At 60.7% G+C, this 106,030-nt stretch carries 93 protein-coding genes and 1 other RNA gene; 45 read left to right on the top strand and 49 right to left on the bottom strand.

Going from position 1 to position 106,030, the window contains the following annotated elements:
• The first annotated feature begins 45 nt into the window (after positions 1–45).
• Both PMM47T1_RS21120 and PMM47T1_RS21125 read left to right on the top strand, forming a co-directional pair.
• A complete protein-coding gene (locus PMM47T1_RS21120; protein ID WP_008372824.1) occupies positions 46–594 on the top strand; it encodes a DUF3304 domain-containing protein in 549 nt (182 codons plus the stop codon).
• Positions 579–3,170, top strand: coding sequence for a T6SS phospholipase effector Tle1-like catalytic domain-containing protein (locus tag PMM47T1_RS21125; RefSeq protein WP_043301351.1), 2,592 nt, complete (start codon positions 579–581; stop codon positions 3,168–3,170). The genes PMM47T1_RS21120 and PMM47T1_RS21125 overlap by 16 nt, the downstream gene beginning before the upstream one ends.
• A 46-nt stretch (positions 3,171–3,216) precedes the next feature.
• Here PMM47T1_RS21125 and PMM47T1_RS21130 read toward each other — a convergent pair whose 3' ends face one another.
• Together PMM47T1_RS21130 and PMM47T1_RS21135 are read right to left on the bottom strand one after the other, a co-directional pair.
• A complete protein-coding gene (locus PMM47T1_RS21130) occupies positions 3,217–3,747 on the bottom strand; it encodes a DUF5384 family protein (RefSeq protein ID WP_008372826.1) in 531 nt (176 codons plus the stop codon).
• An 8-nt stretch (positions 3,748–3,755) separates the two neighbouring features.
• Positions 3,756–4,262, bottom strand: coding sequence for a membrane protein (locus PMM47T1_RS21135; protein ID WP_008372827.1), 507 nt, complete (start codon positions 4,260–4,262; stop codon positions 3,756–3,758).
• Positions 4,263–4,509: 247 nt separating this feature from the next.
• On the opposite strand from PMM47T1_RS21135, the gene PMM47T1_RS21140 reads away from it, so the two are divergent.
• Positions 4,510–4,962, top strand: coding sequence for a YaiI/YqxD family protein (locus PMM47T1_RS21140; protein WP_008372828.1), 453 nt, complete (start codon positions 4,510–4,512; stop codon positions 4,960–4,962).
• 69 nt (positions 4,963–5,031) lie between these two features.
• Here the strand turns inward: PMM47T1_RS21140 and elbB are convergent, their stop codons facing one another.
• Positions 5,032–5,700, bottom strand: a complete 669-nt coding sequence (elbB, locus tag PMM47T1_RS21145; protein WP_008372829.1) for an isoprenoid biosynthesis glyoxalase ElbB — start codon at positions 5,698–5,700, stop codon at positions 5,032–5,034.
• 112 nt (positions 5,701–5,812) lie between these two features.
• Here elbB and PMM47T1_RS21150 point away from each other — a divergent pair, with 112 nt between their 5' ends.
• The gene (locus tag PMM47T1_RS21150; RefSeq protein WP_008372830.1) at positions 5,813–7,057 is read left to right on the top strand and encodes a sterol desaturase family protein; all 1,245 of its coding nucleotides are present in this window, start codon (positions 5,813–5,815) and stop codon (positions 7,055–7,057) included.
• Here the strand turns inward: PMM47T1_RS21150 and PMM47T1_RS21155 are convergent, their stop codons facing one another.
• Positions 7,058–7,642, bottom strand: a complete 585-nt coding sequence (locus PMM47T1_RS21155; protein WP_008372831.1) for a DedA family protein — start codon at positions 7,640–7,642, stop codon at positions 7,058–7,060.
• A 394-nt stretch (positions 7,643–8,036) separates the two neighbouring features.
• On the opposite strand from PMM47T1_RS21155, the gene ppk1 reads away from it, so the two are divergent.
• A complete protein-coding gene (ppk1, locus tag PMM47T1_RS21160; protein ID WP_008372832.1) occupies positions 8,037–10,262 on the top strand; it encodes a polyphosphate kinase 1 in 2,226 nt (741 codons plus the stop codon).
• Here ppk1 and ppx read toward each other — a convergent pair.
• The 5 genes from ppx to PMM47T1_RS21185 all read right to left on the bottom strand — a co-directional run bounded on the left by ppx (position 10,249) and on the right by PMM47T1_RS21185 (position 14,684).
• The gene (ppx, locus tag PMM47T1_RS21165) at positions 10,249–11,751 is read right to left on the bottom strand and encodes an exopolyphosphatase (protein ID WP_008372833.1); all 1,503 of its coding nucleotides are present in this window, start codon (positions 11,749–11,751) and stop codon (positions 10,249–10,251) included. The two genes, ppk1 and ppx, sit on opposite strands and share 14 nt — an antisense overlap.
• 98 nt (positions 11,752–11,849) lie before the next feature.
• Entirely contained in the window at positions 11,850–12,581 is a 732-nt protein-coding gene (locus tag PMM47T1_RS21170) for an amino acid ABC transporter ATP-binding protein (RefSeq protein ID WP_008372834.1), read from the bottom strand.
• Entirely contained in the window at positions 12,568–13,218 is a 651-nt protein-coding gene (locus PMM47T1_RS21175) for an amino acid ABC transporter permease (protein ID WP_008372836.1), read from the bottom strand. Before PMM47T1_RS21175 ends, PMM47T1_RS21170 begins: the two co-directional genes overlap by 14 nt.
• Positions 13,218–13,883, bottom strand: coding sequence for an amino acid ABC transporter permease (locus PMM47T1_RS21180; RefSeq protein WP_008372837.1), 666 nt, complete (start codon positions 13,881–13,883; stop codon positions 13,218–13,220). The genes PMM47T1_RS21175 and PMM47T1_RS21180 overlap by 1 nt, the downstream gene beginning before the upstream one ends.
• Before the next feature lie 15 nt (positions 13,884–13,898).
• Positions 13,899–14,684: a transporter substrate-binding domain-containing protein gene (locus PMM47T1_RS21185; protein WP_008372838.1), complete on the bottom strand. Its 786-nt coding sequence runs from the start codon at positions 14,682–14,684 to the stop codon at positions 13,899–13,901.
• Positions 14,685–14,981: 297 nt separating this feature from the next.
• Between PMM47T1_RS21185 and PMM47T1_RS21190 the strand changes: the two genes are divergently transcribed.
• From PMM47T1_RS21190 to PMM47T1_RS21215, 6 genes are all read left to right on the top strand, one after another.
• The gene (locus PMM47T1_RS21190; RefSeq protein WP_043301360.1) at positions 14,982–15,680 is read left to right on the top strand and encodes a FadR/GntR family transcriptional regulator; all 699 of its coding nucleotides are present in this window, start codon (positions 14,982–14,984) and stop codon (positions 15,678–15,680) included.
• 120 nt (positions 15,681–15,800) lie between these two features.
• Complete coding sequence (gene trxA / locus PMM47T1_RS21195; RefSeq protein ID WP_008372840.1) at positions 15,801–16,130, top strand: thioredoxin TrxA; 330 nt, start codon at positions 15,801–15,803, stop codon at positions 16,128–16,130.
• Positions 16,131–16,377: 247 nt separating this feature from the next.
• Positions 16,378–17,637, top strand: coding sequence for a transcription termination factor Rho (gene rho, locus PMM47T1_RS21200; RefSeq protein WP_008372841.1), 1,260 nt, complete (start codon positions 16,378–16,380; stop codon positions 17,635–17,637).
• Between the two features lie 318 nt (positions 17,638–17,955).
• Positions 17,956–19,956 (top strand): acyltransferase family protein, encoded by a 2,001-nt coding sequence (locus PMM47T1_RS21205; protein ID WP_008372842.1) that lies wholly within the window; start codon positions 17,956–17,958, stop codon positions 19,954–19,956.
• 69 nt (positions 19,957–20,025) lie between these two features.
• Positions 20,026–21,492, top strand: coding sequence for a 4-hydroxy-3-polyprenylbenzoate decarboxylase (gene ubiD, locus PMM47T1_RS21210; protein WP_008372843.1), 1,467 nt, complete (start codon positions 20,026–20,028; stop codon positions 21,490–21,492).
• Positions 21,492–22,460, top strand: coding sequence for a CDP-6-deoxy-delta-3,4-glucoseen reductase (locus tag PMM47T1_RS21215; RefSeq protein ID WP_008372844.1), 969 nt, complete (start codon positions 21,492–21,494; stop codon positions 22,458–22,460). Before ubiD ends, PMM47T1_RS21215 begins: the two co-directional genes overlap by 1 nt.
• Positions 22,461–22,469: 9 nt before the next feature.
• On the opposite strand, the gene PMM47T1_RS21220 is transcribed toward PMM47T1_RS21215, so the two are convergent.
• A complete protein-coding gene (locus PMM47T1_RS21220) occupies positions 22,470–22,946 on the bottom strand; it encodes a hypothetical protein (RefSeq protein ID WP_008372845.1) in 477 nt (158 codons plus the stop codon).
• 343 nt (positions 22,947–23,289) lie between these two features.
• On the opposite strand from PMM47T1_RS21220, the gene PMM47T1_RS21225 reads away from it, so the two are divergent.
• Positions 23,290–23,937, top strand: coding sequence for a gamma-glutamylcyclotransferase (locus PMM47T1_RS21225; RefSeq protein WP_008372846.1), 648 nt, complete (start codon positions 23,290–23,292; stop codon positions 23,935–23,937).
• An 8-nt stretch (positions 23,938–23,945) separates the two neighbouring features.
• Here PMM47T1_RS21225 and PMM47T1_RS21230 read toward each other — a convergent pair whose 3' ends face one another.
• Together PMM47T1_RS21230 and PMM47T1_RS21235 are read right to left on the bottom strand one after the other, a co-directional pair.
• Positions 23,946–25,079 carry a hypothetical protein gene (locus PMM47T1_RS21230; RefSeq protein ID WP_008372847.1) on the bottom strand — a complete coding sequence of 378 codons (1,134 nt, stop codon included), beginning with the start codon at positions 25,077–25,079 and terminating at the stop codon, positions 23,946–23,948.
• A gap of 118 nt (positions 25,080–25,197) precedes the next feature.
• Positions 25,198–26,175, bottom strand: coding sequence for an NADPH:quinone oxidoreductase family protein (locus tag PMM47T1_RS21235; RefSeq protein ID WP_008372848.1), 978 nt, complete (start codon positions 26,173–26,175; stop codon positions 25,198–25,200).
• A 149-nt stretch (positions 26,176–26,324) separates the two neighbouring features.
• Between PMM47T1_RS21235 and PMM47T1_RS21240 the strand changes: the two genes are divergently transcribed.
• Positions 26,325–26,735: a flagellar basal body-associated protein FliL gene (locus PMM47T1_RS21240; RefSeq protein WP_008372849.1), complete on the top strand. Its 411-nt coding sequence runs from the start codon at positions 26,325–26,327 to the stop codon at positions 26,733–26,735.
• A 3-nt stretch (positions 26,736–26,738) separates the two neighbouring features.
• Here the strand turns inward: PMM47T1_RS21240 and PMM47T1_RS21245 are convergent, their stop codons facing one another.
• Positions 26,739–27,188, bottom strand: a complete 450-nt coding sequence (locus tag PMM47T1_RS21245) for an EVE domain-containing protein (protein WP_008372850.1) — start codon at positions 27,186–27,188, stop codon at positions 26,739–26,741.
• A 197-nt stretch (positions 27,189–27,385) separates the two neighbouring features.
• Between PMM47T1_RS21245 and PMM47T1_RS29560 the strand changes: the two genes are divergently transcribed.
• Positions 27,386–27,526, top strand: a complete 141-nt coding sequence (locus PMM47T1_RS29560; RefSeq protein WP_008372851.1) for a hypothetical protein — start codon at positions 27,386–27,388, stop codon at positions 27,524–27,526.
• 164 nt (positions 27,527–27,690) lie between these two features.
• Here the strand turns inward: PMM47T1_RS29560 and PMM47T1_RS21250 are convergent, their stop codons facing one another.
• The 4 genes from PMM47T1_RS21250 to PMM47T1_RS21260 all read right to left on the bottom strand — a co-directional run bounded on the left by PMM47T1_RS21250 (position 27,691) and on the right by PMM47T1_RS21260 (position 29,115).
• Positions 27,691–28,293: a 5-formyltetrahydrofolate cyclo-ligase gene (locus PMM47T1_RS21250; RefSeq protein WP_008372852.1), complete on the bottom strand. Its 603-nt coding sequence runs from the start codon at positions 28,291–28,293 to the stop codon at positions 27,691–27,693.
• Positions 28,294–28,381: 88 nt separating this feature from the next.
• Positions 28,382–28,560: non-coding RNA, 6S RNA (gene ssrS / locus PMM47T1_RS29210), on the bottom strand.
• 31 nt (positions 28,561–28,591) lie between these two features.
• Positions 28,592–28,909 carry a cell division protein ZapA gene (locus PMM47T1_RS21255; RefSeq protein ID WP_008372853.1) on the bottom strand — a complete coding sequence of 106 codons (318 nt, stop codon included), beginning with the start codon at positions 28,907–28,909 and terminating at the stop codon, positions 28,592–28,594.
• Entirely contained in the window at positions 28,906–29,115 is a 210-nt protein-coding gene (locus PMM47T1_RS21260; protein ID WP_008372854.1) for a TIGR02449 family protein, read from the bottom strand. Before PMM47T1_RS21260 ends, PMM47T1_RS21255 begins: the two co-directional genes overlap by 4 nt.
• A gap of 145 nt (positions 29,116–29,260) precedes the next feature.
• Here PMM47T1_RS21260 and PMM47T1_RS21265 point away from each other — a divergent pair, with 145 nt between their 5' ends.
• From PMM47T1_RS21265 to gcvP, 9 genes are all read left to right on the top strand, one after another.
• Positions 29,261–29,812 (top strand): YecA/YgfB family protein, encoded by a 552-nt coding sequence (locus PMM47T1_RS21265; protein ID WP_008372855.1) that lies wholly within the window; start codon positions 29,261–29,263, stop codon positions 29,810–29,812.
• A 19-nt stretch (positions 29,813–29,831) separates the two neighbouring features.
• Positions 29,832–31,172: a Xaa-Pro aminopeptidase gene (pepP, locus tag PMM47T1_RS21270; RefSeq protein WP_043301353.1), complete on the top strand. Its 1,341-nt coding sequence runs from the start codon at positions 29,832–29,834 to the stop codon at positions 31,170–31,172.
• Entirely contained in the window at positions 31,169–32,362 is a 1,194-nt protein-coding gene (gene ubiH / locus PMM47T1_RS21275) for a 2-octaprenyl-6-methoxyphenyl hydroxylase (RefSeq protein ID WP_008372858.1), read from the top strand. Before pepP ends, ubiH begins: the two co-directional genes overlap by 4 nt.
• Positions 32,363–32,421: 59 nt before the next feature.
• On the top strand, positions 32,422–33,636 hold the full coding sequence (locus PMM47T1_RS21280) for a 2-octaprenyl-3-methyl-6-methoxy-1,4-benzoquinol hydroxylase (RefSeq protein WP_177323398.1): 1,215 nt from the start codon (positions 32,422–32,424) through the stop codon (positions 33,634–33,636).
• A gap of 161 nt (positions 33,637–33,797) precedes the next feature.
• Positions 33,798–34,799, top strand: a complete 1,002-nt coding sequence (locus tag PMM47T1_RS21285) for an extracellular solute-binding protein (protein WP_008372862.1) — start codon at positions 33,798–33,800, stop codon at positions 34,797–34,799.
• Between the two features lie 22 nt (positions 34,800–34,821).
• Positions 34,822–36,426: an ABC transporter permease gene (locus tag PMM47T1_RS21290; protein ID WP_008372863.1), complete on the top strand. Its 1,605-nt coding sequence runs from the start codon at positions 34,822–34,824 to the stop codon at positions 36,424–36,426.
• A 174-nt stretch (positions 36,427–36,600) separates the two neighbouring features.
• Entirely contained in the window at positions 36,601–37,683 is a 1,083-nt protein-coding gene (gene gcvT / locus PMM47T1_RS21295; RefSeq protein WP_008372864.1) for a glycine cleavage system aminomethyltransferase GcvT, read from the top strand.
• 44 nt (positions 37,684–37,727) lie between these two features.
• Positions 37,728–38,111 (top strand): glycine cleavage system protein GcvH, encoded by a 384-nt coding sequence (gene gcvH / locus PMM47T1_RS21300; protein WP_008372865.1) that lies wholly within the window; start codon positions 37,728–37,730, stop codon positions 38,109–38,111.
• Positions 38,112–38,195: 84 nt separating this feature from the next.
• Positions 38,196–41,072, top strand: coding sequence for an aminomethyl-transferring glycine dehydrogenase (gene gcvP, locus PMM47T1_RS21305; protein WP_008372866.1), 2,877 nt, complete (start codon positions 38,196–38,198; stop codon positions 41,070–41,072).
• Positions 41,073–41,128: 56 nt separating this feature from the next.
• Here the strand turns inward: gcvP and PMM47T1_RS21310 are convergent, their stop codons facing one another.
• The 3 genes from PMM47T1_RS21310 to PMM47T1_RS21320 form a co-directional block, all read right to left on the bottom strand.
• On the bottom strand, positions 41,129–41,452 hold the full coding sequence (locus PMM47T1_RS21310; protein ID WP_043301355.1) for a DUF2388 domain-containing protein: 324 nt from the start codon (positions 41,450–41,452) through the stop codon (positions 41,129–41,131).
• 76 nt (positions 41,453–41,528) lie between these two features.
• Positions 41,529–43,310, bottom strand: coding sequence for a GspE/PulE family protein (locus PMM47T1_RS21315; protein ID WP_008372868.1), 1,782 nt, complete (start codon positions 43,308–43,310; stop codon positions 41,529–41,531).
• 127 nt (positions 43,311–43,437) lie between these two features.
• A complete protein-coding gene (locus tag PMM47T1_RS21320) occupies positions 43,438–43,761 on the bottom strand; it encodes a hypothetical protein (protein ID WP_008372869.1) in 324 nt (107 codons plus the stop codon).
• Between the two features lie 127 nt (positions 43,762–43,888).
• On the opposite strand from PMM47T1_RS21320, the gene PMM47T1_RS21325 reads away from it, so the two are divergent.
• A complete protein-coding gene (locus PMM47T1_RS21325; protein WP_008372872.1) occupies positions 43,889–44,362 on the top strand; it encodes an Lrp/AsnC family transcriptional regulator in 474 nt (157 codons plus the stop codon).
• 42 nt (positions 44,363–44,404) lie between these two features.
• On the opposite strand, the gene PMM47T1_RS21330 is transcribed toward PMM47T1_RS21325, so the two are convergent.
• Entirely contained in the window at positions 44,405–45,772 is a 1,368-nt protein-coding gene (locus PMM47T1_RS21330; RefSeq protein ID WP_008372874.1) for a CYTH domain-containing protein, read from the bottom strand.
• 138 nt (positions 45,773–45,910) lie between these two features.
• Between PMM47T1_RS21330 and argE the strand changes: the two genes are divergently transcribed.
• Complete coding sequence (gene argE, locus PMM47T1_RS21335) at positions 45,911–47,065, top strand: acetylornithine deacetylase (RefSeq protein WP_008372875.1); 1,155 nt, start codon at positions 45,911–45,913, stop codon at positions 47,063–47,065.
• 130 nt (positions 47,066–47,195) lie between these two features.
• The gene (gene argA, locus PMM47T1_RS21340) at positions 47,196–48,497 is read left to right on the top strand and encodes an amino-acid N-acetyltransferase (protein ID WP_008372877.1); all 1,302 of its coding nucleotides are present in this window, start codon (positions 47,196–47,198) and stop codon (positions 48,495–48,497) included.
• A 105-nt stretch (positions 48,498–48,602) separates the two neighbouring features.
• On the opposite strand, the gene gshA is transcribed toward argA, so the two are convergent.
• From gshA to PMM47T1_RS21355, 3 genes are all read right to left on the bottom strand, one after another.
• Positions 48,603–50,186, bottom strand: a complete 1,584-nt coding sequence (gene gshA / locus PMM47T1_RS21345) for a glutamate--cysteine ligase (protein WP_008372879.1) — start codon at positions 50,184–50,186, stop codon at positions 48,603–48,605.
• A gap of 199 nt (positions 50,187–50,385) precedes the next feature.
• Positions 50,386–50,769, bottom strand: a complete 384-nt coding sequence (locus tag PMM47T1_RS21350) for a PaaI family thioesterase (protein ID WP_008372881.1) — start codon at positions 50,767–50,769, stop codon at positions 50,386–50,388.
• Positions 50,769–53,090 carry a Tex family protein gene (locus tag PMM47T1_RS21355; RefSeq protein WP_008372883.1) on the bottom strand — a complete coding sequence of 774 codons (2,322 nt, stop codon included), beginning with the start codon at positions 53,088–53,090 and terminating at the stop codon, positions 50,769–50,771. Before PMM47T1_RS21355 ends, PMM47T1_RS21350 begins: the two co-directional genes overlap by 1 nt.
• 241 nt (positions 53,091–53,331) lie before the next feature.
• Here PMM47T1_RS21355 and ompR point away from each other — a divergent pair, with 241 nt between their 5' ends.
• Positions 53,332–54,063 carry an osmolarity response regulator transcription factor OmpR gene (gene ompR / locus PMM47T1_RS21360; protein ID WP_008372885.1) on the top strand — a complete coding sequence of 244 codons (732 nt, stop codon included), beginning with the start codon at positions 53,332–53,334 and terminating at the stop codon, positions 54,061–54,063.
• Between the two features lie 104 nt (positions 54,064–54,167).
• The gene (locus PMM47T1_RS21365) at positions 54,168–55,481 is read left to right on the top strand and encodes an ATP-binding protein (protein ID WP_008372887.1); all 1,314 of its coding nucleotides are present in this window, start codon (positions 54,168–54,170) and stop codon (positions 55,479–55,481) included.
• A 130-nt stretch (positions 55,482–55,611) separates the two neighbouring features.
• Here PMM47T1_RS21365 and rimK read toward each other — a convergent pair whose 3' ends face one another.
• Positions 55,612–56,517: a 30S ribosomal protein S6--L-glutamate ligase gene (rimK, locus tag PMM47T1_RS21370; protein WP_008372889.1), complete on the bottom strand. Its 906-nt coding sequence runs from the start codon at positions 56,515–56,517 to the stop codon at positions 55,612–55,614.
• Positions 56,514–56,996, bottom strand: coding sequence for a retropepsin-like aspartic endopeptidase RimB (gene rimB / locus PMM47T1_RS21375; protein ID WP_008372891.1), 483 nt, complete (start codon positions 56,994–56,996; stop codon positions 56,514–56,516). Before rimB ends, rimK begins: the two co-directional genes overlap by 4 nt.
• A 268-nt stretch (positions 56,997–57,264) precedes the next feature.
• Between rimB and PMM47T1_RS21380 the strand changes: the two genes are divergently transcribed.
• A complete protein-coding gene (locus PMM47T1_RS21380; RefSeq protein WP_008372893.1) occupies positions 57,265–57,660 on the top strand; it encodes an RNA-binding S4 domain-containing protein in 396 nt (131 codons plus the stop codon).
• On the opposite strand, the gene PMM47T1_RS21385 is transcribed toward PMM47T1_RS21380, so the two are convergent.
• Positions 57,657–58,454 (bottom strand): phosphatase PAP2 family protein, encoded by a 798-nt coding sequence (locus tag PMM47T1_RS21385; RefSeq protein ID WP_008372895.1) that lies wholly within the window; start codon positions 58,452–58,454, stop codon positions 57,657–57,659. The genes PMM47T1_RS21380 and PMM47T1_RS21385 overlap by 4 nt on opposite strands.
• Before the next feature lie 110 nt (positions 58,455–58,564).
• On the opposite strand from PMM47T1_RS21385, the gene hslO reads away from it, so the two are divergent.
• Both hslO and PMM47T1_RS21395 read left to right on the top strand, forming a co-directional pair.
• Positions 58,565–59,467, top strand: coding sequence for an Hsp33 family molecular chaperone HslO (hslO, locus tag PMM47T1_RS21390; RefSeq protein WP_008372898.1), 903 nt, complete (start codon positions 58,565–58,567; stop codon positions 59,465–59,467).
• A gap of 179 nt (positions 59,468–59,646) precedes the next feature.
• A complete protein-coding gene (locus PMM47T1_RS21395) occupies positions 59,647–61,191 on the top strand; it encodes a phosphoenolpyruvate carboxykinase (RefSeq protein ID WP_008372901.1) in 1,545 nt (514 codons plus the stop codon).
• A gap of 61 nt (positions 61,192–61,252) precedes the next feature.
• Here the strand turns inward: PMM47T1_RS21395 and PMM47T1_RS21400 are convergent, their stop codons facing one another.
• A complete protein-coding gene (locus PMM47T1_RS21400) occupies positions 61,253–62,299 on the bottom strand; it encodes a S8 family peptidase (RefSeq protein WP_050990448.1) in 1,047 nt (348 codons plus the stop codon).
• 194 nt (positions 62,300–62,493) lie between these two features.
• Between PMM47T1_RS21400 and PMM47T1_RS21405 the strand changes: the two genes are divergently transcribed.
• Both PMM47T1_RS21405 and PMM47T1_RS21410 read left to right on the top strand, forming a co-directional pair.
• Entirely contained in the window at positions 62,494–63,729 is a 1,236-nt protein-coding gene (locus tag PMM47T1_RS21405) for a 3-hydroxyacyl-CoA dehydrogenase (RefSeq protein WP_008372904.1), read from the top strand.
• A complete protein-coding gene (locus tag PMM47T1_RS21410) occupies positions 63,726–64,154 on the top strand; it encodes an acyl-CoA thioesterase (protein WP_008372906.1) in 429 nt (142 codons plus the stop codon). The genes PMM47T1_RS21405 and PMM47T1_RS21410 overlap by 4 nt, the downstream gene beginning before the upstream one ends.
• A gap of 43 nt (positions 64,155–64,197) precedes the next feature.
• On the opposite strand, the gene PMM47T1_RS21415 is transcribed toward PMM47T1_RS21410, so the two are convergent.
• The 3 genes from PMM47T1_RS21415 to yrfG all read right to left on the bottom strand — a co-directional run bounded on the left by PMM47T1_RS21415 (position 64,198) and on the right by yrfG (position 66,447).
• On the bottom strand, positions 64,198–64,665 hold the full coding sequence (locus PMM47T1_RS21415) for a glycine zipper domain-containing protein (RefSeq protein WP_008372908.1): 468 nt from the start codon (positions 64,663–64,665) through the stop codon (positions 64,198–64,200).
• Positions 64,666–64,895: 230 nt separating this feature from the next.
• A complete protein-coding gene (gene fdhD / locus PMM47T1_RS21420) occupies positions 64,896–65,687 on the bottom strand; it encodes a formate dehydrogenase accessory sulfurtransferase FdhD (RefSeq protein ID WP_008372909.1) in 792 nt (263 codons plus the stop codon).
• A gap of 97 nt (positions 65,688–65,784) precedes the next feature.
• Entirely contained in the window at positions 65,785–66,447 is a 663-nt protein-coding gene (yrfG, locus tag PMM47T1_RS21425) for a GMP/IMP nucleotidase (RefSeq protein ID WP_008372912.1), read from the bottom strand.
• Between the two features lie 91 nt (positions 66,448–66,538).
• Between yrfG and nudE the strand changes: the two genes are divergently transcribed.
• Both nudE and cysQ read left to right on the top strand, forming a co-directional pair.
• Positions 66,539–67,105 (top strand): ADP compounds hydrolase NudE, encoded by a 567-nt coding sequence (gene nudE / locus PMM47T1_RS21430; protein WP_008372914.1) that lies wholly within the window; start codon positions 66,539–66,541, stop codon positions 67,103–67,105.
• The gene (gene cysQ, locus PMM47T1_RS21435; protein ID WP_043301356.1) at positions 67,102–67,929 is read left to right on the top strand and encodes a 3'(2'),5'-bisphosphate nucleotidase CysQ; all 828 of its coding nucleotides are present in this window, start codon (positions 67,102–67,104) and stop codon (positions 67,927–67,929) included. Before nudE ends, cysQ begins: the two co-directional genes overlap by 4 nt.
• A 139-nt stretch (positions 67,930–68,068) precedes the next feature.
• Here the strand turns inward: cysQ and PMM47T1_RS21440 are convergent, their stop codons facing one another.
• From PMM47T1_RS21440 to rfbB, 7 genes are read right to left on the bottom strand one after another with little or no spacing between them, the layout of a single operon-like run.
• The gene (locus PMM47T1_RS21440; RefSeq protein WP_008372919.1) at positions 68,069–68,524 is read right to left on the bottom strand and encodes a YiiD C-terminal domain-containing protein; all 456 of its coding nucleotides are present in this window, start codon (positions 68,522–68,524) and stop codon (positions 68,069–68,071) included.
• A 10-nt stretch (positions 68,525–68,534) separates the two neighbouring features.
• Positions 68,535–69,923, bottom strand: coding sequence for a sigma-54-dependent transcriptional regulator (locus PMM47T1_RS21445; RefSeq protein WP_008372921.1), 1,389 nt, complete (start codon positions 69,921–69,923; stop codon positions 68,535–68,537).
• The gene (locus PMM47T1_RS21450; RefSeq protein WP_043301357.1) at positions 69,920–71,725 is read right to left on the bottom strand and encodes a sensor histidine kinase; all 1,806 of its coding nucleotides are present in this window, start codon (positions 71,723–71,725) and stop codon (positions 69,920–69,922) included. Before PMM47T1_RS21450 ends, PMM47T1_RS21445 begins: the two co-directional genes overlap by 4 nt.
• Positions 71,726–71,767: 42 nt before the next feature.
• A complete protein-coding gene (rfbD, locus tag PMM47T1_RS21455) occupies positions 71,768–72,643 on the bottom strand; it encodes a dTDP-4-dehydrorhamnose reductase (protein WP_008372924.1) in 876 nt (291 codons plus the stop codon).
• Entirely contained in the window at positions 72,640–73,188 is a 549-nt protein-coding gene (rfbC, locus tag PMM47T1_RS21460; protein WP_008372926.1) for a dTDP-4-dehydrorhamnose 3,5-epimerase, read from the bottom strand. The genes rfbD and rfbC overlap by 4 nt, the downstream gene beginning before the upstream one ends.
• A complete protein-coding gene (rfbA, locus tag PMM47T1_RS21465) occupies positions 73,185–74,060 on the bottom strand; it encodes a glucose-1-phosphate thymidylyltransferase RfbA (RefSeq protein WP_008372928.1) in 876 nt (291 codons plus the stop codon). Before rfbA ends, rfbC begins: the two co-directional genes overlap by 4 nt.
• Entirely contained in the window at positions 74,057–75,139 is a 1,083-nt protein-coding gene (gene rfbB, locus PMM47T1_RS21470; RefSeq protein WP_008372930.1) for a dTDP-glucose 4,6-dehydratase, read from the bottom strand. Before rfbB ends, rfbA begins: the two co-directional genes overlap by 4 nt.
• Positions 75,140–75,332: 193 nt before the next feature.
• Here rfbB and PMM47T1_RS21475 point away from each other — a divergent pair, with 193 nt between their 5' ends.
• The 5 genes from PMM47T1_RS21475 (at position 75,333) to PMM47T1_RS21490 (ending at position 82,129) form a co-directional block, all read left to right on the top strand.
• On the top strand, positions 75,333–78,230 hold the full coding sequence (locus tag PMM47T1_RS21475) for an aminotransferase (protein WP_008372932.1): 2,898 nt from the start codon (positions 75,333–75,335) through the stop codon (positions 78,228–78,230).
• A 179-nt stretch (positions 78,231–78,409) separates the two neighbouring features.
• Entirely contained in the window at positions 78,410–79,516 is a 1,107-nt protein-coding gene (gene aguA / locus PMM47T1_RS21480; protein WP_008372934.1) for an agmatine deiminase, read from the top strand.
• Between the two features lie 184 nt (positions 79,517–79,700).
• Positions 79,701–79,901, top strand: a complete 201-nt coding sequence (locus PMM47T1_RS30425) for a hypothetical protein (protein WP_081492690.1) — start codon at positions 79,701–79,703, stop codon at positions 79,899–79,901.
• Between the two features lie 262 nt (positions 79,902–80,163).
• Positions 80,164–81,453: an OprD family porin gene (locus tag PMM47T1_RS21485; RefSeq protein ID WP_008372938.1), complete on the top strand. Its 1,290-nt coding sequence runs from the start codon at positions 80,164–80,166 to the stop codon at positions 81,451–81,453.
• Positions 81,454–81,559: 106 nt separating this feature from the next.
• Positions 81,560–82,129, top strand: a complete 570-nt coding sequence (locus PMM47T1_RS21490; protein WP_008372941.1) for a hypothetical protein — start codon at positions 81,560–81,562, stop codon at positions 82,127–82,129.
• Between the two features lie 103 nt (positions 82,130–82,232).
• Here PMM47T1_RS21490 and PMM47T1_RS21495 read toward each other — a convergent pair whose 3' ends face one another.
• The 4 genes from PMM47T1_RS21495 to PMM47T1_RS28755 all read right to left on the bottom strand — a co-directional run bounded on the left by PMM47T1_RS21495 (position 82,233) and on the right by PMM47T1_RS28755 (position 89,033).
• Positions 82,233–82,622, bottom strand: coding sequence for a DUF3828 domain-containing protein (locus tag PMM47T1_RS21495; protein ID WP_008372943.1), 390 nt, complete (start codon positions 82,620–82,622; stop codon positions 82,233–82,235).
• 208 nt (positions 82,623–82,830) lie between these two features.
• Positions 82,831–85,017 (bottom strand): TonB-dependent receptor, encoded by a 2,187-nt coding sequence (locus PMM47T1_RS21500; RefSeq protein ID WP_008372945.1) that lies wholly within the window; start codon positions 85,015–85,017, stop codon positions 82,831–82,833.
• A gap of 108 nt (positions 85,018–85,125) precedes the next feature.
• On the bottom strand, positions 85,126–88,488 hold the full coding sequence (locus PMM47T1_RS28750) for an autotransporter family protein (protein ID WP_081492691.1): 3,363 nt from the start codon (positions 88,486–88,488) through the stop codon (positions 85,126–85,128).
• A 128-nt stretch (positions 88,489–88,616) separates the two neighbouring features.
• Entirely contained in the window at positions 88,617–89,033 is a 417-nt protein-coding gene (locus PMM47T1_RS28755) for a PH domain-containing protein (protein WP_008372949.1), read from the bottom strand.
• A 140-nt stretch (positions 89,034–89,173) separates the two neighbouring features.
• Here PMM47T1_RS28755 and PMM47T1_RS21515 point away from each other — a divergent pair, with 140 nt between their 5' ends.
• Positions 89,174–90,406 carry a GGDEF domain-containing protein gene (locus tag PMM47T1_RS21515; protein WP_238536640.1) on the top strand — a complete coding sequence of 411 codons (1,233 nt, stop codon included), beginning with the start codon at positions 89,174–89,176 and terminating at the stop codon, positions 90,404–90,406.
• A 210-nt stretch (positions 90,407–90,616) separates the two neighbouring features.
• On the opposite strand, the gene PMM47T1_RS21520 is transcribed toward PMM47T1_RS21515, so the two are convergent.
• From PMM47T1_RS21520 to PMM47T1_RS21530, 3 genes are read right to left on the bottom strand one after another with little or no spacing between them, the layout of a single operon-like run.
• The gene (locus PMM47T1_RS21520) at positions 90,617–92,206 is read right to left on the bottom strand and encodes a M48 family metallopeptidase (RefSeq protein WP_043301359.1); all 1,590 of its coding nucleotides are present in this window, start codon (positions 92,204–92,206) and stop codon (positions 90,617–90,619) included.
• Complete coding sequence (locus tag PMM47T1_RS21525; RefSeq protein ID WP_008372955.1) at positions 92,206–92,559, bottom strand: hypothetical protein; 354 nt, start codon at positions 92,557–92,559, stop codon at positions 92,206–92,208. Before PMM47T1_RS21525 ends, PMM47T1_RS21520 begins: the two co-directional genes overlap by 1 nt.
• Positions 92,556–93,914: a CHASE2 domain-containing protein gene (locus tag PMM47T1_RS21530; RefSeq protein WP_008372959.1), complete on the bottom strand. Its 1,359-nt coding sequence runs from the start codon at positions 93,912–93,914 to the stop codon at positions 92,556–92,558. Before PMM47T1_RS21530 ends, PMM47T1_RS21525 begins: the two co-directional genes overlap by 4 nt.
• 265 nt (positions 93,915–94,179) lie before the next feature.
• Between PMM47T1_RS21530 and PMM47T1_RS21535 the strand changes: the two genes are divergently transcribed.
• A complete protein-coding gene (locus tag PMM47T1_RS21535; protein ID WP_008372962.1) occupies positions 94,180–94,758 on the top strand; it encodes a hypothetical protein in 579 nt (192 codons plus the stop codon).
• A complete protein-coding gene (locus PMM47T1_RS21540) occupies positions 94,755–95,153 on the top strand; it encodes a hypothetical protein (protein WP_008372964.1) in 399 nt (132 codons plus the stop codon). Before PMM47T1_RS21535 ends, PMM47T1_RS21540 begins: the two co-directional genes overlap by 4 nt.
• Before the next feature lie 304 nt (positions 95,154–95,457).
• Here the strand turns inward: PMM47T1_RS21540 and PMM47T1_RS21545 are convergent, their stop codons facing one another.
• Positions 95,458–95,766 (bottom strand): hypothetical protein, encoded by a 309-nt coding sequence (locus tag PMM47T1_RS21545; RefSeq protein WP_008372966.1) that lies wholly within the window; start codon positions 95,764–95,766, stop codon positions 95,458–95,460.
• A 195-nt stretch (positions 95,767–95,961) separates the two neighbouring features.
• On the opposite strand from PMM47T1_RS21545, the gene PMM47T1_RS21550 reads away from it, so the two are divergent.
• Positions 95,962–96,258, top strand: a complete 297-nt coding sequence (locus PMM47T1_RS21550) for a helix-turn-helix domain-containing protein (protein WP_008372968.1) — start codon at positions 95,962–95,964, stop codon at positions 96,256–96,258.
• 160 nt (positions 96,259–96,418) lie between these two features.
• Entirely contained in the window at positions 96,419–96,835 is a 417-nt protein-coding gene (locus PMM47T1_RS21555; protein ID WP_008372971.1) for a type II TA system antitoxin MqsA family protein, read from the top strand.
• Positions 96,836–97,182: 347 nt separating this feature from the next.
• Here PMM47T1_RS21555 and PMM47T1_RS29935 read toward each other — a convergent pair whose 3' ends face one another.
• The 3 genes from PMM47T1_RS29935 to PMM47T1_RS21570 all read right to left on the bottom strand — a co-directional run.
• The gene (locus PMM47T1_RS29935) at positions 97,183–104,658 is read right to left on the bottom strand and encodes a CHC2 zinc finger domain-containing protein (protein ID WP_157213064.1); all 7,476 of its coding nucleotides are present in this window, start codon (positions 104,656–104,658) and stop codon (positions 97,183–97,185) included.
• A 156-nt stretch (positions 104,659–104,814) separates the two neighbouring features.
• Positions 104,815–105,162: a hypothetical protein gene (locus PMM47T1_RS30430; protein WP_008372975.1), complete on the bottom strand. Its 348-nt coding sequence runs from the start codon at positions 105,160–105,162 to the stop codon at positions 104,815–104,817.
• A partial coding sequence (locus PMM47T1_RS21570) for an integrase domain-containing protein (RefSeq protein WP_008372977.1) occupies positions 105,159–106,030 on the bottom strand: 872 nt, incomplete at its 5' end. The genes PMM47T1_RS21570 and PMM47T1_RS30430, both read right to left, overlap by 4 nt.

Here is a 106,030-nt window from a genome sequence, read left to right on the forward strand (position 1 = left end):
GGGCTATCCCTTCGACTTCCCTTCAAAAATGCAGGAGCCTGCCACATGCCCCGCGCCGTGACTGATGCATTTATCCGCGTCATCCAGCTGCTTGTGCTGTTGGGTGTGGTGTTTTTGGCGGGTTGCACGCCGAAGCCGCCGAGCAAGCTGGGTGCGCCGATCGAGGGGTGGAACCATACGAGGGCGGCGATCAACTGGTTCATGGTGAACCGCAATGGAGGGCCGAACGTTGGGCCCTACGGTGGGGGTGGCAAGCAGAACTGCTGCGTGCTGTTGCCGGTTAGGTGGCAGCCGGGGTTGAAGGTGTTGGTGGAGTGGGAGAAGGATCCGAATGTCGGGGCGTCGCGATATTGGAAAGAGCGAATGTTTTCGGAGGCTTGGCATGAGCGAATGGCTGATCACCGAGCCAAATACACCCACCACAGCGTCTGGGTCGAGGTAGCGCCCTACGAGCAACTAGGCGTTGTCGACGTGCATTTCCTGCCTTGCAACCAGATTGCGGTGTCTGCGGTGGCTGAACTGCCAGGGATGGCGAAATACCCGTTCAAATTTCCGCATAAAATGGAGGAACCCGCAGCATGTCCGAACCCCTGAACCCTGACCCGGGTAAGACCGGAGCGGATTACGTCAGCAAAATAGATGTATTCGACAGCCGAGGACTCTTGCCTCATGGCCCGAAGGACGTGGCTTTCAACTACCGGCAGCAGTTGCGAACCGAGCGGCAGATAGAGCTGGCAGTGATGCACGAGGCTTGGACGGCGAACCGGCCTTTTTGTGGGGCGCCCTGCATGCAGGTGCTGCATGTGACGCTGTGTTTCGATGGGACCAACAATCACGAACCCTCGGATGCGAAGAGCAAGCCGCCCACCACGTCCAATGTTGCTCGACTGTATCACTCTAGCCTGGGGCCTTTACCCGGCCAGCAATATCATGCCGGCGCGCTTGGCTTCTATCGGTACTACATCCCCGGCGTCGGCACCGAATTCAAGGAAATCGGCGAATTCGAACCCTCCGATGCCGGCCTCAAATACGGCACCGGCGGCGAGAACCGGATCAACTGGGGCCTGACTCGACTTCTGGACGCATTGCAGCAGGCCTGTGGCGAGCCATATTTGCCCCCCGAAGAGGCCAGCGCATTAGTCCAGCAAATGGGTACCTCGACACTGCAGGACGCCCTCGGCGCCTCGCTGCTCACGTCCGGCCACGCACGCCGCCAGCAGGTATTGCAGGCGCCGTTGCAGGCGCGGCAGGAAAAGATCGAAACCCTGCACCGCCAGAAAGCCATCCCGTTGATCAAGGCCATGCGCCTGTACGTCTACGGCTTTTCCCGTGGGGCCGCCGAAGCGCGGGCGTTTGCCCGCTGGCTGGAAGACCTGACCCAGGTGGAGGTGGCGGGCGAGACCTGTTACCTGCTGGCCGGCATCCCGGTGTGCATCGCCTTTTTGGGGCTGTTCGATACCGTGGCCTCGGTGGGCATGGCCTATGTGCTGCCATTCGCCGCCGGGCACATGGGCTGGGCGGACGGCACCCTGCGCCTGTCCGACAGTGAGAAGTTTCTGGAACGCTGCGTGCACTTTGTCTCGGCCCACGAGCAGCGCGGCTGTTTCCCCGTGGACTCCATCCGGCGCAAGGCGGACCCTAACGACCCGGATTGCCCCTCGACCTATCGCACGGGCACGGTCGAGTATGTGTTGCCGGGGGTGCATTCCGATGTCGGGGGCGGCTACCCGCCGGGGGATCAGGGGAAATCGTTGGGGGCAGGGAAGCATGTACTTTCGCAGATCGCGCTGCATTACATGTATGCCGAGGCCTATGCCATTGGCGCTCCACTCCAGGCCCCTCGCCATGTACTGGATCCCGATCAAATCCATTTTTATCCTTGGATAGCAATGGAGCCCGAGACGGCCGATGAATTCGACGTTTCCGACACCCTCATCACCACCTTCAACACCTGGCAATCCACCCTGATCGACGGCCCCCTCGAAGACGTCCTCGCCCACCAGGCCGCACAAATCACCGGCTGGCGCATCCACCGCTACGCCAACCAGTTCCTGCACAACACCCAGGGCTACCACGCGGTCTACAACACCGACATGAAGCCCCACGAAGCCAAGGCCTTCGCTGCGCTGCACCAGCGGCAACTGCAGGACGACATGGCCCTGCGCAAGGGCGAAACACCTGCCCCGCGTTCGGAAACCGAGCAGGCCAGGCACGCCGATCTGCTGCAGATCAAGGCTGACTACGAAAAGCGCCTGGGCCTGAAGACGCCGATCAACCTCAACACCAGCAAGGCGTTCGAGCCGCTGCTGGACCAGCGCCAGCTGGACAATGCCATGGCCGATTTCCGCCGCGACTACATTCCCGAGTGGGGCCTGCGCGAGGGCGGCGAAGCCTTCAGCACGGGCACCCTCATCAACGCGCTGGCGGGCGGCCTGGTGTACCTGACCAACGAACAGGATGAGGCCGCCGAGTACAGCCAGCTGCGGCGCATGGGCAACCGCGCCTACCATCGCCTGTTCGACGAGCAGGCCCAGGTGCGCGAGGGCATGCTGCCGATCGTCCAGCTGTACGACCAGTACGTGCACGATTCCCGGGCGTGGTTCATGAACGCGGCGCTCAAGGAGCGCGAACTGTTCAGCGACTACTTCCGCTACCGCTGCATCTTTTTCGACAACGAGTCCAACAAGGCCCTGTCCCTGCTCGCCACGGCCGCCCAGGTGCTCGGCGTAGCGGTGGCAGTGGGCAGCATCGGCCTGAGCGTGCAGCGCAAAGACCCGCGTTACCTGGTGGGGCTGCTGATTCCGTCGCTGGGCATCCCGGTGTACCGGGGCAAGCTGGGCGCGCCTGTGGTTACCGCGTTCGACAGCCTGACGGGGCTGAAACTGCCGATGCAGGAGCTGCCGCACAAGGTGCGGGCGTTTACCCAGCAAACCGGGGCCGTACTGGAACTGGTCAAGACCCTGGCCCCGACAGAGCCTTTGGGCCAAGCCAACGCCACCACCGCCGATTTGCAGAAGGTGCTGGCCGCGTACCAGGCGCTGGAGCCGGTGGTGCCCAAGGCGGCTGCCGAACCCGCTGCGCCGTCTGCGCCGGGTCAGCCCCCGCGCGTGGAGTGGCTGGAGAAGGCCAGGGGAAATCTGGAAAAGGCGCGGGCCAGTATTCCTGTGTAGAACCAAAAAAAAGCCCACCGAAGTGGGCTTTCCAGGCGCTGGCGTATCAGTTGCCGAACAGCTTGCTCGAACGGTTCACATCAGCCTTGCCGGTGTCTTCCAGCAACGCCTTGGTGCCCGAGCTGACATTGCGCGTGGCGTCGGCCTTGGACTGCACCACGTCGGTCTGGGCAGCGCTGCTGCGCAGGTCGGCGTCGATGTAGTCGTTGGCGCGGTCGGCCTTGGCTTTCATCGCTTGCAGCTTGAGCTTGCGCTCTTCTATGTCCAGCGCGCGATCTTCGTCTTCCTGTTGCTCGGCACGGGTGCGCAGGCGGGTGTTTTCCTGAGCCACGGCCTTGCGTTCGGTGGCAGCCTGTTCGGCTGCGCGCGCCTGGGCAGCGGCGCGGGCACGACGGTTGGCGTCGTCACGGGCCTGGGCCTTGGCCTGCTGTTCTTCCCACTGGCGCTGGTACGCGGCCTGCTGGGCTGCATCCACTTGCTGCTGCTGGACTTCGATCTGGTGCAACTGGTCGAATTGCCCGGCATGTACCTGGGTCACCAGCAGCGACAGGGTCAGGGCTATGAGAGTGCGATTCATGGTCGGTCTCAGCCTTTGGCAGGTTCAGGGCAGGTGGCGTTAGGCTGGATGCGAGTCTCGTTGTTGAGCATCATCACCATCAGCGAAATGCTGCCTGGCGTGAACTGGCAAGGCTTGCCCACCTGGGCCGAGGTGTAGATCTTGCCGTCTTCGGAGTAGCCCAGCAGCACGCCTGGCACCAGGCTGGTTTCGCTGACCATGGAACCGGCCAGGGCGCCTGCCGCGCCGCCGCCTACAGCGCCCACTAGCGCGGTATCGCTGTTGTGCTTGGCACCCAGCACGCCGCCGCCGACTGCGCCCAGCAGGCCGCCAACGACTTGGGCCGCCTGACGATTGGAGGCGTTGCTGACTTTGATCTTGGTAGGGGACACGGTCAGGATCTGAACAGTCTTGGCCGGCTGCTTGGTGTTGACCTGGCTGGCATCGAATACGTCAGCCTGGTAGTCCTCGCCAGTGGCCTGGCAACCTGCCAATACGGCAGCCAGGGAGAGGACAGCCACGGTTTGCTTGAACATGAACAACACTTCCTTACATCCATTGAATTGAAACGGCTTCCTTGCGCCCATCGGTATTGCCACGCAACGAAATCGATGTGTATCGAAAATTCGACAGTGTCATATTGACATTATGAAATTGTAACTAAAATTAACTAGGCAGTGAACTAATTAATCTCGTGCCAGTCTTTGGCGCTGCGGTTAGTGCGCCGACCAACGCCGCACTTGACGTACACTGGGCACCGTTTTCCTGCGTAGTGAGTAGCGCATGCGTGTTTGGATTGATGCCGACGCCTGCCCCAAGGCGGCCAAGGACCAGGTCGTTAAATTTGCTCTGAAGCGCCAGTTCGAGGTGCTGATGGTGGCTGGCGTGCCGCTGATAAAGCCGGCCTTTGCCTGCGTGAAACTGGTGGTAGTGCCCGCGGGGCCCGACGCGGCCGATGACTATCTGGTGGAGCACGCCGTGGCCGGCGAGTTGGTCATTTGCAGCGACGTGCCCCTGGCCGACCGGCTGGTGAAGAAGGGCGTGGCCTGCCTGGACCCGCGCGGCAGGGAATTCGACGAAAAGAACATGGGCGAGCGCCTGGCGGTGCGCAACCTGTTTACCGACCTGCGCGAGCAGGGCCAGGTAGGTGGCGGCCAGGCCGGCTATGGCGACAAGGACAAACAGGCCTTCGCCAACAGCCTGGACCGCATCCTCACGCGCCTGGCGCGCTCATGATTCACGCCGCCTTGACGTAGCTGCCGCCAGGCTGCGAAAAGGTCCATAGGACCTTCCCGTGGCGCACTATCAATCGCGGGCCGGCTGCGCGAGTTCCAACACCCGATCCACCAGCTTGTTGATGCCTTCGGCCGCTTCGCCAATGGATTTGGCGCTCATGTACGCCGGGGTACTGACCAGTTTGCGGGCTGTGTCTTCGACAATGTCGCTCACCTGGCAAGGCTCATGGGTGCCGCCCATCTTGTCGATGGCCTTGGCGGTTTCTTCGTCGGTACCGATGGTGCACGTCACGCCAGGCCCATAGATCTTCGCCGCCAGCGCCGGGGAGATACAGATGAGCCCCACCGGTTTGCCGGCCTCGGCGAAGGCTTCGGCCAGCGCCAGCAATTGCGGGTTCAGCGTGCAACCAGCGCCCTGAGTGGCGAAGTTGGACAGGTTCTTGGCAGCGCCAAAGCCGCCCGGCACGATCAAGGCATCGAACTCGTCGACGTCGGCGTCGGCCAAATCCTTCACCTCGCCACGGGCAATGCGCGCCGACTCCACCAGCACATTACGCGTCTCGGGCATTTCTTCGCCGGTGAGGTGGTTGATCACGTGCATCTGCTGGATATCGGGTGCGAAGCACTGCACCTGGGCGCCGCGCTGGTTGAGGCGCAACAGGGTAATCACGCTTTCTTGGATCTCCGCGCCGTCGTACACGCCGCAGCCGGAAAGGACTACCGCAACTTTTTTACTCATGCTCATTTCTCCCGGATCGTGGCGTTAATGTCCCTTCAATTGTCACTGGCCGCCGTAGGGTTTTGCCGGGTGCGGGCCTACGCTTGAATGACCTTTTCGCGGTAGCCACACCATGGACCTGATCCTCTACGCCGTGCCGTTTTTCTTCGTGTTGATCGCTGTCGAATTGCTTGCCGACCGCTGGCGCGGCATGCGCAGCTATCGGCTGGCCGATGCCGTGAACAGCCTCAGTACCGGCGTGCTGTCCACCACCAGCGGGTTATTGACCAAAGGCGTGGGCGTGCTCAGCTATACCTTCGCCTGGCAGCACCTGGCGCTGCTGGAACTGCCTGCGGGGCAACCCTGGGTATGGGTGCTGGCGTTTGTTGCCTACGACTTCTGTTACTACTGGCTGCACCGCCTTGGCCATGAACGCAACATACTCTGGGCGGCTCATTCGGTGCACCACCAGAGTGAGGACTACAACCTGTCCACCGCGTTGCGCCAGACCAGCACCGGGTTCATTTTCGCCTGGCTGTTCTACCTGCCGCTGGCAGTGCTGGGCGTGCCGCCGCTGGTGTTTGTCAGCGTAGCGGCGCTTAACCTGCTGTACCAATTCTGGGTGCATACGCGTCATGTGCCAAAGCTTGGCTGGCTGGAGTGGATATTCATCACCCCCTCCAATCATCGAGTGCATCACGCGCAAAACCCTCTCTACATGGATCGCAATTATGGCGGTGTGTTCATTGTGTGGGACCGCCTGTTCGGTACGTTCCAGGAAGAGGACGAGCGCGAACCGGTGATCTTCGGCGTGACCACGCCTTTGCGCAGCTGGAATCCGCTATGGGCCAACGTGCAGTTCTACGCTCAGCTGTGGAGCGATGCTCGGCGCTCCCGGCTTTGGCGCGACAAGCTGCGCATCTGGTTCATGCCCACGGGCTGGCGGCCAGCGGATGTGGCGCTGCGGTACCCGCTGGGTAAGCCCGACCTCAGCCAGTTCCAGCGCTTCGAGGTGCCGCTGGGCTTGCGCCAGCAGGTTTATGTGAGCGTACAGTTTGCTGTGTACGTAGCGTTGGGCAGCTATCTGTTGGCGTTCGGCGCGAGCCTGCCGCTTGCCGGGCTATTGCTGGGGTGCGCCTGGATGGGACTGGGGTTGTTTGCCCTGGGGGCGGCCCTGGAGGACCGGACGTGGGCGCTTAAGCTGGAAGTGCTACGCCTGGCCGCGAATGTGCCGCTGGTGGCGTTGGCAGTGCCCTGGGGGCTGTGGGCGGCGAATTCGTGGGCCTGGCCCGTGCTGCTGGCCTACAGCGTGGCCAGCGGGATCGGGCTGTGGTGGCTGCGCGGGGCAGGCATCAGGTTGGGCGCTGCGGCCCGTTGATCACTCGGCGTCGCCGTCGGCGATCTTGCGCGCCACGCGCGCGGCCTTGATGCGCCTGCGCAGCCACAGCAGGCCACCCAGAACCAGCAGGCCGCCCAGGACCCAGAGCTCGTATTTCTTGATGTTGCCCAGCATGCCTTCGAGGATGGCGCCAAAGTGGTAGGCGGCCAGCGCCAGCACCGTGGCCCACACGGCCGCGCCGATGCCATTGAGCAGCAGGTAGCGACGCGGCGGGTAGCCGGACAGGCCGATGGCTACCGGCATCACGGTACGCAGGCCATACACGAAGCGGAAGCTCAGCACCCAGATATCGGGGCGTTTGCGAATGTGCTCCAGCGCTCGATCGCCCATCAGTTGCCAGCGCGGCTTGCGGGCCAGCAACTTGCGGCCGTGCTTGCGCCCCAGGAAGTACCAGAGCTGGTCACCGGCGTAGCTGCCGAGGAAGGCTACTACTACCACCAGGTTGATATCCATGTATCCGCGGAACGCAAGAAACCCGGCCAGGACCAAAATCGTCTCGCCTTCGAAAAACGTACCAAGAAAGAGGGCCAGGTAGCCGAAATCCTGCAGAAATTGTTGGAGCATTGTCTGGATGCTGGCGAAATGAACGCGCAGCCTAACGCGTCGCGGCCATTCGTGAAAGTGTCGAAATGTGTCTCGACGTGAACAGTCCGCAGAATGACAATGGGGAAAGCTGTCTGCAGGGGCTTGACGCAAGACTGTCATGCAAACGTCATAATGCCCGCTTATAACTGTCGCGCCGGCCCGCACGCGTGGGCCCAGGAGTTTGCCGTGAGCCGTGCCCGCGCCCTGCGCCTGCCCTCCAGCCACCGTCAGTGTGATGAGTTGGCGTCCCGCCTCGTCAGTGCATGTGTAACCACTGTCGACGATATGATCGTGCCAGAACCATACTCACCTGATTTGCAAACCGTGCCGCTCAACTGAATGAGAGGGCAATTGAGCCCTTCAGGAACGCTAGATGAATAACGAAGGACTTCACGAAACTGCCGTGAAAGAAGCACAGCCAGTGCTTGAGCAGATCATCGAAACGCCGCCGGCGATGGAACCTATAGAAGAGCCCGTTTCCGAAGCCACTGCGTCCAGCCCGCCGGTACCCGCTGCCGTGCCCGGCCTGGATGACAGCAGCCTGTACATCCATCGCGAGTTGTCCCAGTTGCAGTTCAACATCCGCGTGCTGGAGCAGGCTCTGGACGAGTCCTACCCGCTGCTGGAGCGTTTGAAGTTCCTGCTGATTTTCTCCAGCAACCTGGACGAATTCTTCGAAATCCGCGTGGCGGGCCTCAAGAAGCAGATCACCTTCGCCCGTGAACAGGCTGGCGCCGACGGCCTGCAACCGCATCAGGCGTTGGCGCGCATCAGCGAACTGGTGCACGGCCACGTCGACCGCCAGTACGCCATTCTCAATGACATCCTGCTGCCGGAGTTGGAAAAGCACCAGGTACGCTTCATTCGTCGCCGCAACTGGACCGTCAAGCTCAAGACCTGGGTGCGTCGCTATTTCCGTGACGAGATCGCGCCGATCATCACCCCCATCGGCCTGGACCCCACGCACCCGTTCCCGTTGCTGGTGAACAAGAGCCTGAACTTCATCGTCGAGCTGGAAGGCATCGATGCCTTCGGTCGCGACTCCGGCTTGGCCATCATCCCTGCGCCGCGCTTGCTGCCACGGGTTATCCGCGTGCCGGAAGAAGTGTCGGGCGCAGGCGACAACTTTGTGTTCCTGTCGTCGATGATCCACGCTCACGCCGATGACCTGTTCCAGGGCATGAAGGTCAAGGGCTGCTACCAGTTCCGCCTGACCCGTAACGCAGACCTGGCAGTGGACACCGAGGACGTCGAAGACCTGGCCCGCGCCCTGCGCGGCGAACTGTTTTCGCGGCGCTATGGCGACGCCGTGCGCCTGGAAGTGGCCGATACCTGCCCCAAGCACCTGTCCGACTACCTGCTCAAGCAGTTCAGCCTGGCCGAATCGGAGTTGTACCAGGTCAACGGCCCGGTCAACCTCACGCGCCTGTTCAGCATTACCGGCCTGGACAGCCACCCCGAGCTGCAATACAAGCCATTCACGCCAGCGATTCCCAAGCTGTTGCAGAACAGCGAGAACATTTTCAGCGTGATCAGCAAGCAGGACATTCTGCTGCTGCACCCGTTCGAGTCGTTCACCCCGGTGGTGGACCTGCTTCGTCAGGCGGCAAAAGACCCGCACGTGCTGGCTGTACGCCAGACTCTGTATCGCAGCGGCGCCAACTCGGAAATCGTCGATGCGCTGGTGGACGCTGCTCGAAACGGCAAGGAAGTGACCGCGGTCATTGAGTTGCGCGCCCGTTTCGACGAAGAGTCCAACCTGCAGATGGCCAGCCGCCTGCAAGCAGCGGGCGCCGTGGTGATCTACGGCGTGGTGGGCTTCAAGACCCACGCCAAGATGATGCTGATTCTGCGCCGCGAAGCCGGCGAGATCGTGCGCTACGCCCACTTGGGCACTGGCAACTACCACGCCGGCAACGCGCGGTTGTACACCGACTACAGCCTGCTGACCTCCGACGACGCTTTGTGCGAAGACGTGGGCAAGTTGTTCAGCCAGCTGATCGGCATGGGCAAGACCTTGCGCATGAAGAAGCTGCTGCACGCGCCGTTCACGCTGAAAAAGGGCATGCTCGACATGATTGCCCGCGAAACCCAGTTCGCCCTGGACGGCAAACCGGCGCACATCATTGCCAAGTTCAACTCGCTGACCGATCCCAAGATCATCCGCGCCTTGTACAAGGCCAGCCAATCGGGCGTGCGCATCGACCTGGTGGTGCGTGGCATGTGCTGCTTGCGCCCGGGCATTGCCGGGGTGTCGCATAACATTCAGGTGCGTTCCATCATTGGCCGCTTCCTGGAGCACACCCGTGTGTTCTATTTCGCCAATGGCGGCGAGGAGCAGATGTTCCTGTCCAGTGCCGACTGGATGGAGCGCAACCTGGACAAGCGCGTCGAGACTTGCTTCCCGGTAGAGGGCAAAAAGCTGATTCTGCGGGTGAAGAAGGAGCTGGAAAGCTACCTGACCGACAACACTCATTCGTGGATTCTGCAGCCCGATGGCCGCTACGTGCGCAGCTCGCCAACCGGCAACCAGAACCCGCGCAGTGCCCAGGACACCCTGCTTGAGCGCCTGAGCATCCCGATCCTTACCGTACGGTAAGAATCACCCCGACCCGGGTCAGCCACTCCGCTTCCAGCGCGAAGTCGGCCTGGGTCAGCTGGTTCTCGTCCAGCCAGTTGGCCGGGAACTCCACTTCCAGGCTGTCGCGCCCTGCGTACAGCTTCACGGTCGGCATTTCCTGGGTACCACGGATGTGGTGGAACAGGATGGCGAAGCGCAGCAGCACGCACAGGCGAATCAGCTTGATGCCGTCATCGCCGAAATCGGCAAACTTGTCCTTGGGAATGTTGCGGCGGTGGCCGCGCACCAGCAGCGCCAGCATTTGCTGGTCTTCGCGGGAGAAGCCGGCCAGGTCCGAGTGCTCGATCAGATACGCGCCGTGCTTGTGGTAATGGTAGTGAGCGATGTCCAGGCCCACTTCGTGGACTTTGGCCGCCCAGCTCAGCAGTTCGCGCCACACGCCATCTTCCAGACCCCAGTCCGCCGCCACCTGGTCAAAGGCATGCAGCGCCTTGCGCTCGACGCGCGCGGCCTGATCCAGGTCCACGTGGTAGCGTTCCATCAGCGAGCTGAGGGTGCGCTCACGCACGTCTTCATGGTGGTGGCGGCCCAGCAGGTCATACAGCACGCCTTCACGCAGGGCGCCTTCGCAGTGGTCCATGCGCTGCAGTTCAAGGGCGTCGAAGATGGCTTCGAGAATGGCCAGGCCGGCCGGGAAGATCGAGCGGCGGTCGGGCTTGATGCCGTCGAAGTCGATCTTGTCCACGTCGCCCAGCTTGAACAGCTTGCGCTTGAGCCAGTTCAGGCCCTCGGCATTGACCTCGCCGGTACCATGGCCGCCGGCCTTCAGGGCCAGGCCGATGGCGCGGATGGTGCCGGAGGAGCCAATGGCTTCATCCCAGCTCAGGCGGTGCAGGGCATTCTCGATGCTCATGATTTCCAGGCGCGCCGCCGTGTAGGCCTGGGCGTAGCGGGCCGGGGTGATCTTGCCGTCCTTGAAGTAGCGCTGGGTGAAGCTGACGCAGCCCATTTGCAGGCTTTCGCGCAGCAGTGGCTCGAAGCGCTGGCCAATGATGAATTCGGTACTGCCGCCGCCTATGTCGGCCACCAGGCGCTTGCCGGGGGTGTCCGCCAGGGTGTGGGACACGCCCAGGTAAATGAGACGGGCTTCTTCGCGGCCGGAAATGACTTCCACCGGGTGGCCCAGGATTTCCTCGGCACGACGGATGAATTCGCCACGGTTGCGCGCCTCGCGCAGGGCATTGGTGCCCACGATGCGCACGGCGCCCAGGGGCAGGCCGTTGATCAGCTGGGAAAAACGCTTGAGGCAGTCGAGGCCGCGCTGCATGGACTCTTCGTCCAGGTTGCGCTGCTCGTCGATACCGGCGGCCAGCTGAACCTTTTCCCCCAGGCGCTCGAGAATGCGGATTTCATTATGGTGGGCCTTGGCCACTACCATGTGAAAGCTGTTCGAGCCCAGATCGATGGCTGCGATCAGGGAAAGGTTCTTGGCGGTGGCTTGCGGCATGGTCTGAAAATCCCGGTCGTTAACCCTGCCATCGTGCCACGAACCAACGGTGCCGCCAACGCATATAGCCTGCTCCCACGCAGGATGGTGGCTGCAGCTCAGCCTTGCTGCATGCCAATGAAGTTGGCCAGCTCCGGCGTCTGCGGCTCGGCAAACAACTGTTTCGGGTGACCCACCTCGTGCACCTTGCCCTCATGCATGAACACCAGCTTGTCGCCCACCTCGCGGGCGAAGCGCATTTCGTGGGTCACCATGATCAGTGTCATGCCGTCCTGGGCCAGCTTGCGCACCACGCTCAGTACCTCATTGACCAGTTCGGGGTCCAGCGCCGAGGTGATTTCATCGCACAGCAGCACCTTGGGCGACATCGCCAGGGCGCGAGCGATGGCCACGCGCTGCTGCTGGCCGCCGGACAGGCGGTCGGGGTAGGCGTCGAACTTGTCGCCCAGGCCAACGCGTTCCAGCATCTGCCGCGCCAGGGCGGCAGCCTTTGCCTTGGCTACCTTTTGCACCACTTGCGGGGCCAGCATGACGTTCTCGCCCACGGTCAAGTGGGGGAACAGGTTGAACTGCTGGAACACCATGCCGACTTTCTGGCGCAGGCTGCGCAAGTCGGCGCGCGCGGCATCCAGGTATTCGCCGTCCACCTCGATGACCCCGTCGTTGATCGACTCCAGGCCATTGAGGGTACGCAGCAGGGTGCTCTTGCCCGAACCGCTGCGGCCAATGATAGCCACCACCTGGCCTTCTTCCACGCTCAGGTCTATGCCCTTGAGCACGTGATGGTCGCCGTAATATTTATGCAGGGCGGAAATTCTAAGCAGAGGCATGCAGTCTCCTTTCCAGGTAGCGGGCGCTGAGCGACAGCGGGTAGCACAGAATGAAGTAGCCCAGGGCAACCAGGCCGTACACCGTGAAGGGTTCAAACGTGGCGTTGGCAAGCATGCCGCCGGTCTTGGTCAGTTCGGTAAAGCCGATGATCGAGGTCACTGCGGTGCCTTTCACCACTTGTACCGAGAAACCCACGGTGGGCGCCACGGCGATGCGCAGGGCCTGGGGCACAATCACGTGGCGCAATTGCTCGTAACGGCTCAAGGCCAGGCTGGCCGAGGCTTCCCACTGGCCGTGGGCGATGGATTCGACGCAGCCGCGCCAGATCTCGGCCAGGTAGGCGCTGGTAAACAGGGTCAGGGCCAGCGCAGCGGCCACCCAGGGTGAAATGTCGATGCCCAGCAGCGCCACGCCAAAGAACACCAGAAACAACTGCATCAACAGCGGCGTACCCTGGAACAGCTCTATATAGCCACGGGCGAAACCACGGGGTACAGCCTTGTCGGAAATGCGCAGGGTCATCACCAGCAAGCCAATCACGCCACCGCCCACAAAGGCCACCAGGCTCAGGGCCAGGGTCCATTGCAGGCCGATCAGCAGGTTGCGCAGGATGTCCCAGAAGGTGAAGTCCATCATCAGCGGCTCCTCGCCAGGTAGCGCCGGCCCAGCCAGTTGAGCAGGGCGCGGATCGCCATGGCCATGGCCAGGTAGATAAGGGTGGTGAGCACGTAGGTTTCGAACGCGCGGAAATTGCGCGATTGAATGAAGTTGGCGTAGAAGCTCAATTCCTGGGTGGCGATTTGCGAACACACCGCCGAGCCCAGCATCACGATGATGATCTGGCTGCTCAGGGCTGGCCACACCTTGCCCAGTGCCGGTACCAGCACAACGTGACGGAACGCCTCGCCACGGCTCATGGCCAGCGCTGCTGCGGCTTCCAGCTGGCCACGCGCAATGGCCTGGATGCCCGCGCGAATGATCTCCGTGCTGTAGGCGCCCAGGTTGACCACCATGGCCAGCACCGCGGCCTGCCACTCGCTGATCTGCACGCCCAATGACGGCAAACCGAAGAAAATGAAGAACAATTGCACAAGGAATGGCGTATTGCGGATCAGCTCGACGTAGACGCCGAATATCCCCGCCAGCGGCTGGATTTTCCAGGCACGGACCACCCCGCCGAGAATTCCCAGGCTGACCCCCAGCACGGCGCCAATCACCGTCAGCTCAAGTGTGAAAAGCGCGCCCTTGAGCAGCAGGTCGGTGTTGGCAAGTACCGGGGCAAAGTCGAAGTGGTAGGCCATATCGGTTCTGGCGCCTTAAAGGTCAGCGGGCAGCGGCTGCTTGAGCCAGGTCTGCGAGTTCTTTTCCAGGCTGCCGTCCTGCTTGGCCGCGGCGATGATCTCGTTGACCTTGGCCAGCAGTTGCGGCTCGTTCTTGTTCAGGCCCACGTACACTGGGGAGTCCTTGAGCTTGACCTTCAGCGCCGGAATGCGTTTGGGGTTGCGCTCGCTGATGGCCACCATTACCACGTTGCCGCTGGCAATCAAGTCCACCTGGCCGGCCAGGTAGGCGGCGATGGTGGAGTTGTTGTCTTCGAAGCGCTTGATGGTCACGCCCTCGGGCGCCACCTTGGTCAGCTCGATGTCTTCGATGGCGCCGCGGGTCACGCTGATGGTCTTGCCCTTCAGGTCGTCGAGGCTGGCCACGGGCGCGTCGGGCGGCCCGAATACCGCGAGGTAGAAGGGGGCGTAGGCGCTGGAGAAGTCGATGACCTTCTCACGGTCCGGGTTTTTGCCCAGGCTGGAAATCACCAGGTCGACCTTGCCGGTGGTGAGGTACGGGATGCGGTTGGTGCTGTTGACCGGCGTCAGCTCAAGCTTGACTTTCAGGCGGTCGGCGATCAACTGCGCGGTATCAATGTCCAGGCCGCGGGGCTTCATGTCCGGGCCAATCGAGCCGAAGGGCGGGAAGTCCTGGGGCACGGCCACTTTCAGGGTGCCGCGCTTGACTACATCGTCCAGGCCGTCAGCGTGGGCAGGGGCCTGGCAAAGCATCAGGCTGGCGAACAGAGCGGTGAGCAGGGCGGTACAGCGCTGGATCATGGCACGGTCTCCGAAAGTGAGTGGCAAACCGCAGTGCACAGCCCATGCCAGAATTGTGTAGCCGCTGCCGCGAGGTTGCGTCGGCTCTCGGCCACACTGAACATCCCAGCGTACAGAGGGGCCAGCGCCGCCTGGCGGCAGCGGCTACACAGGTGCCAGGCGGTCATACTGGTCTGAACAGTTGCACCGCTTTCGCGCAATAAATACGGGCATGAACCGTTATCGAGCGTGATTTGCCAGGCCGGGAAAATGGCGTTAAAAGGTCACTTTCCAGCGGTCCGAATGCCTGTGACGATGATGAACTCAATGAGTCGAGCGGTACCTGACGTGGCCATCCAGGGCATCCGTCAGATGATCAGCCGAGACGGTTACGAGGCCGGTGCCGCGCTGCCTTCCCAGCGCGATCTGGCTGAGCAACTGGGGGTCAGCCGCGCTTCGCTGCGCGAGGCATTGTCGACCCTCAGCGCCCTGGGGGTGGTCAGTATCCAGCCGGGCAGGGGCGTGTTCGTGCAGGCACCCAGCGCTGCACTGTCATCGAGCGGGGGGGTAGTGTGGCCGTTCGCCGCGCAGGCTGCGCCCGAAGACATCTTCCAGCTGCGCTATGCCCTGGAAAGCTTTGCCGCCGGCCTTGCCGCCGTGCGCCTGAGCGCAGATGAGTTGGACGGCCTGCAGGACAACGTGCAGGCGATGCGCTCGGAGTTGCGCGCAGAGGATTTCGAGACGGCGGCGCGGCTGGATTTCGATTTTCACCGCCGTATCCTGGTGGCCAGCGGCAATCAGGCAATGGCCGGTATCCTGGTAGCCAGCGCCGATATCTTCCTGGAAAGCCAGAAGTTGCCGTTCATCCGCAGCGAGCGCGCCATGGAAACCTGGCAGGAACACCGCAAGATCCTTCGCGCCCTGGCTCGTCATGCCGCTGCCCCCGCGTCACGGGCCATGCAAGAACATATTCGTGGCGCAGCCTTGCGTACAGGCATCGCGTTTGTAGCACCGTAACGGCCTTATTGGTCAAATCTTGAACAGCCATAGCTAGACTCAATCATCAGTGGCTTCCTGTGGAACGCCTGTGCCGTTATGATGGGCAACGTTTTTTTACATCCGACTGCGGAGCCCCTTATGAGCAGCGACAAAATCGTACACGTCACTGATGCAACCTTTGAGGAGCAAGTACTCAAGGCCAAGGGCCCTGTCCTCGTTGATTACTGGGCTGAATGGTGCGGCCCATGCAAGATGATCGCCCCGGTGCTGGACGAGATTGCCACCACCTACGACGGTAAAGTGACCATCGCCAAGCTGAACATTGACGACAACCAGGAAACCCCTGCCAAGCACGGCGTGCGTGGTATTCCTACGCTGATGCTGTTCAAGGACGGTGAAGTGGCAGCGACCAAGGTCGGCGCCCTGTCCAAGTCGCAATTGGCCGCTTTCCTGGATGCCAGCCTGTAATAGCGCTGAAATATCCAGTGGTAATAGCCCCGCACCTTGCGGGGCTTTTTCTTGGGCGAACGACTAGACGCCCGGAAATTCAGGTGTTACATTCGGCCTCGCACTAGTATCTCTAGTGCCCCCTGCAAGCCGTCGCCGACGCACTCCTACTCGAATTAGTACGCGATCCTGTCGCCTTCTCTGCGGCGCGGCCTCATTAAGCCCAAAGCTTAATTTCTCCCTCCATACATGATTACGTCATTCCCTTATGAATCTGACTGAACTCAAGCAAAAGCCGATTACCGATCTGCTCGAAATGGCCGAACAGATGGGCATAGAAAATATGGCCCGTTCGCGCAAGCAGGATGTGATTTTCTCCCTGTTGAAGAAACATGCCAAAAGCGGCGAGGAAATCTCCGGTGATGGCGTGCTGGAGATTCTCCAGGACGGCTTCGGCTTCCTGCGTTCGGCTGACGCTTCGTACCTCGCGGGCCCGGATGACATCTACGTCTCCCCAAGCCAGATCCGTCGCTTCAACCTGCGCACCGGCGACACCATCGTCGGCAAGATCCGCCCTCCAAAGGAAGGCGAGCGTTATTTCGCCCTGTTGAAAGTTGACACCATCAACTTCGACCGCCCGGAAAACGCCAAGAACAAGATTCTGTTCGAAAACCTGACGCCGCTGTTCCCGACGGTGCGCATGAAGATGGAAGCCGGCAACGGTTCCACCGAAGACCTCACCGGTCGTGTCATCGACCTGTGCGCCCCGATCGGCAAAGGCCAGCGTGGCCTGATCGTTGCTCCGCCGAAGGCGGGCAAGACCATCATGCTGCAGAACATCGCGTCGAACATCACGCGCAACAACCCTGAAGTTCACCTGATCGTGCTGCTGATCGACGAACGTCCGGAAGAAGTAACCGAAATGCAGCGCACCGTGCGCGGCGAAGTGGTTGCCTCCACGTTCGACGAGCCGCCAACCCGCCACGTGCAGGTTGCCGAAATGGTGATCGAGAAGGCCAAGCGCCTGGTCGAGCACAAGAAGGACGTGGTGATCCTGCTGGACTCCATCACCCGTCTGGCGCGTGCCTACAACACCGTGATCCCAAGCTCCGGCAAGGTACTGACCGGTGGTGTCGACGCACACGCCCTGGAGAAGCCAAAGCGTTTCTTCGGTGCCGCGCGTAACATCGAGGAAGGCGGTTCGCTGACCATCATCGCCACCGCGCTGGTTGAAACCGGCTCGAAGATGGACGAAGTGATCTACGAAGAGTTCAAGGGTACCGGCAACATGGAACTGCCCCTGGACCGCAAGATCGCCGAGAAGCGCGTCTTCCCGGCCATCAACATCAACCGCTCGGGTACCCGTCGCGAAGAGCTGCTGACCGCCGACGACGAGCTGCAGCGCATGTGGATCCTGCGCAAGCTGCTGCACCCGATGGATGAAGTGGCTGCCATCGAGTTCCTGATCGACAAGCTCAAGCAGACCAAGACCAACGACGAGTTCTTCTTGTCGATGAAGCGCAAGTAAGCAAGCGTTGCGGTCTGCAATAAAAAATGGCGCCCTTCGGGGCGCCATTTTTTATGGGCCCCACCCATTGCCAGCATCAGGCCGGCCTCCCCTCGGCCCTGGCGCTTAACGGGGCCAACGTCAACAGCACGATCAAACGCTAACAGCAACAGCAGTGGCAACGGAATATCGCAAGGTATTCCCGTAAATCCGTTAAGAACCATTTTTTTTGCAGTCTTTTCGGAACTGTTACGATGACAATCCTTCTATGATGCGGGGCCCGCCAAATTGGCCGGGCGACGTATCGATAATTGAACAAGAATAAAGCAAGGGATTGTCATGGCTGGACTTGCCTATCGTCGAGACATCGACGGGCTGCGAGCGCTGGCTGTCAGTGTGGTGGTGCTGTTTCATTTCGGCATCACAGGCTTCACTGGCGGCTTCGTGGGCGTCGACGTGTTTTTTGTCATCTCGGGGTTTTTGATTACCTCGATCATCTGGCGCCAGCGCGAAGCGGGCCAGTTCAGTTTCATTGAATTCTGGACCCGACGGGCCCGGCGGATTCTTCCAGCCCTGTTCGCGGTCATGGCTTTTTGTCTTGTTGCCGGCTGGTGGCTGCTGACACCCACTGAATATGTGCAGCTGGGCCGCTCGGTGCTGTACCAGGCGATGTTTGCCTCCAACATTCTGTTCCGCAGCCAGGACGGCTATTTCGATACGGCGTCGGATCTCAAACCGCTGCTGCACACTTGGTCGCTGTCGGTGGAGGAGCAGTTCTACATTGTATTTCCCTTGCTGCTGGGGCTATTGATCCGCTATTCGCGGCATTGGCGCTGGTGGCTGCTGGGCCTGGCCGTTGTTTCCTTGGTGCTGAGCGTGCGGGCAGTGGAGCGTCATCCATCGTTGGCATTTTTCCTTCTGCACATGCGCGCCTGGGAGTTGCTGGCGGGCGGCCTGCTGGCGGTGCTGCCGGCCGCCAGGCGGCCAGTGGCGCCCTGGCTGTGCCAGGCGGTGAGTGCGCTGGGGGTGGCAATGCTGACGCTGGCCACCTTTGCCTATGACCAGGCCACGCCATTCCCGGGCCTTGCCGCATTATTGCCGGTGCTGGGCACCGTGGGCATCATCTGGGCCAATGGCAACTCCCCCACGCTGGTTGGTCGGGTGCTGGCCAGCAAGCCGCTGGTGGGCATTGGCCTGGTGTCCTATTCCTGGTACCTGTGGCACTGGCCGTTGCACGTGTTTGCCCGCTACGCGTCGCCAGATGGGTTGGGGAGCGGGCAAGTTGCCGGGCTGCTGGTGTTGAGCCTGTTGCTGGCGTATGCATCCTGGCGCTGGGTAGAGCAGCCGTTTCGGCAATCGTCCACCGGTCACAACGCGCACAAGGTGCTGGCGTATGCACTGGGTGCGCTATTGATGCTGGGGTTCATGGGCAAGGGCCTGGTGGAAGCCGACGGCCTGCCGGTGCGCCTGTCGGCCCAGGCCCTGCGCTACGCCCAGGCGGCGCAATGGGATGCCGGGCAGATGCAGTGCATGTCCGAGAACAAAACCCTTCGCCCAGTGTGCAATTTCGGGCCGCCGGTGGTGGGCGCTCCTTCCATTCTGGTGTGGGGCGACAGCCACGCGGCTGGCCTTGAGCCGGCGTTGAAAATGGCGGCCGAGCAACATGCGCAGGCGGCCGCCCTGGCGTCGCGTTCCGGTTGCATTCCGGTGCCTGGGCTGGAGTCGAAGTCGGCTTGCCGACAATTCAACCGCCAGACCCTGGAGCATGCCAGCCGTGCCGAGGTCACGGACGTGGTGATTGCCGCGCGCTGGAGCCTCTACCTGTATGGCGACGAGCGCGGTGACAACACACTGGTGATCCGTGCGCCAGGCCATCGTGCCCCAGACCGTGAGTATGCCGAACAGCAGTTGCAGAGCCACCTGCAGGCGCTGGTTGCGCGCTTGCGGGCCGAGCACCGTCGGGTGTGGCTGGTCATGGAGGCGCCGCTGCAAAAGCACCCCGCGCCGCACCAGCTCAGTCGTTTGGCAATGCTTGGCCGTTCGGTTGCAGGCGAAGGGCGGCCGTTGGCCGAGCACTTGGCTCGCCAGGCGACTATCAAGCGGATATTCAGGCAGATGGCCGACGCCGACCCCCAGGTACGAATTCTCGACCCTACACCGGTATTCTGCGCCGATGGCGGCCGTTGTCGGATGGAAGCCAATGGCGAATCGCTGTACATGGATGACAATCACTACAGCGACGGCTCCGGGCCCATCCTGCAACCGGTGCTGGCGCCACTGTTCGAGCAGGGCAGCCTGGGCGCCGGCGCACAGCGAATTGGCGCTTATTCTGCGCAATGAAAGCGTCAAGGCTGCCAGCCAGCTCGGGAGCAGGTACGATGTACGCCTATTTTACGAGTGGCATGGTCGATGAAATTCAAGGATCTTCGGGATTTCGTGCAGCAGCTTGAGCAGCGCGGAGAATTGAAACGCATCCAGTTGCCGATTTCTCCGGTGCTGGAGATGACGGAAGTCTGTGATCGGACCCTGCGCAACAAGGGCCCGGCGCTGCTGTTCGAAAAACCTGTCGGTTACGACATTCCGGTACTGGGCAACCTGTTCGGTACCCCTGGCCGCGTGGCCTTGGGCATGGGCGCCGAAGACGTCAGCGAGCTGCGTGAAATCGGCAAGCTGCTGGCGTTCCTCAAGGAACCTGAGCCGCCCAAGGGCCTGAAGGACGCCTGGTCGAAGTTGCCGATCTTCAAGAAGATCATTGCCATGGCGCCCAAGGTCGTCAAGGACGCGGCCTGCCAGGAAGTGGTCATCGAGGGTGACGACGTAGACCTCGGCATGCTGCCCGTGCAGACGTGCTGGCCGGGCGATGTTGCGCCGCTGATCACCTGGGGCCTGACGGTCACCCGTGGGCCCAATAAAGAACGCCAGAACCTGGGTATTTACCGTCAGCAAGTGATTGGCCGCAACAAGGTCATCATGCGCTGGTTGAGTCACCGCGGTGGCGCGCTGGACTTCCGCGAGTGGTGCGAGAAGCACCCGGGCCAGCCGTTTCCGGTGTCCGTGGCCCTGGGCGCCGACCCGGCGACCATTCTCGGTGCGGTCACGCCGGTTCCCGACAGCCTTTCCGAGTACGCTTTCGCCGGGCTGCTGCGTGACAGCCGCACCGAACTGGTCAAATGCCGCGGCAATGACTTGCAAGTGCCAGCCAGCGCCGAGTTCGTGCTTGAAGGGGTAATTCACCCGGGTGAAATGGCCGACGAAGGCCCCTATGGCGACCATACCGGCTATTACAACGAAGTGGACAGCTTCCCGGTGTTTACCGTGGAGCGCATTACCCACCGCATCAAGCCGATCTACCACAGCACCTACACCGGCCGGCCGCCGGATGAACCTGCGATTCTGGGCGTGGCCCTGAACGAAGTGTTCGTGCCGATCCTGCAGAAGCAGTTTCCTGAAATCACCGATTTCTACCTGCCTCCCGAGGGTTGTTCCTACCGCATGGCGGTGGTGACAATGAAGAAGCAATACCCTGGCCATGCCAAGCGCGTCATGCTGGGCGTGTGGTCGTTCCTGCGCCAGTTTATGTACACCAAGTTTGTTATCGTCACCGATGACGACATCAATGCACGTGACTGGAATGATGTGATCTGGGCCATCACCACACGCATGGACCCCAAGCGCGACACAGTGATGATTGACAACACGCCCATCGACTACCTGGACTTTGCCTCGCCTGTATCGGGCCTGGGTTCCAAGATGGGCCTGGACGCCACGAACAAGTGGCCCGGTGAAACCACCCGTGAATGGGGCCGCGTGATCGTCAAGGACGACGCCGTTACCCGTCGCATCGATGAATTGTGGAACCAGCTAGGAATAGATTGATGCGCGTAACCTTGCAGCCATCGGGCGCGGTGCTGGACACGCGCCCCGGAGAGCGGATTCTGGACGCCGCCCAGCGCCTGGGCCATGAGTGCCCGCAAAGCTGTCGCAATGGCAATTGCCATGTGTGTTCGGCCTTGCTGGTGGAAGGCCGGGTGCTGCAGGACGGTGTGGAACGTAACCACGGTGAAATCCACACCTGCATTGCCGAACCGCTGGAAGACTGCGTGGTGCTTTGGGACGCCGTGCTTGCACCGGGCGAGTTGCCGGTGCGGCGCCTGGCCTGCCAGCTGAGCGAGTGCTCGCCGGTGGGCGGCGATGTCTGGCGTGTGCGCCTGCGGGCACCGGCAGGCAAACCGCCGCGCTACCATGCGGGGCAATACCTGATGATCGAGCGCGACAGCGGCGAGAAATCAGCGTTTTCCCTGGCATCGGCGCCCCATGCCGGTCGTGATCTGGAGTTGCACGTGCTGGTGCGTGAAGCCAGCGCGCAAAGCCTGATCGAGCAACTGCAGCGCAACCAGATGGCGCGCGTCGAACTGCCGTTTGGCGATACCCACTTGGCCGAGTTGCCGGACGGCCCGCTGGTGCTGATTGCGGCCGGTACCGGCATGGCGCAGATGCACAGCCTGATCGAGCATTGCCGCGCCCAGGGCTTCAAGCATCCGGTGCACCTGTACTGGGGCGTGCGCAGGCCCGAGGACTTCTACCACATCGAGCATTGGCAGCAATGGAAGGCTTTGCCCAACCTGTTCCTGCATCAGGTTGTCAGTGATCTGTGCGGCTGGGAAGGGCGCTGCGGCATGTTGCACGAAGCGGTCTGCGAGGACATTGCCGATCTTGCAGGGGTGCACGTTTACGCCAGCGGCTCGCCAGCCATGATCTACGCCACGCTGGACGCATTGGTGGCGGCGGGCATGGACGCGCACCAGATGCGTGCCGATGTGTTTGCCTACGCGCCGCGCCCCTGAACCACAGGCTCAGAACCGCAGGCCAACATTGACCATGGTTGCGGCCAGGCCCAGCAGCACGACCTCCCCGGCAACCGGGCCCCAGTGGGCGCCTACGCCGGGGATGATTGCTGGTGCCAGGCCAAACTGGTTCAAGGGCAGCTTGTCGCGGTATTTGCCCTTGTAGCCGTGGATCAGCCCTGCACTGAGTTTGTAGTAGAACGGCGAATCGGCCAGGTCAAAGCGCTTGCCGGCATAGGCGTACCAGGAGCGCTGGCTGAACGAGTTGCTAAAGGTGGCCGCACCCGCAATAACGCCTGAGGCAAAGTCGCGCTCCAGGCCCACCAGGTTCTGATGGTTGTTGTATCGCGCATTATTGGCAAAGTGGCGGGTGAAGACGCTGGCCTGCAGGTACCAGAACCCATCCTCCTCGGTGCCCGACGCCGGTGCGCCGGCTGTCATCAGCAACAGGGCCATGCCCCGGGCAGTGCACTTGAGGTATTTCATGATGTTTGACCGCTATCTACGAATGGGCGCGCTTTTTCGCTCATATTGATAGGAAGTTACTAGACATGAAACTTCCGAAAGTTTTGTAGGAATTTTCGCAGTGTTCTGCAGTGCACTATCCTTAAGCGCATCCAGCAAAAGGGCTGCGACACAAGTATCACTTCGGTGCAGCGGCAATCGCGCATCGGCTTTCGTGCTTTATAACCGGGCAATTTGCGTTTGCTTATAAGGCTTTGCAAGGGCTTGTTTTTTGGAGGTTATCTGCCGTACGGTAACAGCGGGGCTTTTGCAATCGGTTAAAGTGGGTCGAGCTTGTCGATTCACGGGGATATCAGGCGACACCATGTCGGCTATCGAAACTGCGCACTTGAATGTGGTTTATCCACCTTCGCTCGATCTCGGGCCGCAATTGACCCACGAGCAGTTGGTGAACTCACTCCAAACTACCATGGCCCGTCATAAGGGCGGCCCGGTATGGCTGTTCGCCTACGGCTCGCTCATCTGGCGGCCCGAATGCTCGGCGGTGGAACGCCGCCGCGCCCGGGTGCATGGCTACCATCGTGGCCTTTACCTGTGGTCCCACGAACATCGCGGCACGCCCGAGCGCCCCGGCCTGGTGTTTGGCCTGGACCGGGGCGGCTCATGCAGCGGTTTTGCGTTCCGGCTGCCGCACGAGCAGCTTGAAGACTCGTTGCTGGCATTGTGGCAGCGGGAAATGCCTTACCCTTCCTACCGACCGCACTGGCTCAACTGCCGTCTTGAGGATGGCACCAAGGTCCAGGCCCTGGGCTTTGTGCTGGAGCGCCATCTGCCCAGCTATGCCGGAAACCTGCCTGACAACCTGCTCAGCCATATCCTCGAGAGCGCCAGCGGCCGCTTTGGCAGCACCCGCGAATACGTCGAGCAGACCATCAGTGCGCTGCGCAGCCATGAAATGCCGGACCGCAACCTGGAGGCGCGAATCAAGCGCTGTCATGCCCGGGACGTCTAACCCTGGATCTACGCGCCCAGTTCGGCGTACATGCCGCTGGCCTGCTTGACGGTTTCGGACAGGCCGCTGGCAGGGTCGAATGCTGCCCCTTTGAGCTGTGAAAAGGCTACCCAGCTGCCGCCGTAGTTGACGTAGCGATCATTGCCCTGCTGCTCGGTGAGCAGTGTGTAGCTTTTGCGGCGCATGCTCACATACACCGCGTTGTCTTTTTCCATGGCTGCGTGCGCCTGAACCACCTCCAGCGGGGTCAGCGGCTGGCATTTGTCCAGCTTGACACCCCAGCGTCGCAGGCACGCCTCTGCCATATGCCGCACCACTCGGCCAGGCTCAGGGTGCGAATGGTCACCCCCTGCGCCATCAGCTGCCGCGTTGCCTACCAGTGTGGCGTGGCGGCCAGGCATGGGGTAAATGCGTACCTTGCTGCGACGATCGGTTTCCGGGACCACGCAGCCGAACCCCTTGGAGCGCTCGTCTCGGGCATAGACACCCACGTACTCACGCACATTGGCCCCAAGTTTCACGCGCTCGGGCTGGAAGTTCATCATCCCGGGTACAGGGTCGATAGCGAAGATGTTCACCGGTATGTTTTTCAGCTCAGGGTCGTTCAGCATGGCATTGGCCAGCATGTGGCAGCTGATCCCGCCGCGACTCCAGCCCACCATATTGACCTGGGAGGGTATTTTTCCACCCTTGCGGAATTGGTTGACGATTTGCTGCTGCAGTTGCTGCGGGGTCGGATGGCGGTCGCCGTAATCGTAAATGCGTGACCAGAAGCTGCCGCTGACTTCCACGTCCTCGATGGGGACACCGGCGTTCTTGAGCACTGCATAGCTGGACGCAGTCAGCTTTTTACGTTGCCACTCGAACTGGCCCTTGATCATGTTCAGCGTATGCCGAACATTGGTTTCCCAGCCTGTGCCCCACAACGCGCCGGCATAAGGGTGGTCCTTGGATTCGGCCGTCATTTCATCGCATTGCAGGTTGCCGCTTCCAGGGCCGTCCACGCAGATCCAATGGGCAAACTCCTGGTCCAGGGTGTTGGCGGCCAGCGTGGAAACCAACTCGCCATTCCAGTAATTCTCGTTGTGGCTATCGAAACGGGTAGAGCCTGTACCGCAAAAATAAACCGTAAATACGCTCATGATCATTCCTTGTATCAAATGGCGTTGAAGCCAGGCGTTATGGAATGCCCAGTTCAACGTCATTTGCATCAGGGAGTAATCGTGAACTGCTTCCCGCAGGTGAAGGGCTTCGCGCCGGCTAGCGTACGGCTACAACTAGTTTGCCCACCGCCTGGCGGTTGGCCAGCGCATCGATGGCCTGGCCCGCTTCGGCCAGTGGGTAGGTCTGGGACACCAGCGGCTTTAGCTTGCCTTGGGCAAACCACTGGAACAGGGTCTTGAAGTTATCGGCATTGTCCTGTGGCTGGCGTTGGGCGAAGGAGCCCCAGAACACACCGACCACCGCCGCACCCTTGAGCAGGGCCAGGTTTACCGGCAGTTCGGGGATGCGGCCGCTGGCGAAGCCGACCACCAACAGGCGGCCATTCCAGGCAATGGAGCGCACGGCCTGGTCAAACAGGTCGCCGCCCACCGGGTCGTAGATCACGTCCACGCCATTACCGCCGGTCAGGCGCTTGATTTCGTCCTTTAGGCTGGCTTCGGTGTAATTGATCAGTTCATCAGCGCCGGCAGCCTTGGCCACCGCCAGTTTGTCGGAAGTGCTGGCAGCGGCGATCACGCGCGCGCCCATGGCCTTGCCGATTTCCACCGCTGCCAGGCCCACGCCTCCAGACGCGCCCAGTACCAGCAGGGTTTCGCCTGGCTGCAGGTTGGCACGCTGTTTCAGCGCGTGCATCGAGGTGCCGTAGGTCATGCTGAAAGCGGCGGCGGTGCTGTAGTCCATGCCGTCGGGAATGGGCATCACGTTGTAGCCGGGCACGGCAATCTCTTCGGCAAAACTGCCCCAGCCGGTCAGGCCCATCACCCGGTCGCCAACCTTCAGGTGGCTGACATTCTCGCCGACCGTGCGCACCACGCCGGCTGCTTCGCCGCCGGGGGAGAACGGGAACGGCGGCTTGAACTGGTACTTGCCCTCGATGATCAGCGTGTCGGGGAAGTTGACCCCGGCGGCATGCACCTCCAGCAGCACTTCGTTTTTCTTGATCGCTGGGCTGGCGACCTCTTCCAGTACCAGTGTTTCGGCGGGGCCGAAGGCTTTGCACAGCACAGCTTTCATCGGGCTATTCCTTTGCAGGTTGTGGCCGATAAGTGTAGGTATGCGGCATGTGCGGTCAACGAGCATGCCCCCAGCTGATAGCCGGCCATAAGCGCCGGCGCGTGGGTTAATCTTGGTATGCTTGCGCCAATAGTATGAGGAGCGAATCTGTGAAAGCGTGGATCTTGATGGCGTTGGCCCTGACGCTGCCTGTGTCGGCCATGGCCGAGGAAGGCAAGGAAGAGGGCGGGGCACCTAAAGTCGCCTACATCACCCTGAGCCCGCCCTTCGTGGGCAACTACGCCCTGGACGGCAGCCCGCGGCTGCACGTGTACAAGGCGGACGTGGCATTGCGCGTGACCGGCCCCGAGGCTGAAGCGGCCGTGAAGCACCAGGACCCGCTGATTCGCAACCAGCTGGTGGCGCTGTTCACGCAGCAGACCGTGGAATCGATGAGCAACGTCGAATCCAAGGAAAAGCTGCGCCAGGAAGCCCTCAAGCAGGTTCAGCAGGTCATGACCAGCGAAGAAGGCAAACCCATGGTCGAGGACTTGCTGTTCAACAACCTGATCGTTCAATAAGGCTCAGCGCAACGCCAACACCGCCGCCCATTGTTCGGCAGTGACCGGCATCACCGACAGGCGGCTGCCCTTCTGTACCAGCGGCAGTTCGGCCAGTGCCGCCTGCTGTTTGAGGTAGCCCAACCCCAGTACTTTCGGGAAGGTTTCGACGTGGCTGACGTCCACGGCGCTCCAGGGGTTCTTGTCGGCGTTGGCCTTGGCGTCGTGATAGGCGCTCTCCGGGTCCAGCGCGGTGGGGTCGTCATAGGCTGCCACGCTGATGCGCGCAATGCCGGCGATGCCCGGCTCCGGGCAGCTTGAGTGGTAGAAGAAAAACTCGTCGCCCACCGCCATGGCGCGCAGGAAATTGCGTGCCTGGTAGTTGCGCACGCCATCCCAGCGGGCTTCGCTCAGCCGTGCCAGGTCTTTGATGGAGAGCTCGTCGGGCTCTGATTTCATCAGCCAGTAGGCCATCTGTAGTGCTCCGTATTTGTAACCAAACTTGCCAATGTGGCGATTTCGAGACAACCCGACGGTCGGTTGACGCCAGCGTTTGCGTGTAGCGTCATGTTGCCGCAGAATGCGCGCATTTTACGCTTCACATAATCACCCGGGCCATTTTCGTTCGCAGTGCCCGACATCATCATGATTGGCCTTAAGGGGGGCAATTGATGCGCCGTAAGCCGGATTTGCTGTGGGTTTTGGTTATTTTGTTTGGTTTGGGTGTTGTGACCACGGGTTACGCGCAGACGTTGTGGGACCGAAAGGCCAACGCGCCGGTGGAAGTGAGCGCCCCCGCGCAGTACCGCTGAATTGCGTCATGAAAAAAAGGCCCGTCGGTTCTCGCCGACGGGCCTTTTTTTGTGTGCCGTTTGCCTGATATTGACAAGGAGCTGCCGCAAGGCTGCGAAAAGGTCCGCAGGGCCTTCGGCGGTGCAGCGTCGATCGCGCTCAGCCTGGCGCCAGCTGCTATGGGTTATGCCAGGTACCAGCGGCGGTCCGACACCGTGCCCTGCAACGGCACGTCCCAAGTGGCCTGCGCCAGGCGTTCCACTTTCTGGCATTCATGGGCCAGGCCCAGCAGTGCTGGCTTCTGCCAGGCGTTGCGGCGGCTGCGATAGGCCAGGCTGCGGTCATAGAAGCCGCCGCCCATGCCCAACCGGCCACCCACTTCATCGAACCCCACCAGTGGCAGCAGGATCAGGTCCAGGGCCCAGATGGTGCGCTGGCGCGCAGGGTTGATGTGGGGCTCGGGAATGCGGAAGCGATTGCGACGATATGCCTCACCCGGGCGCACCCTCTGAAACACCATTTTGGTCCTTGGCCAGGCGCTGAGGACCGGCAGGTAGGTGTGCTTGCCCCGGCGCTGGGCTTCAGCCAGCAGCAGGCGAGGGTCGATTTCGCTGTCATTGGGCAGGTACAGGGCAACATGGCGGGCGCGGCGGAACAACGGGTGCTGGGCCAATTGGCGGTACAGCCCGCGGGCGGCCTGACGTTGCTGTGCGGGTGTCAGGGCGCGGCGCGCATCACGCAGCAGGCGGCGCAACTGAGGGCGCGAGAGGGGTGCGGATTCGGTCATGGCGAAGGCCATCCAGAAGCGCCCGGGCCGCGTGGCGCGGCGGGGCAAATACCCCTGCCGGCAAGGCCAGGCAGTGGCAGATAAAGCGAGACTCCCCGACGAACCGCTGTCGGTGTAGCCCTTGAACCCGAAAGTTCAAGGTGGAGATTGCAGGAGGCGTTAAGGCTTTCCGTCAAGCGGACATGCGCACCGGCCCCAGCGTGCAACCCCCGTGGTTGTGCGTATCGGCTCAGGGACATGACCGACTGGCAAGCACTCCAGGGAGCGGCGCAAGTATACCCGAAACAATCGCAATGTTTCAGCCCCGGGTTTCATCCTGATCAGTGGCAAGCACCAGATCCACGCGTTCAAGCAGGTCGCGTACCTGCTCGCGGGTGGAGCCGTTGGCAGCCAGCTCCGGCGTCTCCTGCTTGTGCAACAGGTCATGGGTGATGTTCAGTGCGGCCATCACTGCAATGCGGTCGGCGCCGATCACTTTGCCGCTGCTGCGGATCTCGCGCATCTTGCCGTCCAGGTAGCGCGCCGCGCTGACCAGGTTGCTGCGCTCCTCCGGTGGGCAAATGATCGAATACTCTTTGTCGAGGATCTGAACAGTGACGCTATTGCTTGAACTCATGAGTCTTGCTCCAGGGCCTTGAGGCGCGAAATCATTGATTCGACCTTGTGCCGGGCGATTTCATTTTTTTCGATGAGGGTTGCGCGCTCCTCGCGCCAGGTCTTTTCCTGAGCTAATAGGAGTCCGTTTTGCCGTTTTAGTTGCTCGACTCGGTCGATGAGTTGCTCGAGTCTGCCCATCAGCGCTTGCAGGTCGTTCTGTTCCATGGGGTCCCGTTCGATACGATCGGTGAAAGCCAAGGCCTTGGCTGTTAACTAACGAGTTGGCCGCTTCGATGGTCTTGGCGCGCCTGCCGGTGCTAGGATACAAGGTCTTCATTCTAGTCATTGCGCCGCCTGGCGCCTAGTTGCCATGTCTATTCAGAAATCCCCGTACCAAGGCTTCGCCGACCTCCTCAATGCAGGTGGTCATCCCGTTTCTCCCGCCGAGCTGCACGGCCTGTTGCTGGGCCGCAGTTGCGCGGGCGCCGACTTTGACGCCGACAGCTGGCTGGCCGATGCCGCGCTGCTGCTCGAGACCGAGCCGCAGGACAACGTGCGCAACGCGCTGATTGGCCTGCAGCAGATGGTCAAGGGCGAGCTCACCGGTGACGACGTGACCATTGTCATCCTGTTACCGGCCGACGACACCTCGCTGACCGAGCGCGCCACTGCGCTGGGCCAGTGGTGCCAGGGCTTCCTCAATGGGTTCGGCCTGAACACCGGCGGCAAGGACCTGAGCGTCGATGCCAAGGAGATTCTCCAGGACATGGCCGCCATCGCCCAGGTCCAGGAAGCGCTGGAAGAGTCCGAGGACGCCGAAAGCGACTATATGGAAGTGATGGAATACCTGCGCGTGGCGCCGATGCTGCTCTTCACCGAGTGCGCCAAACCGGTCGCGGCTGCCAAGCCTTCCCTGCACTGATGCGAAAAGGGGCTCCCCTGTGCCAGTAACTCATATCCCTAAGTCGGAATACGCTCGTCGACGCAAGGCTCTGATGGCGCAGATGGAGCCCAACAGCATTGCCATACTGCCGGCGGCGGCCGTGGCCATTCGCAACCGCGACGTGGAACACGTGTACCGTCAGGACAGCGACTTCCAGTACCTGAGCGGCTTTCCCGAGCCCGACGCGGTGATTGCCCTGATCCCTGGGCGCGAACACGGTGAGTACGTGCTGTTCTGCCGTGAGCGCAACCCCGAGCGTGAGCTGTGGGATGGCCTGCGTGCCGGCCAGGAAGGCGCGATTGCCGACTTCGGCGCCGATGATGCGTTTCCCATCACCGACATTGACGACATCCTGCCGGGCCTGATCGAGGGTCGCGACCGGGTGTACACGGCCATGGGCAGCAACACCGAGTTCGATCGCCACCTGATGGAGTGGATCAACGTGATCCGCTCCAAGGCCAACCTCGGCGCGCAGCCGCCCAACGAATACTTGGCGCTGGACCACTTGCTGCACGACATGCGCCTGTATAAATCGGCAAACGAAGTGAAGGTCATGCGCCACGCCGCGCAGATCTCCGCGCGTGCCCATGTGCGGGCCATGCAGGCCTGTCGCGCAGGGCTGCACGAGTTCAGCCTGGAAGCCGAGCTGGACTACGAATTTCGCAAGGGCGGGGCCAAGATGCCCGCCTATGGCTCCATCGTCGCCGCCGGCCGCAACAGTTGCATCCTGCACTATCAGCAGAATGACGCCGTGCTCAGGGACGGCGACCTGGTGCTGATCGACGCCGGTTGCGAAATAGACTGCTACGCCAGCGATATCACTCGCACCTTTCCGGTGAGCGGCAAGTTTTCGCCCGAACAGAAAGCCATCTACGAGTTGGTGCTCAAGTCCCAGGAAGCGGCGTTTGCCGCCATTGGCCCCAACCGGCACTGGAACGAGGCGCACGAGGCCACCGTGCGGGTCATCACCCAAGGGCTGGTGGCTCTGGGCCTGCTGCAGGGCGAGGTCAGCGAACTGATCGTCAGCGAAGCCTACCGCGCGTTCTACATGCACCGTGCCGGTCACTGGCTGGGCATGGACGTGCATGACGTCGGCGACTACCGAGTGGGCGGCGAATGGCGGGTGCTGGAGCCGGGCATGAGCCTTACGGTCGAGCCCGGTATCTACATCAGCCCCGACAACCTGAACGTTGCGAAGAAGTGGCGCGGGATTGGCGTGCGCATCGAAGACGATGTGGTGGTAACCCGCACCGGCTGCGACATTCTTACCCGCGACGTGCCAAAAACCGTCGCCGAAATCGAGGCCTTGATGGCTCAAGCACGTACCGAGGCCGCATGAATCGCGTCAATCTGGCAATCATTGGTGGCGGGCTGGTCGGCGCCAGCCTGGCCCTGGCCCTGCAAGCCGGCGCCAAGGCGCGGGGCTGGAAGATCATGCTGATCGAGCCGTTTGCGCCGGGCGATACTTATCAGCCCAGCTACGACGCGCGTTCTTCGGCGCTGTCCTTTGGCACCCGGCAGATCTACGAGCGCCTTGGGCTGTGGCAGGCCATTCATCGCCGCGCCGAGCCCATCCGGCAAATCCACGTGTCCGATCGTGGCCGCTTTGGCGTTACCCGCCTGACCGCGCTGGAAGAAGGCGTGCCGGCCCTGGGCTACGTGGTTGAAAATGCCTGGCTGGGCCAATGCCTGTGGCAAGCCCTGGACCCGGAAGTGGTGAGCTGGCGCGTGCCGGCGGAAGTTACCCGCCTGCAGGTGCTGGAGGGAGGCTATCGCCTGACCCTCAACGATGACACCAGCCTGGACTGCGACCTGGCCGTACTGGCCGATGGTGGGCGCTCCGGCCTGCGCGAACAGGTGGGTATCGGCGTGCGCCAGCGGCCCTACGATCAGAGCGCGCTGATCGCCAACATCACGCCCAGCCAGCCCCACGAAGGTCTGGCATTCGAGCGCTTCACCGACGATGGGCCCATGGCCTTGCTGCCGCTGCCCGATAACCGCTGTGCGCTGGTGTGGACGCGCCAGGGTATGGACGCCAGGCGCCTGGTCGAGCTCGACGAACGCAGCTTCCTCAGGGAATTGCAGGGCGTGTTTGGTTATCGCCTGGGCACTTTCAAGCAGGTCGGTGCCCGTCATTTGTACCCGCTGACCTTGATCGAGGCCGAAGAACAGGTGCGCTCCAACCTCGTGGTGCTGGGCAACGCCGCTCATGCGCTGCACCCCATCGCCGGCCAGGGTTTCAACCTGTCCCTGCGCGATGTGCAGTCGCTGGCCGACGCCTTGCTGGCCAGCCAGGCGCCCCTGGGTGACTTTACTACCCTGCAGCGCTACCGTGAGCGCCAGCGCCAGGATCAGGACCTGACGGTCGGCTTTTCCGACAAGGTCACGCGCCTGTTTGGTTCGTCCCAACCGCTGGTGGCTGCCGGGCGCAACCTGGGCCTGCTGGGCCTGGACCTGTTGCCGCCGGCCAAGCGCTGGTTCGCCCGCCAGGCCATGGGCCTGGGTACCCGCGCTGACATGCAGGGTTGAGCATGACGGTATCGGTTTTCTTCCCTTTCAATTCCGTGGAACAGGCTTGAAGCATGGAAATGCGTGCAGATCTGGTAGTAGTCGGCGCCGGCATGGTGGGCAGTGCCCTGGCCCTGGCGTTGCAGAACGGCGGCCTGGAAATACTGGTGGTCGACGGCAGCCCCCTGAGCGTCAAGGCGTTCGACCCCCAGGCGGCTTTCGAGCCGCGGGTGAGTGCCTTGTCTGCCGCCAGCCAGCGCATACTGGAGCGCCTGGGCGCCTGGCAGGGTATTGCCCGCCGCCGCGCCAGCCCCTATGGCGACATGAGCGTGTGGGACGGTAGCGGCACGGGCCACGTGCACTTCAGCGCGGCCAGTGTGCATGCCGAGTCGCTGGGCCATATCGTCGAGAACCGCGTGGTCCAGGACGCCTTGCTCGAACAGCTGCACGACAGTGACATCGGTCTTGTGGCCAATGCGCGCCTGGAGCAGATGCGCCGCTCCGGCGATGATTGGCTGCTGAGCCTGGCCGATGGCCGTAGCGTGCGCACGCCGCTGGTGATTGCCGCCGATGGCGCGCACTCGGCGGTGCGGCGCCTGACGGGCTGCGAGACGCGCGAGTGGGATTACCTGCACCACGCCATCGTCACCAGCGTGCGCTGTTCGGCACCGCATCAGCGTACCGCATGGCAGCGTTTTACCGACGATGGCCCCTTGGCGTTCCTGCCGCTGGCCCACGCCGATGAACACTGGTGCTCGATCGTCTGGTCCACCACCCCCAAGGAAGCCGAACGCCTCATGGCGCTGGACAGCGGCGCCTTCTGCGCCCAGTTGGAGCGCGCATTCGAAGGCCGCCTGGGCCATGTCGAGCACGCCGATGCGCGCGTCTGCGTGCCATTGCGCCAGCGTCACGCCAAGCGTTACGTGGCCGAGGGCCTGGCGTTGATCGGCGACGCGGCACACACCATTCACCCGCTGGCTGGGCAGGGTGTGAACCTTGGTTTTCTCGACGCCGCAGTGCTGGCCGAAGAGTTGCTTCACGCCAACGGCCGAGGCGAGCGCCTGGCCGATGCGCGCGTGCTCAGCCGCTACGAGCGCCGCCGCATGCCGCACAACCTGGCGCTGATGGCCGCCATGGAAGGCTTCGAGCGCCTGTTCCAGGCCGACCCGCTGCCACTGCGCTGGCTGCGCAACAGCGGCCTGAAATGCGTGGAGCAAATGCCCGAGGCCAAAGCCCTGTTCGTACGCCAGGCGCTGGGCTTGAGCGGCGACCTGCCGGAGCTGGCCAAGCCCTGACTCCCCGGAGCTGCGGTGTGTCAGGCAATGCGCGGCTTGCGCCGCTACGCGATGCAGAATTTCGGGAAACATCTGGTAACTGCTTGCTTTCGACTTCGATTGAGATGGCAAATGCGTTTCTCTACCATTTGCCCTTCATTCGATTCCGAGGGTAATTTCCCATGCTGGCAACCAAGCGCGTCTTCATTGCACTGGCACTTACCTTGTTTGCCAACGAAGCCCGTGCGGCGGATGAAGTGGTGGTGTATTCCTCGCGCATCGACGAGCTGATCAAACCGGTGTTCGACGCCTACACCGCGAAAACCGGTGTCACTATCAAGTTCATCACTGACAAGGAAGCGCCGCTGATGCAGCGCATCAAGGCCGAGGGCAGCCATGCCACCGCCGATCTGCTGCTGACCGTGGATGCCGGCAACCTCTGGCAGGCCGAGCAAATGGGCATCCTGCAGCCCCTGCAGTCCAGTGTCATCGATGCCAACATCCCGGCTCAATACCGCGCCGCCAGCCATGAGTGGACCGGCTTGAGCCTGCGCGCACGCACCATTGTCTATTCCACCGAGCGGGTGAAACCCCAGGACCTCTCCACCTACGAAGCCCTGGCGGACAAGCAGTGGGAGGGGCGCCTGTGCCTGCGCACGGCGAAGAAGGTCTACAACCAGTCACTCACTGCCACGCTGATTGAAACCCACGGGGCCTTGCAGACCGAAGCCATCCTCAAGGGGTGGGTCAACAACCTGTCCACCGACGTGTTCTCAGACGACATCGCGGTGCTGAAGGCCATCAAGGCAGGCCAGTGCGACGTGGGCATCGTCAACACCTACTACTACGGCCGTCTGCATCGCCAGGATCCGCAGTTGCCCATCAAGCTGTTCTGGCCCAACCAGGAGGATCGTGGCGTGCACGTGAACCTGTCGGGCATTGGCCTTACCCGTCATGCCCCGCACCCGGAGGCGGCCAAGGCCCTGGTGGAATGGATGACCGGCGCCGAGGCGCAGAAAATCTTTGCCGACACCAACCAGGAATTCCCGGCCAACCCTCAGGTCCAGCCCTCGGCCGAAGTGGCGAGCTGGGGCACGTTCAAAGCCGATACCTTGCCGGTGGAAATCGCCGGCAAGCGCCAGGCCGAGGCTATTCGACTGATGGACCGCGCTGGCTGGAATTGAGCCTGCGGGCGCAAGACTGATCATGCGCAACGCTGTCCAGCGCCGTTGGTATGTCCCCGTGTTCGCCATGGCGGCGCTGGTGTTGTTGCCTCTCAGCGTCCTGCTGCTGTCCTGGCAGAGCATCGACACGTCGATCTGGCAGCACCTGTGGGCCACCCAACTGCCGCGCCTGCTGGGCAATACCCTGACGCTGCTGGTGGGGGTGGGCATTGGCGTTACGCTACTGGGCGTCAGCCTGGCCTGGTTGACCAGCCTGTGCCAGTTTCCTGGCCGCCGCTGGCTGGACTGGGCACTGATGCTACCGTTTGCCATCCCTGCGTATGTGCTGGCCTTCGTTTTCGTCGGCCTGCTGGACTTCGCCGGGCCCTTGCAGGCATTGCTGCGCGAATGGTTCGGCAGCGATGTGCGCCTGCCGCGAGTGCGCTCTACGGGTGGCGTCATCGCGGTGCTGGTGCTGGTGTTCTACCCCTACGTCTACCTGCTGGCGCGTACTGCCTTCCTGGCCCAGGGGCGTGGGTTGATGGAGGCTGCGCGTGTGCTGGGGCAAACGCCCTGGCAGGCGTTCTGGCGCGTGGCACTGCCCATGGCGCGGCCGGCTATTGGTGCCGGTGTGGCCTTGGCCATGATGGAAACTCTGGCCGACTTCGGTGCGGTGGCGGTGTTCAACTTCGATACTTTTACCACGGCTATCTACAAGACCTGGTACGGGTTCTTCAGCCTGTCCAGCGCGGCCCAATTGGCCAGCCTGCTGTTGTTGGCCGTGATTGTGGTGCTGTACGGCGAACGTCGGGCCCGTGGCGCGGCCCATGCTGGCAGCGAACGGGTGCGCGGCCATTTGCTGTACCGCCTGCGGGGCTGGAGGGCCGCGGCCGCTACAGGCTGGTGTAGCCTGGTGTTCGCCTGCGCGTTCGTGGTGCCGGTGCTGCAATTGATCGTCTGGTGTTGGCAGCGCGGGCGCTTCGACTTGGACGAACGGTACCTGGGCCTGATTCTGCACACGTTGTACCTCGGCACGCTGGCGGCACTGCTAACCGTGGTGCTGGCGCTGGTGTTGGTATTCGCGCGGCGGCTGGCGCCTACCCGGGGCATCAGCCTCGGCGTGGGGCTGGCCAACCTGGGCTACGCGCTGCCGGGGTCGGTACTGGCGGTGTCGATCATGTTGGCCTTCAGCTACCTGGATACCGCGCTGATTATTCCGCTGGCAGGCAGGCCGCTGCTGCTCGGCAGCCTGAGCGCCTTGTTGCTGGCCTACCTGGTGCGCTTCATGGCCGTGGCCCATGGCCCACTGGAAAGCAGCCTGGCGAAGATCCGGCCATCCTTGCCCGAGGCGTCCCGCAGCCTGGGGGTGGCAGGGCTGCCATTGTTCTTGCGGGTCTACGTGCCGCTGCTGTTGCCGGGGGCCTTGAGTGCAGCCTTGCTGGTGTTTGTCGATGTGCTCAAGGAAATGCCCGCTACGCTGTTGATGCGGCCCTTTGGCTGGGACACGCTGGCCGTGCGCATCTTTGAAATGACCAGTGAAGGAGAGTGGGCGCGGGCGTCCTTGCCGGCCTTGACCCTGGTGCTGGCCGGCCTGTTGCCGGTGATCGGGCTGATTCGACGTTCGGCACGACGGATCGGTCAAACCTGAAGGCACCTCTGCCCAGAGGTGTCAGGGCCGCGCCTTGCGGCTACAATGCGCGGCATTCGGCGCGGCCGGTCATTGTGATCTGGTCTTTCAGGCACCCCGCAAAGCACTGTTCCAGAGCCTTTCGGGTGATTTGCCCAGTATTCGCGCCTTCGCCAAGCCCGGAAGGAGAAACCCATGGGACAGCGTACGCCTCTCTATGACCTGCATTTGGCGCTGGGCGCCAAAATGGTCGATTTTGGCGGTTGGGACATGCCCCTGCATTATGGATCGCAGGTCGAGGAGCACCACCAGGTGCGCCGTGACTGCGGTGTGTTCGACGTGTCACACATGACCGTCATCGACATTGGCGGGCCCCAGGCCCGGGTTTTTCTCCAGCGCCTGCTGGCCAATGATGTAGCGCGCCTGCAGGATCACGGTTCGGCCCTTTACAGCGCCATGCTCGACGAGCACGGCGGCATCGTCGATGACATGATTGTGTACCTGGTGGGGAGCGATTTTCGCCTGGTGGTCAACGCCGCCACGCGCGATCAGGACCTGGCCTGGATCGAAGGTGTCAGCGCCGGTTTCGACGTTCAGGTTACCGAGCGGCCCGAACTGGCCATGCTCGCTATCCAGGGGCCCCAGGCGCGGCATAAGGTCGCGCAGTTGGTGAGCCAGGCGCGTGCCAATCTGATTGCTCAACTCAAGCCCTTCCAGGGCCTGGCCGACGGCGATTGGTTTATCGCCCGTACTGGTTACACCGGCGAAGACGGCCTGGAAATTGTGTTGCCGGCCATCGAGGCCCCCGGCTTTTTCAACGACCTGGTTGGCGCCGGCATTGCCCCGATAGGCCTGGGAGCCCGGGATACGCTGCGTCTGGAGGCGGGCATGAACCTGTACGGCCAGGATATCGACCAGGCGCATTCGCCGTTGGCATCGAACATGGCCTGGAGTATCGCCTGGGAACCGGGCGACCGTGATTTCGTTGGCCGCGCGGCGCTGGAAGCCGAACGTGGCCAGGGTATTGGTGAAAAACTGGTCGGCCTGGTGCTGGAAGAGCGCGGTGTGTTGCGTGCTCACCAGGTGGTACGGGTCGCAGAAATTGGCGAAGGGGAGATCACCAGTGGTAGTTTCTCTCCTACGTTGAGCAAATCGATCGCCCTGGCGCGCGTACCGATGGCCACCGCCGACCGAGCCGAGGTGGAAATCCGCGGCAAGTGGTACCCGGTACGGGTGGTGCGTCCCACGTTCGTGCGCCATGGAAAAACCCTGATCTGAATTTTTGCGGGCCTGCCGCTGACCCTGTTGAGGACAAGAAAATCATGAGCGATATCCCAGCTGACCTGCGTTTTGCCGAAAGCCACGAGTGGGCGCGCCTGGAAGCCGATGGCACGCTAACCGTGGGTATTTCCGACCATGCCCAGGAAGCCCTGGGTGACGTGGTGTTCGTGGAATTGACCGAAGTGGGCAACGTATTTGCCGCAGGCGATGCTGCGGGCGTGGTCGAGTCGGTAAAGGCCGCCTCAGACATTTACTCGCCCGTTTCGGGCGAGGTCATTGCAGTAAACGACGCGCTGGACGGCAGCCCCGAGCTGTTGAACACCGAACCGTACAGCGCCTGGATCTTCAAGCTCAAGCCAAGCGACACGGCTGAGCTGGACAAGCTGCTGGACGCCGCAGGTTACAAAGCCGCCATCGGCGAGTAACTTCCGGGCGCGGGCGGCAATCTCTTTCTAGACTGAACCAGGCCTCGACCCGTCGAGGCCTTGTCCTGTGAAGAGAGAGCCGTCATGTCCCGGTTGCCATCGCTCAGCGAACTGCAAGACCCCGATGCCTTCCCTCGGCGCCACCTGGGCCCCGATGGCGCTGAACAGCGCGCCATGCTCGATGCCCTTGGCCTTGCCAGCCGCGTCGAACTAATAGAACAAACCGTCCCCCCGAGCATTCGCTTCAACCGTGCGCTGCAATTGCCCGCTGCACTGGATGAAACCGCTGCGCTAAGCAAACTGCGTGGCTATGCCGAGCAGAACCAGTTGTGGACCAGCCTGATCGGCATGGGGTACCACGCCACCTTGACCCCCGGGGTGATACTGCGCAATGTGCTGGAAAACCCTGGCTGGTACACCGCGTACACGCCTTATCAACCTGAAATAGCCCAAGGCCGCCTGGAAGCACTGCTCAATTTCCAGCAGATGACCATCGACCTGACCGGGCTGGAGCTGGCGAACGCCTCGCTGCTGGATGAAGCCACGGCCGCCGCCGAGGCCATGGCCTTGGCGCGGCGGGTAAGCAAATCGAAGAGCCCGCGGTTCTTCATCGACAGCCAATGCCATCCGCAAACCCTCTCCGTGGTGCAGACCCGCGCCGACGGCTTTGGCATAGAGTTGGTGGTCGACACTGTGGCCAACCTGGCCGCCCATGATGTGTTCGGCGCGGTGTTGCAGTACCCCGATACCCACGGCGAAGTGCGCGACCTGCGGCCGCTGATCGACCACCTGCATGCCCACCAGGCTATCGCTTGCGTTGCGGCGGACCTGCTAAGCCTGCTGGTGCTCACGCCGCCCGGCGAGATGGGCGCCGACGTGGTGTTCGGCTCCTCGCAGCGCTTCGGCGTGCCCATGGGTTACGGCGGCCCTCACGCCGCCTATTTTGCCAGCCGCGAGGACTACAAACGCGCGGTGCCAGGGCGCATCATCGGCGTGTCGAAGGATGCGCGCGGCAACGTTGCCTTGCGCATGGCACTGCAAACCCGCGAGCAACATATCCGCCGCGAAAAGGCCAACTCCAACATCTGCACCGCCCAGGTGTTGCTGGCCAATATCGCCGGTTTCTATGCTGTTTACCACGGCCCTGTGGGCCTGCGCCGCATTGCCCAGCGGGTCCACCGGCTCACGCAAATACTGGCCGAGGGGCTTGAACGCAAGGGCATCAAACGCATCAACCAGCACTTTTTCGACACCCTGACCCTGGACGTGGGGGGCGTGCAAACCGCCATTCTCGAAAGCGCCCAGGCAGCCCGGGTCAACCTGCGCATTAGCGGGCGTGGGCACGTCGGCCTGAGCCTGGATGAAACCTGTGACGCAGCCACTGTACGGCTGCTGTGGGACATTCTGCTGGGGGCCGATCACGGTCTTGACGTGAACGCGCTGGATGCCGAGGCGCTGGCCGTTGGGATTCCTGCGGGCCTTGAGCGCACCTCGGATTACCTGACCCCCCCAGTGTTCAATCAACATCACAGCGAAACCGAGATGCTGCGCTACCTCAAGCAGCTGGAAAACAAGGACCTGGCCCTCAACCAATCGATGATTGCACTGGGCTCCTGCACCATGAAACTCAACGCCACCAGCGAGATGATTCCCATCACCTGGCCCGAGTTTGCCAATTTGCATCCGTTCGCGCCGGTGGAACAGGCGCGCGGCTACAAGGCTATGATTGACGAACTGGAACACTGGCTGTGCGCGATCACCGGCTTCGATGCCATTTGCATGCAGCCCAACTCCGGTGCCCAGGGTGAATACGCAGGCTTGCTGGCCATCCGCAAGTACCACGAGAGCCGCCAGCAGGGGCAGCGCAACATCTGCCTGATCCCGGCCTCGGCCCACGGCACCAATCCGGCTTCTGCGCAGATGGCCAGCATGCAGGTGGTGATTGTCGAGTGCGACGAGGCGGGTAACGTCGACCTCGACGACCTCAAGGCCAAGGCCCAGGCGGCCGGCGATAAGCTTTCGTGCCTGATGGCGACCTACCCATCCACCCACGGGGTGTACGAGGAGGGCATCGTCGAGATCTGCGAGGTCATCCACCAGCATGGTGGCCAGGTGTACATGGACGGTGCCAACCTCAATGCCCAGGTGGGTGTGGCGCGGCCAGCCGACATCGGTGCCGACGTATCACACATGAACTTGCACAAGACCTTCTGCATACCCCATGGCGGCGGTGGGCCGGGCATGGGGCCGATAGGCGTGCGCGCGCACCTGGCACCCTTCGTGGCCAACCACCCGGTGGTGCCGATCGATGGGCCATTGCCGAACAACGGTGCGGTCAGCGCAGCGCCCTGGGGCAGCGCGAGTATCCTGCCCATCAGCTGGATGTATATCGCCATGATGGGGCCACAACTGGTGGATGCCACCGAGGTCGCCATCCTGTCCGCCAACTACCTGGCGCAGCAGTTGGGCGGAGCGTTTGCGGTGCTGTACAGCGGCCGTAATGGCCGGGTGGCGCATGAGTGCATACTTGACCTGAGACCGCTCAAGGCGCTGAGCGGCATCAGTGAGGAGGACGTTGCCAAGCGCTTGATGGACTACGGTTTCCACGCCCCGACCATGTCATTTCCGGTGCCGGGCACGTTGATGATCGAGCCCACCGAAAGCGAATCGAAAGCGGAGCTGGATCGCTTTGTCGAAGCCATGCTCAGCATTCGCGCTGAAATCGCCCAGGTTGCCGAGGGGCAGTGGCCTGCCGAGGACAACCCGCTCAAGCGTGCCCCGCACACCCTTGCCGATATAACTGGAATGTGGGAACGACCCTATTCCATCGCCCAGGCAATTACCCCCAGCAGCCACACTCGGGCGCACAAGTACTGGCCAACGGTGAACCGGGTCGACAACGTGTATGGGGACAGAAATTTGTATTGCGCATGCGTGCCAGTGGATGACTACAGAACATAATGGCCGACTAGCCATGTGGGAGCTGGCTTGCCAGCTCCCACATGGGGGCTACAACGTCATTCTGCTGCCACGGGTTCGGCGCCCTTGATCAGGATGGCGTTGGCCAGTTCCATGTCGGTGGCTTTGAGCCCCGGGTTATCGCTGCGAACCTGTTGCATGGCAGCGGCCAGGTAAGGCCCCTCGATGGTGCCGTTGCTGGCGACGTAGCTGCCAGCGTCGTCCTGTGCGGCGACAATCAGCTTGTGATGACGAAACGTCAGGTAGGTCGAACCGGTGGTTGCACCGGAAGACAGGACGTCTCTCAGGAAACCGTCGGCCATGGCAGAGCCGACAGGTACGGACAGCAGAGCGAGTGTTACGACGGCAGTTTTCAGACGCATGATGGGTGACTCCGACAGGGATTATCTCGCTATTTTGATGCTAAAGCCCTGGGCGGAGTTCCCGATGCGCGGCGCACTATTTCAAATCGTTCCTGGGGGTCACCCGCAGCACCTCTTCCAGGGTGGTGTGGCCGGCGGCTATTTTCTGTGCGCCGGACAGCCGAAGGCTGCGCATGCCTTCCATGACTGCGCGACGCTTGAGTGACAGCAGGTCGGTTTCGGCCTGAATGTGGGCCTTCACCGTATCAGTCATCTGCATGATTTCGTATACCCCGGCGCGCCCGCGAAAGCCCGTGTCCCGGCATTCCGCGCAGCCGATGGCGCGGTGAGCCTGGGTAGGCAGTGGCGCCTGCCAGGGGCGGGTCAGGGCCTGCCAGTCATCCTCTTCCAAGGGTTGCGGCGCCTTGCAGTGCGGGCACAGGGTACGCACCAGGCGTTGGGCCATTACCCCCAGCAAGGTGGCTTTCACCAGGTAATGCGGCACCCCCAGTTCCAGCAGCCGGCTGATGGCACTGGGCGCGTCGTTGGTGTGCAGGGTGGACAGCACCAAGTGGCCGGTGAGCGCTGCCTGGATCGCCATTTCGGCGGTTTCCAGGTCGCGTATTTCACCAATCATGATGATGTCCGGGTCCTGGCGCATCAGTGCGCGCACGCCGCTGGCGAAGGTCAGGTCGATATTGTGCTGCACCTGCATCTGGTTGAATGCCGGCTCCACCATCTCGATGGGGTCTTCGATGGTGCACAGGTTCACCTGAGGCGTGGCCAGGCGCTTGAGGGTGGTGTACAGGGTGGTGGTCTTGCCCGAGCCGGTGGGGCCGGTCACCAGGATAATGCCGTTGGGCTGGCTGATCATGTCTTCCCAGCGGCGCAGGTCATCGCCGCCGAAGCCCAGGTCGTGAAAGTCCTTGAGCAGCACTTGCGGGTCGAAGATACGCATCACCATCTTCTCGCCAAAGGCGGTGGGCAGGGTGGACAGGCGCAGCTCCACTTCGCCGCCCTGGGGCGTCTTGGTTTTCACCCGGCCGTCCTGGGGTTTGCGCTTCTCGGCGACGTTCATGCGCCCCAGGCTTTTCAGGCGGCTGACAATGGCCATGGTGACCTGAGTGGGGAACTGGTAGACGTTGTGCAGGATGCCGTCGATGCGAAACCGCACCGTGCCTTGCTCGCGGCGCGGTTCAATGTGGATATCGCTGGCCCGCTGCTGGAAGGCGTACTGGAACAGCCAATCGACGATGTTGACGATGTGCGCATCGTCGGCGTCCGGCTCCTGGTCGCTGGCCCCCAGGTTGAGCAACTGTTCGAAGTTGCCCAGGGTGCTGCCACGCTGGTCGCTGCTGTTGGCGCCGCTGACCGAGCGGGCCAGGCGGTAGAATTCCATGGTGAAGCGCTGGATTTCAGCCGGATTGGCCACCACGCGCTTGATGGGACGCTTGAGTACGTGGGTGAGGTCGGCTTCCCAACTGCACACAAAAGGCTGTGCGCTGGCCACGGTCACGGCTGTGCGGGAGACGGCCACGGCGAGAATTTTGTGGCGCTGGGCGAAGCCGTAGGACATCAGCGGCGTCAGCGCCGCCACGTCGATTTTCAGCGGGTCGATGCGCAGGTAGGCCTGGCCGGCCTGTTGCGCCAGCCAGAGGGTCAGTTGTTCAAGATCCAGGTATTTGCCGGGGCGGCTCTGGTCTTCCAGTTGCTGGGCGGCAATGAATTCCAGCGGGTGCAGTTGACTGTTGCGCAACGCCTGGCGGCAGGCCATGGCGTGCTCGGCTGAGTCCTGGCTGAGAAACCCTTGGTCGACCAGGTCGTGCAACAGATCATTCAAATCCAGCCAGCGGTCCTCAGTAATGGTAGCGACGGACATGCGGGCTCCTTGGCTCGTTCTACGACGCACAGGTCAGCAAGCGGCGCCTGAGCGTGAACGATAGACCGGGGAATCGCGCTGATGTTGCCCACTATGGCTGGAAAAGTTACCGGGCCTTGCGCCGCGATCAGCCTGCGGCGGCCAGGCACTCGTGGTCCGCGGCCTGCAGCTCTACGGAGACTACGCAGACCAGGTTGAGCATTTTGTTGCTGATGACTTCGGCGCGGTGCCAGCTGAGGCCATCAACGCTTAATTCCATGTGCAGCAGGTCGTCTGTGCGCACTACGTTCAGCGCTGTTGGCGTCAGGTATTGCATGGCCAGCAGGTTGAGCACGCGGCACAGGCTGTCGGGCTCGGCTTCGGCCACCAGGCGGTAGTGAACCAGGCAGGTGGCCTGACGGCCGTTCCAGTGATCGCTGCGGGTGGGCAGGTGGGCTTCATGGATGGACATGGCGGGCTTCCAAAAAACGATGCGCACAGCTTTGCACGCTCACCGGGGTATTTCTTGCCTCAAAACGCTAAGCAGTCATCGGTTTTGAATTGTATGATTCATTTTCTGGCAATAAAGGGGAATAGTTATGCAAGGTGAGCTGGATCAGTACGATCGGCGCATCCTGGCGCTGCTGCAAGAGGATGCGTCACTGTCCAGCGCACAGATCGCCGAGCAGGTGGGCCTGTCGCAATCGCCGTGCTGGCGGCGCATACAGCGGCTCAAGGAGGAGGGCGTGATACGGGCGCAGGTTACCCTGCTGGACCGCAAGAAGATCGGCCTTAACACGCAGATATTCGCCGAGGTCAAACTCAACGCCCACGGCCGCTCCAACTTTACCGAGTTCACCGACGCGATTCGCGGTTTTCCGGAAGTGCTGGAATGCTATGTGCTGATGGGGTCGGTGGATTTCTTGCTGCGCATCGTTACCCCGGATATCGAGGCCTATGAGCGGTTTTTCTTTGAAAAACTGTCGCTGGTGCCGGGCATCCAGGAAGTGAATTCGACCGTGGCGCTGTCGGAGATCAAGTCCACCACCAGCTTGCCGGTGCTGCGCAGTTAAGCCAGTGGGAGCTGGCTTGCCAGCTCCCACAGCTCACATCAATTACTTACGCAGGATCTGCTTCCACGCGCGGCTCTGGGCTACGGTCAGCGCCTGGTGGACGCGGGCTTCCAGCACTTCGTCACTGATGTCGGTGTAGGCCAGTTCGTGCAGCTTGTTCAGCTCGCCGTACAGGCGGTCGACTTCCGGCAGGTCCAGCACGTTGCGGGCGTGATGCAGCCAGGCCTGAATGCGCTCGATGCGTGGCAGCTGCTCGGCCAGGTCTTCAGGCTGCTGCTGATAGCGGCCCAACTGCAAGGCGGTGGCTTCTTCGCCAAGGAAGTGGCCCAGCCAGTTCATCAGTTGCGCAGCGCCCTGGCGGTTGCCACGGTTGTTGCGCTCCACGGTCCAGGCGCGGTCCATCAGCCAGCGCGAAGTGTTCAGCGAGAACAGGCCCCAGCGGGTGTCCTGCAGCTCTTCGGCGAACTGCTCGGGCGCGGCCTTGCGAACATCTTCGTCTTCCTGGCCGGCCTGCACCAGCGGGCGCCAGTCTTCCAGTAGCGCGTCCAGGCTCAGGCGCAGTTCGTGCGTGGTGCTGCGCGGCGCGGCCTGGCCGAGGCTGCCAGCCAGGGCACGCAGCTCGATCAGTTGCGCTACCCAGTCCTGCAGCAAGCGCCAGTGACCATTGAAGCGGTATTGTTCGGCCAGGCGCTGGCTAGTGCCCAACAGGTGCCAGGCCAGGGCGGTGAAGGCATCGTCCAGGGGCATCTCGGCGTTCAGCTCTGGCGCCGGCAGGCTCAGGGCATAGCTGCCCGGTTCGGCCAGGCGGTAGCCGCGCTCGGCCTTGCTGATATCGCATGGCATCAGCGGCAGCTTGATGGCCAGCTCGGCGGCGAGTTCCAGCAGGGCCGCAGGCTCGCCTTCGCGCAGTTCGAGTTCCAGCTCGCAGATCTCTTCGGATTGCTTGCCAACGATAACCTTGCCCAGGTCCAGCGCAGCTTCGATCACCACCTTGGCCTTGCCGCGGCCCCAGGCGATTTCCGCACGCTCGCGAACGAAGTCGGTGGTGAACACCGGCTTGATGGTTTTCTTGTCCAGCTCGGCCAGCTCTTGCGGCCAGCATTCGCCGTCCAGCTTCTTCAGGTCCAGCTTGGCCTTGGTCAGGTCCCAGTTGTACTCGTTGCGCTCGGACAGGCCGGCGATGCTCTGGCCGCGAGTCTTCAGGGTCTGGATGATCTCGTCGCCATCCTTGCGCAGGCGCAGGGCAACCTTGGCGCCGGCCAGCTCGCCGGTGGGGGTGTCGAAGTACTGATTGAACAGCTCACGGCGTTCCCAGCCACTTTTGTTGCGCTTTTTCAGCAACGGGTGTTCGCGCAATTCAGCCAGGGTTTCAGGGCTGACGCGCAGTTTGATTTCGGTTTCTTTTTGCATGGCGGGAGAATCCAGGCGCTGTTCTGATAGGAGCGCAGATGACTGCTAAGGCCGTGCAGTGTACAGCAGTCCCATCCCGGCGGTTTATTCTCGGTACTCAATGGCTCTATGATGGGGTTCGCCAACTGGAGAATGCCCATGCCGCTGCCCTCATTCAAAGAGCAATTCGCCGCCTTGATCGCAGCGCCATCGGTGAGTTGTACCCAGGCCAGCCTGGACCAGTCCAACAAGCCGGTCATCGACCTGTTGGCCAGTTGGCTGGGCGACCTGGGCTTTGCCTGCGACATTCGTGAAGTGTTGCCTGGCAAGTTCAACCTGCTGGCCAGCCGTGGTACCGGCCCCGGTGGCCTGGTGCTGTCGGGCCACAGCGACACGGTGCCCTACGACGAAAAGCTCTGGCAGACCGACCCGCTCAAGCTCACCGAAGTGGATGGCCGCTGGGTAGGGCTGGGCAGTTGCGACATGAAGGGCTTCTTCGCCCTGATCATCGAGGCCGTGTTGCCGCTGCTTGCGCACGACTTCAAGCAGCCGCTGCTGATCCTGGCCACCTGCGACGAGGAAAGCTCCATGGCCGGCGCCAAGGCCCTGGCCGCGGCCGGCTGGCCATTGGGCCGCGCGGCGGTGATCGGCGAACCTACCGGGCTCAAGCCTATCCGCCTGCACAAGGGCGTGATGATGGAGCGCATCGACATTCTGGGGCGCAGCGGCCATTCCTCCGACCCAAGCCTTGGCCACAGCGCCATGGAAGCCATGCACGGCGCCATCAGCGAACTGATGGGCCTGCGCAAGCAGTGGCAGGTGGAATACAACAACCCGCAGTTCAGCGTGCCGCAACCCACCTTGAACTTCGGCTGCATTCATGGCGGTGACAACCCCAACCGAATCTGCGGCCAGTGCTCGCTGGAATTCGACCTGCGGCCCCTGCCGGGCATGGACCCCAAGGCACTGCGGGCGGCCATTCGCCAGAAGCTTGAGCCGCTGGCTGAACTGCACCAGGTGAAAATCGACTACGCACCGTTGTTCAGCGAAGTGCCGCCCTTCGAGCAGTCGGCCGACAGCGAGCTGGTACGGGTAGCCGAACGCCTGACCGGCCATCGGGCGGAAGCGGTGGCATTCGGCACCGAAGCACCTTATCTTCAGCGCCTGGGTTGCGAGACCCTGATCCTGGGGCCGGGAGACATCGCCTGTGCTCACCAGCCCGGGGAATTCCTGGAAATGTCACGCTTGGAGCCTACTGTGCGTCTATTGCGTGAGTTGATCGAATATTACTGCCTGCAACCGGTCGGCCACTAAACGCCGACGTTGCTCATTCGTAGAGATAAAGAGGAGAGTCCGCGTGTTGCCAAGCCTGTTACGACGATAACCAGCAGCCTGCTGTGCGTTCCCACGTTGCTCGTCCACTTTTTTACAGGCTTTTGAAGTTATGCCCGAATACGTCAATTGGCTCCGTCACGCCTCTCCGTACATCAACGCCCACCGGGACTGCACCTTCGTGGTCATGCTGCCCGGCGATGGCATCGAACACCCCAACTTCGGCAACATCGTCCACGACCTGGTGCTGTTGCACAGCCTGGGCGTGCGCCTGGTGCTGGTGCACGGTTCGCGCCCGCAGATCGAAAGCCGCCTGGCCGCCCGTGGGCTCACCCCGCACTACCATCGCGGCTTGCGCATTACCGATGCCGCCACCCTGGAGTGCGTGGTGGACGCGGTGGGTGCCTTGCGCATCGCCATCGAGGCGCGCCTGTCCATGGACATGGCCTCGTCGCCCATGCAGGGCGCGCGCCTGCGCGTGGCCAGCGGTAACCTGGTCACCGGCCGGCCCATTGGCGTGCTCGAAGGCATCGATTACCACCACACCGGCGAAGTACGCCGGGTTGATCGCAAGGGCATCAATCGCCTGCTGGACGAGCGCTCCATCGTGCTGCTGTCGCCGCTGGGTTACTCGCCCACCGGTGAAGTGTTCAACATTGCCTGTGAAGACGTGGCCACCCGCGCGGCCATTGATCTGGAAGCCGACAAGCTGTTGCTTTTTGGCGAAGATCACGGCCTGATCGGTGAAAATGGCAAGCTGGTGCGCGAATTGCGCCCGCAACAGGTGCCTGCGCACCTGGAGCGCCTGGGCATGGAAAACTACCAGGCCGAGTTGCTCGATGCCGCCGCGCAAGCGTGCAAGGGCGGCGTGGGCCGCAGTCATATCGTCAGCTATGTGGAAAACGGCGCGCTGTTGACCGAGCTGTTCACCCGCGACGGTGGCGGCACATTGGTTGCCCAGGAACAGTTCGAGCAGGTACGCGAGGCGACGATCGAAGACGTTGGCGGGCTGTTGGACCTGATCAGCCCGCTGGAAGAACAGGGCATCCTGGTGCGTCGTTCCCGCGAGGTGCTGGAGCGCGAGATCGAGCAATTCAGTGTGGTTGAGCGCGAAGGCATGATCATCGCTTGCGCGGCCCTGTACCCCATTGCCGATTCTGAAGCCGGTGAGTTGGCCTGCCTGGCGGTAAATCCTGAGTACCGCCATGGCGGTCGTGGTGATGAGCTGCTGGAGCGCATTGAAGCCCGTGCACGGGAAATGGGGCTCAATACCCTGTTCGTACTGACGACCCGCACGGCGCACTGGTTCCGCGAGCGCGGTTTCGAGCCCAGCGGCGTAGAGCGCCTGCCAGCGGCACGGGCGTCGCTGTACAACTACCAGCGCAACTCGAAAATCTTCGAAAAAGCGCTGTAGGCTCGCTCGATAACCGCGTCGAACCCTTCGCGGGCACTGCCCGCTCCTTCAAGAATTGCGATCTTTAGGAGCGGGCTGTGCCCGCGAAGGGCGCGCCGCGAGGTATCAGTTGCTGATTGCCAGGATACTGGCCTGGTAGGAGCCCACGAAAGTATCGAAATCGCCTACCTCGGTCTGCTCCAGTTCAGCCTGCTGAGCAATGGACTTGCGCGCCATTTCCTCGAACTTCGCCTGTTCTTCCACGCTCAGTGACTGGCTGCGGAAGTATTCGGCGTGGGCCTGGCTCTGGCGCAGCGAGAACTGCGTGAAGCTTTCCTTGTGCTGGGCCATGCTTGCCAACACCTGCGCCGAAGGCGTGAGTGAAGGGTCGCTGACCTTGGCGCGCTGGGCGGCCAGGGCCTTGGCGTGCTCGTCGCCGCCATGGCTCTGGTCGAGCAACTCGGCGAGGGGCGCGATCTGGTCCAGCAGGTCGCTGGCCCATTGCTTGAGTTCCACCTGCTGCCCATCGCGCTGCAATTGCAGGCCAGGCTTGCGACCTTCCTTGACCACGCTGAGGAAGTTGTTGGTGGCGCCGCCGCATTCGACGCTTTCCAGCAGCGGGCTTTCCTGCAAGGCGCAGTACAGCAGGAAGGCGTCCAAAAAACGTGCTTCGGGCAGGTCGACGCCGGTGGGCAGGAACGGGTTGATGTCCAGGCAGCGCACTTCAACGTACTGCACGCCGCGGGCCATCAGCGCCTGGATAGGCCGCTCGCCGGTGTAGGTCACGCGTTTGGGGCGGATGTTGGAGTAGTACTCGTTCTCGATCTGCAGGATGTTGGTGTTCAACTGAACCCATTCGCCATCCTTGTGCGTGCCGATTTCCACGTACGGGGCATAGGGCGTGGCCACGGCCTTGCGCAGGCTGTCGGTGTAGCTGGCCAGGTCGTTGTAGCACGGCGTAAGCCCGGCTTGGGCGTTGCTCTGGTAACCCAGGTCGCTCATGCGCAGGCTGGTGGCGTAGGGCAGGTACAGGGTGTCGGCATCCAGCTGTTCGAGCTGGTGGCCGCGGCCGCGCAGGAAACCTGCGTCCAGGGCCGGCGAGGCACCGAACAGGTACATCAGCAGCCAGCTGTAGCGACGGAAGTTGCGGATCAGTGCAATGTAGGCCGATGACTGATAGTCACGGTCGCTCTGCACGGCGCCTTCGGCTTCGCGCAGCAGCGGCCACAGCTGCTCGGGCAGCGAGAAATTGTAGTGAATGCCGGCGATGCACTGCATGGTGCGGCCGTAGCGCAGGGCCAGGCCCTGGCGGTACACGTACTTGAGCTGGCCGATGTTGGAGGTGCCGTAATAGGCAATCGGAATATCTTCCTCGGCCGGCAGCGGGCAGGGCATCGAGGGGCTCCAGAGGAACTCGTTGCCCAGCTTGGAATAGGCGAAGCGGTGGATCTTGTCCAGGCTTTGCAGGGTCTGCGCCGGGTCGCTCAAGGCTGGGGTAATGAACTCCAGCAGCGATTCGGAATAGTCCGTGGTGATCTGTTCGTTGGTCAGCGCGGCGCCCAGCGCTTCGGGGTGCGGCGTTTGCGCCAGGCGGCCTTGGGCCGTGACGCGCAGGCATTCGCGCTCGATGCCGTGCAGGCAGTGCTCGAGCAGGGTCAGGTTGGCTCGCTCGCCCAAGAGGCGCAGGCGGCGGTTGAGAATTTCGCTCAAGTTGGATTCCTTCACGCGTCAGTCGCCCCAATATGGGGGTAGAGTTGACGGTCTACAAGGGTGACGAAAGGAACCGGCGTTGTCGCCTGGTCATACTGCTTAGTGTCAGACATTTCGCCAGACGTTCAGCTTTTCCCAGGTAGTCGATTCCGGCACCGCGTACGCAGTGCCGAAATTAACTCATTAGGGATACAAATCGCTAGAGAACCACGAAGGTCCCTTGCGCTTTGGCCATCAGTTTGTCGCCCTGAAGCACTTCGGCGTCGACAACCAATGTGCGCTTGCCGCCGTGAACCACGGTGGCCACGCACACCACCTCGCCCTGAGCCACCGGGCGCATGTAGTTGATCTTGCATTCCAGGGTCACGCTTTGCTGATCGAAGCCGTGATGGCTGGAGCATGCCAGGCCCATGGTGATGTCCACCAGGCTGAACAAGGCCCCGCCATGCATCACCTGGCCACGATTGCGCAGGTGCGGTTCCAGCGCCAGGGCCACCTCGGCAACGCCTTTGTCCAGGCGTTGCAGGCGGCAGCCCAATAGCTGGCTGAAGGCGCTGTGCACCAGCGCTTCAGGGATGTCCATCAGCGTTTCTTCAACTGCTTGGCGTTGGCGAACAGCGAAGCCATGGCGTTATTGGCCGGGGCTGGCGCAGGCTCTTTCTGACGGGCAGGCGCGCCTTGCTGGCGTGGCGCGGAACCTGGGCGGCTGCCACGGGCACCGTCGACTTTCTCGCCCGGGGTGTCGCCCATGCGCATCGACAGGCCCACGCGTTTGCGGGGGATATCGACTTCCATGACCTTGACCTTCACCACGTCGCCGGCCTTCACCGCTTCGCGCGGGTCCTTGATGAACTTCTCCGACAGCGCCGAGATATGAACCAGCCCGTCCTGGTGTACACCGATATCGACGAAGGCACCGAAGTTGGTCACGTTGGTGACCACGCCTTCGAGAATCATCCCCGGCTCCAGGTCCTTGAGGTCTTCGACGCCGTCCTGGAAGGCGGCTGTCTTGAACTCGGGGCGCGGGTCGCGGCCCGGCTTGTCCAGTTCCTGGAGGATGTCGGTGACCGTAGGCAGGCCGAAGGTTTCGTCGGTGAACTTCTTAGGGTCCAGGCGCTTGAGGAACGCACCGTCGCCGATCAGCGAGCGGATGTCGCGGTCGGTTTCGGCGGCAATGCGTTGCACCAATGGGTAGGCTTCCGGGTGCACGGCGGAGGCGTCCAGCGGGTTGTCGCCGTTCATCACGCGCAGGAAGCCTGCGGCTTGTTCAAAGGTTTTCTCGCCCAGGCGGCTGACTTTCTTCAGCGCCGCGCGGGTCTTGAACGCGCCGTGCTCGTCGCGGTGGGCAACGATGTTCTGCGCCAGGGTGCTGTTGAGGCCCGAGATACGCGCCAGCAAGGCCACCGAGGCGGTGTTCACGTCCACGCCCACGGCGTTCACGCAGTCTTCCACCACGGCGTCCAGGCCACGCGCCAGCTTGAGCTGCGACACGTCGTGCTGATACTGGCCAACACCGATGGACTTCGGATCGATCTTCACCAGCTCGGCCAGCGGGTCCTGCAGGCGACGAGCGATGGACACGGCGCCACGGATCGACACGTCCAGGTCCGGAAATTCCTTGGCTGCCAGTTCCGAGGCCGAGTACACCGAAGCGCCCGCCTCGGAGACCATGACCTTGGTCATTTTCAGACCTGGGTATTTTTTGATCAGGTCGGCGGCCAGCTTGTCGGTTTCGCGGCTGGCGGTACCGTTGCCGATGGCAATCAGGTCAACCGAGTGCTTGGCGCACAGGGCGGCCAGCACGGCGATGGTCTGGTCCCACTTGTTGTGTGGCACGTGCGGGTAGACGGTGGCAGTGTCCAGCACCTTGCCAGTGGCATCCACCACGGCCACCTTGCAGCCGGTACGCAGGCCCGGGTCCAGGCCCAGGGTAGCGCGCGGGCCCGCCGGGGCAGCCAGCAGCAGGTCATGCAGGTTGTGGGCGAATACGTTGATGGCCTCGGCTTCGGCGCTATCGCGCAGTTCGCCGAACAGATCGGTCTCCAAGTGGGTGTAGAGCTTGACCTTCCAGGTCCAGCGCACTACTTCGCCCAGCCATTTGTCGGCAGGCCGGTTCTGGTTTTTCAGGCTGAAATGTTCGCCGATCATCATTTCGCACGGGTGCAGGGTGCCCGGCGCTTCCTCGCCCACTTTCAGCGCGCAGCTGAGCACACCTTCGTTGCGGCCGCGGAAAATCGCCAGGGCGCGGTGCGACGGCATGCTCTTGAGCGGTTCGTCGTGTTCGAAGTAGTCGCGGAACTTGGCGCCTTCCTCTTCCTTGCCGGCCACCACGCGGGCACTGATGGTGGCTTCCTGCTTGAGGAAACCGCGCAGCTTTTCCAGTAGCTTGGCGTCTTCGGCAAAGCGCTCCATCAGAATATACTTGGCGCCTTCCAGGGCCGCCTTGGTGTCGGCCACGCCCTTGTCGGCGCTGACAAAGCGGGCAGCCTCGGCTTCGGGGTTGAGCATCGGGTCGGCCAGCAGGCCGTCAGCCAGCTCGCCCAGGCCGGCTTCCAGGGCGATCTGGCCCTTGGTGCGACGCTTCTGCTTATAAGGCAGGTAAAGGTCTTCGAGGCGGGTCTTGGTGTCGGCCAGGTTGATGTCGCGGGCCAGTTCAGGCGTCAGCTTGCCTTGTTCTTCAATGCTGGCCAGGATGCTGGCGCGGCGATCGTCGAGCTCGCGCAGGTAGCGCAGGCGTTCTTCCAGGTTGCGCAGTTGCGTGTCGTCCAGGCTGCCGGTCACTTCTTTGCGGTAGCGGGCGATAAAAGGCACCGTGGAGCCTTCGTCCAAAAGAGCCACGGCCGCGTCGACCTGTTGCGGGCGGACGCCGAGTTCTGCGGCGATGCGGCTGTTGATGCTGTCCATAAGACCACCTGACCAATTGTAAATGCAGAGCCGCCGGCCGGGGCTGGCGATCACGAACCGCCGGGCGCGCCCGACGTAAAAGGGGCGCATTATAACCAGCGATGCAAGCTTGGGGGATGCTGGCAAAGTCACCCGTCGGCGCGTCTGTCATGGCAACCCAGGTAAAATCTGCTAACAATGCACACAGCACACTGATTCGGTAGCTGCGCCATAATGCATGCCGAGATCAAAGGAGTAAGCCATGAGCAGTACTGCACAAGCACCAAAGATTCTGATTGTCGACGACGATCAGGTCATCCGTGATCGGCTGGTGCGCTTCCTCACCGAACACACTGAATTCAACATCCGTGCCGTGGGTGACACCAAGGAAATGGACCGCCTGCTGGCGCGTGAGTCCTATAACCTGATCGTGCTGGACCTGATGCTGCCCGGCGAAGACGGCCTGACCGCCGCCGCACGCCTGCGCCGCGGAAAGACCAACCCGGTGCCGGTGATCATGCTTACCGCCAAGGGCGATGACCAGGACCGTATTCGCGGCCTTGAGCATGCCGACGACTACCTGGGCAAGCCGTTCAACCCCCATGAACTGGTGGCGCGCATCAAGGCCGTGCTGTTCCGCCGCGTAGCCCCGGTGCCCGGCGCGCCCGCCAGCGAGGACGAGGTGGTCACCTTTGGCGACTACTCTCTGTCGCTGGCCACCCGCGAGTTGACGCGGGGTAACGAGGTGCACATGCTGACCACGGGCGAGTTCGCTGTGCTCAAGGCTCTGGTAATGCACGCACGCGAGCCGCTGACCCGTGACAAGCTGATGAACCTGGCCCGCGGTCGGGAATGGGACGCGCTGGAACGTTCCATCGACGTGCAGATTTCCCGTCTGCGTCGTTTGATCGAGCCCGATCCGTCCAAACCGCGCTATATCCAGACTGTCTGGGGCGTTGGCTACGTGTTCGTGCCGGATGGCGACAGCAAGTGACGGGGCATTTGTAGGAGCGAGCCGTCCCGGCGCGGCCAGGAAGGCTCGTTATCCGCAATCAGTGCGAGCGGCGCTCGCTCCTGCAAAGTTTATGGCTGCTGTTTATGAAGACCCCCGTATGGTTCCCCCAGAGTTTCTTTGCCCGCACATTGTGGCTGGTACTCATCGTCGTGCTGTTTTCCAAGGCGCTGACCCTGGTTTATCTGTTGATGAACGAGGATGTGCTAGTTGATCGGCAGTACAGCCACGGCGTCGCGCTGACCCTTCGGGCCTACTGGGCTGCCGACGAAGATGACCGTGAACGCATTGCCGACGCCGCCGGGTTGATCCGCGTGGTGGGTGGCGGTGTGCCCGAGGGCGAGCAGCACTGGCCGTACAGCGCCATCTACCAGCGCCAGATGCAGGCCGAGCTGGGTGCCGACACCGAAGTGCGCCTGCGCGTGCATGCGCCTCCCGCGTTGTGGGTGCGCGCGCCCAGCCTGGGGGCTGGCTGGCTGAAGGTGCCGTTGTACCCGCACCCGCTTCGCGGGCAGAAAATATGGAATGTGCTGGGCTGGTTCCTGGCCATCGGCCTGCTGTCCACGGCCTCGGCCTGGATATTCGTGCGCCAGCTAAGCCAGCCGCTCAAGCGCCTGGTGTTCGCCGCCCGGCAAGTGGGGCAGGGGCGCAGCGTACGCTTGCCCATCAGTGACACGCCCAGCGAAATGACCGAGGTGTACCGCGCCTTCAACCAGATGGCCGAAGACGTCGAGCAGGCTGGGCGCGAGCGCGAACTGATGCTGGCGGGGGTGTCCCACGACTTGCGCACGCCATTGACCCGCTTGCGGCTGTCCACCGAGTTCATGGACCCGTCCAGTGACCTGGCGGCGGACATGCAGCGCGACATCGAAGACATGGATGCCATCCTCGACCAGTTTCTGGCTTTCATTCGCGACGGCCGTGACGAAGCCATCGAGGAAGTAGACCTGGCCCAGCTGGTGCAGGAAACCGTGGCGCCCTTCAACCAGCCGCAAGAGCGCGTGCGCCTCTGCCTGGAGCCTATTCCGCCATTCCCGTTGCGGCGCGTGTCGATGAAACGGCTGCTCACCAACCTGATCGGCAATGCGCTGCATCATGCCGGTGATGGCGTTGAAGTAGCGGCCTACGTGTCGGGCGACAACAGCGCCCCCTACGTGGTGCTCAGCGTGCTGGACCGTGGCGCGGGCATTCTCGAGGAGGAACTGGCAAGCATCTTCGACCCGTTCATTCGTGGCGATCGTGCCCGCAGTGGCAAGGGCACCGGCCTGGGGTTGGCCATCGTCAAGCGCATAGCCGCCATGCATGGCGGCAATGTCGAACTGCGCAACCGCTCTGGCGGCGGCCTGGAAGCCCGCGTGCGCTTGCCGCTGGGGCTGATGCTACCCCGCGACGCGGTCTGACCCCCGTACAAGCTGCCGCAGGCTGCGAAGGCCCGCATAGCGGGCCCGCGACCGATATCACACCGCCGAGGTCCTACGGACCTTTCCGCAACCTTTCGGCAGCTCCAATAATCGGCCCCATTACGCGGGGTCAACCCTTGCCTTTGGTACGGGTCAGGTTCGGGCCGCCATTCTTTTCCAGGTGTTCGATGATCATCCCGGCCACGTCCTTGCCGGTGGTGACTTCGATGCCTTCCAGGCCCGGCGAGGAGTTGACCTCCATCACCAGTGGCCCGTGATTGGAGCGCAGAATATCCACGCCTGCAACGCTCAGGCCCATGACCTTGGCCGCACGGATGGCGGTCATGCGCTCTTCGGGGGTGATCTTGATCAGGCTTGCGCTGCCACCGCGGTGAAGGTTGGAGCGGAACTCGCCCGGCTTGGCCTGGCGCTTCATCGAGGCAATCACCTTGTCACCCACCACGAAGCAGCGGATGTCGGCGCCACCGGCTTCCTTGATGTACTCCTGCACCATGATGTTCTGCTTCAAGCCCATGAAGGCCTCGATCACCGACTCTGCCGCCTTGGTGGTCTCGCACAGCACCACGCCGATGCCCTGGGTGCCTTCCAGCACCTTGATGACCAGGGGGGCGCCGTTGACCATCTGGATCAGGTCGGGAATGTCATCCGGGGAGTGGGCAAAACCGGTAACCGGCAAGCCGATGCCCCGGCGGGACAGCAATTGCAGCGAGCGCAGCTTGTCCCGCGAGCGGGCGATGGCCACGGACTCGTTGAGCGGGAACACACCCATCATCTCGAACTGGCGCAATACCGCGCAGCCATAGAACGTGACCGATGCGCCGATGCGCGGAATCACTGCATCGAACCCTTCCAGCGGCTTGCCGCGATAGTGGATCTGCGGCTTGTGGCTGGCGATGTTCATGTAGGCGCGCAAGGTATCGATCACTACCATTTCATGCCCGCGCGCAACCCCGGCTTCAACCAGGCGGCGGGTGGAATACAGACGCGGGTTCCGCGACAGCACAGCGATCTTCATGCAACACCTGTGGAAGAGGTAGTAGAGGCCGGAAAAGCCGGCTTGTCTTGAACGTAGGTAACGCCTGGGTTGACCACCAGTTGGCCATGGACCAGGGCCTTGGAGCCCAGCAGCAGGCGATAGCGCATCGCCTTGCGGCAGGCGAGGGTAAATTCGACCTGCCATACCCGGTCACCCAGCGCCAACGTGGTGCGGATGACGTAGCGGGTCTGGGCGTGGCCGTTGGAGCTCTTGATGGTTTTCATGGCCACTAGTGGCGCTTCGCAGCGTCGGTGGCGCAGTTGCACGACCGAGCCCAGGTGCGCGTTGAAGCGCACCCATTGCTCGCCGTCACGCTCAAAGGTTTCTATTTCCGTGGCGTGAAGGCTGGACGTGCTGGCGCCGGTATCGATCTTGGCGCGCAGGCCGGCGACCCCCAGGTCGGGAAGCGCCACCCACTCGCGCAGGCCGATAACGGTCAAATGATCAAATGTCTTCAATGGGGCAACCGAGGTGTAAAAGGTTTCTGATCGCAGCATAGCCGCCGTGAAGGCGGCGCGGTGCGACCCATGGTGCAAAGCGCGGTATTCACGCAGAAACCGATGCAAATGGCGATAGATATTGAGTGGCAAGCTGAAGATTTCGTTCATCCGTTGCGTCCTGAAGGCTGTCCGTAGCTGGTTCAGACTTTAAACGCACGGCTTCTTACCTTGCATCCGACAGGCACGGTAGTACAGTTCCATTAAAGTCCTGAGTCGAGGTTTTGCGGTGGCACAAAAACAGGAAGAGGACGACAAGGTTCGTCTCGATAAATGGTTGTGGGCGGCGCGTTTCTATAAAACGCGCGCCTTGGCCAAGGCGGCGATCGAAGGCGGCAAGGTGCACTGGCGCGGCGAGCGCTGCAAGCCGGGCAAAGAACCCAGGGTGGGTGACGAGTTTGTCCTGCGCACCGGGTTCGACGAGCGCACGGTAGTAGTCAAGGCCCTGTCGGTGGTGCGCAAGGGTGCGCCCGAGGCCCAGCTACTTTATGAAGAGACACCACAAAGCGTGGCAAAGCGCGAGGAAGCCGCGCAGATGCGCAAGGCTGGCTCGCTGGGTGTAACCACCGATGGGCGGCCGACCAAGAAACAGCGTCGGCAGCTCCATCAGTTTCACAGCGACTAGGCGCTGACCACGCTCAGGCAGCGTACCAGTGGCAGGCGTTGCAGCACACGGAACAGCGGCTGCGTCACGCGCAGCAACCAGCCCGACACGCCGGCGGCAAACGGGGTGTAGTAACCCCAGCCCAGCGCCAGCAGGGCCATGGCCACGCCGCCGATGTAGTCGTCCTGGCCCCAGTGGGCGCCGGCGACCAGGCGCGGCATTGAAAACAGCAGTACCAGACCCCAAATTACCAGGTACTGGCCGAAACGGCGGGCGAAAATGCTCATGAACATGCCCCAGATCAGCAGCACGGAGGCGTGATCGCCAGGGAAGCTCTGGTTCGAACCATCCTTTAGCTCCAGGTGCGAATCAATGTGCGGGTACAGGTCGCTCAGGCGAATGGCGTCGCTGAGCACCAGCGACGGGCTATGGTGCTGCCAGCCCATGGCGTCGCACACCTTGTCGAACAGCGCACGGATCACCAGCAGCAGAACCAGCATCGACACGAAGGCCAGGGTGGCCTGGCGGGCATGGATGGCTTCGATCACCCAGTCGCCGCGAATCAGCAGGGACAGCAGGATCAGGCCGACAATGATGTCGAACGGTCGCATGCTGGAAACCGCCCAGATCGAGCGCCACACCACGTGGTCGGCCAAAGGCTGGTTGAGCAGATGGAACAGCCATTCGTCGAAAGATGTAAAAAGCGCATGGCCGGCCGGCAGCAACCACAGACCGATCAGCCCGAAGGCGATTAGATTACAGAGTAGAAGGCCTCGTACGTTCCACCTTGCTTGGAACAGTGCGGGTTTGTTCATAAGATACCTCTATGTCAGACAGAGCGATCCGCACCAGGCTGGTGCTCTAAAGCGGGCTTTTATAGGCCCTTGTAAACATCTTGTCACTATTATCAGATACCCAGACCTCTATGCACGACACACCGGATACCGATTACAGCCAACGTTTCATCTTCGACGAATGCGACATTCGTGGTGAGATGGTTTCCCTTGAGCGCAGCTACGCCGAAGTGCTGGCCAAGCATCCGTACCCGGAGCCGGTTGCCCAACTGCTGGGCGAGTTCATGGCGGCGGCCGCGCTGCTGGTGGGCACCCTCAAGTTCGACGGGTTGCTGATCCTGCAGGCGCGTTCCGATGGTCCGGTGCCGCTGCTGATGATCGAGTGCTCCAGCGAACGCGACATTCGCGGGCTGGCGCGCTACGAGGCCGAGGGCATCACCCCCGGCGCTTCCCTGGGCGAACTGATGCCCAACGGTGTACTGGCAATGACCGTAGACCCTAACAAGGGCCAGCGCTACCAGGGCATCGTCGAATTGGACGGCGCCGACCTGTCGGAATGCTTCACCAACTACTTCAAGATGTCCGAACAGCTGGGTACCCGCTTCTGGCTCAACGCCAACGGCTCCCGTGCACGCGGCATGCTGTTGCAGCAATTGCCGGCCGACAAGCTCAAGGACGCCGAAGAGCGTGAAGCCAGCTGGCAGGATGCAACCGTGTTGGCCGGTACCCTGACCGCCGAAGAGCTGCTGGGCCTGGACAACGAGACCGTCCTGCACCGCCTGTACCACGACCAGGCCGTGCGTCTGTTCGATGTGCAACCGCTGCGCTTCCGTTGCAGTTGTTCGCGCGAGCGCTCGGCCCGTGCACTGGTCAGCCTGGGCGAGGCCGATGCTCAGGAACTGGTGCTGGAGCGTGGTGGCGTGATCGAGATCGATTGCCAGTTTTGTAGCGAACGCTATCTCTTTGATAGCACTGAAGTTACTCAACTTTTCGCCGGCGGTGGGTTGGAAGTGCCGTCAGATACCCGGCACTGAAACGTTTAAGTAGCGCGTGATCGCGTAAGTGCCGCCGGGTTAATGCCGTTTCGACAGGAGGCCCCTACTATTTCTGGACGTTTCTGGCATAATCCGGCCCACTTTTAGAGCTGTAGTAGTTTTTTTGTCTCTACTACAAAACGTTTGGAGTACTCGGCCCTGGGCCGACGGGGAACCTCATGACGCAAGCTAATAACACCGTGTACACCGATCTGAGCATCGATGAGCTGGTACAAGAAGCCCTGAAGCGCGGTGAAGGCGAGCTTGCCGACACCGGCGCGCTGGTCGTGAAAACAGGTCACCGTACCGGCCGTTCGCCGGTTGACCGCTTTATCGTTGAAGAAGCCTCCACTCAGGCCGCCATTGCCTGGGGCCCGATCAACCGCAAGTTCCCCGCCGACAAGTTCGACGCCCTGTGGGACCGCGTCGCTGCCTATCTGGGCGAGCGCGAGCGGTTTGTCTCCCACGTTCACGTAGGCTCTGACGAAGCGCACTACCTCGCCGTCAAGATGACCACCGAGACCGCCTGGCACAACCTGTTCGGCCGTTGCCTGTTCATCAACCCGGAGCACTACAACCCGGGCGCCAAGCAGGAATGGCAAGTCATGAACGCCCCGTGGTTCGTGTGCGAACCAGAGCGTGACGGCACCAACTCCGACGGCACTGTGATCATCAACTTTGCCGCCAAGAAAGTACTGATTGCTGGCATGCGTTACGCCGGCGAAATGAAGAAAGCCATGTTCTCGGTGCAGAACTTCCTGCTGCCGGCTGCCGACGTACTGCCAATGCACTGCGCGGCCAACATGGGCGAAGACGGCGACGTCACCCTGTTCTTCGGCCTGTCGGGCACCGGCAAGACCACCCTGTCGGCTGACGAAAGCCGTTACCTGATTGGCGACGACGAACACGGTTGGGGCGAAGGTGTTGTCTTCAACATCGAAGGCGGCTGCTACGCCAAGTGCATCGACCTGTCCGAGAAGAACGAGCCGGTCATCTGGAAAGCCATCCAGCACGGCGCCGTACTGGAGAACGTGGTCCTGGACCCGGTCACCAAGAAAGCCGACTACGCCGATGACAGCCTCACCCAGAACAGCCGCGCTGCCTACCCGCGCGAACTGATCGAGAAGCGCGCGCCGAAGAACCTCGGGGGCGAGCCGAACGCCGTTATCTTCCTGACCTGCGACCTGACCGGCGTGCTGCCGCCAGTGTCCATCCTCAGCGAAGAACAGGCGGCCTACCACTTCCTGTCCGGCTACACCGCGCTGGTCGGTTCCACTGAAATGGGTTCGGGCGCCGGCATCAAGTCGACCTTCTCCACCTGCTTCGGCGCACCGTTCTTCCCGCGTCCGGCTGGCGAATACGCCGAACTGCTGATCAAGCGTATCCGTGGCTTCAACTCCAAGGTTTACCTGGTCAATACCGGCTGGACCGGTGGTGGCTACGGCGTGGGCAAGCGTTTCAATATCCCCACCACCCGTGGCGTGATCGCGGCCATCCAGAGCGGCGCTCTGATCGGCACCGAAACCGAGCACCTGGACACCATCAACCTGAACGTGCCGAAGGCCGTTCCGGGCGTTGAAACAGTCCTGCTCAACCCACGCAACACCTGGGCGGACAAAGCGGCCTACGACGAGGCCGCCAACGGCCTGGCCAAGCTGTTCACCGAGAACTTCAAGAAGTTCGACGTCAGCGACGCCATTCGCAGCGCTGGTCCACAGCTGTAATAGCGGGTGCGATCTGAAAAACCGCCCTTCGGGGCGGTTTTTTATGGTCGCTTTGTAACGGTCAAGGCCGCGAGGCCGCGTCCAGGTCCATCAGGCCCTGGCCATAGGCCTCGGTGTTAGCGTAGATGCCCGTTTTGTTGGCAGTGCTCAGCAAGCGTTCACGCAGTTGCTGTGGTGATTTGTCCGGGTAGCGACTTTGCAGTGCCGCCAGCGCACCGGCCACCAGCGCCACGGCGGGCGAGGTGCCGGCCGTTTCCACGAACTTGCCGTCCTTGCCGGTGGTCAGCAGGCCAGCGCCCGCATCGCCACCAGGCACTGCGATGCACCAGCGTGCTGCCACGCCGCAGTAATTGGACTTGGCGTTGATGGCCGTGCCGTCGCGTTTGAGGGCCACCACCGCCAACCAACCCTTTTCCAGCTCCGCAATGGCCAACGCCAGCCCGGGTTCGGCCAAGGGTTCACGTTTGAGCTCGTTGCCGGTGGGGAATACAAATACCGCGCCTTGAGCCACCAGGTCCCGAGCGCTTTGCAGCGACGCTTCCATGATCTGCTTATAGCGGGCCTCGGTTAACTCGGTGGCGGGTACGGAGTTGGCCCAGGAGTTACTGAGAATCTTCGCGCCCCGCTCGAAGGCATAGCGCCATGACCCGGCGATTTCCTCGTCGAAGAAGAACGGCTCGTTGTTGTCGCCGAAGCGCATCGGGATCAGCTGCGCGTCGTAGGCAATGCCGTGCATGCCCCGCTCGTCCTTATTGGCGGCCAGTACCCCGGCCATCTGCGTGCCATGGCCAACTCGGTCGAGGGTGCCGCTCTGCTTGAGTACGTAGTCATAACCGGGGTCGGCGATGCGGCCCTTGAACGACGGCAAGTCGAGGTTGAGCCCCGAGTCGATCAACGCCACGGTCACGCCTTCACCGGTGCCGCCTCGCGCGTACAACGCGGAGGCATTCACCACCGCCAGCGCGCCTTGAGCCCGGTATTCGGCTGTTTCGAAGGCCTTACGGTTTTCGGCGTTGGCCGCACCCATGCAACCCAGCAGTAATGCGGGAATTGCCAGTAGCGGTGGAAGGGGAAAACGTTGACGGAAAATGCGCTGTGCGTCCTGCATGGTATAGCCCTGAAAGAATGGTTCAAGGGCGCAACTATCGGCATTTTTGCTGTGCGGTGCATGGCGGCTGTGTTGCGAGATGTTGTACGGATTCACCGGCTGAATAAGCCTCATCACACGAATAAAGTTCAAAACCTGCGCGTGCTGTTCTATGGTTTGGGGATTGCCCAGCTACCTTAATCCGAGGATCTGCCATGAGCCAAAGCACCTACGACATCCAGCGCGCCGCCGTTATCGGGGCCGGAACCATGGGGCGGGGCATTGTCATGTGCCTGGCCGCAGCGGGTATCCAGGTAAAATGGATGGACAGCAACCCGCAGATGCTCAACCAGGCATTGGAGATCGTTGGGCACACTTGGGCACACAATGTCGAACAGGGGCGCATTGATGACGCCGAGGCGGCACGACGCCTCGCGCGGATTGGCAAGGTGGCGGATTATGCCGCCATCCATGACGTGGACCTGGTGATCGAAGCGGTGTACGAAAATCTCGAACTCAAGCAGCAAATATTTCGGGAGCTGGACCGCCTGCTGCAGCCAGGCGCGATTCTGGCCAGCAATACCTCGGCACTGGATATCGATGCCATTGCCGCGGTTACCGGGCGGCCCGAGCAAGTGCTGGGGCTGCACTTCTTCAGCCCTGCGCACATCATGAAACTGCTGGAGGTGGTACGCGGTGCCAAGACCTCCGCCGACGTGCTGCAAGCCGGCCTGGAGTTGGGCGAGCGCATGGGTAAGGTCAGCGTGGTGTCGGGCAATTGCCACGGCTTCATCGGCAACCGCATGCTGCATTTCTACGCCAAGGAGGCGCGGATGATGCTGCTGGAAGGTTCGCTGCCTTTCGAGGTGGACTCGGCGTTGCAGGGGTTCGGCTTCGCCATGGGGCCGTTTCGCATGTACGACGTGGTGGGCATCGACCTTGAGTGGCGGGCGCGGCAATTGTCAGGCCAGGGCATGGGCGAGCCCGAGGTGCAGATCGACAACCGCCTGTGCGAGATGGGTCGGTTTGGTCAGAAAAGCGGCGACGGCTACTACCACTATGAACCCGACAGCCGCCAGGCCGAGCACGATGACGAAGTCGATGCGCTGGTGATTGGCGTAAGCCACGGCATGGGCTACAACCGTCGCGCCATCGGTGCCGAGGAAATCGTCGACCGTTGCGTGCTGGCGCTGGTCAATGAAGGCGCGAAAATCCTTCAGGAAGGCATTGCCCAGTCGGCCCATGACATCGACCTGGTGTACCTCAACGGCTATGGCTTTCCCAAGGAAGGCGGCGGTCCCATGGCCTGGGCCGACAAGCAGGGGTTGGCAGAGATCGAGCGTCGCCTGCTGGAATTCAAGGGGCGCTTCGGCGAGCATTGGCAGCCGGCTGAACTGATCAGCCGCCTGGCCCGCGAGGGCAGTACGTTTGCACAGGTGACCCACGGATGAATGACGCAATGCCACAGCGCGAGGATTATCGGTACTTCCAGCCGATCATCACGCGTTGGCACGATAACGATGTGTATGGTCACGTCAATAACGTGACCTACTACAGCTTCTTCGACACGGCGGTGAACACCTACCTGATCGAGCAGGGCGGGCTGGATATCCACGACGGCGGGGTGGTGGGCTTCGTGGTCAGTTCATCCTGCGACTACTTTGCTTCCATTGCCTTTCCCGACCGCATCGAGATAGGCCTGCGCGTGGGCAAGCTGGGCAACAGTTCAGTGCAGTACGAACTGGCTGTGTTCAAGGCCGGCGAGGCGGATGCCTGCGCGGCAGGGCGGTTCGTGCACGTGTTCGTGGATCGAGAAAGCAACCAGCCGGTCACTATCCCGCCCACGCTGCGTGAGGCATTACAGCAATTGGCCTAAACGCAGCATCTGGAGGGGCGCCTATTCACCCAGTCGTTCCGAATCAGCGATGACCCCAATGGCGGCGGTCGTGATGGTCCCAGCGACGATCATGCCCGCGGTAGTGGCGGCGATCATCGTAACCGCGGCCACGGCTGTGAGCCTCGCGGTTGCTTTCGTTGCCCATGTAGTTGCCCAGTGCGCCACCGGCGCCGCCGCCTGCGGCTGCGCCGATCAGGCCGCCGGTGCTGCCGCCCATACTGTGGCCCAGCACGTTGCCGCCCGCGGCACCCAGGCCGCCACCGATCGCAGCTTCGCCACGGCTGTGTTTGTTGGCGCCTACCGCTGCGCCACCGGCGCCGCCCAGGCCTGCACCAATGGCTGCGCCAGTGCTGCCGCCCAGTTGCTGGCCGACCGCTGCGCCCAGAACCCCTCCCAATGCGCCACCTATACCTGCTTGTGCAGTGCCGCCAGCGCACGCAAAGCCGCTGGCCAGGCTCAGGGACAACAAGAGAATCGAGGTAAACTTCATAGACAGAGTCTCAGTGGGATGACGGCGCGATCCTGAGGCTCTGTAAGAAAACTGACAACTTGAAACCGACGAATAACACGACGTGTACACAATTTTATAAGTCTTTGTTTTCAAGATGAAACTTTCTGAATTTTGCTGTGTCAGATGTACTTCGCTAAGGCCATTTCAGCAATGAAATGGCCTTTTTTGTGGGCTTTCGTCAGTTAAATTAGCTGAAGAAATACACGGCGTCAGAGGCTCGATTGGCTATACACGCGCGGGCCGCTTTTTTGTGGAAGATGAATGAGATTCAAGTTGTGACGGCGCGCCCACTGTACCGCAAGCCCGGTGGGTGACGACAGGCTCACCAAGGTGTGGATGCCTGCCCGCAAAACCTTTTGAATCAATTCCAGGCTGCAACGGCTGGTCACCACTGCCAGCCCCCCGGCGGTTGGCACGTTCTGGCGAATCAATGCGCCAATCAGCTTGTCCAGCGCGTTGTGGCGGCCAATGTCCTCGCGCCCCATCAGCAACTCACCCTGCTTATTCATGAACAGTGCAGCGTGCACCGCACCGCAGTGCTGGCCCAATGGCTGGAATGCGCCGATACGCTGGCGCAGGCCTTCCAGCCAGGCTGCCGGTGGCAGCGGGGCGCCGGGCAGCACCTGCAGTTCGGGCAAAGCCTGTTCCACCGCTTCGACGCCGCACAGGCCACAGCCGCTGGTGCCAGCCAATTGGCGGCGCTGGTCCTTGAGGTTCCAGAAGGAGCGGCTGGATATCTCCACTTCGGCCTGTTGGGCCGAACCACAGCCTGTCAGCTTCATGTCATAGATTTCGTCTGCAGCGCTGATGATGCCGCTGCCGATACTGAAGCCGACGATGAAGTCTTCCAGGTCGGTAGGGCTTACCAGCATCACCGCCTGGCTGATGCCGTTATAGGCAATGGCCAGCGCCACCTCTTCCGCCAGCGCGGTAGTGGCTTCCTCATCCTGGGTGAGGTTCGCGTAGCTGTAGGTTTGGCTGGCTGGCTGTTGGGTGTCCATAAGGGTACCGCTCGAATAGATGATGAAAGCCTAGGCTTGTGGCCACCCAACGTCTAATCGCTAAACCCGATACCGCGATAGACGCCATCAATGTCGGCTATAGGCCTTGCAGCAGGGTGCGGTAGTCGTCCACGGCGTTGAATTCTTCGGTGTCCTTGCGGCCCTTGCGGCTGTCCGGCTCACGCACGGCCAGCAAATGGGCAACGCCGAAGGTGCGGGCGCTGCGCAGTATCGGCAGGGTATCGTCGATGAACAGGCTGCGAGTGGGGTCAAAGCCGATATCGTCCTGCAAGGCGCTCCAGAAATTCTGGCTTTCCTTGGGGAAGCCATAATCGTGGGAGCTGATCAGGCGCTCAAAGTAGGGCGCCAGGGCTACTCGTTCAAGCTTGACCGACAATGAATCGCGGTGGGCATTAGTGATCAGGATGACGCGCTTGCCTGCCTGGCGAATCGCGGCCAGGAACGTATCGGCATGGGGCCGCAGGGCAATCAGGTGCGCCGTTTCCAGTTTCAGCTCGCGTACCGGCAGGCGCAGCTCGCTGCTCCAGAAGTCCAGGCAATACCAGTTGAGGGTGCCGGCGTTTTTCTCGAACAGTGGGCGCATTTCCATTTCAGCCATGGCGCGGCTGATACCGTGGGCTTCGGCATAACGTTGGGGCAGGTGGTCCAGCCAGAAATGGTTGTCGTAATGCAGGTCCAGCAGGGTACCGTCCATATCCAGGAGTACGGTGTCGATATCGCGCCAGGTTATGGAATGCATACGAAAGATTCTCAGGCAATGAATGGACGAGAATGGCATCTGCCGTGCCAACCCACGGTATAGTAACCCGTTCACGCCAAGGAGCCGCCCCATGCGCCAGAAACCCACCGTTCTCGCCCGCGAGATAGTCGCCAGTAGCCGTCTGTTCCGGGTTGAAGAGGTGCAACTGCGTTTCTCCAATGGTGTGGAGCGCACGTATGAGCGATTGGTTGGGCGCGGCAATGGCTACGGTGCGGTGATGATCGTGGCCATGCTGGACGCCGAGCATGCGGTGCTGGTGGAAGAGTATTGTGGCGGCACCGACGAGTACGAATTGTCGTTGCCCAAGGGCCTGATCGAACCCGGTGAAGACGTGCTGGCGGCGGCTGACCGCGAGCTCAAGGAAGAAGCCGGGTTTGGCGCCCGACAGTTGGAGCACCTGACCGAGCTGTCGCTGTCGCCGGGCTACATGAGCCAGAAAATCCAGGTGGTGCTGGCCACCGACCTGTATGAAGAGCAGTTGGAGGGCGATGAGCCCGAGCCCATGCGCGTGGACCGTGTGAACCTGCGGGAGCTGTCTGCCCTGGCCACCCACCCTCAATTTTCCGAAGGCCGGGCGCTGGCAGCATTGTACCTGGCCCGCGACCTGCTGATTCAACGTGGAGCGCTGACCCTATGACTTTGGCTCATCCGCTGTTGCCGGGCGTCATCGAACTGGCCCTTGAGGCCGGCGAAGCCATTTTGCCGTTCTGGCGCGCTGATGTAGCGGTGACGGCAAAGGCCGATGATTCACCTGTGACGGCAGCAGATTTGGCGGCGCACCATGTGATCGTGGCCGGGTTGACGGCGCTGGACTCGTCCATTCCGATTCTTTCGGAAGAAGACTGCGGTATTTCGCTGGCCGATCGTCAGGGCTGGACGCGCTGGTGGCTGGTGGACCCTCTGGACGGCACCAAGGAGTTCATCGCCGGCAGCGAGGAATTCACCGTCAACATCGCCTTGATCGAGCAGGGGCGAGTGGTGTTCGGCGTGGTGTCCATGCCCACCAACGGTCGCTGCTACTTTGGCGGCGCCGGCCTGGGCGCCTGGCGGGCGGATGCCGGCCAGGCGCCGCAACCTATTGAGGTGCGCACGGAGCCGGCGGCAGGCCAGGCGTTTACCGTGGTTGCCAGCCGCCGCCACTCCAGCCCCGAACAGGAACGCCTGCTGGCCGGCCTCGCTGACAGCGTGGGTGAGCTGAAGCTGACGAACATCGGCAGCTCGCTGAAATTCTGCCTGCTGGCCGAGGGCGCGGCGGATTGCTACCCGCGCCTGGCGCCGACCTCGCAGTGGGACACCGCTGCCGCCCAGGGCGTGCTGGAGGGGGCGGGGGGCGAAGTGCTGGACGTGGAAGGCCAGGTCTTCACCTATCCGGCGCGCGAGTCGTTGCTCAACACCTTCTTCCTGGCCCTGCCGGCCAAGGCGCCCTGGCGCACCACCCTGCTGCGCCTGGCGCGCATCTGAACCGTTGCGGCCCACGTAGCTGCCGCCAGGCTGCGAAGGCGCGCACAGCGTGCCCGCGATCAACATGACACCGCCGAAGATCCTGCAGACCTTTTCGCAGCCTAACGGTATCTACGACACCCCTGTAGCAGCGCAATAATCAGCGGTGCAGCACGTACTGGCCTGTGAAGGTCACGGCCTGCTCGCTGCTGCCCTGGTTCACCAGGTACGTACGCAGCTCAAGCCGTGCCCGCCCGTAACGATTCCAGGCCGCCAGAAAGCGTTTCCAGGCCTTGTCGTCCGGTGCTTCGCACACCGCCACGGCGTCCCCGGTGACCGGCAACGGGTAGCTGATCTGCCCTTCCTGGATCACGATGTGCCCACCCTCGATACCGGCCTCGCGCAGGCGCAGGTGCAGCCAGCCCCAGCCGGCCAGCACTGCGCCGCAATACAGGCTGCCGCCGAACATGGTGCTCTTGTGGTTGACGTTGGGCGCCAGCGGCAAATGCAGACGCAGGGTCGCGTCTTGCCAGGCGAGCACGTCCAGGCCCATTTCGCGAGTCAGGGGGATGTCGCTGTGGAGCAGAGCGGCCAGGTCGATGCAGTCTTGGTTCATCAGCAGGTTCTCATGCTTCGTGATCATCGCCCGCGGCGAAGTTCAGGCCGTGCTTGCGCAGTTTGTCGTGGAGGGTCTTGCGTGGCACGCCCAGTGCTTCGGCCAGGCTGCGCAGCGAGCCATGGGGCCTGGCCATTTCCGAGGCAATCAATGCGCGCTCGAAGTTTTCCACCTGTTCGCTGAGGTTACCGGCCATGGGCGCCGGCTGTGCGCCAACAGGCGTTGGTTGCGGGTTGTCCAGCTCCAGGTCCAGGCCCAGGGCGAAGCGCTCTGCGGCGTTCTGCAGTTCGCGCACGTTGCCCGGCCAGGTATGGCGCAGCAACATGGCCCGTTCGCCCGGTTGTGGCTGATTGGGCAGCAGGCCATGGCGCTCGCTGGCCGCGGTGGCGAAATGTTCGAACAGGATCAAGGCGTCTTCGCCGCGCTCACGCAGTGGCGGAATGCGCAGCGAGGCAACGTTCAGGCGGTAATACAAGTCAGCGCGGAAGCGCCCCTGGTCGGCGGCCTGACGCAGGTCTTCCTTGGTAGCGGCAATGATGCGTATGTCCAAAGGGATCAGTTGGTTGCCGCCCAGCCGTTCGACCACGCGCTCTTGCAGCAGGCGCAGCAGCTTGACCTGCACGTCCAGGCTCATGCTTTCGATTTCATCGAGAAACAGTGTGCCGCCGTTGGCGAACTCGAACTTGCCGATGCGGCGCTTCTGCGCGCCCGTGAAGGCGCCAGGCTCGTGGCCGAACAGCTCGCTTTCCACCACGGACTCGGCCAGTGCGCCGGCGTTTATCGCCACGAACGGACCGTTACGGCGGCTGGAAAGGTCATGCAGGGCACGGGCCACCACTTCTTTGCCAGCACCGGTTTCACCCAGGATCAGCACATCGGCCTTGGTGGCGGCCAGGGCGCCGATCTGCTCGCGCAGGCGCAGAATGGAGGGAGACTGCCCCACCAGTCGGGCGCTCAGTTCATGCCGGTCACTCAGGGCCAGGCGCAGGCTGCGATTGTCCAGTACCAGGCGGCGCAAGGCCAGGGCGCGGCGCACGCTGTCCAGCAGGGCGTCACTGGCGAAAGGCTTTTCAAGAAAGTCGTAGGCACCGGCGCGCATCGCCTGCACCGCCAGCGGTACATCGCCGTGGCCGGTAATCAGCAACACAGGCAACTCGGCATCCTGGGCGTGCAACTGTTGCAGCAGCTCCAGCCCGTCGATACCGGGCATGCGGATATCGCTGACAATTACCCCGGGCCAGTCGCGTTCGATCAGCGCGGCCACGCCATTGGCGTCGCCCAGCGAGAGGATTTTCAGGCCAGCCAGGTCGAGGGTCTGGCTCAAGGCCTGGCGCAAATGTGGATCGTCATCGATCAACACCACTTGGGTCAGGCTGTCGATGGCGCTGGCCATGGTCATGCGGAAGGATCCTCTGGCGGTTGGAGGTTGACGCCCGGCGGCGCGCTGCGCAGGCGCACCGTCAGCAATGCCCCGCCTTGCGGGTGGTTGGCTAACAGCAGTTCGCCGCCCAAGGCACGCATCAGGGTATCGCAGATCGCCAGCCCCAGGCCAAGGCCCTGGGTGCGGGTCTTGGTGGTGAAAAATGGCTCGCGTGCGCGGGCCAGTGACTCGCGGGTAAAGCCGGGGCCGTTGTCGCGTATCAGCAGTTCCACCCCGTTGTCAGTGTGCTCGGCATTTATCCACAGGCAGCGTGGGTTGGCCTTTTCGGTCAAGGCGTCCAGGGCGTTGGCCAGCAAGTTGCTGAGCACCTGGCGCAAGCGGGTTTCGCCCGCCTGAACCCACAACGGCGCATCGGGCAGGTCGCGGATCAGCTCCACCGCCATGGCCCGTCTGCGCTTGGCCAGCAGGGCCAGGGCATCGTCCAGCGCCGGCTGCAAGGCCACGCTTTCCAGGGCGTGGCGGTCGCGACGGGCGAAGGCGCGCAGGTGGGCGATGATCGATGCCATGCGCCCGGTCAGTTCGCCAATCAGCTTGAGGTTGCCGCGAGCGTCATCGGTACGCTGGTGGTCCAGCAGTACCTCGGCGTTTTCCGCGTAGCTGCGAATGGCGGCCAGCGGCTGGTTAAGCTCATGGCTGATGCTTGCCGACATGGTGCCCAGCACCGACAACTTACCGGCCTGCACCACCTCGTCCTGTACGCGCACCAGCTCCTGCTGGGCCTGTTCGCGCTCCAGCACCTCCTGTTTCAGGCGGCTGTTAAGTGCCTCCAGGTCGCTGGTGCGCTCGCTGACACGAATTTCCAGCTCCCGGCGGGCCTTCGCTTCGAAGGCAATGCGGTCCAGGTAGTTGCGCCGGCGCTGCATCATCAGCCCCAGCAGCAACATCAGCACCAACAAGGTTGCGCCGCCGATGGCCAGCACCGTGCGCACGGGGCGGTCGATCAGCGCCCGAGGCGCGAGGATGCTGGCGTTCCAGCCCGTCTCGGCGATGGGGTGGGTCTGCATCAACCAGGCCTGTTCGTCCAGGTCCAGCGGCTGCGGATCCTGAGTGGGGTAGGGCTGGATGGAGACGATGGCCTGGTGTTCTTCCTCGGTCAGCGGCCGGGTGGCGCGGAAACGCCATTCGGGCCTGGAGGTCAGAATCACCACGCCGTGCTGGTCCGTCAGCAGCAGTTGTTCGGGGGTTTTGCCCCACAGGCTTTCGGTATGGTCCAGGTCAACCTTCACTACCAGCGCGCCGACCACCCTCTGGCCTTCGTGCACGGCAGCCGCGAAGAAGTAACCGCGCTTGCTAGACGTGGTACCCATGCCGAAAAAGCGCCCCAGGCGCCCGGCGATCGCATCGCTGTAGTAAGGGCGGAAGGCGAAGTTGCGGCCCACGAAGCTGTCTTTTTTCTCCCAATTGGAGGCGGCCAGGGTATTGCCGCTGGGGTCTAGCAGGTACATCACCTCGGCACCGGTCTGTTCGCTGATGTTCTTGAGCAGGCGGTTGGCGTGGTCCACGGTCTGCGGGTCGGGCGATGCCAGGGTGGCGCGCAGGGCGGGCAGGTCACCGAGTATCTGCGGCAGCGTCTCGTAGCGGTGCAGGGTGCCCAGCAGGTTGGCTACGTACAGGTCCAGCGTCTGGCGGTTCTGGCTCACCAGTTCACTGCGGTAGTAGCGCTCGGCAAGGTGCTGCAGCGGCCATAGCAGCGGCGCCAGGCACAAGGCCAGCAAGGCTAGGCTGCGCCAGCGGGGGCGGCGGGGAAGCGAGGGAGTCATGTCGAAAGCAAATGCGCCGGAGAATGTCCGGCGCATTATGCGTCAAGCCAGTGGTGCCAGGCACTCAATCAGCGCGTCGCGCCAATTGGGCAAGTGCACGTTCCACTGCTGTTCCAGGCGGCTGCAGTCCAGGCGCGAGTTCAGCGGGCGTACGGCCGGGGTCGGGTAGGCGCTGGACGCAATGGGCTCCAGCACCGCGCACGGCTTGTCCTGGGCCAGCAGGTGCTTGCCGATTTCCTGGGCAAAACCGAACCACGAGGTCTCGCCCTTGGCGGTCAGGTGGAAGGTGCCCCACGGGCCGGCCTGGCCGTTTAGCCAGTGTTCGACCAGCGCCTGGGTGGTGCCGGCGATGGTACCGGCCCAGGTAGGTGCGCCAATCTGATCGGCCACCACGCGCAGCTCGGGCTTTTCCTGCAACAGCCGTTGCATGGTTAGCAGGAAGTTGCGCCCATGCAGCGAATACACCCAGCTGGTGCGCAGGATGAGGTGTTTGCCGCCCACGTAACGAATGGCTTTCTCGCCTTCCAGCTTACTGCGCCCGTAGACGCCCAGCGGGTTGGTTTCGTCGTCCTCGTTGTAGGCACCGTCCTTGCGACCGTCGAACACATAGTCGGTAGAGTAGTGAATCAACGGTATGTCCAGTGCCGCCGCTTCCTCGGCAAAGAGGCGCGGCGCGGTGGCGTTGATGGCGAACGCCAGGTCCTCTTCCGTCTCCGCCTGGTCCACTGCCGTGTGCGCGGCAGCGTTGATGATCAGGGTGGGGCGCAGGGTGCGCACCACCTCGCGGATACCTTCGGGCTGGGCCAGGTCCAGCTTGTCGCGACCCAGCACGTGCAATTCGCCCAGATGCCCAAGGCGTTGCTGCAGTTCGCGTGACACCTGGCCGAACTGGCCGCTGATGAGGATCTTTTGGGTCATGGGAATAGGTCAGCCTCTTCCAGGGATTTGCCTTGCTGGTCCTTGGCCGACAGCTGGGGAACGATGCCGCCGAGCTCCCAGTCGATCTTCAGGGTCTCGTCGTCCCAGCGAATACAGCGTTCGGCAGAAGGGGTGTAGTAGTCGGTGGTCTTGTACAAGAACTCAGCATAGTCGCTGAGCACCACGAAACCATGGGCAAAGCCCTTGGGTACCCACAATTGCCGGTTGTTCTCCGCGCTCAGGCGCACGCCTACCCACTTGCCAAATGTGGGCGAGCTGCGACGAATGTCCACGGCCATGTCCAGCACTTCACCGGCCGTCACCCGCACCAGTTTGCCCTGGGCGTTTTCGATCTGGTAATGCAGGCCGCGCAACACGCCTTTCTGGGAGCGTGAATGGTTGTCCTGCACGAAAGCATCAGTGATGCCGGTGGCCTGCTCGAACGCCTTGGCATTGAAGCTTTCGTAGAAGAAGCCGCGCTCGTCACCAAATACCTTTGGCTCGATGATCAGCACCTCGGGTATTTCGCTGGCGATCACATTCATCTGGTTTCCCCTGCAATGCTGTACAGATATTGGCCATAGCCGGTCTTGCCGAAGGCCTTGGCGCGCACCAGCAGGTGTTCGCGGTCGATCCAGCCGTTCTGGTAGGCAATTTCCTCCAGGCAGGCAACCTTGAGCCCCTGGCGGTGCTCGATGGTCTGCACGTACTGCGAGGCCTCGATCAGGCTGTCGTGGGTGCCGGTGTCGAGCCAGGCGAAGCCACGGCCGAAACGTTCCACACGCAGGTCACCGCGCTCCAGGTAGGCGTTGTTGACGTCGGTGATTTCCAGTTCGCCGCGTGGGGACGGTTTCACGTGCTTGGCGATCTGCACCACGTCGTTGTCGTAGAAGTACAGGCCGGTAACCGCGTAGCTGGACTTGGGCTGCGCCGGTTTCTCTTCGATGGACAAGGCCTTGCCGTCCGCGTCGAAGTCGATCACGCCGAAGCGCTCAGGGTCCTTGACCCAGTAGCCGAACACGGTGGCGCCCTTCGGCTGGCTGGCAGCGCGCGCGAGTTGCTCACCAAAGTGCTGACCGTGGAAAATGTTGTCACCCAGGATCAGGCACACCGGGTCGTTGCCGATAAACTCCTCGCCAATCAGGAACGCCTGGGCCAGGCCGTCCGGGGATGGCTGTTCTGCGTAGCTGATGCTGACGCCGAACTGGCTGCCGTCGCCCAGCAACTGGCGGTACTGCGGCAAGTCGGTAGGCGTTGAGATCAGCAGGATCTCGCGGATGCCTGCCAGCATCAGCACCGAGATCGGGTAGTAGATCATCGGCTTGTCGTAGATGGGCAGCAGTTGCTTTGAAACACCCAGGGTGATGGGGTGCAGGCGTGTGCCGGAGCCCCCGGCCAGTACGATACCCTTGCTCATGCGATCAGATCCTTTGGGTCGGTGGAGCCAAGGCGTTCGCCCTGATAACTGCCGTCTTGCACGCGACGGCACCATTCCTGGTTATCCAGGTACCACTGCACGGTCTTGCGCAGGCCGGTCTGGAAGGTTTCGTCCGGCACCCAGCCCAGCTCGCGCTCGATCTTGCCGGCGTCGATGGCGTAGCGCAGGTCGTGGCCCGGGCGGTCCTTGACGAAGGTAATCAGCTCGGCGTACTGGCTGATGCCCGCCGGGTGCTGGGGTGCCAACTCGTCCAGCAGCGCGCAGATGCTGCGCACCACGTCGATGTTCTGTTGTTCGTTATGGCCGCCGATGTTGTAGGTCTCGCCGACCTTGCCTTCGGTCACCACCTTGAACAGGGCGCGGGCATGGTCTTCCACGAACAGCCAGTCACGCACCTGCTTGCCATCGCCGTACACCGGCAGCGGCTTGCCCTTCAAGGCATTGAGGATGACCAGCGGGATCAGTTTTTCCGGGAAGTGGAACGGCCCGTAGTTGTTCGAGCAATTGGTGACCAGCACCGGCAGCCCGTAGGTGCGCTGCCAGGCCCGTACCAGATGGTCGGAGGCCGCCTTGCTGGCCGAGTAGGGCGAGCTGGGCGCGTACGGCGTGGTTTCGGTGAACAAGTCGTCCACGCCGTGCAGGTCGCCATACACCTCGTCGGTGGAGATATGGTGGAAGCGGAAGGCTTCCTTTTCGGCGGCTGGCAACTTCGACCAGTAGGCGCGGGTGGCCTCCAGCAGGCTGTAGGTGCCGACAATGTTGGTCTGGATGAAGTCCGACGGCCCGTCGATGGAGCGGTCCACATGGGACTCGGCGGCCAGGTGCATGATCGCGTGGGGCTCGAAGCGCGCCAGCACGGCACTGACCGTGGCCTGGTCGACGATGTCGGCCTGGACGAATTCGTAACGGCTGTTGCTGGCAATGCTGGACAGCGATTCCAGGTTGCCGGCGTACGTCAGTTTGTCGAGGTTGAGCACTTCGTGCCCGGTGTTTTCGATCAGATGGCGGACGAGGGCCGAGCCAATGAAACCGGCCCCTCCGGTAATCAGAATTCGCATGTCGATTGGCCTTCTTCCATAAACTGACATTGAGCGGTTGCAGCATAGCTTGTGGGCTGGGATTGCCCTGTGCAAGCGTGCTTCATCGAGAAACAGTTACAAAAATCCAGGGGCATCGAATTTTTCAATGCGCTTGCTTATCGACGGTGGCAGTGGCGATATAGGCGGCCTAACTCTAAAAAAGGTCTCCGCAATGTCGCTCGCCACGTTGATTCACCGGTCCAGCCAGCCCAGCCCCACCGTCAGCGCACAGCAAGCGCAGGTGCTGCTGCGTGCGCACTATGGCCTGCACGGTGCGTTAACGCCATTAGGCAGCCAGCAAGACCTTAACTTCCTTGTTGATACGATTGATGGACGCTTTGTACTGAAGATCTGTCACGGCGATTACGCAACCGTTGAATTGCAGGCCCAGCACGCTGCGCTTGCCCATCTGGCGGCCAAGGGGTTGCCGGTGCCCGCCGTGCGGCTGACGGTTGAGGGTTGCGACCTGTTGACCACAACGGTCGACGAACGGTCGGTGCAGGTCCGCCTGCTGCAGTACATCGACGGGCAGCCGCTGACTCGCTTGCCGCATTTGGGTGCCGAGTTGCGCGCCAGCCTGGGGCATTTGTGTGCACGGGTAGACCGGGCGCTGGCTGATTTTGACCACCCCGGCCTGGCCCGCACCCTGCAATGGGACCCGCGTCATGCCCAGGCGCTGATTGCCGAACTGCTGCCGGTACTGGCCGACCCGCAGCGCCGCGCGCAGCTGGCCGAAGCCTGTGCCCAGGCCGAGCAGCGGCTGTTGGCGGTGCAGGACGAATTGCCCAGCCAGGCCATCCACCTGGACATTACCGATGACAACAGCGTGTGGCATCGCGATGCCCAGCGCCGCTGGCAATTGGGCGGGTTGATCGACTTCGGCGACCTGGTGCGCACCTGGCGGGTAGCCGACCTGAGCGTGACCTGCGCTGCGCTGCTGCACCACGCCGAGGGTGACCCCTTCGCGATCCTTCCCGCCATCAAGGCCTACGCCTGCGCCAACCCTCTGACCCGCGCCGAATGGCTGGCGTTGTGGCCGTTGATTGTCGCGCGCGCCGCCGTGGTAGTGCTCAGCAGCGAACAGCAACTGAGCGTGGCCGCCGATAACCGCTACGTGGCCGACAACCTCGCCCATGAGTGGGAAATTTTCGATGTCGCCACCTCCGTGCCTTTTGACCTGATGGAAGCGGCAATCTTGCAAGCGGTGGGCCAGGAGCTGCCACCGGTGGCGTTGGGCGACTGCGCGTCACTGCTGCCAGGTATCGACGCGCAAGCCTTCGAGCGCGTCGACCTGGGCGTGTTGAGCGAGCATTTCATCGAGGGCAATTGGGAGGCGCCAGGCATTGACGAGCGGCTGTTGGCCGGTTATCCACAGGCCAGTTCGTTGTACGGCCAATATCGGTTGTCCCGCACGCGCATCGACAGCGCCGTTGAGCCACACACCTGTGCCCTTCACGTCGAACTCAACGTGCCGGCAGGCACGAGGGTGCAGGCACCGTTTGCCGGTTTGCTGCGGCGTGCCGCTGACGCTGGGCTGTGGCTGGTGGGCGAGGGCATCAGCCTGCACTTGTGGGGGGTAAACAGCGACCTGGCCGAAGGCGCCAGGCTTGCGCGCGGCGAGGCACTGGGTCACACCCAGGGGCTGTTGCTGGTGCAGTTGTGCCGCGCCGAGGAAATCAGCCCGCCGCTGTTTGCCGCGCCGTCCCGCGCGCAGGCGTGGCTGGCGTTGTGCCCTTCGCCCAAGGGGTTGCTGGGGTTTGATTGCGACGCCGCGCCACTTGCCGACGCGCAGGCGCTTCTGGCGCGTCGCGACGCCAGCTTTGCCCGCTCGCAGAAGCATTATTACCAGGCTCCGCCACAGATCGAGCGAGGCTGGCGCAACCACCTCATCGACATGCAAGGGCGCTCGTACCTGGACATGCTCAACAACGTGGCGGTGCTGGGCCACGGCCACCCGCGCATGGCGGCGGTGGCGGCGCGCCAGTGGTCGCTGCTCAATACCAATTCGCGCTTTCACTACGCGGCCATTGCCGAGTTCTCCGAACGCTTGCTGGCGCTGGCGCCGGAAGGTTTTGACCGAGTGTTCCTGGTGAACAGCGGCACCGAGGCCAACGACCTGGCTATACGCCTGGCCTGGGCCGCCAGTGGCGGGCGCGACATGCTCAGCGTGCTGGAGGCCTATCACGGCTGGTCGGTAGCCACCGATGCCATTTCCACCTCGATTGCCGATAACCCCCAAGCCCTCAGCACACGCCCCGACTGGGTACACCCGGTGACGGCACCCAACACCTACCGCGGTGCTTTCCGTGGCGCGCACAGCGCCGCCGGTTATGTGCAGAATGTCGACGAAACGCTGGCGCACCTTGCTGCGCAGCAACGCCAGGTGGCGGGCTTCATTTGCGAGCCGGTGTATGGCAACGCAGGCGGCATCGCGCTGCCAGCCGGTTACCTGCAACAGGTTTACGCCAAGGTTCGCGCCCAGGGCGGCGTGTGCATCGCCGACGAAGTGCAGGTGGGTTACGGTCGTCTGGGCGAACATTTCTGGGGCTTCGAAGAGCAAGGCGTGGTGCCGGACATCATCACCATGGCCAAGGGCATGGGCAACGGTCACCCGTTGGGCGCGGTCATCACCCGCCGGGAAATTGCCGAAGCGTTGGAGGCCGAGGGTTATTTCTTCTCGTCGGCCGGCGGCAGCCCGGTCAGTTGCCAGATCGGCAAGGCGGTGCTCGATGTGATGAGCCAAGAGGGGCTGTGGGAAAACGCCCGCGTGGTGGGCGGCCATTTCAAGGCGCGCCTCGAAGCGCTGATCGACACCCACCCGCTGGTGGGTGCGGTGCATGGCTCTGGCTTCTATCTGGGGGTGGAGTTGGTGCGTAATCGCGAAACGCTGGAGCCGGCCACCGAAGAAACTGCGTTGCTGTGCGAGCGCTTGCGCGAGCTGGGTATCTTCATGCAGCCAACGGGTGACTACCTGAACATCCTCAAGATCAAGCCGCCGATGGTGACGACGCGCCAGAGCGTGGACTTCTTCGTCGACTGCGTGGAGAAGGTGCTTTCCGAGGATTTATAATGCCGATAACTATCGAATTGTGTATCCGCTGTCGCGGGTATAATCGCATTGAATGCCGCATTAATTTCAAGTCTTTGCTTTAAATATCGATATTTATCGGCTATAACGTACCCGGATATTTACTGATCCTTCTTGCTTGAGGGATTGTTGATGACTGCAACGACCAGCAGGACACAGCCATGACCACATTCACGAGTACCCCACGCGCCGACGGCTTCCACATGCCAGCCGAATGGGCCCCGCAAACCCAGGTATGGATGGTGTGGCCAGAGCGCCCGGACAACTGGCGCCTGGGTGGCAAGCCTGTGCAGGCTGCCCACGTGGTGCTGGCCAAGGCCATCGCCCGTTTCGAGCCTGTCACCGTTGCCGTTTCCGCCGGCCAGTACGACAACGCCCGTGCCCGCCTGGACGCGCCGAACATTCGCGTGGTGGAAATCAGCAACGACGACGCCTGGGTGCGTGACACCGGGCCTACCTTCGTCATCAACGACCAGGGTGAAGTGCGTGGCGTGGACTGGGGCTTCAACGCCTGGGGCGGCTTTGACGGTGGGCTGTATTCGCCGTGGAACCGCGACGAGCAACTGGCCAGCAAGGTCATGGAAATCGAGCGTTGCGGCCGTTACCACACCGAGGGCTTCGTGCTGGAAGGCGGCTCCATTCATGTGGATGGTGAAGGCACCTTGGTAACCACCGAGGAATGCCTGCTGAACCGCAACCGCAACCCGCACCTTAGCCGTGAAGAAATTGAAGCCGTGCTGCGCGATCACCTGGCCGTGGACACCATTGTCTGGCTGCCCGATGGCCTGTTCAACGACGAGACCGACGGCCACGTCGACAACTTCTGTTGTTACGTTCGCCCAGGTGAAGTGTTACTGGCCTGGACCGATGATTCCAACGACCCCAACTACGCACGCTGCCGGGCAGCCATGAACGTATTGGCAAACACCAAGGATGCGCGCGGCCGCACCTTTGTGGTGCATAAGATGCCCATTCCCGGCCCATTGTATGCAACTGCTGAAGAATGCGATGGCGTCGATCCAGTAGCGGGCACCCAAGAGCGCAACCCTTCAGTGCGCCTGGCGGGCTCCTACGTCAACTTCCTGATCGTCAATGGCGGCATCATCGCGCCTAGCTTCGATGACCCCAAAGATGCCGAGGCAAAAGTGATTTTGCAGGGCATCTTCCCCGATCATGAAGTCATCATGATCCCTGGGCGCGAGCTGCTATTAGGCGGCGGCAACATTCATTGCCTCACTCAGCAGCAGCCTGCACCGCGCAAAGCCTGATCGAAAGGTCAAATGAAGAACCCGTCATCTGGCGGGTTTTTTGTATCTGCGTGGATATGTTGGTATGCCATGGCACACCTTTTGTATCGGTTTCCTCGGCTTAAATGGCGGCACGTGTCAATCGTACTGTCATAAAGCGTGGGTAAGTTTGCCGCTCACGGAACCGGGGAAAACAGGTGTCGATATGAACGCAATCAGTGAGCCGGCTTCGCACTCATCGCCCATCACTGCAGAGTCGTTGCAGCGGGTGGCGCAATGGTTGAAATGTAACGGCGGCATCAGGCTACAGAAGCCAGATCCCATTCAGGTACTTAGTGAGCGTTATCCAGCCGGGCTGCTCAGCCAGGCAGAGCTGGAAGCATTGTTGGGCTCCTTTCACCATTAGATCGGTCGTCACGACGATGCACCATTCAGAGGCATGGAGCCTCTCCTTCCTTGTTGCGACAATTTGGTTATAACCACCGAACTCCTTTGAAATTGACACTTTGGTGGGGCCCCCGCTAGGATTCCGCCCAACGCCTGTGGCTAACAGCCACCTGTCCAGTATTCGATAAGGCCCGCGTTGCATTCCTGCACGTGGGCCTTTGCATTTTGCGTCGGGGAAACGTACTGGGCGGGGCGTCTTAACCAGCAATAAGGAAAACAAGATGTTGAATTCACGTATCGGTCTGATCGCCTTGGGCCTGATGGGCGCCACTCAGGCAATGGCCAGCGATCAAGACGATGCCAAGGGCTTTGTCGAAGACAGCCACCTGTCGGTGTTGGCACGTAACGCCTACATCAACCGTGATTATAAAAACGGTAAAGACGACAAATCCGAGTGGGGCCAGGCTTTCATCGGTACTTTCACTTCCGGCTTCACTCAAGGCACCGTGGGCGTGGGCGTTGATGCCTTCGGCCTGTATGCCAAGAACCTGGAACAGTCCGACAGCCGCAGTGGCGCTGGCGGTATCGACTTTTTCCGTCAGGGTAACGACGGCTCGCCTGCCAGCGACCTGGCTCGCGCCGGCGCCGCAGTGAAATTCCGCATCTCCAACACCGTCATCAAGTACGGCGACCAGATGCCGTCGCTGCCGGTACTGAGCTACGACAACAGCCGCCTGCTGCCGGAAAGCTTCACCGGTACCCTGGTCACCTCCAAGGAAATCGAAGGCCTGGAGCTGAACGTCGGTCACTTCACCGAAGAAGCGCAGAAAAGCGCCGAAGGCCGTGACAGCGGTGATCTGAAAAGCCTGAACGTATACGGCGGCAGCTATGCTTTCACCGATCGCTTCAAGGCATCGCTGTATGGCACCACCATCGAAAACGTCGGCAAGAAACAGTACCTGGGCATGACCTATGTACTGCCGATCCAGAAAGACCAGTCGCTGACCTTTGACTTCAACGGTTACAAGACTGAACTGGACAGCCAGTGGGCTGACGATAACAGCACAGGCCGCGACAACACCATCTGGAGCCTGGCGGCTACCTACGCTGTAGGCCCGCACTCGTTCATGGTCGCGCACCAGAGCAGTACCGGCAGCACCGGCTACAACTACGGTGGCTACCAGCGCAACGGCGGCGTGGGCGACGGTGGTACGTCCATCTACCTGACCAACTCCTACTGGTCGGACTTCAACGGTGAAGACGAGCGTTCCTGGCAGTTGGCCTACGGCCTGGACTTCGGTGCCTACGGCATCCCTGGCCTGACCTACAAGTTTGCCTACGTGCGCGGCGACAACATCACCGCTGGCGACGCCACCGGCGGCACCGAGCGCGAAATCTTCAACCAAGTGCAATACGTAGTTCAGCAAGGTCCGGTCAAAGACCTGACCGTGCGTGTACGTAGTTCGATCCTGCGTGTATCGGACAACGTCGGTTCCAACAACCCGACGCCGTACAACTTCAGCGGTAACGAGCTGCGCGTGTTCGTCGATTACCCCATCAATATTTTCTGATTGGCCTGACGCACCCTGCGTCACCAACAAGCCCCGCGCTCTTGAGCGGGGCTTGTTGCATCTGCGCTACTATCGACGCCTTCTTTCCTACAGGACGTTAACCGTTATGCCGCGACTATTTTGCTGCGCATGGGCCACCAGCCTGCTGTTGGCCATCGCGCTGCCCGCCAACGCCAACCCGGTGCTGGCCCTGAGCGCCGCCCAACAGGAAATGGTGGATGGCATGCTCAAGCTCGATGGCCACACGGAGTATCAGAACGTGGCATTCGGCTTCGGTGTGATGCCCGGCGTGACCACGGCTTACCAAGGCAATGGCACTGACGATGGCGTGCTGATACCGCTGGGTGATGACCGTGAGATTACCGTCAACGCCGGTTACGACGCCGCGATGCTGGGCAGCACCAAGGCGCTGATGGACAGCGAACTGTCAGAGGTGGACCCCGGCGGCGTGCAGCGCCAGCCTTTCGTGCTGGACTCGCAACCGGCCGAGCAGGCGCAGTGGGCTGATGGTCAGTTCGTGCGCCGGGTCATCGTTGAATACCGCAGCACCGGCCCGGACGACGGGGTCAACTACACCCTGCGCCTGCGCACCGACGCCGCCCACCAGCAGGCCGACGGCCAGGCGTTCGACGCCGTGGTGAAGTCGTTCAAGCACTACCAGATAGAAAACGACTGATCCCTCGCAGGACTCGCAGCTGCCGCCAGGCTGCGAAGGCCCGCGCCGCGGGCCCGCGATCTGTACACACAGGACAGTTGCTGCTACGGGCGGGAAGTGTCTGTTACTGCTCGGTAGGGACGATTTCCACACCGGTGATCTTCCAGCCGTCCTTGTCCTTGCTCAACGTTACGTTAAGCACCTGGCTGTTGTCCTGGGTCGTGCCCAGCACCACGTTTTCCTGGGCGCTGGCGCCCTTGGTGGCAGTTTCGGTGACCTGGATGTGGGTCAGCCAGCTGTCATCGTAATCCTGCGACTTGATGAAGTAGTCCTCGTCCAGCCCATCCTCGCTCTTGGCTTGCTTGTCGATGGACTTGATCAGGCTTTGCGTCACGTATTGCTGCATCTGCTGCGGGTTGTCATTGAGCGGCACCTTGTCGTCGCTAAGACGCTTCAAGTACCAGCTATAAAAACTCTGGGTGGTTTGCTGGGCCGATGCAGAGGCATCGGCCATGGCAACGCAAAGATGAAAACCAGCCACAACGCATAACAGGGAAAGCAGACGCTTCATGATCAGTTACCCAACAGATTGAGTGAGGGGTTGACGCAGCAAGGCGCAAAAACAAAAACGCATAGTACAGAGACTGGGCAGGGTAGGACCAGTTGCATGGCGCACAAATGAAAACGCCACTCAGGCGAGTGGCGTTTTCATCAAGCAGCCATCAGTAGTGGAAGTTCAGCGTCACTTGCGCCGAACGCCCCTCTGCCCAAGTGGCGTATATAGGGTACGAAGAGGCGAAGTACTTGCGGTCGAACAGGTTCTTCAGGTTCAACTGCACGTCCATCGACTTGGAGATTTTGTACGAAGTCATGGCGTCGAATTCCGAGTAGCCCGGGGTCCATTTCTTCGTGGTGGACGACACCGACGCGTAGGTCAGGCTGGAGGCTTTCATGCCGGCGCCCACGGTCCACTTCGGATCGATGTCGTAATAGGTCCACAGGGTCAGGTTGTGCTTGGGCACCATCACCATCGGCAAGCCTGAAGAAGCCGAGTTGGCCGAACCGGCATCGGTGGTTACCGCGTCCAGGTACGAGTAACCGCCAAACACATGCCAGTTGCTGGTCAGGTCACCCGCGGCGCCCAGTTCCACACCGCGTACCCGCTGGGAGCCGGCGTTGATCATGCCACCCAGGCCATCGCTGACGCGGGCGTTGGTTTTCTCGGTTTGGAACACCGCCGAGGTCAGCGACAGGCGCCCGTCCAGCACGTCCCACTTGGCGCCCGCTTCAATGTTGCGGCTGCGCTCTGGCGACAGGTCGCGGTTGGTGGCGGTCAACTGGTCGGTGCCGCCGCCAAGGCCGCCGTTGGCGCCCGGTGGGTTGGCCGAGGTGCCGTAGGAGGTGTACAGGCTCAGGTTGGTGATGGGTTTGTACACCAGGCCTACCTGATAGCTGAACAGGTCGGCGATGTTTTCAAGGTCGGCAGCGCCCGATTGTTCAGCCTGGATGTTGTAGTAATCCAGGCGCACGCCGGTATTGAGCAACCACTGTTCCGACAGCTTCAGGCTGTCGAAGGCGTAGGCTGAAGCGGTGTTGGTGGTGGTATAGGTCGGCTTGCCCGGGAAGCTGTCACCGTTGAGGGTAGAGGTGCCGGTCCAGTCTGTGTCCGGGTCCCACTGGCCCACGTAGGTGCAGTTACCCGCCACCGAACAGTTGCCACCGCTGCGGATGTTGGCACCGGTGCTGTCGGTTACCAGGTAACCCTCGTACTGGCTCTTTTCATGGCTCAGTTCGATACCGGTAGTCACGGTGTTGTCCAGGCCCAACAGCAACGTGTGGCCGGTCAGCTCGGTCTGGTTGGCCAGGGTGTTGGTGGCGTACTTGCCGCTCTTGGCCTCCAGCAGCAGTTGCTCGGACGTGGCGTTGACGAACTGCGGGTTGGTGGCGATGTAGTCCAGTGTCGAACGGCCGTAAGTGGTGGTGTTCTTCACCTTCCAGTTGTCGTCCAGCTCGTGCTCGATGCGCACCTCGCCGGTGTCGGTCTGGCCGCGGCGGTAGTCGCGGTCTTTCAGGCCGTAGAACTGCGAGCGGCTGATTTCCGACGCCGGCGTGCCGCCAGTTGAACGAAACGGCACGCTGAAGTCCGGCATGTCGTCGGTGGACAGGTGGTAGTAGCTCAGCGTGACGGTGGTCGGCTCGCCCAGGCCGAAGGCTATCGACGGTGCAATGCCCCAGCGCTTGCTGAACACGTCGGTGCGGCCCGGCTGATCAGCGTCGTGGCCCATCACGTTGAGGCGGAACGCGGTGCTGTCGTCGATGACCCGGTTCACGTCCAGGGTGGTACGTTTGTAGGAATCGGTACCCATGCCGACGCTGGCGTCGAGGGAGTCTTCCAGCTTCGGCGTCTTGGTCTCTATATCAATACTGCCGCCCACCGCACCGCGCCCAGCGTAAACGGAGTCCGGGCCCTTGATCACGCTGATGCGTTCCACGTCGAAGGTCTCACGGTTCTGAACACCGGTGTCACGCATGCCGTCCACAAAGATCGAGTTGCGCGACTCGAAGCCACGAATCACCGGGCGGTCCGCCGACGGGTTGGCCGCCGCGTCGCCGCCAATGAAGGTAATGCCCGGCACCGTGCGCAGGGCGTCGGTGAAGGTGGTGGCGCCACTTTTCTTGATCACTTCCTGCGGGATAACCGTGATCGAACGCGGGGTATCGATCAGTGGCGCCGTCAGTTTGTAGGACGGCAATTCCTTGGTCTGCGTTTTCGAGTCGGCCGTGGCATCGACGGCGGTCGAGGGCAGGGTAATGCCGGTTGCATCGGCGGCGTGCGCGGGCAACGAGGACAGACAGGTAGCCGCGCAGAACAGCGCGGTGTGCAGGCGTGACGGGGTGAAAGTGGACATGAACTTTCCGCAAGGGGGGGGGGGCGAGGGAGCGGAAAGATAGAGAGAATGTAACTAAATGTAAATACAACATATTCGTATTATCGTTATTGGTACAAGCGTACCGTATTACCATGTCACTTCTACACCGAAGGTGCCTGTCACTTCACGCAAGCGGTCACTATCCAGCTGTTGCGCCCGGCCGACGGAAACGTACAGGTTGGTGGCACGGTTCACCGCCGCCACAACACCCAGGCTCAAGTCCAATGACGTACCGCCCAAGTCGGTGCCGATAGGCTCATCGCCAAAGGTCGCCTGGTCGCTGCCGTGCCGGGTGTCCCATACGTTCGCGGCCAGGAAAGGTTGCAGCTTGGCGCCGCTGCCCTGTATCTCGCCATGCACACGGACACCCACGCGGCCGGTCCAGCTCTGGCGGGTGTTGAACTGCACCGTGGAGTAACTGTCGCGCTGGCTGTCGATGAACAACTGCTGCCAGACCACTTGCGCTTGGGGTTCCACTACCCAGTTGCCTGTCAGGTGCAGTGGGTAGCCGGCCTCTACAGAGGCCGTTACAGCGTGGCCGTTGGTGTCGATGCCAACGTGGCGTTCGGACGTAGCGCTGCCGTCGAAATGGGTGCCCATCAGCACGCTGTCCACATACCACTGCGATGGGCCTACATGGGTCCAGTAGGCGCCCAGGCTGGTAGCGTTGGTGCGCGTGCTACCCACGTCCAGATCGTTCCAGCCCAGCGCCTGGCCTTTGATGTCCCCGCTGAGTGTGGCGTAGCCGAAAAACACGCCGGCCGTATCATTGGCCTGGCGCCACAGGTCCACGCCTACCTGGGTACCCCAGATCGAGCCGTCCAGTGACGGGGCTACAGTGCCACCCCAGTTCTTTTCCACATGTTCGCCAAACACCCGGCCCCACACGGCAGAGTCGCCGCCGTGCGCCGCCAACAGGCTTTGCTGGCCGCGGCGCTCGTCAAAGGTGCCAAGCGTGGTCAGCGCCAGGGCGCGGAAATTCTCCGGTATCACGCTGTACACCGGCACTTCCACACGGTAGAGCTGCACGGGTTGCGCAACGAGGGTGGCCACCGCAGGCGCCCCCGGTGTTGTGGCCGGGGTAACGACCCGGACGATGGCGGGTTGCACCGGCGTGGCGCCTGGATTGGGCGCCACGGGCACAGGCTGGGCCACGGTGGCGATCGGCAACACCGGCGAGCCGGGGGCAGGTTCAGGTTCAGGTTCAGGTTCAGGCGCCGAGGCGGGTGGCGATACAGGAAAGCTGCGTGCCAGGAGCGGTGGCAACGAGGAGCGCAGGTACCAACTGTCCGCCGTGCCGCTGCTGACGCCACCCCTGAACAGAACATATTCGTGAGCGCCCGCGGCCACCGGCGCTGCCAGCGTGAATGCGGTGGCTGAACTGCTGGCGCCATTTTGCCCGGCTACCACCTGGATACCATCGCTGTAGGTGGCCGCACCAGGCCCTGCGGCATTGGTCACCTGCAAGGCGGTGTTGCCCGATGCCGTGCCACCCTTGAGAACAAGACGGTCGGATGCCGAATTATCGCTACCCAGGTACGTATTCAGCGCGATGACGCCGTTCTGGCCAACGTAGTTGCCGGCCACCGTCAGCGTGTTGCCAACGATGTTGCCGGCCAATTGCACCTGCGCGCTATTGGTCAAATTGCCGTTGACCGTGAAATTGCCCGCAACGCCGTCGCTGAACAGCCCCAACGCATTCGCCGCTGCCACGCTGCCATTGTTATCCACAGGGCCGGTGACGCTGCCGTAACCACCCAGCGTCGCGCCCTGGGCCACGCTTACCGGGCCACCGCCGGACAGCGCCGCTTCGCCGTGCGCCGCATCGCCGACTGCCAGAACGCCTGCCGTCACTTGAGTGCCGCCGGTGAAGGGGCTGTTGGCGGTGAGCAAGGTAGAACCGCTGCCCGACTGCACCACGTTGCCACTGCCGCTGATGACACCCGAATACGTCAGCGCATCCGCACGGTTGAATACCAACACGCCGTTATTGCTGACATCACCGACAACAGAGCCACTGCTGCCCCCGTTACCCAGTTGCAAGGTGCCCTGTGCGATGGTGGTACCCCCGGTGTAGGTATTGTTCCCGGTCATTATCAGGACGCCAGTCCCGGACTTGGTCAGGCCCCCCTCACCGCTGGCTGCTTGCGCTAACGTGGAGTCGAAGCCCTGAGTGTCTATGGCCCCTCCGGGCGCCTGGATCACGACCGAACGTGTTGCCGCCAGGTCGAAGCTGCTACCCAATTGCAGGGTTCCCCCGTTGAAGATAATCCCACCGCTGGCGGCACCCAGGGCGCTGTCGGCCGCCACTGACAGCACGCCCTGATCCAGCGTGGTACCACCCGAATAGGTATTTCCTGTTGCGGCCGAAGGCGCAAGCGTCAGCGTGCCCGCGCCGTTTTTTTCCACGGCGCCGACACCGCTGAGCAACCCACTGTAGGTGCCGTCATCCGTTTGCTGGAACAGTACCAAGCCGTTATCGGTGACGGTGGGCGGCAGGCTTTGCGCGCGCGCCTCAAGGGTGCCGGCAGGGTCTACCAACACCCTGCCCGTGTACTGGGCATTGTTGCCGGTCAAGGCCAGCGTCCCCGCTTGTACTTCGGACACCGTCACCCCGGTTACCGAACCGGTAAGCGTCCAGGTACCCGGGTCGGTCTTGATCAGGCTTTCAAACCCGACCATGTTGCCGGGCAGCGAAGCCGCGCCATCCCCGCTCAGGTAAATGGTATCGGTACCGGCGCCGCCGCTGAAGTTACCCGTGATGGTCGAACCGGTGTATAGGCGCAGCGTATCGTTGCCGCCCGCCAGCAGCAGGTTGCCAATCACCATGCCCTTGTTGGTAAAGTCCAGCGCGCCATTGCCCGAACCGCCAATCACCGTACCCGGTGCTTGAATGACACCGGTCACGTTATTGACGATGGTGTTCAAGCCACTGGTGTTCTGCGACCAGATAGCCACGGCATTCAGCGCGCGCACCGTGCCGTTATTGATCAGCGTATTGCCGGGCCCCTGAAAGTTGATGGCCTCGGCACTTCCCTGAGTGCCCAATGCCAGTATCTGCGCCCCGGCCGCCACGGTAATAGTGCCGTTGTTACGAGTATCAATGGTATCGCCGCCGGTCGTGAAGGCGCCCACTGCATTGGTTGCCTTGGCGCTGACAATGGCATTGCTGCCCAACGTGATTACGGCGTTGTCACGCAACGCAATGGCATTGCTGTTGCCTACCGCTATCTGGCTGCCAGCGGCCAGGATTACCGCGCGATTGTCGGCGGCACCGGCATTGCCTTCGCCTACCTGAGTGGTCCACGGGGCCGGTGCGGCAGTGTCGCAGTTAGTGGCCAGGCCCAGTGTCAAACACGTTGCAGCGGCACTTGCACCGAACAGGAATTTACCCGCCAGCACCGAAGTTGCCACCCAATGGGTGACAACGCCGAGTGCTGTTCTGGGCATGTGATAGTCCAGCCGATAATTGCCGGGTAAACGAACATTCGTTAATGACTATAGTGCGGTTTTTCCGCCAGTAATCACTCGCGCCATAACTATTAACTTTCTAGAATGACCGTCTTGATAAAGGTGTATCACACCGGGTTACTCACCCCTTCAATCTGGCGCTTTACCTGCAAAGGGTCGTCCACGCCCTTGAGTACCAGGTCACTGATCCCGCGCCCGGTAATGCGCACCGTGCCAAACCCCAGCAACCGGCCCATCACGCTCTGGTCCAGGTCCACGGTCTCGATCGACGACAGCTTCATCTCATCGGTGGTACGGCTGATGATCCCGCGCTTGTGGATAACTCGCTTGTTGGTCACCCCGTACTCCTGGCAGCGCAGGCTCAGCCACTTGTAGATGGCCACGGGGGAGAGGATGCCCACGGTGACGATCGCCAGGACCACCCACAGCCAAACGTTGACCCAGCTGAGCCAGTGCAGTTTGAAAACGGCCTCGACCTGCTCGCCGGCCGACAGAGAACTTTCGATATAGGTTTTGCTCGCCACTGGGGGGCTCCCTTGCAGTTGATGGGCGCGACTGTAGCACTGTCGGTGGTCTCAACGGGACCCACGCCCTGTCGGCCAGACAGTTGCCTTGCTACCAACCTGTGCGATGATGGCTACAAGCCTTCTTGATGGTGACGAGCGTGGACGCTGACTTCGAACAGCCCCCCCAGCCAGACGTAATCGCTGACGAGCGCTTTCACGGACTGACGCGCCTCGCCCAGCGCCATTTTGGCGTGGCCAGTGCCTTGCTGATGCAGTACCGCGACGGCCAGCCAGCGCTGCGTGCCAGCAGCGGTAACCCGCCATCTGTCCACCTGGATGGCGCGCAATGCAACACCCCCATTTTCGCCAGCGACGGCCAGCCCTTGGGCGAGTTGATCCTGCTGGGCCGCAACCAGCTACATCCCGGCGAACAGCAGTTGCTGGAAGAACTGGTGCAACTGGCCGCAGCCGCCTTGCAGGCCGAGCAGCGTGAGTCAGCCCTCAAGTTGCAAGTTGCCGTTTTGCGCGAAAGCCAGGATCGCCTGGCCTTGGCCATCGACAACAGCGGCACCGGCGTGTGGGACCGTGACGTACTGAACAACCAGATCCACTACTCCGCAGGCTGGAAAGCGCTGCTGGGCTACGAAGCCCACGAACTCACCCCCGACCTGTGCGACAGCTACACCCGCGTGCACCCCGACGACCTGGCGTTCGTGCAAGCCACCATTCAGGCTCACTTCCAACAGCGCATCAGCGCCTACGAAGTCGAGCACCGCATCTTGTGCAAAGACGGCAGCTACAAATGGATCAACAGCCGCGGCAAAGTCGTGGCCCGCGACGCCGACGGCAAGCCGCTGCGCATGATCGGCACCACCACCGACATCACCGAACGCAAACGCCTGGAAGCCGACCTGCAAATCCACGCGAGCATCGACTTCCTCACCCAACTGCCCAACCGCCGCCACTTCATGCAACAAATCAGCGCCCAGCACAGCAACGCCTGCGTGCTGATGCTGGACCTCGACCACTTCAAACACATCAACGACCGCTGGGGCCATGCCACCGGCGACCTGGCGCTCAAACACTTTGCCGACATCCTCAACGGCCAACTGCGCAAAACCGACGTGGCCGGGCGAATCGGCGGCGAAGAATTCGCCGTACTGCTGCGCGGCACCAACAGCCGCGACGCCTGCGCGTTTGCCGTGCGCTTGCAGGAAAAACTGGCCGTCACACCGTTGATGCATGGCGGGCAAGTGATTGGCCTGACCGTAAGCATTGGTGTAAGTGATTTGCGCGATGGCGACGGCGGGGCGGAGGCGGCGATGGGGCGTAGTGATCGGGCGTTGTATAGGGCGAAAGAAAGCGGGCGCAATCGGGTGGTGGCGGAGTGAAACATTTGTGCGTAATTAACGCTTACCGTTCATCGTGCTCGGCGGCAGTGCAGGGGACCGTTCCTCCCACTCATTCGCTAGGCTGCGCGAATATAGTCTGAAGAGGTTCCCCATGAGCCAAGCTGCCCTTATCAACCCCATCTTAATCGCCTGGTCACGCGAACGCGCCATTCGGTTGTCTGTTTTGCCCGCTTGAGCTTGCGATTATCGTCAGGCCTTCACCGACGCCATCTTCTTGCAGCTCTGCCTGCGCGCCGGGTACTGCTCGCACTGCTTGAGCAAACTCTCCACCTGCCCGGTATTCTGCAACAGCAGATTGGCCTGCACCTTCTGCGCAATGAACAACTCTTGCGACCCCAGCGTGCGCTCGCCTTTGTCGATCGTGACCAACGCCCCGGCCGGGTCGCGTTGCCCCAGCTGGTAGGCAATCATGAAGTCATACAGCTCGGGGCTTGCCAGTGACCAATCCTTGATCGACGCCAGGTCCTTCATCGCCTCCTGTTTGCGGCCCTGTGTCAGGTGCAACGTGAACGACGCCTTGCGGATGCCCGGCTGGTTACGCACCGGAGAAGCCAGCGCCTTGGCGTTGGCGGCCTCGGCGGTATGCATGTCGTTCTTGGCCAGGGCGAAGATCACCGAATTGGCGTCCCGGTAAGCCTGCAAGGCAACCGCCACTGGCGCGGCATCGCGTACCTTCGGCCAACTGCGCTTGTCGACGTGTGCGCGGCGCTGCTGGGGATATTCGCGTTGCAGGTACTTGCGTAGTTCTTCGTCGCGATCCAGCGGCGACATGTGCGCGCGCTGAAAATAGTTGGTGGCTGTCTTCAGGCCATTGCTGAGGCCGCCGTTGATCAGCAGGTTGAGCTCCTGGTTGAACCGGTTCACGTTCAACTGTTCCAGCGATTCTTTCATGGCGCTTTTGCGCTCATCCAGAAAGCTGCTGAGTAAGGGAGCCTGTTTGCCCTGGTAGTCGTTCAGCCGCTCCAGGGAATAGTTGGCGCCACGTGATGCATAACCAGCGCGGATCATCAGGTCGGTGCCCAGCAGGTCGGCCTGGTCTTCCTGGGTACGCCCCCAGGCGGTGCTCCAGACGTTGTCCGAGAAACCATTGATCAGCGCCGCATAGATCACTGTCTTGCTGACGGTGTTCTGGGTACGCAGCGGGTTCTTGCTGACGAACTTCATCTGGCCGGTACTGCGGTCCACGCCCGTGTCGGCTACCACGCTGCCGAGCAGGATCGACGTGGCCAGGTTGACCATCATGTCCTTCTGCTGTTTAAACGCCGCGTCCCGATCGTGATGGTGCAGCAGCACATGGCTGATTTCGTGGCCGAGCATAGCCGCGATCTCGTCCTCGCTCTCTACGCTTTCCAGCATCCCCAATGGCACAAACACGTTGCCGTAGGCATCAGCCGACGGCCCGAAGACGTTGCTGTCGACGATGCGCACCTGTAGGGGCGGCGCCTCACCGGGCCAGCCCTTCACCAATCGGTTGACTATGCCTTGCAGGTAGTTTTGCAACAGGGGGATGTCCACCACGTTGCTTTGGCGGATATCGTCGGCCGGCATGCTGCGCCCGTCATAACTCAGGCGCAACGTGCTGACCCGCTGGGCGTCGAGTCTGTAGTACTGGCGCACCTCATCGGTCTCGACGTAGCGCGCCTTGAGCCGCGACTGGGTGGACGGGCCCACCAGGTTCATCATCGCATCCGGCGCGCCTTTAATCGTGCCGCAAGCACTGAGCACAGTGGCTGCCGCCAACCCCATCGCAACGCGGATACCGCTGGCTCGGGCACCCATTACTCGCAGCCGCCGTAACCCAGGCTGGACGGGTTCTCTTTGCCTTCTCCCTTGCCGATGGGCACTTCCTTGCAAGCCAGTTTCACCACTTTGGTAGGGTTCATGCGCAAATCTTCGGTATCCAGCCACACCGGCTTGCCCGCCAACTCCACCTGCACCAGGTCCAGAGACTCGTTGTACTGCAGCACCGGCAGCGGCCCCTTGGGCGCATCCTTGCGGGCCATTTCCCCAGCGTGTTTGCCCAGGCTATCCAGAATCTCCACCGGGTCGGCCAGGAAGCCCTCGACGACTTGCGTAGCGGCCGCCGCCTGGCTGAACAGCAGGGCGAAAAACAGTGCGATGGTTTTGTTCATCCTTGAATACCTTTGATTGGGCGAGGAACGGAGGGTGTGGAAAAGTATTGATTGAATTTTTCGCTTAACAACGCGAGCGATAACGTCGCGATGCCCAGCACGTTGGCGGGGGTGATATTCAGCAAGTACAGCATCAGCGTGATCCCCGTCAGCAATGCCATAAAGCCGAACCAGGTTGCCCACAGGCGCAATGTGGCGCTGTGCCCCTGGAGGCTTTTCGCTTCGTTTCTGGACGTGCGCTTTTTCAGCACGGCGATCAGCACCAGCAACTCGAGTTCAAGGGCATCCACCCAGCTCACGTCAAAGCCATCGAGTGAAACCGAGGCCGCATCGTGGTAGTAGTCCATGCCTTTGCTGATCAAGTTATCCAGCGCCATCGCGTGCAGGTACACGCCAGGTATTTTCCCGTGCACCGGGGACGTCACCAGGTCATTCACTGAGGTAACGTCTGCGCCTACCAGCACCAACCGGCCGCGCAGCAGCGAGCGGATTACCTCGCGATCTTGCGGGTCACTGGCCTCAAGGTCGCTGGCATTGAGTGTCAGCGTGGGCGCGCAGCGGCCCCGGTCAGAGCCCTTCTGTTTCGACGTTATCCCCACCCACACCTCGTGCAGCGATTGAGTCCAGGGCACCGAGGGCTTGTCGCAGTTGTTCACCTGCGCCACTTTGCGCTGGTTATCCGGCGGCTCGCTGCCCCACTGCAAGGCCATGGCTGGCGCATCCACGGCGGCATTCGCATCCTTGGGCAGTTCGGGGCAGTCGTAGGCTTTGCAGTACTCCCGGTACAACGCCAACGCTGGCGTTTCCATAGGGCCCAGGTCCGTGGCTTGCGCCAACGGGTACTGCCCGTTCAAACCGCTCCAACTCACCAGCGCAGGGCTGCTGACCGTGGTCAGCGCCCCTTGTGCATTTGCTTCATCAGCGTCCCCTGCCTTGCGCCCGGTATTGGCCAGAAACAACGCAATACCCTGGCGCTGATACCGGTCGAACACATTCGCCAACAACTGACTGCTGTGTGCCAAATCGGTCGTCGAGTGGTCATGGCTGTACAGCAAGTCAACAAAAACCGCCCGCGGCCTGTAGGCCAGCAGCCGCTTGAACAACTTGCTCTGCTCGTCGTAGGGCAACGGCCAGAAAGTGTCATGGCTATTGAGGTAGGCGTCGTCGATGATCACCACCGCGATCTTCTGCTGACCCTGGGTGGAATACAGGTGCGAGAAAACACGGTTCAGCCACTTGCCTGAAACAGCGTCGCTGGACGAGGTAATGCCGAAGGGATCGAGCAGGGTCAACAAGCCCAGCACCAGCCCTAAAACGTATTGGCGCAGGGTGAAGAAGTTAAGGCAGGCCGGCATCCATGGCTCTAGGAATTTTTTGAATGAGGCCGCTTTTTAAAGGAGATACAGGAGTGATGTCAAGATGATGGCGTCAATCGAGTTTTATTGGGGTGTGGATAACTCCCTGACACATCGAGCCGTGTAGCCGCTGCCGGCAGGCTGCGCTGGCCCTGACATTCAACACCACCCTTGGGAAATTTCGTACATCAATCCCCATCTCGCCAGCCCACCATGACCACGGAGCGAACCCATCGCTCGCCCTTGGACCCTGTGGAGAACCCGAGTGGACATTCAATTCAACCTCACCCTGGGCGCCCAGGAAATCGCCGAGATCGCGCAGATCATTGGCTGCAGCCAGGCGCAATTGCCTAACGCCCTGGCCGGCTACGGTAAATCGGCATTACAGGAATACCTAGCCATGATGCGCGGCCAGAAAGCCCTGAAGCGCGGCACTGACATCCTTGAATACCGCCTCTTCCTGATGGTGGAAAACGTCTTCGGCGGCCGCATCCCCGACGAGCAAACCATCAGCAAAATCTTCCAGACCACCGCCACCGAAAGCCGCGGGCTGCTGCGTTCCATCATATCCAAATACCAATACCTGCTGCGCGACGCCATCGACCACACCCTCAAGTGGGTACTCGAAGGCGCCGCCGCCGAAACCGCCACCGGGCCATGGCTGGTAACCATGAACAGCGTCAACGTCATAGAAGAACTCAACCGAAAGCTCGCCGCCATCGACGGCACCCTCGCCTCCATCGGCAAAAAGCGCGGTAGCGTGGCTACCTACGAAATCACCAAGTCCTCGTATGAACACCTGTGCACCGTACTCGGCGCAACGCCGGTGGCCTACGTGCCATGAGTGACGAGATCTCGGCGGCGAGCCTGCTGATGGCAGTGGTCGCGATTCTGTATGGGGCCTGGTATCAGGAAATCGTGGATGCGGCCAACACGACCGTCCCCGCGAAGCATGACAAGCACAAGCCGCTGGCGGCCGTCGAGAAGGCACTGTTCACTCGGTGCCTGCCGTTGGCGTTTATGGCAGTGATGCTGGTGCTAGTGTTCTCGCCCACGCTGGTGGGGATTGTTGGGCATGCCGTCTCGGTACTGCGGGAGCATGGGCTGGCAGCGTATGGCGCGTATAGCTCAGTGCGGACGGCATTTTGTGTGGTGGTGTTAGTGGGCGGCGGAATCGCGGGGCATGTGTGCTGGATGGCGCTGGGGTTGGCCGGGCTTTGGCGGAGGCTGAAGGCTTAGCGGCTGCTGATGGCTGTGGGCCGGCGGCCCTGCCTCTATTTTTTGGGCGGCCAACCGCCTTTGTGGGAGCAGGCTTGCCGGCGAGCCTTTTGAAACCGCGGCTTTCCAGACAGAAGGCTTTCCAAAAAAATCGTTCTATATCAACAAGTTATACATGTTGATAAGTCGATCGTAGCGAGTATCCACAGTGAAAATCCGCTGTGGATAAAATAATCCACAGATTTAAATGGGAGGTTGTCCACAGCCCGTTCGGCTGGGGGCGCCGAGATCAGAATCCCGACGTTATCCCCAGCCAGCCCACCCATCACATCACCTGGCGAGCATCCTCAATCGTTATCCACAGGCGATCCCTGAGCGGTTCAATCAGGCAGCGAACCTGGTCCGCATCCAGCTTGTCCGTATGCGCCGCATCCAGCAGCTTGGCCATCAAGGCAATGCCGTCATGCACATCCGCAGCCCCCTGAATCGCACCCCTGACGCCCTCCATATCCAGAATCATGATTCCCAGCATCGTCTGCCACTCCTGAAGCTGATCGGTGCTGACTACCGCCTCCGACGCGATGAACTGCTGAAGGTCATTCTGAAAATCATGCAGGTATTTACCAATATTCAACGCAGCTAATCCTTGCGAATGCCCGACACAAAACCGCCAAGCCCTTCGATCACTGAAGTCATCGCACGGTCATCCCTTTCGACCGCGCCGGGAGTGCTCTCCTAAAGAAAGCACAGATTCTGCCGAATACTAAGTAAGTCTTAGTATGTGGTCAACGTGAATCTAAGAATCTCTTAGCCTTTACGCGGCTAAAAAATGAGCACGTTCAGCAGGCGGTTGAAGGAAGCGAGGAAGGCGGCTGGAATCTCCCAGGAGCAACTGGGGATCGAGGCAGGCATCGAGCCGGCGTCGGCGAGCGCGCGGATGAATCAGTACGAGAAGGACAAGCATGTACCGAATCCGGAGATGGTGAGGCAGATCGCTGGGGTGCTGGGGCTGCCGGCTTCGTATTTTTATAGCGAGGATGATGATGAGGCGCGGTTGTTGGCAGCGTTTCATCGGATGTCCGAAGAAGAGAAAGCGCGCGTTCTTCGATCTGTACTAGGTGGTTAACCCGCGTTGGGCCACAACCACGCTACCTCTATCCGTTTCTCCAGCGAAAATATTCGAAGTCGACCTAATTGCCCATCAGGGTTTGCGGGGGCACAGCTCTACGCGTGATGCCGTACCGGCATGAGGAAGTCTCCCGTAATGTCTTCAAGGAAACGTAGTCATGACGAAGACGCAGCACTGTCTTCACTGCGATACGGCCAATGGCATGGTCCAATTCGACAGTCGTACGCTGGACGTCGAGTACAAGAACCTCAAGCGGGCAGTCCACCGCCTGTCCGGCTGGGAATGCCAGTCGTGCCAAGAGATCGTGTTCGATGGCGACAGCGCCAATCGTCACGCAGAAGCAGGCGACCAATTGATTGAAGATGCCCAGCAAGCAGTAGCTGCCAAGATGAAGCGGGTCCGCAAGAAGATCGGCTTCACTCAGGCAGTTGCCGTTCGCCTGCGTTCAGGCGGTGGGCACAACGCATTTTCCCGCTCCAAGCGCGCGGACGCACCACCGCCACAGGCTTTGATTGTTTTGATGTCGTTGCTGGACCGTCATCCCGACCCGGTGGAAGAATCGACCTTGCGGTGAGCCTTCTTCGTACTGCGTATGGTGCGGCACCAGACGTACGGTAGAAGTCAACGGAGCTAGGTTTTTTGCTGTGGAACTCGCTGGAAAATTTGGCGTACCCCATCAAGTAACTATAAATAAATCAGCTCGTTATAGCTTTCGGTGGAATCGAACCGGGTAGCCTAGCGTGATTGCCGTATTGCTTGTTTGGACGCAAATTACCTTGGCGGTTACTGTCTTCGCCATAGCTGATGATTGGTATTCCGCTTTGGATCTAGAAATAAGCCCAAAGCGGATTTCTTAAGCATGCTTGCGATCAATTAACGTATGCAAGCCTGTTTTTATATTGATTGCAGGTTTTAGTTAAATTACTTGTCAGGGAACCTCCAAGGTGGGACCGAGATGTTCGGAAGTTCTTCGTGCTCTGTTAATGTTAGGTTGACATCAATCCAGTCGTATAGTGCTGGCGAGGAAAAAATGCCCAGTGACCCACGAGGAGCAGTGGGTTGCATATCTACATTGTTTTGATAGGCTTGTGCGCGAGACAGTAGAGATTTTTTGTCAGAAAATTTGCTCCATAACTCATTAAAGTCATCTGCGTCAGCAGTGTTTTTTAATTTCCACACTGAGCTCCAAAAGATAGACTCCTCTTGAGGGCGCTTTTTATTACTTTCATATGAAGAGCTAATGTCATCAGGAAGTGATATGGAGAAAGCTTTAAGAAGATTCGATTGGGTTTGCTGCCAGTCAATAGATTCTACAAGTGGCAAATATGCTACAAGTTGCAGTGGGGAGGGCATGGTTTGAGCGCGAGGCTTGCCTTCTAACATGTTATGAGGATCTATGTCTGAAATAACCAAGGCTTGGTCGTCACGACTCAGTGCATCATCTTTATTGTTATAGTAAATACCTTTAGACCAGCCATGATATGGGGTGATCCTAGCAAGGTAGCCCAAAGTGGTATCCTCTGCTTTCCAACTACCTCGGCCAATGAAGCAGCTTCCTCCTACAAGTGTTTTTCCATCTATGCTATTACAGAATACGGTAGTGGTCCCTGCTGCGAGAAAGCCAGCTTGTCCTGCGAACCAGTAATCAGCAGATCTAGATGTCGCTGCGGGGACGGCTAGTATCGACCTACGGGCCTCGATCCCATCACCGGTGATCGAAAGTTTTTTCGACAAAGCCCCAATATCTAAAAGAACTTCGTCTGTTGTTGCTGCCCTTCCGAACCTACGCCACATTGCTTTGAGATCTTCTCCCATATGAACATAGTTGGCAGGGCTAGATACCAAGAATGCCTCAGAGCATATTAGTTCCAGTAGGTATTTTAATGGGAGTCTAGTCTCCGCTAGGAGAGTTATGAGAGCTTCTGGTGTTGGCTCGAAACCTATCTGTTCTCCAAGCTTTGCGGCTAGCTCGCTAGGATTAAATAGAGGTTTTAAGGTATGGGAGGAAGGCCGGAAGAATTCCTCCAAGGCAATTGAGCGATATTTTTTGTTACGGGAAAACTCAAGAACTTGCCCCCGTTGCAGCGAGTCATAATCACTTGTCGAGCCTAGGTTCTTTTTTTGTAGTGATGCTAATAGTATTTTTGATACTGACTGTGGCAGTGGCCAAAGTAATGTAAGGGGCGCAGTTAAGTGCTTGTCAGAGTGCTGCTCGCAGATATGCATATACGTTCCAGCTAGCACTGAAACGGATTTGTTGACAATATATGTCTTCAGCCACTCAAGTGTTTCACGTCTGACCGAGTACTCCGGTAGTATGAGCAAATCTACGTTGAAATTCTGACACGAGTCGATTACACGACGCAGGATGGAGCGACGGCGGTGCTCTGACCAACTTGGCAAAAACTCAGACTTGGTCCATAAGTGTGCTGTGTCGTGTCGCTCAGCCGCTCTAAGTAAAGAGCTATACTTAGAGCTTAGGTTGGATTTTAAATGCGCGGATATTTCTTTACTTACTTTGGCTCCGAAAGGCCATTGAGTAGGGCATGCCTCAACAAAGGGGTGCTGGTATGTTAAGTCGAAGTCAGCTTGGAGAAATGCTATACGAATAAGTCCATTAGGCCTGCTCGATGCTCCACGTAATTCCCATTGCCCCGCTTGCTGCTTTCTGAATGAATTTGCATTCCGATTCGTGGAGGAACCGGTATGCAAAGATGAAGCCTGTGTTGTTTTCTCGACGTTATTATCAGATTTGGGCGGCGTTTCTAGCGCAATACTTCCAGGAAGATCTTCTACATTAGTATCGGAAAGTTGTCCTGGAGTTGGCTCTGAAGTTCCTCCCGCAGAAAAGTCAAAGTAGTGTTTGCCTGAATCTGTCTCATGAATGTCACTTAACTGAGTGCGATCTTCAATTTCTGCCTCTTCAATAGTAGAGTGCAGTGTAGGTTTAATAATAGCAATAGAAGCAAACGGCTCGCCAAGAGCTGAGACTGAGAGAAGTTTTCCACTGGTTCGGTCAAAAACTTCCGTCCAGACTCGAAGGAATTGACCCTCATGAGAAATCTCTTCGATGTGCTTAGAAAGCTTCGGGAACTGAGATATCATCCACGGAGTAACGTCCCGGACGCCATTTCGCGAGTCCGTGAAGCGCTTAGTCTGAGCGTTGTAACCATAAGACTTTTCGATTACCAAAATTGGCTCAAACCCAAGCTCTTCATCTATTTGCTTTACTAATAGGACTACGGACTCCAAAAGTTCTAGATTTAATAACGCTAAGCATTGGTCGCTTAGTATTTCGAAAGGCCATTCCAGAAATGGAGCTTCTTCATCTCTGTAATCAATCGAAGCTAGGGTTTTAGAAACTGTTGCAATTTTCTCATACAAGTCGCGAGGTAGACATTCCAGGTTGTCATGAAGCAGGCGATGCCCGAGATGCTGAACCAGTCTTCGGCACTGCTCAGTCAAGGGTGTTCGGTTTAGTGAATGAGATCTGTTTTTAGGAGCCTGGGTATACTTAAGGCCGTTATTTGGTGCTAACGGTATTCCCCAATCTTCTGGTAAATCAAAATTTTCATATCTTTCAAACGAACCATGGCTTCGCAACGAAGCGATAAGTCCCTCAAACGCTACATAAATGCCGGCACTTACTACTCCCGAACGCATCGCTTTCCAAGCTGGAAGCTCATTAATAGGTGACTCTTTAGAGACAGAGAACAGTCGTCTAGCAAAGCATAGCGGACCAACAAGGTCACGACGTACACCGCGAGCGCCGTCATCTCTAGTTGAAAGTACTTGGCCAATAGATAGAGGTAGACGGTTTAGAACTTTGTCAGCCACTGACGCTAAGAACGAGGCAGAGTCAGTTTTTTCCCAGCTCTCACGAAATGCTAGATACATAGCAGCTGACTCTGCCTCAGCTGCCAGAACATAGAAAATTGAATTTAGTGAGTTGTCGGCTTGGTCTGGAAACGTCTCCAACAGACGAAGCGCGCGAACTACCGTCGCGGGTAACAATCCATCATCACTTCGGCGTTTGCTTATTTGTGAATCGGCATAGGCACCGCGTAGCTTGCGAAGCTGCGTCCGTAGAACATATCGTGCCGGATTCGTTAGTGCGGCTGCATCAAGAGTAATGTCCGAGTCGGCGCTACTAAACTTGGTATGATCGTCATAAAGACCAAGATAATCAGAAATGGCCACGCCTGCTCGCCAAAGGTTGGCTTCAAAGATAGGTACTTCAGTTGTGCGTAGAGCTCGACCACCATCCCTTATGAATGCCCTATTTCCAAGCTCTTCACGAGAGACGCCGTTGGTAATTAGGTAGTAAAACTCATTGTTGCAATCGGCTGCGATATAAGGCCATGCAGGGACCAGTTCTTTATTGTCGTTGGTTTCAGTGTATGTGGTAATTATTTGTACAACTGCTCTGTATAGCTTAGCAGCTAGCTTGAGTGTGTCTGCTGAAATGTCAATGTTCGCAGCTGAAGCGCGCTCACGTAAAAGAAAGTAGTCCTCTGTTGCCAACTCAGCTTTAATCCGTACTAGGGAATCAGCTATGATTTCGGATGACCAAGTCGTACTGAGAGCTTTGATCTGGCGACCGCTTTCAGAACCAAGGAAAACGGGTGGTTTATCAACTGCGGAAAAGTCTAGCGCTTCGATCTCGTGTATTACTGCAGACCCACTATTGTCCGCACTTTCACCTATGCAAGAAAAAAGCCTAGTAGTTTTGATGCCGGGTAATGGTGGGATTATTATTCTATTTGGAGAGGAGGGCGTCAGCTTGTTCCATATAAGGTGATTTCTTCGACTCAAACAAACTGGAAGGTTTTCTTTTGGAACAATGGCTACAATTGTTTGCAGGGCGATACTAAATGCAGACGCTTGCTGCTCTTCATTCAATGGCTCGGATTTATCGTCACTATTAGGTAATAGAGCCATGAATACGTCTGCCGCGAGCCCAGACATAATACCCTTACGTTTTTGAACTTCTGCTGGTGCGACTAGTGGAGTAAGAGGATCCACCCCTGACTGGTCAGCCTCTGTCAGCAACGACACAGCCTTATGCATCCATTCGAATGGTTGCCAAGTTTGTACTAGTCTGGAACGCTCGACATCCAGTTGATCGGCGGATGCTGTTGCTTTCCCGACAAGCCGCATAGCTTTCCAACGAACGAGTGCCAGTCGAACGTTCAGTTGATGCTGAGGAGCAAGCGTGGAATTGGCCACATAACTGTCAAACTCTTCGCTCAAAACGAGTTCTGCAAGCCATGCTATACGGTGACGTCGTAATACATTTTCTTCAGCTGAAAGCTCAGCAATATCCCGTGACTGTTTATCGATCAGATGCTCAAGCCCTTCGAGTGCAAACAAAATTGGTGATTCCCAACCATATAACTCTGGCCGGAGTGCCCAAGCGGCACCTTGTATGCATTCATCCCATGACTCCATGTACTGAGACAGCATCTCACTGGAGTCGTGATATCCCAAGTGCTCCACCGCAATCGAGTACCAGATTAACCGGGCTGCTTTGGGGAGTTCTGAAGCTCGTAGATCAGGCGCTTGGAATGCAGTTCTAACAGTGTTGAGAAGGGTAGACTTCGACGCCTTATACAACTCTACATTGTGGAGCAACTGCAAGGCGGATTGGCGATCCGTTGCAGGTGCAACGGACCAGAAATCCCAGCCTGACTCACCATCTCCAACTAAGGGCGGTTCCCACGCAGGTCCATAGGCCGCTAGGGCTCTTCCTTCATTAATATAAGATGTAAAGTCCTCAGCACTCATCGCCGGTATTTCATCTGCTTTCGCAAGGAGCGTTAGTTCCAGCTTACGTGCACATAAGTCGATAGCCTCTCTCATCTCTGCTAGAGTTTCTGGAGTATCCGCCAGCAGCACGATGTCATCAACATATCGAGCGTAGCCAACACGCCTATGATCAGCATTAAGCCTAGTCATAAAGCGATATGCTTCCTCATCAACGGGGAAAAGTGCTATAGAGCCAATCCAGGCTGATAGTACGGGACCTTGAGGGATGCCCATAAATTTATTTGTAGTGTCGTCGAACCCTGTGTCTGGTCTTGCGTAATTTACCCCAAAAAGATGTTCGTCCAGCCGATCAAGAACTAAGGATGCTTTTGTCGCGGCACTTGGTCTCTGCTCCCCAAAGTTGAGCAGGGTTGCAAATTCAGCGGTGTCATCAGTGACCGATGCAATGGCTGATTGCAATTGTGGGAGCAGTCGGTCGCGAACAACGTACCTTCTAAGTTGGTCATAGTAGCGCTTAACATCTAGCCTTATTGAATAGACGTATCCAATTTCTGTGGCTTGTTGTGTTAGCGATGTCATAAACTCCCGCCAGCACTCTGCATAAGGTCTATACATGCCTTGATCTGACGCTGGCTGACGGCCCTCCAGTACATCCATGTCGATTTGATAGGCAAAGCTGAGAGTCTGTGAGCTAAGTTCTTCTCCGTTACCATTACCTCTTCTATCGAAACCCGTAGTAACGGTACGGCGATCTTCTCTGTAGTAACGAACCCCAGGTATTCTTCGGCTGAATGGTAAATCTGTGAAACCTTCGTGGTCCCAGCGCTCAGTAAGAATTTCGTTTAATAAGTATTGTTGAACGATCAGGTCTTCAGGGAGAGGCATGATCTTTAGGCGGAAATCTGATCCACCAAAGGACCTAGGTACCCATACCGCGTTGTAAGAGCCAATAGCACCATCAGTAAGATTATTTCTCAGGCGGTCTGTTAGTAATGTGTTAAAAACGGTTGCAGCAATATCTAAACGTTCCCAGCGAGGCTCATCGCATGGCAGCTCTCCCCGACGCGATCCCATGTAGGCGAGGATACGAGAGTGGTTTAGTCGTGCTCCAGAATCGGTGAGAAAACTTTCTGAATATGATTTATATCTATCTGATGTCGCGTCGGTTATAAAGTCAAGCCATTCATGAGTGGCAGCGATATTTTTTGATAGTTCTATTTTTATAAATGAAGTTTTAATGAGGTCCTTAGCTTTCGAGCCAACGGCTTTTTCGATCTGCATGAAAGCCTGGCTGAAGGCCCTGAAGCGGCGAGTTCGAGGCGCAAGCTCCCACTCATCCTTATTCAATATATCCTCGGCTGTTACGCCGAAGGCGTACGCAAGGACCGCAACTTCCGGCGGATAGGTTGCGTTTAATAAAAATTGCTGAGCGGAATCGCTAGAGTAATGCTCTAGATAATCGTTGGGATCTTTTGCAGGGGGGCTTTCGAGGCCGTTACTATTAACTTGTAACGCTGTCGGCCACAAAAAAGCACACTCTATTGGCGCGTTCAAAAATTTTAAACACGCATCGGATGCTCCACGTAAACCTGCTTCATCCCTATCAAAACTAACGACAACCGTGAGCGTTGTGTCCTTTGGTAGAGTATCTCTAAGTGATAGTAGAAGCTTCACCTGTTGCTCACTAATGGAGCTACCCATCACTGCGACAGAGGGTATGCCGAGTGCTTCGAAACGAAGAGTATCTAGAAAGCCTTCGCATAAATAGAGATAAATATTTTTGTTCCCGCTCTTTGCTTCGCTTTTAATTAAATTGAAAGCGAAATTGGCGCGGTATAAAATTGTTGCCTTGGGGAACTCTCTTGTAAATTGGTATTTTGGTACGGAGGCGCTGGTCGCCCCTGCGACCCTTCCTGCTAGTCCTAATAACTGCCCTTGATCATCATGAAGTGGGAAAATGATTCTATCAGCGATAAAGAAGTCGCTGTATCTATTTTCCGATTCGCTACCAGTACTCAATGGTAGGTGCATTTCTGCTGAAACGCCGGGAATAATTTTTCTAATTAGAAATGCATCTTCTAAGTCGCCGGCGTATTCACGCCTGACTGAGCGATCATTTTCTGTTTCAAGGGATCTAGATAAAAAATTACGTGATGCATAAACAAAGCCGGCTCGCTTTATTGTTATAGGGTCTAGGCTGCGCTCTATTATCCATGCGTTTAATGCCGCCTGGTTTGACCCTTTCTGATAAAGGTTATACCCGAATTGCAATGCTGAGAGATTTATTGATGGTGCATTCGATTTTCTTTCAGTGATTTTGCTGTGGCCGCGCCCAGATGATGTAGGGGATGGAGCTAGCCACTCGACAGCATCTCTAAAGCTGAGATTAAACTTCTGTTTAACTAGATCAATAGCATCTCCACGCGCGCCACATGAAAAGCAATAGTAGTGCTGTCTGCCATTGTCTCTATTTGCGTCGATCAGGAGCGATGGTGTTTTGTCATCATGGAAAGGGCAGAGAGACTTATATTGTTTCGCGGAGGTTTTCTTTAGCGTCATGCCTAGGCGGACAGCTACATCGTCAATTGAAATATTTCGAAGCAGGTTCTCGTAGTCAATCCTAGGCAATTTGTTCTTCCTTTTTAGAATTTCTTACTAAATGGGCGATGTGACAAAATTTTATGGGCTAAAAAAATTTCGATAAAAATCGTAAAGCTTTTTAAGATAGGTGGCGCTTTGCCTTCTTATATTACCTTCGCGCATCTACTAATCAAGCTTTTTATCCTAGATCCTAACGACCGATTGGCCGAGTTTTTCGGCTTTGATCGGCCGATTTTCGAAAAAACCGTCATTGATTTTCTGATTGAACTGCCAACCCTTACCTAGTCGAAGGGTGAGCAATCGTATGGTCAGCATATAGTAGTAGCGTGTACGTTCAGCGTGCTGGTCCATGTAATGATTCAGATACCAGGCGAGGTGCTTCTGTTGCCAAGCCCAAGGATTATCGCGGTGCCACCGATTATATATCGCCGTTTGAATTGCTTTCGCCTGGCGAAGGTGGCGTTGGCGCGTGGTACGTGATCCGGTTAGGACGCCCGCCAAGAATAGCTCTATATCGAATGACGTGCTCATGCTCTACCCCCAATGTAAGCGGCTACCACGTCAATACGACCGTGCCCAAGCTCATAGCTGATTTGCACTTGGGCCTCCCTATCGAGGTGTTGGTCGAACTGATAGCAACGGCCTCCGTTGATAGGCGCGGGATGATTTGTAATTTGCTCATAGCGTTCGCACGCATAGGCCGCCCGTAATTCGTGAAAGCCTTTGAGGTTGTGCTTATGGAGGATGTCCCGTGCAGGGCGGACGATCTGCCGTTGAAAATCGAGGTAGCTTTCGTTCGGTGCAAGTAGGTTGCGACTACCGTAGGGTAAGATCTGTTCGGTAAACCTCAGTGCGTCACGTATATCATCATCTACGGTAATCCAGCGAGGTGCTGATGCGCCGGAGCGGCCACCTTTGGTGCCCTCCTGGATGTTGATCTTGCTGAATTTTTTGGCCTCATATTGTAAGCGCGGTAAGTCGGCTAAAATGGCCTCGCGCAAGCGCATGCCGGTTGCTCGCGCCAATTGAGCGATGGCCGCTGCACGCGGCATTTGGTATTCGCACAGCGCGTCGATAATCCGCTTCACGTGTTCGCGATCTTGGCCTTGCGGCACCGATTGACGAACACTGGTGCGCCGCATTCCCAACGCCTTGCTCGGACTCACGACCCTCACAGAGTGATCACCGCGAAGCGCTGCAAGGGTCCGGTTTATGCTGGACAGTCGGTTTTGTGCGGTGGCGATGGAGAGCTCACCTTGTTCAACTTGCTGACGCAGATGTCCGGCGTAATCCAGCAAGATCTGCCGATCAATTTGTCGCGCATCGTTAAACCCTGGCCCATTCTCGGAGCGACACCAGCGCACAAATGCCTGCCACCGATCACTGTGTGCCTTGACCG

The organism is Pseudomonas sp. M47T1, assembly GCF_000263855.1.
Taxonomy (GTDB): Bacteria; Pseudomonadota; Gammaproteobacteria; order Pseudomonadales; family Pseudomonadaceae; genus Aquipseudomonas.

Excerpts from the sequence above, each read along its gene's own strand:
- argE (WP_008372875.1), top strand. The coding sequence starts at position 45,911 with ATGCCGCTGCCCTCATTCAAAGAGCAATTCGCCGCCTTGATCGCAGCG.
- cysQ (WP_043301356.1), top strand. The coding sequence starts at position 67,102 with ATGACTTTGGCTCATCCGCTGTTGCCGGGCGTCATCGAACTGGCCCTT.
- PMM47T1_RS21150 (WP_008372830.1), top strand. The coding sequence starts at position 5,813 with ATGGACCTGATCCTCTACGCCGTGCCGTTTTTCTTCGTGTTGATCGCT.
- ompR (WP_008372885.1), top strand. The coding sequence starts at position 53,332 with ATGAGCAGTACTGCACAAGCACCAAAGATTCTGATTGTCGACGACGAT.
- PMM47T1_RS29560 (WP_008372851.1), top strand. The coding sequence starts at position 27,386 with ATGCGCCGTAAGCCGGATTTGCTGTGGGTTTTGGTTATTTTGTTTGGT.
- PMM47T1_RS21330 (WP_008372874.1), bottom strand. The coding sequence starts at position 45,772 with ATGCAAAAAGAAACCGAAATCAAACTGCGCGTCAGCCCTGAAACCCTG.
- PMM47T1_RS21485 (WP_008372938.1), top strand. The coding sequence starts at position 80,164 with ATGTTGAATTCACGTATCGGTCTGATCGCCTTGGGCCTGATGGGCGCC.
- PMM47T1_RS21235 (WP_008372848.1), bottom strand. The coding sequence starts at position 26,175 with ATGAAAGCTGTGCTGTGCAAAGCCTTCGGCCCCGCCGAAACACTGGTA.
- PMM47T1_RS21520 (WP_043301359.1), bottom strand. The coding sequence starts at position 92,206 with ATGGGTGCCCGAGCCAGCGGTATCCGCGTTGCGATGGGGTTGGCGGCA.
- PMM47T1_RS21405 (WP_008372904.1), top strand. The coding sequence starts at position 62,494 with ATGAGCCAAAGCACCTACGACATCCAGCGCGCCGCCGTTATCGGGGCC.
- PMM47T1_RS21220 (WP_008372845.1), bottom strand. The coding sequence starts at position 22,946 with ATGAAATACCTCAAGTGCACTGCCCGGGGCATGGCCCTGTTGCTGATG.
- PMM47T1_RS21310 (WP_043301355.1), bottom strand. The coding sequence starts at position 41,452 with ATGCGTCTGAAAACTGCCGTCGTAACACTCGCTCTGCTGTCCGTACCT.
- elbB (WP_008372829.1), bottom strand. The coding sequence starts at position 5,700 with ATGAGTAAAAAAGTTGCGGTAGTCCTTTCCGGCTGCGGCGTGTACGAC.
- rfbC (WP_008372926.1), bottom strand. The coding sequence starts at position 73,188 with ATGAATGTGATCGCCAGCGAAATACCCGAGGTGCTGATCATCGAGCCA.
- PMM47T1_RS21525 (WP_008372955.1), bottom strand. The coding sequence starts at position 92,559 with ATGAACAAAACCATCGCACTGTTTTTCGCCCTGCTGTTCAGCCAGGCG.
- fdhD (WP_008372909.1), bottom strand. The coding sequence starts at position 65,687 with ATGGACACCCAACAGCCAGCCAGCCAAACCTACAGCTACGCGAACCTC.
- nudE (WP_008372914.1), top strand. The coding sequence starts at position 66,539 with ATGCGCCAGAAACCCACCGTTCTCGCCCGCGAGATAGTCGCCAGTAGC.
- gcvT (WP_008372864.1), top strand. The coding sequence starts at position 36,601 with ATGGGACAGCGTACGCCTCTCTATGACCTGCATTTGGCGCTGGGCGCC.
- PMM47T1_RS21320 (WP_008372869.1), bottom strand. The coding sequence starts at position 43,761 with ATGTCCATCCATGAAGCCCACCTGCCCACCCGCAGCGATCACTGGAAC.
- PMM47T1_RS21365 (WP_008372887.1), top strand. The coding sequence starts at position 54,168 with ATGAAGACCCCCGTATGGTTCCCCCAGAGTTTCTTTGCCCGCACATTG.
- PMM47T1_RS21500 (WP_008372945.1), bottom strand. The coding sequence starts at position 85,017 with ATGTCCACTTTCACCCCGTCACGCCTGCACACCGCGCTGTTCTGCGCG.
- PMM47T1_RS21495 (WP_008372943.1), bottom strand. The coding sequence starts at position 82,622 with ATGGCCGATGCCTCTGCATCGGCCCAGCAAACCACCCAGAGTTTTTAT.
- PMM47T1_RS21180 (WP_008372837.1), bottom strand. The coding sequence starts at position 13,883 with ATGGCCTACCACTTCGACTTTGCCCCGGTACTTGCCAACACCGACCTG.
- PMM47T1_RS21255 (WP_008372853.1), bottom strand. The coding sequence starts at position 28,909 with ATGAGTTCAAGCAATAGCGTCACTGTTCAGATCCTCGACAAAGAGTAT.
- PMM47T1_RS21540 (WP_008372964.1), top strand. The coding sequence starts at position 94,755 with ATGAGTGACGAGATCTCGGCGGCGAGCCTGCTGATGGCAGTGGTCGCG.
- PMM47T1_RS21285 (WP_008372862.1), top strand. The coding sequence starts at position 33,798 with ATGCTGGCAACCAAGCGCGTCTTCATTGCACTGGCACTTACCTTGTTT.
- PMM47T1_RS21290 (WP_008372863.1), top strand. The coding sequence starts at position 34,822 with ATGCGCAACGCTGTCCAGCGCCGTTGGTATGTCCCCGTGTTCGCCATG.
- PMM47T1_RS21125 (WP_043301351.1), top strand. The coding sequence starts at position 579 with ATGTCCGAACCCCTGAACCCTGACCCGGGTAAGACCGGAGCGGATTAC.
- ppx (WP_008372833.1), bottom strand. The coding sequence starts at position 11,751 with ATGCCGCAAGCCACCGCCAAGAACCTTTCCCTGATCGCAGCCATCGAT.
- rfbA (WP_008372928.1), bottom strand. The coding sequence starts at position 74,060 with ATGAGCAAGGGTATCGTACTGGCCGGGGGCTCCGGCACACGCCTGCAC.
- PMM47T1_RS21410 (WP_008372906.1), top strand. The coding sequence starts at position 63,726 with ATGAATGACGCAATGCCACAGCGCGAGGATTATCGGTACTTCCAGCCG.
- PMM47T1_RS21280 (WP_177323398.1), top strand. The coding sequence starts at position 32,422 with ATGCGTGCAGATCTGGTAGTAGTCGGCGCCGGCATGGTGGGCAGTGCC.
- PMM47T1_RS21555 (WP_008372971.1), top strand. The coding sequence starts at position 96,419 with ATGACGAAGACGCAGCACTGTCTTCACTGCGATACGGCCAATGGCATG.
- PMM47T1_RS21175 (WP_008372836.1), bottom strand. The coding sequence starts at position 13,218 with ATGATGGACTTCACCTTCTGGGACATCCTGCGCAACCTGCTGATCGGC.
- gcvP (WP_008372866.1), top strand. The coding sequence starts at position 38,196 with ATGTCCCGGTTGCCATCGCTCAGCGAACTGCAAGACCCCGATGCCTTC.
- PMM47T1_RS30425 (WP_081492690.1), top strand. The coding sequence starts at position 79,701 with ATGAACGCAATCAGTGAGCCGGCTTCGCACTCATCGCCCATCACTGCA.
- PMM47T1_RS21245 (WP_008372850.1), bottom strand. The coding sequence starts at position 27,188 with ATGGCCTACTGGCTGATGAAATCAGAGCCCGACGAGCTCTCCATCAAA.
- rfbD (WP_008372924.1), bottom strand. The coding sequence starts at position 72,643 with ATGACCCAAAAGATCCTCATCAGCGGCCAGTTCGGCCAGGTGTCACGC.
- PMM47T1_RS21120 (WP_008372824.1), top strand. The coding sequence starts at position 46 with ATGCCCCGCGCCGTGACTGATGCATTTATCCGCGTCATCCAGCTGCTT.
- PMM47T1_RS21355 (WP_008372883.1), bottom strand. The coding sequence starts at position 53,090 with ATGGACAGCATCAACAGCCGCATCGCCGCAGAACTCGGCGTCCGCCCG.
- trxA (WP_008372840.1), top strand. The coding sequence starts at position 15,801 with ATGAGCAGCGACAAAATCGTACACGTCACTGATGCAACCTTTGAGGAG.
- PMM47T1_RS21215 (WP_008372844.1), top strand. The coding sequence starts at position 21,492 with ATGCGCGTAACCTTGCAGCCATCGGGCGCGGTGCTGGACACGCGCCCC.
- rfbB (WP_008372930.1), bottom strand. The coding sequence starts at position 75,139 with ATGCGAATTCTGATTACCGGAGGGGCCGGTTTCATTGGCTCGGCCCTC.
- ubiH (WP_008372858.1), top strand. The coding sequence starts at position 31,169 with ATGAATCGCGTCAATCTGGCAATCATTGGTGGCGGGCTGGTCGGCGCC.
- yrfG (WP_008372912.1), bottom strand. The coding sequence starts at position 66,447 with ATGCATTCCATAACCTGGCGCGATATCGACACCGTACTCCTGGATATG.
- PMM47T1_RS21415 (WP_008372908.1), bottom strand. The coding sequence starts at position 64,665 with ATGAAGTTTACCTCGATTCTCTTGTTGTCCCTGAGCCTGGCCAGCGGC.
- argA (WP_008372877.1), top strand. The coding sequence starts at position 47,196 with ATGCCCGAATACGTCAATTGGCTCCGTCACGCCTCTCCGTACATCAAC.
- PMM47T1_RS21445 (WP_008372921.1), bottom strand. The coding sequence starts at position 69,923 with ATGACCATGGCCAGCGCCATCGACAGCCTGACCCAAGTGGTGTTGATC.
- PMM47T1_RS21230 (WP_008372847.1), bottom strand. The coding sequence starts at position 25,079 with ATGAGCGTATTTACGGTTTATTTTTGCGGTACAGGCTCTACCCGTTTC.
- PMM47T1_RS21130 (WP_008372826.1), bottom strand. The coding sequence starts at position 3,747 with ATGAATCGCACTCTCATAGCCCTGACCCTGTCGCTGCTGGTGACCCAG.
- PMM47T1_RS21315 (WP_008372868.1), bottom strand. The coding sequence starts at position 43,310 with ATGTCCGTCGCTACCATTACTGAGGACCGCTGGCTGGATTTGAATGAT.
- PMM47T1_RS21325 (WP_008372872.1), top strand. The coding sequence starts at position 43,889 with ATGCAAGGTGAGCTGGATCAGTACGATCGGCGCATCCTGGCGCTGCTG.
- PMM47T1_RS21400 (WP_050990448.1), bottom strand. The coding sequence starts at position 62,299 with ATGCAGGACGCACAGCGCATTTTCCGTCAACGTTTTCCCCTTCCACCG.
- PMM47T1_RS21530 (WP_008372959.1), bottom strand. The coding sequence starts at position 93,914 with ATGCCGGCCTGCCTTAACTTCTTCACCCTGCGCCAATACGTTTTAGGG.
- PMM47T1_RS21170 (WP_008372834.1), bottom strand. The coding sequence starts at position 12,581 with ATGCCTCTGCTTAGAATTTCCGCCCTGCATAAATATTACGGCGACCAT.
- PMM47T1_RS21140 (WP_008372828.1), top strand. The coding sequence starts at position 4,510 with ATGCGTGTTTGGATTGATGCCGACGCCTGCCCCAAGGCGGCCAAGGAC.
- PMM47T1_RS21350 (WP_008372881.1), bottom strand. The coding sequence starts at position 50,769 with ATGGACATCCCTGAAGCGCTGGTGCACAGCGCCTTCAGCCAGCTATTG.
- PMM47T1_RS21265 (WP_008372855.1), top strand. The coding sequence starts at position 29,261 with ATGTCTATTCAGAAATCCCCGTACCAAGGCTTCGCCGACCTCCTCAAT.
- PMM47T1_RS21395 (WP_008372901.1), top strand. The coding sequence starts at position 59,647 with ATGACGCAAGCTAATAACACCGTGTACACCGATCTGAGCATCGATGAG.
- rimK (WP_008372889.1), bottom strand. The coding sequence starts at position 56,517 with ATGAAGATCGCTGTGCTGTCGCGGAACCCGCGTCTGTATTCCACCCGC.
- rho (WP_008372841.1), top strand. The coding sequence starts at position 16,378 with ATGAATCTGACTGAACTCAAGCAAAAGCCGATTACCGATCTGCTCGAA.
- PMM47T1_RS21250 (WP_008372852.1), bottom strand. The coding sequence starts at position 28,293 with ATGACCGAATCCGCACCCCTCTCGCGCCCTCAGTTGCGCCGCCTGCTG.
- PMM47T1_RS21185 (WP_008372838.1), bottom strand. The coding sequence starts at position 14,684 with ATGATCCAGCGCTGTACCGCCCTGCTCACCGCTCTGTTCGCCAGCCTG.
- ppk1 (WP_008372832.1), top strand. The coding sequence starts at position 8,037 with ATGAATAACGAAGGACTTCACGAAACTGCCGTGAAAGAAGCACAGCCA.
- PMM47T1_RS21190 (WP_043301360.1), top strand. The coding sequence starts at position 14,982 with ATGAACTCAATGAGTCGAGCGGTACCTGACGTGGCCATCCAGGGCATC.
- PMM47T1_RS21450 (WP_043301357.1), bottom strand. The coding sequence starts at position 71,725 with ATGACTCCCTCGCTTCCCCGCCGCCCCCGCTGGCGCAGCCTAGCCTTG.
- PMM47T1_RS21205 (WP_008372842.1), top strand. The coding sequence starts at position 17,956 with ATGGCTGGACTTGCCTATCGTCGAGACATCGACGGGCTGCGAGCGCTG.
- ubiD (WP_008372843.1), top strand. The coding sequence starts at position 20,026 with ATGAAATTCAAGGATCTTCGGGATTTCGTGCAGCAGCTTGAGCAGCGC.
- gcvH (WP_008372865.1), top strand. The coding sequence starts at position 37,728 with ATGAGCGATATCCCAGCTGACCTGCGTTTTGCCGAAAGCCACGAGTGG.
- PMM47T1_RS21475 (WP_008372932.1), top strand. The coding sequence starts at position 75,333 with ATGTCGCTCGCCACGTTGATTCACCGGTCCAGCCAGCCCAGCCCCACC.
- PMM47T1_RS21135 (WP_008372827.1), bottom strand. The coding sequence starts at position 4,262 with ATGTTCAAGCAAACCGTGGCTGTCCTCTCCCTGGCTGCCGTATTGGCA.
- aguA (WP_008372934.1), top strand. The coding sequence starts at position 78,410 with ATGACCACATTCACGAGTACCCCACGCGCCGACGGCTTCCACATGCCA.
- PMM47T1_RS30430 (WP_008372975.1), bottom strand. The coding sequence starts at position 105,162 with ATGAGCACGTCATTCGATATAGAGCTATTCTTGGCGGGCGTCCTAACC.
- PMM47T1_RS21385 (WP_008372895.1), bottom strand. The coding sequence starts at position 58,454 with ATGAACAAACCCGCACTGTTCCAAGCAAGGTGGAACGTACGAGGCCTT.
- PMM47T1_RS21260 (WP_008372854.1), bottom strand. The coding sequence starts at position 29,115 with ATGGAACAGAACGACCTGCAAGCGCTGATGGGCAGACTCGAGCAACTC.
- PMM47T1_RS21440 (WP_008372919.1), bottom strand. The coding sequence starts at position 68,524 with ATGAACCAAGACTGCATCGACCTGGCCGCTCTGCTCCACAGCGACATC.
- PMM47T1_RS21490 (WP_008372941.1), top strand. The coding sequence starts at position 81,560 with ATGCCGCGACTATTTTGCTGCGCATGGGCCACCAGCCTGCTGTTGGCC.
- PMM47T1_RS21225 (WP_008372846.1), top strand. The coding sequence starts at position 23,290 with ATGTCGGCTATCGAAACTGCGCACTTGAATGTGGTTTATCCACCTTCG.
- PMM47T1_RS21155 (WP_008372831.1), bottom strand. The coding sequence starts at position 7,642 with ATGCTCCAACAATTTCTGCAGGATTTCGGCTACCTGGCCCTCTTTCTT.
- hslO (WP_008372898.1), top strand. The coding sequence starts at position 58,565 with ATGCACGACACACCGGATACCGATTACAGCCAACGTTTCATCTTCGAC.
- PMM47T1_RS21550 (WP_008372968.1), top strand. The coding sequence starts at position 95,962 with ATGAGCACGTTCAGCAGGCGGTTGAAGGAAGCGAGGAAGGCGGCTGGA.
- PMM47T1_RS28750 (WP_081492691.1), bottom strand. The coding sequence starts at position 88,488 with ATGCCCAGAACAGCACTCGGCGTTGTCACCCATTGGGTGGCAACTTCG.